At 59.5% G+C, this 113684-nt stretch carries 109 protein-coding genes (1 of these 109 running past the window's edge); 64 read left to right on the top strand and 45 right to left on the bottom strand.

What is annotated here, in order from left to right:
- Together G453_RS0100555 and ribD are read left to right on the top strand one after the other, a co-directional pair.
- Nucleotides 1-267: the 3' portion of a deoxycytidylate deaminase gene (locus tag G453_RS0100555; RefSeq protein WP_027189456.1), read on the top strand. It extends 195 nt beyond the left edge of the window; the window shows 267 of its 462 coding nt (coding positions 196-462); the start codon falls outside the window, past its left edge; the stop codon is at nucleotides 265-267.
- Between the two features lie 10 nt (nucleotides 268-277).
- Complete coding sequence (ribD, locus tag G453_RS0100550) at nucleotides 278-1372, top strand: bifunctional diaminohydroxyphosphoribosylaminopyrimidine deaminase/5-amino-6-(5-phosphoribosylamino)uracil reductase RibD (protein ID WP_027189455.1); 1095 nt, start codon at nucleotides 278-280, stop codon at nucleotides 1370-1372.
- On the opposite strand, the gene G453_RS0100545 is transcribed toward ribD, so the two are convergent.
- From G453_RS0100545 to mraZ, 16 genes are all read right to left on the bottom strand, one after another.
- Nucleotides 1369-3024 (bottom strand): radical SAM protein, encoded by a 1656-nt coding sequence (locus tag G453_RS0100545; protein ID WP_027189454.1) that lies wholly within the window; start codon nucleotides 3022-3024, stop codon nucleotides 1369-1371. The two genes, ribD and G453_RS0100545, sit on opposite strands and share 4 nt — an antisense overlap.
- A 54-nt stretch (nucleotides 3025-3078) precedes the next feature.
- Nucleotides 3079-4488 carry a cell division protein FtsZ gene (gene ftsZ / locus G453_RS0100540; RefSeq protein WP_027189453.1) on the bottom strand — a complete coding sequence of 470 codons (1410 nt, stop codon included), beginning with the start codon at nucleotides 4486-4488 and terminating at the stop codon, nucleotides 3079-3081.
- Between the two features lie 60 nt (nucleotides 4489-4548).
- Complete coding sequence (ftsA, locus tag G453_RS0100535; RefSeq protein ID WP_027189452.1) at nucleotides 4549-5781, bottom strand: cell division protein FtsA; 1233 nt, start codon at nucleotides 5779-5781, stop codon at nucleotides 4549-4551.
- Between the two features lie 33 nt (nucleotides 5782-5814).
- Nucleotides 5815-6756 (bottom strand): cell division protein FtsQ/DivIB, encoded by a 942-nt coding sequence (locus tag G453_RS21575; protein WP_051271302.1) that lies wholly within the window; start codon nucleotides 6754-6756, stop codon nucleotides 5815-5817.
- Nucleotides 6753-7634: a UDP-N-acetylmuramate dehydrogenase gene (murB, locus tag G453_RS0100525; RefSeq protein WP_027189451.1), complete on the bottom strand. Its 882-nt coding sequence runs from the start codon at nucleotides 7632-7634 to the stop codon at nucleotides 6753-6755. The genes G453_RS21575 and murB overlap by 4 nt, the downstream gene beginning before the upstream one ends.
- Nucleotides 7624-9003 carry a UDP-N-acetylmuramate--L-alanine ligase gene (gene murC, locus G453_RS0100520; RefSeq protein ID WP_027189450.1) on the bottom strand — a complete coding sequence of 460 codons (1380 nt, stop codon included), beginning with the start codon at nucleotides 9001-9003 and terminating at the stop codon, nucleotides 7624-7626. The genes murB and murC overlap by 11 nt, the downstream gene beginning before the upstream one ends.
- 89 nt (nucleotides 9004-9092) lie before the next feature.
- Nucleotides 9093-10157, bottom strand: a complete 1065-nt coding sequence (gene murG / locus G453_RS0100515; protein ID WP_027189449.1) for an undecaprenyldiphospho-muramoylpentapeptide beta-N-acetylglucosaminyltransferase — start codon at nucleotides 10155-10157, stop codon at nucleotides 9093-9095.
- A complete protein-coding gene (gene ftsW, locus G453_RS0100510) occupies nucleotides 10154-11254 on the bottom strand; it encodes a putative lipid II flippase FtsW (RefSeq protein ID WP_027189448.1) in 1101 nt (366 codons plus the stop codon). The genes murG and ftsW overlap by 4 nt, the downstream gene beginning before the upstream one ends.
- Nucleotides 11255-11295: 41 nt before the next feature.
- On the bottom strand, nucleotides 11296-12612 hold the full coding sequence (gene murD, locus G453_RS0100505; RefSeq protein WP_027189447.1) for a UDP-N-acetylmuramoyl-L-alanine--D-glutamate ligase: 1317 nt from the start codon (nucleotides 12610-12612) through the stop codon (nucleotides 11296-11298).
- Nucleotides 12613-12615: 3 nt separating this feature from the next.
- Nucleotides 12616-13692 carry a phospho-N-acetylmuramoyl-pentapeptide-transferase gene (gene mraY, locus G453_RS0100500; protein WP_027189446.1) on the bottom strand — a complete coding sequence of 359 codons (1077 nt, stop codon included), beginning with the start codon at nucleotides 13690-13692 and terminating at the stop codon, nucleotides 12616-12618.
- Nucleotides 13689-15086 (bottom strand): UDP-N-acetylmuramoyl-tripeptide--D-alanyl-D-alanine ligase, encoded by a 1398-nt coding sequence (locus tag G453_RS0100495; protein ID WP_027189445.1) that lies wholly within the window; start codon nucleotides 15084-15086, stop codon nucleotides 13689-13691. Before G453_RS0100495 ends, mraY begins: the two co-directional genes overlap by 4 nt.
- Nucleotides 15083-16540, bottom strand: a complete 1458-nt coding sequence (locus tag G453_RS0100490; RefSeq protein WP_407635542.1) for a UDP-N-acetylmuramoyl-L-alanyl-D-glutamate--2,6-diaminopimelate ligase — start codon at nucleotides 16538-16540, stop codon at nucleotides 15083-15085. The genes G453_RS0100495 and G453_RS0100490 overlap by 4 nt, the downstream gene beginning before the upstream one ends.
- Nucleotides 16541-16545: 5 nt before the next feature.
- On the bottom strand, nucleotides 16546-18549 hold the full coding sequence (locus G453_RS0100485) for a penicillin-binding transpeptidase domain-containing protein (RefSeq protein WP_027189443.1): 2004 nt from the start codon (nucleotides 18547-18549) through the stop codon (nucleotides 16546-16548).
- Nucleotides 18546-19148 carry an FtsB/FtsL family cell division protein gene (locus G453_RS28655; RefSeq protein WP_235731655.1) on the bottom strand — a complete coding sequence of 201 codons (603 nt, stop codon included), beginning with the start codon at nucleotides 19146-19148 and terminating at the stop codon, nucleotides 18546-18548. Before G453_RS28655 ends, G453_RS0100485 begins: the two co-directional genes overlap by 4 nt.
- On the bottom strand, nucleotides 19145-20131 hold the full coding sequence (rsmH, locus tag G453_RS0100475; RefSeq protein WP_027189442.1) for a 16S rRNA (cytosine(1402)-N(4))-methyltransferase RsmH: 987 nt from the start codon (nucleotides 20129-20131) through the stop codon (nucleotides 19145-19147). The genes G453_RS28655 and rsmH overlap by 4 nt, the downstream gene beginning before the upstream one ends.
- Before the next feature lie 7 nt (nucleotides 20132-20138).
- The gene (gene mraZ / locus G453_RS0100470) at nucleotides 20139-20594 is read right to left on the bottom strand and encodes a division/cell wall cluster transcriptional repressor MraZ (RefSeq protein ID WP_027189441.1); all 456 of its coding nucleotides are present in this window, start codon (nucleotides 20592-20594) and stop codon (nucleotides 20139-20141) included.
- A 318-nt stretch (nucleotides 20595-20912) separates the two neighbouring features.
- Here mraZ and G453_RS0100465 point away from each other — a divergent pair, with 318 nt between their 5' ends.
- Complete coding sequence (locus G453_RS0100465; protein ID WP_027189440.1) at nucleotides 20913-21929, top strand: HD-GYP domain-containing protein; 1017 nt, start codon at nucleotides 20913-20915, stop codon at nucleotides 21927-21929.
- A 224-nt stretch (nucleotides 21930-22153) separates the two neighbouring features.
- On the opposite strand, the gene G453_RS0100460 is transcribed toward G453_RS0100465, so the two are convergent.
- Nucleotides 22154-22603, bottom strand: coding sequence for a CBS domain-containing protein (locus tag G453_RS0100460; RefSeq protein ID WP_027189439.1), 450 nt, complete (start codon nucleotides 22601-22603; stop codon nucleotides 22154-22156).
- Between the two features lie 126 nt (nucleotides 22604-22729).
- Here G453_RS0100460 and G453_RS0100455 point away from each other — a divergent pair, with 126 nt between their 5' ends.
- Nucleotides 22730-23203, top strand: coding sequence for a chemotaxis protein CheD (locus tag G453_RS0100455; protein WP_027189438.1), 474 nt, complete (start codon nucleotides 22730-22732; stop codon nucleotides 23201-23203).
- Nucleotides 23200-24054 (top strand): HDOD domain-containing protein, encoded by an 855-nt coding sequence (locus tag G453_RS0100450; RefSeq protein ID WP_027189437.1) that lies wholly within the window; start codon nucleotides 23200-23202, stop codon nucleotides 24052-24054. Before G453_RS0100455 ends, G453_RS0100450 begins: the two co-directional genes overlap by 4 nt.
- A gap of 5 nt (nucleotides 24055-24059) precedes the next feature.
- On the opposite strand, the gene G453_RS0100445 is transcribed toward G453_RS0100450, so the two are convergent.
- On the bottom strand, nucleotides 24060-25316 hold the full coding sequence (locus G453_RS0100445; protein WP_027189436.1) for an HD domain-containing protein: 1257 nt from the start codon (nucleotides 25314-25316) through the stop codon (nucleotides 24060-24062).
- A gap of 124 nt (nucleotides 25317-25440) precedes the next feature.
- Between G453_RS0100445 and rplM the strand changes: the two genes are divergently transcribed.
- The 3 genes from rplM to G453_RS0100430 all read left to right on the top strand — a co-directional run bounded on the left by rplM (nucleotide 25441) and on the right by G453_RS0100430 (nucleotide 27696).
- Entirely contained in the window at nucleotides 25441-25866 is a 426-nt protein-coding gene (gene rplM, locus G453_RS0100440) for a 50S ribosomal protein L13 (protein ID WP_027189435.1), read from the top strand.
- Nucleotides 25867-25881: 15 nt separating this feature from the next.
- On the top strand, nucleotides 25882-26274 hold the full coding sequence (gene rpsI / locus G453_RS0100435) for a 30S ribosomal protein S9 (RefSeq protein ID WP_027189434.1): 393 nt from the start codon (nucleotides 25882-25884) through the stop codon (nucleotides 26272-26274).
- Between the two features lie 144 nt (nucleotides 26275-26418).
- Nucleotides 26419-27696, top strand: coding sequence for a radical SAM protein (locus G453_RS0100430; RefSeq protein WP_027189433.1), 1278 nt, complete (start codon nucleotides 26419-26421; stop codon nucleotides 27694-27696).
- An 83-nt stretch (nucleotides 27697-27779) separates the two neighbouring features.
- On the opposite strand, the gene purM is transcribed toward G453_RS0100430, so the two are convergent.
- Complete coding sequence (purM, locus tag G453_RS0100425; RefSeq protein ID WP_027189432.1) at nucleotides 27780-28853, bottom strand: phosphoribosylformylglycinamidine cyclo-ligase; 1074 nt, start codon at nucleotides 28851-28853, stop codon at nucleotides 27780-27782.
- A gap of 72 nt (nucleotides 28854-28925) precedes the next feature.
- Here purM and G453_RS0100420 point away from each other — a divergent pair, with 72 nt between their 5' ends.
- The 6 genes from G453_RS0100420 (at nucleotide 28926) to G453_RS0100390 (ending at nucleotide 33831) form a co-directional block, all read left to right on the top strand.
- Nucleotides 28926-29297 carry a hypothetical protein gene (locus G453_RS0100420; protein ID WP_027189431.1) on the top strand — a complete coding sequence of 124 codons (372 nt, stop codon included), beginning with the start codon at nucleotides 28926-28928 and terminating at the stop codon, nucleotides 29295-29297.
- Nucleotides 29298-29343: 46 nt separating this feature from the next.
- On the top strand, nucleotides 29344-30357 hold the full coding sequence (gene amrS, locus G453_RS0100415) for an AmmeMemoRadiSam system radical SAM enzyme (RefSeq protein WP_027189430.1): 1014 nt from the start codon (nucleotides 29344-29346) through the stop codon (nucleotides 30355-30357).
- A gap of 214 nt (nucleotides 30358-30571) precedes the next feature.
- Nucleotides 30572-30901, top strand: coding sequence for a PilZ domain-containing protein (locus tag G453_RS0100410; protein WP_027189429.1), 330 nt, complete (start codon nucleotides 30572-30574; stop codon nucleotides 30899-30901).
- Nucleotides 30902-31091: 190 nt separating this feature from the next.
- Nucleotides 31092-31622: an RlpA-like double-psi beta-barrel domain-containing protein gene (locus G453_RS25800; RefSeq protein WP_051271299.1), complete on the top strand. Its 531-nt coding sequence runs from the start codon at nucleotides 31092-31094 to the stop codon at nucleotides 31620-31622.
- A gap of 281 nt (nucleotides 31623-31903) precedes the next feature.
- Complete coding sequence (locus G453_RS0100395) at nucleotides 31904-33133, top strand: HD-GYP domain-containing protein (protein ID WP_027189428.1); 1230 nt, start codon at nucleotides 31904-31906, stop codon at nucleotides 33131-33133.
- Nucleotides 33130-33831 (top strand): hypothetical protein, encoded by a 702-nt coding sequence (locus G453_RS0100390; protein WP_027189427.1) that lies wholly within the window; start codon nucleotides 33130-33132, stop codon nucleotides 33829-33831. The genes G453_RS0100395 and G453_RS0100390 overlap by 4 nt, the downstream gene beginning before the upstream one ends.
- Nucleotides 33832-33840: 9 nt before the next feature.
- Here G453_RS0100390 and G453_RS0100385 read toward each other — a convergent pair whose 3' ends face one another.
- Entirely contained in the window at nucleotides 33841-35064 is a 1224-nt protein-coding gene (locus G453_RS0100385; RefSeq protein ID WP_027189426.1) for an ABC transporter permease, read from the bottom strand.
- A gap of 227 nt (nucleotides 35065-35291) precedes the next feature.
- Between G453_RS0100385 and G453_RS0100380 the strand changes: the two genes are divergently transcribed.
- Nucleotides 35292-36005, top strand: a complete 714-nt coding sequence (locus G453_RS0100380; protein WP_027189425.1) for a substrate-binding periplasmic protein — start codon at nucleotides 35292-35294, stop codon at nucleotides 36003-36005.
- Nucleotides 36006-36058: 53 nt separating this feature from the next.
- On the opposite strand, the gene G453_RS0100375 is transcribed toward G453_RS0100380, so the two are convergent.
- Entirely contained in the window at nucleotides 36059-37690 is a 1632-nt protein-coding gene (locus G453_RS0100375; RefSeq protein WP_043643874.1) for an FmdE family protein, read from the bottom strand.
- Nucleotides 37659-38066 carry a winged helix-turn-helix domain-containing protein gene (locus G453_RS21560; protein ID WP_051271297.1) on the bottom strand — a complete coding sequence of 136 codons (408 nt, stop codon included), beginning with the start codon at nucleotides 38064-38066 and terminating at the stop codon, nucleotides 37659-37661. Before G453_RS21560 ends, G453_RS0100375 begins: the two co-directional genes overlap by 32 nt.
- Nucleotides 38067-38187: 121 nt before the next feature.
- On the opposite strand from G453_RS21560, the gene G453_RS0100365 reads away from it, so the two are divergent.
- The 4 genes from G453_RS0100365 to G453_RS0100350 all read left to right on the top strand — a co-directional run bounded on the left by G453_RS0100365 (nucleotide 38188) and on the right by G453_RS0100350 (nucleotide 42185).
- Nucleotides 38188-39558, top strand: a complete 1371-nt coding sequence (locus G453_RS0100365) for an MATE family efflux transporter (RefSeq protein WP_027189423.1) — start codon at nucleotides 38188-38190, stop codon at nucleotides 39556-39558.
- Nucleotides 39551-40435: a DUF2156 domain-containing protein gene (locus G453_RS0100360; RefSeq protein WP_027189422.1), complete on the top strand. Its 885-nt coding sequence runs from the start codon at nucleotides 39551-39553 to the stop codon at nucleotides 40433-40435. The genes G453_RS0100365 and G453_RS0100360 overlap by 8 nt, the downstream gene beginning before the upstream one ends.
- Before the next feature lie 71 nt (nucleotides 40436-40506).
- A complete protein-coding gene (locus G453_RS0100355) occupies nucleotides 40507-40977 on the top strand; it encodes an RT0821/Lpp0805 family surface protein (RefSeq protein ID WP_027189421.1) in 471 nt (156 codons plus the stop codon).
- Between the two features lie 368 nt (nucleotides 40978-41345).
- Complete coding sequence (locus G453_RS0100350; RefSeq protein ID WP_027189420.1) at nucleotides 41346-42185, top strand: PilZ domain-containing protein; 840 nt, start codon at nucleotides 41346-41348, stop codon at nucleotides 42183-42185.
- Nucleotides 42186-42238: 53 nt separating this feature from the next.
- On the opposite strand, the gene G453_RS0100345 is transcribed toward G453_RS0100350, so the two are convergent.
- Nucleotides 42239-42454: a hypothetical protein gene (locus tag G453_RS0100345; RefSeq protein WP_027189419.1), complete on the bottom strand. Its 216-nt coding sequence runs from the start codon at nucleotides 42452-42454 to the stop codon at nucleotides 42239-42241.
- A gap of 122 nt (nucleotides 42455-42576) precedes the next feature.
- Between G453_RS0100345 and G453_RS0100340 the strand changes: the two genes are divergently transcribed.
- Both G453_RS0100340 and G453_RS0100335 read left to right on the top strand, forming a co-directional pair.
- Nucleotides 42577-42879: a hypothetical protein gene (locus tag G453_RS0100340; RefSeq protein ID WP_027189418.1), complete on the top strand. Its 303-nt coding sequence runs from the start codon at nucleotides 42577-42579 to the stop codon at nucleotides 42877-42879.
- A gap of 56 nt (nucleotides 42880-42935) precedes the next feature.
- Nucleotides 42936-43364 (top strand): amphi-Trp domain-containing protein, encoded by a 429-nt coding sequence (locus tag G453_RS0100335; protein WP_027189417.1) that lies wholly within the window; start codon nucleotides 42936-42938, stop codon nucleotides 43362-43364.
- 470 nt (nucleotides 43365-43834) lie between these two features.
- On the opposite strand, the gene rimO is transcribed toward G453_RS0100335, so the two are convergent.
- On the bottom strand, nucleotides 43835-45130 hold the full coding sequence (rimO, locus tag G453_RS0100330) for a 30S ribosomal protein S12 methylthiotransferase RimO (RefSeq protein WP_407635541.1): 1296 nt from the start codon (nucleotides 45128-45130) through the stop codon (nucleotides 43835-43837).
- A gap of 73 nt (nucleotides 45131-45203) precedes the next feature.
- Between rimO and G453_RS0100325 the strand changes: the two genes are divergently transcribed.
- From G453_RS0100325 to G453_RS0100285, 8 genes are all read left to right on the top strand, one after another.
- Complete coding sequence (locus G453_RS0100325; protein WP_084502006.1) at nucleotides 45204-47543, top strand: mechanosensitive ion channel family protein; 2340 nt, start codon at nucleotides 45204-45206, stop codon at nucleotides 47541-47543.
- A gap of 60 nt (nucleotides 47544-47603) precedes the next feature.
- Entirely contained in the window at nucleotides 47604-48830 is a 1227-nt protein-coding gene (locus G453_RS21555; protein WP_051271295.1) for a two-component system sensor histidine kinase NtrB, read from the top strand.
- Entirely contained in the window at nucleotides 48831-49946 is a 1116-nt protein-coding gene (locus G453_RS29080) for an XTP/dITP diphosphatase (protein WP_084502005.1), read from the top strand.
- 86 nt (nucleotides 49947-50032) lie between these two features.
- The gene (gene glmS, locus G453_RS0100310) at nucleotides 50033-51856 is read left to right on the top strand and encodes a glutamine--fructose-6-phosphate transaminase (isomerizing) (RefSeq protein ID WP_027189414.1); all 1824 of its coding nucleotides are present in this window, start codon (nucleotides 50033-50035) and stop codon (nucleotides 51854-51856) included.
- A gap of 30 nt (nucleotides 51857-51886) precedes the next feature.
- A complete protein-coding gene (locus tag G453_RS21545; protein ID WP_051271293.1) occupies nucleotides 51887-53344 on the top strand; it encodes an N-acetylmuramoyl-L-alanine amidase in 1458 nt (485 codons plus the stop codon).
- Nucleotides 53345-53409: 65 nt separating this feature from the next.
- Nucleotides 53410-53760 (top strand): hypothetical protein, encoded by a 351-nt coding sequence (locus tag G453_RS0100300; RefSeq protein WP_027189413.1) that lies wholly within the window; start codon nucleotides 53410-53412, stop codon nucleotides 53758-53760.
- A gap of 126 nt (nucleotides 53761-53886) precedes the next feature.
- Entirely contained in the window at nucleotides 53887-54021 is a 135-nt protein-coding gene (locus G453_RS28970; RefSeq protein WP_268870733.1) for a hypothetical protein, read from the top strand.
- Between the two features lie 3 nt (nucleotides 54022-54024).
- Nucleotides 54025-54822, top strand: coding sequence for a DUF4124 domain-containing protein (locus tag G453_RS0100285; protein WP_084502004.1), 798 nt, complete (start codon nucleotides 54025-54027; stop codon nucleotides 54820-54822).
- A gap of 27 nt (nucleotides 54823-54849) precedes the next feature.
- On the opposite strand, the gene G453_RS0100280 is transcribed toward G453_RS0100285, so the two are convergent.
- Nucleotides 54850-55476 carry a helix-turn-helix domain-containing protein gene (locus G453_RS0100280; protein WP_027189411.1) on the bottom strand — a complete coding sequence of 209 codons (627 nt, stop codon included), beginning with the start codon at nucleotides 55474-55476 and terminating at the stop codon, nucleotides 54850-54852.
- Nucleotides 55477-55648: 172 nt separating this feature from the next.
- Between G453_RS0100280 and G453_RS21540 the strand changes: the two genes are divergently transcribed.
- Complete coding sequence (locus tag G453_RS21540) at nucleotides 55649-57466, top strand: lysophospholipid acyltransferase family protein (protein ID WP_051271291.1); 1818 nt, start codon at nucleotides 55649-55651, stop codon at nucleotides 57464-57466.
- Nucleotides 57467-57665: 199 nt separating this feature from the next.
- On the top strand, nucleotides 57666-59222 hold the full coding sequence (locus tag G453_RS0100270; RefSeq protein ID WP_084502057.1) for a sigma 54-interacting transcriptional regulator: 1557 nt from the start codon (nucleotides 57666-57668) through the stop codon (nucleotides 59220-59222).
- A 578-nt stretch (nucleotides 59223-59800) separates the two neighbouring features.
- Here G453_RS0100270 and G453_RS0100265 read toward each other — a convergent pair.
- The 4 genes from G453_RS0100265 to G453_RS0100250 all read right to left on the bottom strand — a co-directional run bounded on the left by G453_RS0100265 (nucleotide 59801) and on the right by G453_RS0100250 (nucleotide 63226).
- The gene (locus G453_RS0100265; RefSeq protein ID WP_043643867.1) at nucleotides 59801-60574 is read right to left on the bottom strand and encodes a DUF2231 domain-containing protein; all 774 of its coding nucleotides are present in this window, start codon (nucleotides 60572-60574) and stop codon (nucleotides 59801-59803) included.
- Between the two features lie 21 nt (nucleotides 60575-60595).
- On the bottom strand, nucleotides 60596-61297 hold the full coding sequence (locus G453_RS0100260; RefSeq protein WP_027189408.1) for a ubiquinone/menaquinone biosynthesis methyltransferase: 702 nt from the start codon (nucleotides 61295-61297) through the stop codon (nucleotides 60596-60598).
- 315 nt (nucleotides 61298-61612) lie between these two features.
- Nucleotides 61613-62551: a UbiA family prenyltransferase gene (locus G453_RS0100255; RefSeq protein ID WP_051271288.1), complete on the bottom strand. Its 939-nt coding sequence runs from the start codon at nucleotides 62549-62551 to the stop codon at nucleotides 61613-61615.
- 81 nt (nucleotides 62552-62632) lie between these two features.
- Nucleotides 62633-63226, bottom strand: a complete 594-nt coding sequence (locus G453_RS0100250) for a class I SAM-dependent methyltransferase (protein WP_027189406.1) — start codon at nucleotides 63224-63226, stop codon at nucleotides 62633-62635.
- Between the two features lie 143 nt (nucleotides 63227-63369).
- Here G453_RS0100250 and G453_RS0100245 point away from each other — a divergent pair, with 143 nt between their 5' ends.
- The 5 genes from G453_RS0100245 to G453_RS26875 all read left to right on the top strand — a co-directional run bounded on the left by G453_RS0100245 (nucleotide 63370) and on the right by G453_RS26875 (nucleotide 69841).
- A complete protein-coding gene (locus tag G453_RS0100245; protein ID WP_027189405.1) occupies nucleotides 63370-64668 on the top strand; it encodes a hemolysin family protein in 1299 nt (432 codons plus the stop codon).
- 97 nt (nucleotides 64669-64765) lie between these two features.
- A complete protein-coding gene (locus G453_RS0100240) occupies nucleotides 64766-66493 on the top strand; it encodes a 30S ribosomal protein S1 (protein ID WP_027189404.1) in 1728 nt (575 codons plus the stop codon).
- Nucleotides 66494-66500: 7 nt separating this feature from the next.
- Nucleotides 66501-67412: a signal peptide peptidase SppA gene (gene sppA, locus G453_RS0100235; RefSeq protein WP_027189403.1), complete on the top strand. Its 912-nt coding sequence runs from the start codon at nucleotides 66501-66503 to the stop codon at nucleotides 67410-67412.
- A gap of 103 nt (nucleotides 67413-67515) precedes the next feature.
- Nucleotides 67516-68820, top strand: coding sequence for a diguanylate cyclase (locus G453_RS25795; protein WP_051271285.1), 1305 nt, complete (start codon nucleotides 67516-67518; stop codon nucleotides 68818-68820).
- A 379-nt stretch (nucleotides 68821-69199) separates the two neighbouring features.
- Nucleotides 69200-69841, top strand: a complete 642-nt coding sequence (locus G453_RS26875) for a class I SAM-dependent methyltransferase (RefSeq protein WP_043643861.1) — start codon at nucleotides 69200-69202, stop codon at nucleotides 69839-69841.
- A gap of 2 nt (nucleotides 69842-69843) precedes the next feature.
- Here the strand turns inward: G453_RS26875 and G453_RS0100220 are convergent, their stop codons facing one another.
- On the bottom strand, nucleotides 69844-70512 hold the full coding sequence (locus G453_RS0100220; RefSeq protein WP_043643859.1) for an HAD family hydrolase: 669 nt from the start codon (nucleotides 70510-70512) through the stop codon (nucleotides 69844-69846).
- A gap of 51 nt (nucleotides 70513-70563) precedes the next feature.
- On the opposite strand from G453_RS0100220, the gene G453_RS0100215 reads away from it, so the two are divergent.
- Nucleotides 70564-71727: an NAD(P)/FAD-dependent oxidoreductase gene (locus tag G453_RS0100215; RefSeq protein ID WP_027189400.1), complete on the top strand. Its 1164-nt coding sequence runs from the start codon at nucleotides 70564-70566 to the stop codon at nucleotides 71725-71727.
- Between the two features lie 89 nt (nucleotides 71728-71816).
- On the opposite strand, the gene G453_RS21530 is transcribed toward G453_RS0100215, so the two are convergent.
- On the bottom strand, nucleotides 71817-74726 hold the full coding sequence (locus G453_RS21530) for an insulinase family protein (protein WP_043643858.1): 2910 nt from the start codon (nucleotides 74724-74726) through the stop codon (nucleotides 71817-71819).
- Nucleotides 74727-75155: 429 nt separating this feature from the next.
- Between G453_RS21530 and G453_RS0100205 the strand changes: the two genes are divergently transcribed.
- The 6 genes from G453_RS0100205 (at nucleotide 75156) to G453_RS0100180 (ending at nucleotide 80479) form a co-directional block, all read left to right on the top strand.
- Complete coding sequence (locus tag G453_RS0100205) at nucleotides 75156-76187, top strand: OmpA family protein (protein ID WP_027189399.1); 1032 nt, start codon at nucleotides 75156-75158, stop codon at nucleotides 76185-76187.
- 164 nt (nucleotides 76188-76351) lie between these two features.
- The gene (locus G453_RS21525) at nucleotides 76352-77176 is read left to right on the top strand and encodes a LysM peptidoglycan-binding domain-containing protein (RefSeq protein ID WP_051271280.1); all 825 of its coding nucleotides are present in this window, start codon (nucleotides 76352-76354) and stop codon (nucleotides 77174-77176) included.
- 135 nt (nucleotides 77177-77311) lie between these two features.
- Nucleotides 77312-77998 (top strand): peroxiredoxin, encoded by a 687-nt coding sequence (locus G453_RS0100195; protein WP_043643856.1) that lies wholly within the window; start codon nucleotides 77312-77314, stop codon nucleotides 77996-77998.
- 213 nt (nucleotides 77999-78211) lie between these two features.
- Entirely contained in the window at nucleotides 78212-79144 is a 933-nt protein-coding gene (locus G453_RS0100190; RefSeq protein ID WP_043643854.1) for a YceI family protein, read from the top strand.
- Nucleotides 79145-79285: 141 nt separating this feature from the next.
- The gene (locus tag G453_RS0100185; RefSeq protein ID WP_235731654.1) at nucleotides 79286-79909 is read left to right on the top strand and encodes a TetR/AcrR family transcriptional regulator; all 624 of its coding nucleotides are present in this window, start codon (nucleotides 79286-79288) and stop codon (nucleotides 79907-79909) included.
- A 54-nt stretch (nucleotides 79910-79963) separates the two neighbouring features.
- Nucleotides 79964-80479 carry a carboxymuconolactone decarboxylase family protein gene (locus G453_RS0100180; RefSeq protein ID WP_027189395.1) on the top strand — a complete coding sequence of 172 codons (516 nt, stop codon included), beginning with the start codon at nucleotides 79964-79966 and terminating at the stop codon, nucleotides 80477-80479.
- A 249-nt stretch (nucleotides 80480-80728) separates the two neighbouring features.
- Here the strand turns inward: G453_RS0100180 and G453_RS0100175 are convergent, their stop codons facing one another.
- The 6 genes from G453_RS0100175 to glgB form a co-directional block, all read right to left on the bottom strand.
- Entirely contained in the window at nucleotides 80729-81106 is a 378-nt protein-coding gene (locus tag G453_RS0100175) for an OsmC family protein (protein WP_027189394.1), read from the bottom strand.
- Between the two features lie 28 nt (nucleotides 81107-81134).
- Nucleotides 81135-82643, bottom strand: a complete 1509-nt coding sequence (malQ, locus tag G453_RS0100170; protein WP_027189393.1) for a 4-alpha-glucanotransferase — start codon at nucleotides 82641-82643, stop codon at nucleotides 81135-81137.
- A gap of 116 nt (nucleotides 82644-82759) precedes the next feature.
- A complete protein-coding gene (locus G453_RS25785; RefSeq protein WP_051271277.1) occupies nucleotides 82760-83818 on the bottom strand; it encodes a GGDEF domain-containing protein in 1059 nt (352 codons plus the stop codon).
- A gap of 48 nt (nucleotides 83819-83866) precedes the next feature.
- Entirely contained in the window at nucleotides 83867-84802 is a 936-nt protein-coding gene (locus G453_RS0100160) for a YkgJ family cysteine cluster protein (protein ID WP_027189392.1), read from the bottom strand.
- Nucleotides 84803-85024: 222 nt separating this feature from the next.
- A complete protein-coding gene (locus G453_RS0100155; protein WP_169725265.1) occupies nucleotides 85025-85885 on the bottom strand; it encodes a DUF429 domain-containing protein in 861 nt (286 codons plus the stop codon).
- A gap of 62 nt (nucleotides 85886-85947) precedes the next feature.
- The gene (glgB, locus tag G453_RS0100150; RefSeq protein ID WP_027189390.1) at nucleotides 85948-87861 is read right to left on the bottom strand and encodes a 1,4-alpha-glucan branching protein GlgB; all 1914 of its coding nucleotides are present in this window, start codon (nucleotides 87859-87861) and stop codon (nucleotides 85948-85950) included.
- 221 nt (nucleotides 87862-88082) lie between these two features.
- Here glgB and G453_RS0100145 point away from each other — a divergent pair, with 221 nt between their 5' ends.
- Nucleotides 88083-88346, top strand: a complete 264-nt coding sequence (locus G453_RS0100145) for an EF-hand domain-containing protein (RefSeq protein WP_027189389.1) — start codon at nucleotides 88083-88085, stop codon at nucleotides 88344-88346.
- A 271-nt stretch (nucleotides 88347-88617) separates the two neighbouring features.
- Here the strand turns inward: G453_RS0100145 and G453_RS0100140 are convergent, their stop codons facing one another.
- The 6 genes from G453_RS0100140 to G453_RS0100115 form a co-directional block, all read right to left on the bottom strand.
- The gene (locus tag G453_RS0100140) at nucleotides 88618-88833 is read right to left on the bottom strand and encodes a hypothetical protein (protein ID WP_027189388.1); all 216 of its coding nucleotides are present in this window, start codon (nucleotides 88831-88833) and stop codon (nucleotides 88618-88620) included.
- A gap of 643 nt (nucleotides 88834-89476) precedes the next feature.
- Nucleotides 89477-89752 (bottom strand): hypothetical protein, encoded by a 276-nt coding sequence (locus G453_RS0100135; protein ID WP_156920715.1) that lies wholly within the window; start codon nucleotides 89750-89752, stop codon nucleotides 89477-89479.
- Between the two features lie 444 nt (nucleotides 89753-90196).
- Entirely contained in the window at nucleotides 90197-91039 is an 843-nt protein-coding gene (locus G453_RS0100130; protein WP_027189386.1) for a hypothetical protein, read from the bottom strand.
- A 466-nt stretch (nucleotides 91040-91505) separates the two neighbouring features.
- Nucleotides 91506-91715: a hypothetical protein gene (locus G453_RS0100125; protein WP_027189385.1), complete on the bottom strand. Its 210-nt coding sequence runs from the start codon at nucleotides 91713-91715 to the stop codon at nucleotides 91506-91508.
- On the bottom strand, nucleotides 91712-92002 hold the full coding sequence (locus tag G453_RS0100120) for a hypothetical protein (RefSeq protein ID WP_027189384.1): 291 nt from the start codon (nucleotides 92000-92002) through the stop codon (nucleotides 91712-91714). Before G453_RS0100120 ends, G453_RS0100125 begins: the two co-directional genes overlap by 4 nt.
- A complete protein-coding gene (locus tag G453_RS0100115) occupies nucleotides 91999-92634 on the bottom strand; it encodes a hypothetical protein (protein ID WP_027189383.1) in 636 nt (211 codons plus the stop codon). The genes G453_RS0100120 and G453_RS0100115 overlap by 4 nt, the downstream gene beginning before the upstream one ends.
- Nucleotides 92635-92804: 170 nt before the next feature.
- Between G453_RS0100115 and G453_RS26870 the strand changes: the two genes are divergently transcribed.
- Nucleotides 92805-94010 carry a tyrosine-type recombinase/integrase gene (locus G453_RS26870; protein ID WP_084502000.1) on the top strand — a complete coding sequence of 402 codons (1206 nt, stop codon included), beginning with the start codon at nucleotides 92805-92807 and terminating at the stop codon, nucleotides 94008-94010.
- A gap of 673 nt (nucleotides 94011-94683) precedes the next feature.
- Here the strand turns inward: G453_RS26870 and G453_RS27625 are convergent.
- A complete protein-coding gene (locus G453_RS27625; protein WP_156920713.1) occupies nucleotides 94684-94989 on the bottom strand; it encodes a hypothetical protein in 306 nt (101 codons plus the stop codon).
- Between the two features lie 20 nt (nucleotides 94990-95009).
- Between G453_RS27625 and G453_RS27620 the strand changes: the two genes are divergently transcribed.
- The 19 genes from G453_RS27620 to G453_RS27535 all read left to right on the top strand — a co-directional run bounded on the left by G453_RS27620 (nucleotide 95010) and on the right by G453_RS27535 (nucleotide 113382).
- Nucleotides 95010-95327, top strand: a complete 318-nt coding sequence (locus tag G453_RS27620) for a hypothetical protein (RefSeq protein ID WP_156920711.1) — start codon at nucleotides 95010-95012, stop codon at nucleotides 95325-95327.
- A gap of 215 nt (nucleotides 95328-95542) precedes the next feature.
- Nucleotides 95543-96073, top strand: a complete 531-nt coding sequence (locus tag G453_RS27615) for a terminase small subunit (RefSeq protein ID WP_156920709.1) — start codon at nucleotides 95543-95545, stop codon at nucleotides 96071-96073.
- Entirely contained in the window at nucleotides 96073-96567 is a 495-nt protein-coding gene (locus tag G453_RS27610) for a hypothetical protein (protein WP_156920707.1), read from the top strand. The genes G453_RS27615 and G453_RS27610 overlap by 1 nt, the downstream gene beginning before the upstream one ends.
- A gap of 2 nt (nucleotides 96568-96569) precedes the next feature.
- Nucleotides 96570-97994 (top strand): hypothetical protein, encoded by a 1425-nt coding sequence (locus tag G453_RS27605; RefSeq protein ID WP_156920705.1) that lies wholly within the window; start codon nucleotides 96570-96572, stop codon nucleotides 97992-97994.
- A gap of 35 nt (nucleotides 97995-98029) precedes the next feature.
- Nucleotides 98030-100168 (top strand): portal protein, encoded by a 2139-nt coding sequence (locus G453_RS27600; RefSeq protein ID WP_156920703.1) that lies wholly within the window; start codon nucleotides 98030-98032, stop codon nucleotides 100166-100168.
- 22 nt (nucleotides 100169-100190) lie between these two features.
- Nucleotides 100191-100424 (top strand): hypothetical protein, encoded by a 234-nt coding sequence (locus tag G453_RS27595; RefSeq protein WP_156920701.1) that lies wholly within the window; start codon nucleotides 100191-100193, stop codon nucleotides 100422-100424.
- Between the two features lie 30 nt (nucleotides 100425-100454).
- Entirely contained in the window at nucleotides 100455-101426 is a 972-nt protein-coding gene (locus G453_RS27590; RefSeq protein WP_156920699.1) for a hypothetical protein, read from the top strand.
- Nucleotides 101427-101453: 27 nt separating this feature from the next.
- Nucleotides 101454-102392 carry an SU10 major capsid protein gene (locus tag G453_RS27585; RefSeq protein WP_156920697.1) on the top strand — a complete coding sequence of 313 codons (939 nt, stop codon included), beginning with the start codon at nucleotides 101454-101456 and terminating at the stop codon, nucleotides 102390-102392.
- Nucleotides 102393-102503: 111 nt separating this feature from the next.
- A complete protein-coding gene (locus G453_RS27580) occupies nucleotides 102504-102824 on the top strand; it encodes a hypothetical protein (protein ID WP_156920695.1) in 321 nt (106 codons plus the stop codon).
- A gap of 8 nt (nucleotides 102825-102832) precedes the next feature.
- Nucleotides 102833-103435: a phage adaptor protein gene (locus G453_RS27575; protein WP_156920693.1), complete on the top strand. Its 603-nt coding sequence runs from the start codon at nucleotides 102833-102835 to the stop codon at nucleotides 103433-103435.
- Nucleotides 103435-104916, top strand: a complete 1482-nt coding sequence (locus tag G453_RS27570; protein WP_156920691.1) for a hypothetical protein — start codon at nucleotides 103435-103437, stop codon at nucleotides 104914-104916. Before G453_RS27575 ends, G453_RS27570 begins: the two co-directional genes overlap by 1 nt.
- Before the next feature lie 37 nt (nucleotides 104917-104953).
- A complete protein-coding gene (locus tag G453_RS27565; protein ID WP_156920689.1) occupies nucleotides 104954-106042 on the top strand; it encodes a hypothetical protein in 1089 nt (362 codons plus the stop codon).
- Nucleotides 106043-106061: 19 nt separating this feature from the next.
- A complete protein-coding gene (locus G453_RS27560; protein WP_156920687.1) occupies nucleotides 106062-108563 on the top strand; it encodes a hypothetical protein in 2502 nt (833 codons plus the stop codon).
- Nucleotides 108563-110692, top strand: a complete 2130-nt coding sequence (locus G453_RS27555) for a hypothetical protein (protein WP_156920685.1) — start codon at nucleotides 108563-108565, stop codon at nucleotides 110690-110692. The genes G453_RS27560 and G453_RS27555 overlap by 1 nt, the downstream gene beginning before the upstream one ends.
- A 25-nt stretch (nucleotides 110693-110717) precedes the next feature.
- Nucleotides 110718-111392: a phage tail protein gene (locus tag G453_RS26865; RefSeq protein ID WP_084501999.1), complete on the top strand. Its 675-nt coding sequence runs from the start codon at nucleotides 110718-110720 to the stop codon at nucleotides 111390-111392.
- Nucleotides 111393-111404: 12 nt separating this feature from the next.
- The gene (locus tag G453_RS27550; RefSeq protein ID WP_156920683.1) at nucleotides 111405-111959 is read left to right on the top strand and encodes a hypothetical protein; all 555 of its coding nucleotides are present in this window, start codon (nucleotides 111405-111407) and stop codon (nucleotides 111957-111959) included.
- Nucleotides 111960-111961: 2 nt separating this feature from the next.
- Complete coding sequence (locus tag G453_RS27545) at nucleotides 111962-112306, top strand: hypothetical protein (protein ID WP_156920681.1); 345 nt, start codon at nucleotides 111962-111964, stop codon at nucleotides 112304-112306.
- 1 nt (nucleotide 112307) lies between these two features.
- Nucleotides 112308-112994 carry a hypothetical protein gene (locus G453_RS27540; protein ID WP_156920679.1) on the top strand — a complete coding sequence of 229 codons (687 nt, stop codon included), beginning with the start codon at nucleotides 112308-112310 and terminating at the stop codon, nucleotides 112992-112994.
- A gap of 10 nt (nucleotides 112995-113004) precedes the next feature.
- The gene (locus G453_RS27535) at nucleotides 113005-113382 is read left to right on the top strand and encodes a phage head spike fiber domain-containing protein (RefSeq protein WP_156920677.1); all 378 of its coding nucleotides are present in this window, start codon (nucleotides 113005-113007) and stop codon (nucleotides 113380-113382) included.
- Nucleotides 113383-113429: 47 nt separating this feature from the next.
- On the opposite strand, the gene G453_RS21510 is transcribed toward G453_RS27535, so the two are convergent.
- On the bottom strand, nucleotides 113430-113684 hold a 255-nt coding region (locus tag G453_RS21510), incomplete at its 5' end, for an ATP-binding protein (RefSeq protein WP_043643844.1).

The following is a 113684-nucleotide window of genomic DNA, read 5'->3' as shown; positions in this document are numbered from 1 at the left end:
ATCCCGTCCGGCCAACGCCACGAGCTCTGCCGTGGCCTGCACGCCGAGCAGAACGTGATCATCCAGGCCGCAACCCACGGCGTGTCCATAGCCGGGGCGGTCATCTACTGCACGACGCAGCCCTGCATCATCTGCACGAAGATGCTCATCAACTGCGGCGTGAAGGACATCCACTACGCCGAGGGCTACCCGGACGAGCTCTCGCGCGACATGCTCACCGAAGCTGGAGTGAACTTTGATACCCTGCCTGGCCCCAAAAACAGCTGACGAAGCCCAGATGGCCCGCGCGCTGCAACTTGCCGCGCAGGGCAAAGGCGCGACCGCCCCCAACCCATGCGTGGGCGCGGTGCTGGTCCGTGACGGCCTGATCGTGGCCGAGGGCTGGCACATGCGCCACGGAGAGCCCCACGCCGAGGTCAACTGTCTGGCCGACGCGGCAGCGCGCGGCGTGGACCCGACCAGTTGCACGCTCTACGTGACGCTGGAGCCCTGCAACCACTTCGGCAAGACCCCGCCCTGCACCCACGCCGTGCTCGCTGCCGGGATAAAGAGAGTGGTGGTGGGCTGCGCCGACCCCAACCCTCGTGTGGAAGGCGGCGGCGCGGACTTTCTGCGCTCCAAGGGTGTGGACGTGACGGTGGGCGTGATGGAACAGGCCTGCAAGGACATGATCGCTGATTTTGCCGTCTGGCAATTCACGCCCCGCACCTACAACATCCTCAAGATGGCGGCCACGCTGGACGGGCGCATCGCCTCGCGCACCTGCAAGGCGGCCTGGGTCAGCGGCACGCAGTCGCGCGCCGCAGTGCATGAGCTGCGCACCCGGGTGGACGCCGTGGTTGTGGGCGGAGCAACGCTGCGCCTGGACAACCCCCAGCTGACCGTGCGCATCGAGGGCCGTTCCATTGACCGCCAGCCTCTGGCCGTGGTGGTGACGTCGCTGTTGCCGGAGCCTGGCTCTCCGTTCACGCTTCTGACCACTCGTCCGGACGAAACCATCTTCTGGACAGATGCGGCAAATGCCGTGTCCGTTCGGGCCGAGGGTTTGCGCGACAAGGGCGTTCGGGTGTGGGAGCTGCCCAGCATCGGCGAGAAGCTCGATCTGTCGGCGGGTTTCACCATGCTGCGCCAGGAAGCCGGATGCCACACCACCCTGTGCGAGGGCGGCGGCAGGCTGGCCATGTCCCTGTGCAGGCTGGGGCTTATGGACGAGTTCCAGTATTTCCTTGCCCCGAAAATTCTCGGGGACGAGATGGGGATTCCTGTGTTTTCAGGCGAGGTGGCCGAATCCATGGAGCAGGCCAGACGCCTGCGGCTGGCCGGGATTGCGCCCAGCGGCGACGACCTGCTGCTGACTTACAGACCGGTTTAAGGCTCTTCTCCGCCCATGTTCTCGCCGCAGGCCGCGCAGCGCCCGCAGTCGGTGTCCGGGCACTTGGGCGTGCGCTTGCCTGACTTGTAGCGCTCCCATTCGCGCCAGAGCACTTCGCGGCCAACGCCCACGTCGATGCACTCCCAGGGGAAGGGCTCGTCCTTGGCGCGTTCGCGGTCCAGCACCGGCCCCATGTCCCCGCCCCAGGCGGCAAGGCCCTTGCGCCAGCCCAGTTCCCCGGCCAGCACGTTCAATTCCGCCAGTTCCTCGCCTCCGCGCGCCAAGAGCCCCTGCACCCGTGCCCAATACGGCTTCTCGCCATCCAGGCGCACGCCTCGAAGAGGCTTTATCATGGCGGCCAGCGAAGCCTGCCGGTCTTCCAGCGCAGCCTCGGAGGCCATGGGAGCCCACTGCATGGGCGTCCAAGGTTTGGGCACCAGCGGGTTCACGCCCAGGGTCATGTGCCCGATGCCCTTCTTGCCGCCGCCCACCCGGCCAACCTTGCAGATTTCGGCCAGGAAGCGCGTCAACTCGTCGTAGTCGGCGTCTTCCTCCCCCGGCCAGCCCATGATCAGGTAGGTCTTCAGGTGGTTCACGCCGCGCTTGGCGGCCAGCTCCACGGCACGCAGGAAGACCTCCTCGTCCAGGTTCTTGTTGGTCATGCGGCGGATGCGCGCGCTGGGGCCTTCCAGGGCCAGGGTCAGGGTGCGAAGCCCGGCGTCGCGCAGGATGCCGAGCAGCGATTCGGTCACGCCGTCGGCCCGTACTGAAGAGAGCGTGAACTTGACCTTCTCAGCTGAGAGCCAGTTCAGAAATTCGGAGAGCTCCGGCCAGTCGGTGAGCGCCGTGCCGATGAGGCCGACCTTCTTGGGCGAGGTCTCGCGCACCATGGCCTGAAGATCGGCCATGCGGGCCTGCCGTGGCGGGCGGTAGACGAAACCCGCCGCACAGAAGCGACAAGAGTGCGGACATCCCCTGTTCACTTCCATGAGCAGGGTGTCCTTGAATTCGGCCTCGTGGCTGACGAAGCTCGAACATGCCGGATCAGTGAGGATGCGTCCGCCCGGAGCCACCACGCGCTTCACCGGAAGCGCGCTGCGCCCCGGCACGTAGAAGCCCTGTCTCGCGGCCATCATCTCCAGCACTTCGGGCTTGGAGGCCCCGCCAAGGATCATCTCGGCGGCGCGTTCCAGGCAGGGCACCAGCCCCGCCTCGGCCTCGCCCACGAACCACACGTCCAGCACCGGGGCCAGGGGGGCCGGATTCAAAAAGGCCAGCGGCCCGCCTCCCAACAGGATTGGGAAGCCGGACCGCTGGCTGGCAAGGAGAGGGACACCGGAAGCGGCGAGCGCTTGTGTCAGCACGGCTCCGTCAAGTTCGTAACCCAGGGAGAAGGCCACGACAGGAAACGCGTCCAGGGGGGAGGACGTGTCCATCGACCTTGGGGCGTCTTTTCCCGCGGAAAGGAAGAAACGCTCCGTTACCAACCATGGGCTTTGCCCGGCCAGCCGGTACACGGCCTGCCACCCCAAGGCGGACAATGCCGCCCGGGAGGGGCCTGGATAGGCCAGTGCAATCGGCAGCCTGCCGCCGGGATCCGGCAGGACAGGTGTGCGGGCGCCGAAGTAGACGGTCCGTGGAGTCGCGTTCACCTCCTCAGGGTGTCTCCAACCGAGACATTTGGCAACACTTTCCCTGTCACGCTCCTAGTCGGCCTGCATGCGGATGAAGGCCGGAACCTCGAACTCGTCTTCGTCGAACACGAAGTCCTCGGAGCCCGGGGTGTGGGTCTTGTACTGCGCGATGCCCGCCTGATCAGGTCCGCCCTTGCGCGCACGGCGCAGGTAGGCGGGGATGGTCAGGTCGTTGTGATGGGTGGCCATGATGCGCTCGGTGCGCGGGCTGGCCACGTGCTCCTGCTGGGCGTCGCGGGGGCGCTGCTGGCGCAGCTGAGGCTCGGGCTGATGCTGCTGGGGCATCTGCTGCGGGACCTGATGCATGGGCTGCATGGCCTGCATGGGCTGCATCTGGGGCATGGGCACGGATTCGTGCTGGCTCGCCTGGGGGGCCTGCTGCGCGGTGTGCTGGACCACGTTCTGGCCCACGGCGGGATGCACGCTCACCTTGGCGCGCATGGCCTGGGAGCGGGCCATCTCTTCGGCGGTCTCGATGCCGGTGGCGATGACGGTGATGCGGATCTCGTCGCCAGCGGTCTCGTCAAACACGGTGCCGAAGAACACCTTGGCCTCGTCGCTGACGGCCTCGGTGATGGTGGAGGCGGCTTCGTCCACTTCCTCGATGGTCAGGTCGGGCGAACAGGTGATGTTCATCAGAACGCCCTTGGCTCCGTCGATGGTCACGTCTTCCAGCAGCGGGCTGGTGATGGCCTTCTGGGCGGCCTCGCGGGCGCGGTTTTCGCCGCGCGCCACGCCGAAGCCCATCATGGCCAGGCCCATCTCGCTCATCACGGCCTTCACGTCGGCGAAGTCCAGGTTGATGAGACCGGGCACCATGATAAGGTCCGAGATGCCTTTCACGGCGTAGTAGAGGATCTCGTCTGCCTTTTTCAGCATCTCCATGAAGGTGGCCTTCTTGGAGGCCAAGGTCAGCAGGCGGTCGTTGGGAATGGTGATGATGGAGTCCACCTGCTCGCGAAGCGCGGCGATGCCCTTGTCGGCGGCGGTCAGGCGCTTCTTGCCCTCGAAGTAGAAAGGCCGGGTGACCACGCCCACGGTCAGCGCGCCGGCTTCCTTGGCGGCCTGGGCGATGACGGGAGCAGCGCCGGTGCCGGTGCCGCCGCCCATGCCTGCGGTCACGAACACCATGTCCGCGTCGGAGATGGTCTTCCTGATCTGGTCGATGGATTCCAGGGCCGCGTCACGGCCGCAATCGGGGTTGGCGCCAGCGCCAAGGCCCTTGGTCAGCTTGTCGCCCAGCTGGATCTTGAACTCGGCCTTGGACTTGTTCAGCGCCTGAATGTCCGTGTTGGCCGTGATGAACGTGACGCCGCGCAGAGCAGAACAGATCATGTTGTTGACAGCGTTTCCGCCGCCGCCACCAACACCTACCACTTTGATGCGTGCGTTTGATTCAAAATCGATATCATAAATGTCCATGGTCCCTCCTCCTTGCTCTTGAAACAAATCCCCCTGAATAAACATGGCCTCTACCCTCTCTTACTTCACATCCACGAACCATTTCCGCATTCGTCCGAGGATGCGATTGAAGACTTTTTCGTCCGAACGGATACGGAAGCGCTTTTCAACGCCTTCCTTCTCCGCGCCGTACATCAAAAGCCCCACGGCAGTTGCGTACATGGGGCTGTTCACAACGTCCTTGAGTCCGCCGACGCGCATGGGGTAGCCCACGCGGGTAGGCAGGTTGAAAATCTGTTCGCCAAGCTCCTGGATGCCTTCGATCAGCGCCGTGCCGCCTGTGAGCACCACGCCAGCAGCGATGGAGTTCTTGAGCCCGCTCTTGATGAGCTCCTGGTCCACCAGGGCCAGCATCTCCTCGATGCGCGGCTCGCAGATTTCAGACAGCACCTGGCGAGACAGCCTGCGCGGTTCGCGCCCGCCCACGCTGATCACCTCGATGACTTCGTCCTTGCGCACCAGGTCGGACAGCGCGCAGCCGTACTTGATCTTGATCTTCTCCGCGCTGGCCATGGGCGTGCGCAGGCCGAAGGCGATGTCATTGGTCAGGTTGTTGCCGCCAAGCGCCAGCACCGAGGTGTGCTTGATGGAGTCGTTGGAGAACACCGCCAGGTCGGTGGTGCCGCCGCCCAGGTCCACCAGGGCCACGCCGATCTCGCGCTCCTCTTCGGTGAGCACGGCCTTGGCCGAGGCCAGGGCCTCCAGCACGATGTCGGCCACATCCAGGCCCGCGCGGTGGCAGCTGCGGATGATGTTCTGGGCGCTGGTGACCGCGCCAGTGACGATGTGCACCTTCACTTCCAGGCGCACCCCGGCCATGCCCAGCGGATCGGCGATGCCGCGCTGGTCGTCCACGATGTATTCCTGCGGCAGGATGTGGATCACCTCGCGGTCCAGCGGGATGGCCACGGCCTTGGCCGCGTCCAGCACGCGCTCCACGTCCTTCTGGGTTACCTCGCCCCCCTTCACGGCGATGACGCCGTGGGAGTTGAAGCCCTTGATGTGGCTCCCGGCTATGCCCGCGTACACCGTGCGGATTTCGCAGCCGGCCATGAGCTCGGCTTCCTCCAGGGCGCGCTTGATGGAGGCCACCGTCTGTTCGATGTTGACCACCACGCCCTTGCGAAGGCCGGTGGACGGCGCAGTGCCGATGCCCACCACGTCCACGCCTTCAGGCGAAAGCTCGCCCACCACCGTGCATATCTTGGTGGTGCCGATGTCCAGCCCGACAATGAGTTCCGAAGCCTTGGCCATTACGGGGTCCCCCTCGCATCCTTCACTCGGAAGTTATCCATGCTTTTCCACCCACACCTTGCGGTTCTGGGCTGATATGATCGCCGCGCTATCCAGTTCGCCGCGTTTGGCCAGATTGGCCCACACCAGCCCCATATGGGTGAGGTTGTTTTTCAAGTCGTCCACGCCCACACAGAGCATGACGTTTCTATCCATAAGCCTGACTTCCAGGCCGTATCTCCAGGAGAGGCGTATCCAGGCCACCTGGTCCAGGCCGAAAGGTGTCTGCTTGGCCGCGATGGCCTTGCGCAACTCCTCGAGCACAGGCAGGTGGCGCTCCATGCCGGATTCCACTTCCACCTGGGGCAGGGACACAAAAGTGTCGGCCTGCACCTTGTCGATGATGCGGCCCTCGCCGTCGGCGTAGCAGAGGCTGTCCTCGTACTGCACCAGATAGCTCGGCTCGCGCTCCACCACCCGGATCTTCAGCGTGTCCGGCAGCACGCGGGTCACCTGGGCGGACTCGATCCAGGGGCTCTTCACCAGGAGCGACTCCACGCTCTCCATGTTCACGGCCAAGAGGTTCATGCCGGGGCTCAGTTCCGCCTGAGTCAGCACGTCCTCGCGGGCCATGCGCGACAATCCCGTCACCTGGAGGTCGCGGATGGTGAAATAGTCGATGGTGGTAAGCCACCGGTATCCGGCCAGAAGCCCCACCGACACCGCCACCAGCACCACGCAGCCGACCACCATGGCGCACAGCTTGGTGAACAGTCCGCCGATCAGCGACACCGTTCCCACGCCGGCCACGCCCACGGAGCGGCTGCGGTTGACCTTGACCTTGGCCAGGGGCAGGCGTCCTTCGCGGCTGCCCGTGCGCGACGCGGTGATCTTGGCGCGGCTGTCCTTCCCGGCGGGACCGCCGTAGGAGTGGGCGTTGCGGCTTTTGCCGCCGCCCAGGCCGAGCCTTGATGCGCCGCGTGCGGGTGCGCTCATTGGATCACCTTCACTTCCAGCTCAAGTTCCACGCCGAACTCGCCCAGCACGGCTTCGCGAGCCTTGGAAATCAGCTCCAGGGCGGCGGTTGCCGTGCCGCGTCCCTCGTTCACCAGAAAATTCGCGTGCATGGCCGAAAAGCTCATGCCGCCTAGGGACTTGCCCTTGAAGCCCAGCTTGTCGAGCATGAGCCCCGCGCTCCGGCCCGCCGGGTTCTTGAACACGCAGCCGCATGTTGCAGCGCTCACGGGCTGGGTGGCCTTCTTTTTCGCAAGCACCTCGTCCACAGCGGCGCGCACGGCCTCTGGCGTTGCCGGGGTCAGGGCCAGTTCCGCTTCCAGCACCAGCCAGGGAGCCGCGATGCCAGACGGGGTGAACGTCCGGTACCCGGCGGTCCACTCGCCGGGAGAAATCCAGCGCACTCCGGAGACGGCGTCCCAGATACGCACGCGCATAAGAAGCTCGGCGGTCTCGCGTCCGTAGCTTCCCGCGTTCATGGCCACCGCGCCGCCCACGGTGCCGGGGATTCCGGCCAATCCTTCCAGGCCCGAGAGGCCCTGCCGGGCGGCCCAGTTGACCACCTTGGGCAGCATCAGTCCGCCGGGAACGCACACGACGCACACGTCGCCGCGCTCCGTTTCCTGCGGCGCGCCTTCGGCCTGAAGGCTCACCACGGCGATGTCCAGCTCAGCGTCCACGGCCAGAAGGTTGCTGCCCCAGCCCAGCACGAAAGGCCGGGCCGCATGGCGGGCAAGCTCCTGGGCCAGGCCCTCGGCGTCATCCGGATGTTCCAGATGAACCTCGGCCTGGGCGCGTCCCCCGAGGCGCAGCGTGGTGCGCTCGGAGAACCGGGGACCGGGCAGGACCTTAAGCGCCATGGCCCCCCTCCAGATATTTCACGCCCACGGTCCAGACGCTGCCCGCGCCCAGAGTCACCAGCAGGTCGCCGGGGCGAAGCATCACGTTCAGCGTCTGCAGGGCGGCTTCGAAATCAGGGACATACGTCACCTTGGTCTTGGACACCTGCCGGATGCCCTGGGCCAGACTCTGGCCGGACACGCCGGGGATGGGCTTTTCCGAGGCCGGGTAGATTTCGGTGAGCACCAGCTCGTCGGCCTCCTCGAAAGTCTTGCAGAAGTCGCCGAAGAGGGCCTGGGTGCGGGTGAAGCGGTGCGGCTGGAACAGCACCACCAGACGCCTGTCCGGGTAGCAGGAGCGGGCCGTGGCCAGGGTGGCCTTGATCTCCGCCGGATGGTGGCCGTAGTCGTCGATGACCAGCACGCCGTCCCTCTCGCCCTTCTTCTCGAACCTGCGCCCCACTCCGCCGAAGCCCGACAACGCGCGTAGCACCGCATCCTTGGGCAGGCCCGCCTCGATGGCCACGCCGATGGCGGCCAGGGCGTTCAGCACGTTGTGGCGTCCGGGGTGGTTCAGGGTCACTTCGCCCCAGAAGGTTCCGTCGAAGGTCACTTCAAAACGCGACACCGCGCCCGCATCCATGATGCGTCCGCGCAGCCGGGCCTTGGAATCCTGCACGCCGTAGGTCAGCACGGGGCGGTTCACCCTGGGCAGGATGCGCTTCACGCCCGGATCGTCCAGGCAGACCACGTTCACCCCGTAGAAGGGGATGGAGTTGCAGAACTTGATGAAGCTCTCGTCGATCTGGTCCTGGCCGCCCAGGTAGAAATCCAGATGGTCGGCGTCCACGTTGGTGACGATGGTCATCACCGGGGACAGGCACAGGAAGGAGCCGTCGGACTCGTCGGCCTCGGCGATCAGGTACTGGCCCTCGCCCAGACGGGCGTTGGCGCCCATGGCGTTCAGGCGTCCGCCGATGATCACGGTTGGGTCGAGCCCGGCTTCGGAGAATATGGTGGCCAGGAGCGAGGTGGTGGTGGTCTTGCCGTGGGTACCGGCCACGGCAACGCCGGAGCGCAGGCGCATGAGTTCGGCCAGCATCTCGGCACGGGGGATCACCGGCATGCCGCGCAGGCGCGCCTCTTCGACCTCGGGGTTGGTTTCCAGGATGGCCGTGGACTTCACCAGCACGTCAGCCTGCCCGAGATTCTCGCGCCCGTGGCCGATGGAGATGTCCGCGCCCAGTTTCTTCAGGCGCTTCACGGTGTCCGAGAGGGCCATGTCCGAACCGGTGACCGTGTATCCAAGGTTCAGGAGCACCTCCGCGATGCCGGACATGCCGGAGCCGCCGATGCCCACCATGTGGATTCGGTTCACCTGGGTGCGCATGCCGCGCGCCGGATACTGCCTTCTTTCCTGGTCGCCCACTCGTGTTTCTCCTCGTTCCTTCGTAATCCGAATGATGTTTCAAAAAATTTTTACGCGGCCAGCCGGGTAAGTTCCTCGGCGATAACCCTCGCGGCCTGCGGCCTGGCCTGGGACCGCGCGGCCTGTCCCATCTCGCGAATCCTTCCAGCATCGCCCATCAGACCGAGAATGGTGTCGGCCAGCACCTGGGCGTTCAACTGCTTTTCCGCGATGACCACCGCCGCGCCAGCGTTCGACAGATACGATGCGTTGACGCTCTGGTGGTCGTGCGTGGCGTGGGGAAAGGGAACCAATACCGAGGGCTTGCCTGCGCAGGCCAGCTCCGCCAGGGTTGACGCCCCGGCGCGTCCGATCACCACGTCCGCCCAGGCGTAGGCCTCGGCCATGTCGGTGATGAAGGGCTCCACGCGCACGCTGCGCTCGCCACGGTACAGATGGGACACGGACTCGTAATCCGAGGATCCCGTCTGGTGCCAGAGTTCCAGGCCCGACGCAGCCAGGCGGGGCCAGGCCGTCACCATCACGCGGTTGACGGCCTTGGCCCCCTGGCTGCCTCCCAGAACGAGAACCCTCTTTGGCACCACCCGCGAGGGATCCGTTCCGGCTACACTCGAAATTTCAGTGCGCACGGGGTTTCCGGTCAGCACCACCTTGCGCGCGGGGAAAGCGCCCGTGTCGTCGGGGTAGGTCACCAGCACGCGGTCGACCAGTCGGCCCAGGATGCGGTTGGTGGCCCCCGGGACGCTGTTCTGCTCGTGCACGGCGGTGCGCATGCCCAGCATCCAGGCGGCCAGCACCGGGCAGAACCCGGCGTATCCACCAAAACCTGCCACTACCTGGGGCTTGAAGCTGCGTACGATGCCAAGCGCGGACACCAGGCTCATGCCCATGCGCATAATGGCCGGGATGGAGTGCAGGCCGCGCCCAAGCACCCCGCGCACCGGCAGGCCGCGAAATTCCACGTTGGCGTCGCGGGCCAGTTTACCTTCGGGTCCCTCACCGCCAACGAAAAGCAGCTCCAGGCCAGGATGCATGGCCCGAAGCTCGGCAGCCACGGCCAGGGCCGGAAAAACGTGGCCTCCGGTGCCGCCGGTGGTAACGATGGCCCGTTTCACTGCGTCTTCCTCCTGGAGAGGTTCAGCAGAATCCCCACACACAGGAACCCGGAGATGAGGTTCGAGCCGCCGTAGGACAAAAACGGCATGGCCACGCCCTTGGGAGGTACGCAACCCATGACCACCGCCAGATTGAGCAGGAAGCCGATGCCCAGCACCAGGGCCATGCCGTAGGCCGTGAAACGGTCGCGAAGGTCGTCCTGGGCCAGGGCCACCCGGAAGGAGCGCCACATGAGCACGCCGATGAGCGACAAAATCAGCGACACGCCGATGAAGCCAAGCTCCTCGCCCGCTACGGCCATGATGAAGTCGGTGTGCGCCTCGGGCAGGTAGAAGAGCTTCTGCTTGCCGGAACCGAAACCGACGCCGGAAATCTGCCCGGAGCCGAAGGCGAAGAAGGACTGCACCAGCTGGTAGCCCGTGCCCTGCGGGTCCTGGAAGGGATCGAGAAATGCGAACCAGCGCTTGAACCGGTAGGGGGAGTTTATCACCAGCAGGATGGCCGCCGCCGCGCCGAACAGGCCCGACACCAGCAGGTAGATGATGCGCGTGCCGCCCACCAGGCTCATCATGAAAAAGAGCATGCCCATGAACACCGCGCCGCCGAAATCCGGCTGCACCAGCATGACCATGCACAAAAGGCTTGTGACCACGACCGGGGGGATGAACCCCACGCTGAAGGATTTCACCAGGGCCTGTTTGCTGGAGTAGAAATAGGCCAGGTAAAAGACCAGCACCACCTTGGCCAGTTCCATGGGCTGAAGCACGAACGGTCCCAGGTTCATCCAGCGCCGCGCGCCGCCCGCCTTCACCGAGAAGGGCGGGATGAGCGTGAGCGCCAGAAGCCCCAGCACCAAAAGCAGCCACAGGTACACCGGGCCGTAGAGGATCTTGCGCGGCGTCCAGGCCAGGATGAACATGATGGCCACGCCGATGGCAAAGAAGATCGCCTGCTTCTTGAAGAAGAAGTATTTGTTGTGGACCATACGCTCGGCCATGATTCCCGAGGCCGAAAGCACCATGATGACCCCGAGCCCGGCCAGGATGACGGCCACTGCCGCCAGCCACCAGTCGAAACCCGGCTTCGCGCCCGGCATGGACGCGGCCGGAGTATGGGCCTGGGAGTGCGCGGAGGCGATCATTGGCGGGCCTCGCTGTCGTCGGGCAGACCGTCCATGATGCGGGCGAAGTCGCGCCCGCGGGCCTTGTAGTCGGAGTACAGGTCGAAGCTGGCCGTGGCGGGCGATAGGAGGATCACGTCGCCGGAGGCGCTGTCGCGGTACAGGCGGGTCACCGCGCCTTCGAGCGTCGGTTCCCAGAACAGGGGGACCGCGCCGGTCCAGGCTTTCTCGAACACTTCGCGGTTGGCCCCGAACAGGCCGACCTGAACAACGCGCTCGCGCAAGAGTGGCACAAGCCCTTCCAAGTCGCCGCCTTTGAACACGCCGCCGGCCAGCAGGCGGACCGGCCTGTCGAAGCTCAGGATGGCCGCGCGCATGGCCTCAACCGTGGTGGCCTTGGAGTCGTCCACGAAGAGCACGCCGCCCTTCTCGCCCAGGCTCTGCAAGCGGTGCGACAGGGGCTTGAAGCTGGCCACTGCGCGGGTGATCTGCTCGGTGGACGCGCCCATGGCCTTGCAGGCCAGCCACGCGGCTTCCATGTTGGCCTTGTTGTGCGCGCCGGGGAGGTTGTTCTCCTGGAAGCGGTCGGAGGCGGTGAAGTACACCCGCCGGGCCTTGGTGAACGAGGCGGCCTCCAGGCTGTCCTTCATGTCCAGGGGCAGGATGGCCAGGTCGTCCTGGTTCATGCGGGCGAACAGGTTGAGCTTGGCCTGGAGGTATTCGTCCACGTCAGCGTGGTAATCCAGGTGGTTGGCCGAGAAGTTCAGCAGCATGGCCACCTTGGGATGGAAGCTGTGCACGTTCTGGAGCTGAAAGCTGGAGACCTCAAGGACGGCCACGTCGCAGGGTTCGCCCGAAAGCAGCAAGTCGGACAGGGGCGTGCCGATGTTGCCGCCCACAAACACCTTCTTGCCCGCGCGCGTGAGGATGTGACCGATGAGGGAGGTGGTGGTGGTCTTGCCGTTGGTGCCGGTGACGGCCACGATGGGCACGTTCACGAACCAGGAGGCCAGCTCCAGCTCGCTCAGCACCTGGGCGTCCGGGCAGGCGGCCAGGAACCCGGCCATCTTGGCCACGGGGATGCCCGGCGAGAGCACCACCATCTGCGCGCCCTCGAAATGTTCCTGCTTGTGCGGCCCAAGCTGAAGCTCCACCCCGCGCAGCGTCAGGTCCTCGCGGCAGGCGGCGTCCAGGGCTTCGGGATTGCGGTCCAGCAGGCGCACATGCGCGCCCAGCACGGCCAGCAGCTTCGCGGCGGCAACGCCCGAAATCGCCGCTCCGACCACCACGGCTTTATGTCCCGCCAGCTGTTTCCCGTGCAAAAGCGCCTGCATGACCTACCTCAGCTTCAGCGTGCTCAGGGCCACGAAGGCCAGGAGGATGGAGAGAATCCAGAACCGGATGATGATTTTCGACTCCGGTATGCCTTTCAGTTCAAAATGATGGTGCAGCGGGGCCATCTTGAAGATGCGCTTCCCGCCTGTGAACTTGAAGTAGCTCACCTGCAGGATGACCGAGAGGGTCTCCAGCACGAACACGCCGCCCACGATGAGCAGGATCAGCTCCTGCTTGCAGACCACGGCTACGAACCCGAGCGCGCCGCCCAAGGACAGGGAGCCCACGTCGCCCATGAACACCTGGGCCGGGTAGGCGTTGAACCACAGGAACCCGAGGCCCGCGCCCACCATGGCCGCGCAGAACACCGTGACCTCGCCCACGCCCGACACGGGCATCACCTGGAGGTAGCGCGCGATCTGGGCGTGGCCCGCCACATACACGAACAGGGCGAACATGCCCGCCGCCACCACCGTGGGCCCGATGGCCAGGCCGTCCAGGCCGTCGGTCAGGTTCACGCCGTTGGAGGCGCCCACGATCACCATGACGGCGAAGGGCAGGTAGAACAGGCCGAGATCCGGCTGGAAATTCTTGAAGAACGGTACGGCCAGCTTGGTGGAGAAGTCCGGGTCCATCATCAGTATGCCCACCGCCGCAGCCGCGATGAGTATCTGCCCCACGATCTTGCCCCTGGCCGAGAGCCCCTTGTTCTGCTTCTGCACCACCTTGAGGTAGTCATCAGCCATGCCGATTGCCCCGAATCCCAGGAACACCAGGAGCGTCATCCACACGTTCTCGTTGGAAAGATCCGACCAGAGCAGCACGGAGACACAGATGGCGATGACTATCAGCAAGCCGCCCATGGTAGGGGTTCCGGCCTTGCACTGGTGGGCTTTCACGTCCTCGTGGATGTACTGGCCGCATTTGAGCCTGGTCAGCCAGGCGATGACCTTGGGACCGAGCAGGATGGAAATGACCAGGGCCGTGGTGAAGGCCGCGATGGAGCGGAACGTGATGTAGCGGAACACGTTCAGGAGCGTCAGTTGGGACGCAAAGGGGACGAGCAGATGGTAGATCACTTGCCGACCTCCCGCTTGGAGGCCAGGAAGCGCTCCAGAAAATCTTCCATGCGCTGGGAGCGCGAGCCCTTGAAGAGCACAGTGCCTTCACCGACGTTCTCGCTCTCCAGGCGGCTGGCGAATTCGTCTGGCTCCGTAACGGCGTGGAACCGGCCCGCGTAATTTCCAGCGGCAAGCCCGCGCTCCACGTTGGGAGCCTGCGCGCCCTTGAAGAACACCACGTCGCAGTCGCCCCTGGCGATGCAGCGGCCAAGCTCCTCATGCGCCGTGTCCGCTTCGGGACCGAGCTCGCCCATCTCGCCAAGCACCAGCACCAGCGGGCGGTCCCCGGCGATCTTGCGGGCCGACTCGATGGCTGCGGCCATGGAGAGCGGGTTGGCGTTGTAGGAGTCGTCGATCACCGTGTAGCCGTGCTGGTCGCGCACGTCGAAACGCCGTGCGGGAAGGACCGCCTCGGACAGTCCGGCAGCGATCTGGTCCGGGGTGGCGCCCAGCACGTTTGCGGCGGCAGCGGCGGCCAGCACGTTCTCGGCCAGATGTTCGCCACGACACGGCAGGACCGCGTCCACGGTCTCGCCCTGGAGCGACAGGTGGTAGAGGCCACGGCCATCCTCCGAGCAACCAACAAAACGGCAGAAGAACGGGGCGTTGGAGTCGCGCGTGGACATGGCCAGCACGTCGGGATTGGCGATTCGGGCAGCGGCCCACAGCTCGGGGTAGTCGGCGTTGGCCAGGGCCACGCCGCCGGGGCGCACGAAGGAGAAGAGCGAGGCCTTGGCCGCGCCAACGCCTGCCAGATCGCCCAGGCCTTCCAGGTGCGCCGGTCCGATGTTGTGCACCACGGCCAGATCCGGTTCGCAGATGGCGGCCAGCTCTTCCATGTCGCCAGGGCGGCTGATGCCGAGTTCCAGCACCCACACACGGTGCTCGGCCTCGGCGGCCAGCATGGAGAGCGGCAGTCCCAGCTGGTTGTTGAAATTTCCGGGGTTCTTGATGGAGGGAGCCATGCGCGAGACGATTGAAGCCAGCAGTTCCTTGGCCGTGGTCTTGCCAGCCGACCCGGAGAGCGCGGCCACCACTGAGCGGGTGCGCCTGCGCCAGAAGCGCGCCAGCAGGCCCATGGCTGCCAAAACGTCGTCCACCACCAGCACGGCGGCTTTTTCGTTAAGCTCGGGCATCTCACGCGCGGCCAGCACTGCGGCAGCGCCCTGCTCCACAGCACCAGCGGCGAAGTCGTGCCCGTCCGCACGGCTGCCCGGCAGGCAGCAGAACAGCGACCCGGCGGTCACGGCGCGGCTGTCGGCGGTCACGGCGCTGACCTGCGTGTCCAGGTAGGGCCGCACGTCGCCCGTCGCCTGGGTGGCAGCCATGATTTCAGAGACGGTCAGCTTCATGCCAGCAACTCCTGCACCACCAGAACATCATTGAAGGGATGCTTCACATCGCCGATCTGCTGATAGGTCTCGTGCCCCTTGCCCGCGATGAGCAGCGCGTCGCGGGGGCCGATCTCGCCAAGGGCCAGCCGGATGGCCTCGCGCCTGTCGGGGTGCTCAATGACCGCGCGCGCTCCGGCCAGTCCGGGGCGGGCGTCGTCCATGATGGCCTCGGGGACCTCATGCCTGGGGTTGTCCGAGGTGAGCACGGCCACGTCGGCCCACTTGGCCACGGCCTGGGCCATCAGGGGGCGCTTGGCCCGGTCGCGGTTGCCGCCGCAGCCGAACACGGCCACCACGCGGTAGAAATCCAGTCCGCGAAGCGCGCTGAGCACGTTCTCCAGGGCGTCGGGGGTGTGGGCGTAGTCCACGAAAACCGAGAGGCCCTTGTCGTTCTGCACCCGCTCCAGCCTGCCGGGAGCGCCGGAGCAGCCCTCCAGGCTTTGCAGGGCTTCGACAGGCAGGCCAAGGCAGAGGGCCATGCCCTGGGCGGTAAGCAGGTTGGAAGCGTTGAAGGCCCCGATCATGGGCGAGGTAAGATTCCAGCGCTGGCCGTCCAGGGCCATCTCCATCTGAAGGCCGCGCCCGGAGCTTGCGACCACCCGGCCCGTCAGGGCGCGCCTTGGTGCGCCAACGCTTCCCAGGCCGTAGCCCAGGGCCTGGGGGAACTCTTCCAGGAGCCTTCGCCCGAAGGCGTCGTCGAAATTTATTACCGCTTTGGCCGGGTCCTTCAGGAGCGTCGTGAAGAAGCGGCGTTTGGCCTGGAAATAGGCTTCCATGTCGCCGTGGTAGTCCAGATGATCCTGCGTCACGTTGGTGATGGCCGCCACATCGAAGGACACCCCGGCCACGCGGTCCTGATCAAGGGCGTGGCTGGACACCTCCATGACCGCGCCGGTCACGTCGTCTTTGGCCATTGCGGCCAGCAGCGCGTGCAGCTTCAGGCAGTCCGGGGTGGTGTGGGTGGCGTCTTCCTGGTGTCCGGGCCAGCGGTATTCCACTGTACCGATCACGCCAGCGCGGCCGCCGGAGGCGTTGATCACGTGCTCCAGCAGGTAGGTGATGGTGGTCTTGCCGTTGGTCCCGGTCACTCCGGCCACCGGGAAGGGCAGCGTGGCCGTTCCGAAGCGGGCAGCCGCCAACTCGCCGAGAGCTTTGCGGGGATCGTCGTGCAGGATAAATGACGCCTCGGCGCCTGCCGGGATGCGAGCGCCGGAATTGGCGACCACAACTGCCGCGCCCCGCTCCAGAGCCATCGGGATGAAATCGTTGCCGTCGCGCGCGGAACCAGGCAGTGCCACGAACACGTCTCCAGGCCTCACCCGACGGGAGTCCGTTTGGACATCCAATCCGGCCTCGACGTAGGTCTTCAGGGCTTCCCAAGCTTGCTTGTTCATGGTGGCTTCGGTGTTCATGCTATTCACGTCGCCTTGCCGAGCCACAGGGTGAAGGGTTCTTTTTCCACGGCGTTCCAGGGGGTGCCGGGGGCCGGATTCTGCTTGCCCACCACCAGCCCGTTGCCCTTGAGCGAGGGCACCACGCCCTTGCCCGCCAGAATCTCCGAGGCCTTGCGCAGCGGCATGCCCACCAGATTCGGCACTTCCGAGCCCGAGACGTTCAGGTTCATGGGGGGGAAGGCCACGCCCATCACTTCCGCCACCTCGGATACATGATTCGCCGCGTGCCCGGCGGTATTGGCCGCAGGCTGCGGCGCGCGCAGCTCTCCGGCCAGCTTCACGGTTTCGGGCAGGCGGCCCAGGTAGGACAGGCTCTTGATGGCCAGTTCACGCACGGCCGGAGCCGCCACCACGCCGCCGTAATGGTTGGGTTCGGGCTCGTCCACCATCACCAGCACCATGTATTCCGGGTCCACGGCGGGGATGAAGGCCACGAAGTCGGCCAGGTACTTGTCGCCGTAGCCGCCGGTGGCCTTGGCTTTCTGGGCCGTGCCGGTCTTGCCGCCGATCTCCAGGCCGTCGATGTGGGCCTTGACGCCTGTGCCCTTCTCCTCTTCCACCACCTCGCGCATCATGAGCTGCACGGTCTTGGCCACCTGCGGGTCGAACACGCGGACTTCAGGCCAGTAGGCGCTGTCCTGCACGGGCTCCTGCACCAGACGCAGGGGCTTGCGCACGCCGTTGTTGGCGATGATGTGGAAGGCCTGGGCCAGCTGCACGGGTGTGACGCCGATGCCCTGGCCGAAGGAGTTGGTAGCCAGGTCCAGCTTGCTCCAGGCGTTGAGGGGGCGCATGATGCCCTTGGCCTCGCCTGGCAGCGGCAGGCCGGTGGGCTGGCCGAAGCCCACCTTCTCGAAATAGGAGTGGAGCTTGGGCGCGCCCAGGTCCAGGCCGATCTTTGCGGCCCCGATGTTGGAGGACCAGCGCAGGATCTTGTTGACCGGCAGCACGTCGTAGGGGTGGGTGTCGCGGATGGTGGCGATGCCGAAGAAGTCCCACTTGCCGTTCTCGCACTTGTACTGGGTCTCGGGGCGGACCACCTTCTCCTGGAGCGCGGCGGCGATCAGGATGGGCTTCATGGTGGAGCCGGGCTCCAGGACGTCCAGGGCGAGCCTGTTGCGCGAGGCCTTGGGGTCGGAGTCCGTTCCGCCGTTGGGATTGTAGAAGGGGTAGTTGGCCCAGGCCAGGATCTCGGCGGACTTGACGTGCACCATGATGCAGGTTCCGGCCTTGGCCTTGTGCTCCACCACGGCCTTGGCCAGGGCCTCCTCCGCGAAAAACTGGATCTGCGAATCGATGGTCAGCCGGACGCTGGCGCCGTCCGCGTTGGCCATCTCGCGGCCCTGGGCGTCCAGGTACATGCGCCGCCCGGCGGCGTCGCGCTGCACCACATACTTGGCCTTCTTCCCGGCCAGGATGGACTCGAACTGCTTCTCGAGGCCCTCCAGGCCCTGGTCGTCGTAGCCCACGAAGCCCAGGAGCTGCCCGGCCACCTGCTTGTTGGGGTAGGAGCGGCCGTACTCGGAGGCCAGGGTCACGCCGGGGATGTTCAGGGCCTTGACCTGCGCGGCCACGCGGTCGTTCACGCGCCGGGCCAGATACACGAAGTTTGCGTGGCTGGAGAGCTTGCGGGAGATGTCCTTCTGGGGGACGCCCAGCACCTTGGACAGAACCTGCGCCGCAACCTCGGGATTCTTCACTTCCTTGGGCTGCGCGGACACGGCCACGAATTCCACGGACTGGGCCAGTATCTGGCCGTTGCGGTCCAGGATGACGCCACGCTTGCCCCGGTCGGTCTCGGAGGCCAGGTGCTGGCGCAGAGCCTGCTCGGCGAGCTTCGGCCCCTGCACGATCTGCAGGTATCCGGCCCTGACCCAGAGGCTGGCCCAGAACAGGAAAAACAGCCCACACACGCAGATGAGGCGCATGCGGCTGAAGTCCCGGATCTGTTTCTGGCCACGGCTCATGTGGTCTTTTTCCTTTCCTTGGCGGGCTCGCCGTCCACGCGCGAGTCCTTTTTCGAGTCCGTGCCTGGAGCGGCGTCCAGGGGCACGGGCTTTCGATTCTTGACCGGGGCGGCTTTTTCGTCCGCCGCCGCCTTTTTCACGTCCTTGGCCGGTTCGGCTCCGGACGCTTCGGCAGTCTTCTGCGAGGCCTGCTGCTTCTGGTCTTTCTGCCCCTTCTTGCCCTTTTGCTCAGAAGCCTTGACCGCTTCAGCCTTCTGCTTTGCAGGCTTTTCCATCCCCGGAGGCGCGGCCTTGATGAACGGAGAAGCCAGCTCCTCCCCCGCCAGGGACAGACGCCTGATCTGGCCGGGGCGTGCCTGGGTGAGGCCGTACTGGGTGGCCAGGATGCGCAGGCGCTCCGGCGTGAGCAGCGTGTTGCGCTCCACTTCCAGCTTGGAGATGAGGGCCTCTTGCGAGTCGATCTCCGTCTGGATGCGCTTGAGCTCGTAGGCCATGTCCACGCGCTCGATGTTCACCCAGGTGAGCCCGAGGCCCAGCGCCAGCAGGGTGAGCACGGAAAACCCCAGGGTAAGCGCCCACTCTTTGGTCACTCCCTTCACAGGTCGATCCCTTCCAGCAGTTCCGCCAGGGGCGCGCCCAGCTTCTCGGCGCCCCGCAGCTTGGCGCTGCGGGCCCTCGGGTTCAGGGTGCACTCCCCGGGCGAGGGGATCAGCGGCTTCTTGGTCAGGATGCGGACCCTTGGGACGTGCCCGCAGGTGCAGTAGGGCTGACGGGGCGGGCACACGCACCCGGTCGCCTCGCGCTTGAAGGACGTCTTCACCAGACGGTCCTCCAGGGAGTGGAAGGAGATGACGGCAACGCGGCCGCCGGGGTTCAGACGATCCACAATCCTGTCCAGAAAATCCTTGAGTTCGTCGAGCTCTTCGTTCACGGCCATGCGCAGGGCCTGGAAGGTGCGGGTGGCCGGGTGGTTGCGCGCGGTGGCCCGCCACTTGGCCGGATAGGCCTGCTCCACAACGGCAGCCAGGTCCAGGGTGGACTCGAAGGGCGTCTTCTCGCGGCGCGCCACGATGGCCCGCGCGATGCGCCCGGCCTGCGGCTCCTCGCCCATCTCGCGGATCAGGTCGCGCAGGCGCTCGAAGCTCCACATGTTCACGATGTTGGAGGCGGGCTCGCCGCCGTCGGCCATGCCCATGCGCATGTCCAGGGGGCCGTCCGCGATGAAGCTGAAGCCTCGCGCGGCCTCGTCCAGCTGCGGAGAGGACACGCCAACGTCGGCCAGGGCCGCGTCCACGCCGTCCCAGCCGAGCTCATCCAGGGCGGTCTCGAACTCCGAGAAGCGCATCTGGCGCGCGTGCAACCTGCCAGGGTAGGCGGCCAGATTGGCCGTGGCGCGCTCGATGGCGGTCTCGTCGCGATCAAGGCCGAGAATCTCCAGCTCGCCTCCGGTCTGCTCCAGAAAGCGCAGGCTGTGGCCGCCAAGCCCAAGCGTGGCGTCCAGCACGCGCATGCCCGGCCGAAGGGCCAGCAATGCGCACACTTCTTCGGACATGACGGGAAGGTGCCTTGGGTCGGTAGTCATGTGGGCCTTAGAGTCTCAGCTCGAAGCCGGCCTGCGACAGGGCGGCCATGTCGGCGTCGAAGTTCTCTTCGGTCTCGCGGCGGCGCGATTCGAAGATGGCCTTATCCCACAGTTCAAATTTGGTTCCCACGCCGGCCAGGACGCAGTCCTTGTCCAGCTTGGCGTAGCCGCGCAGGTAGGGCGGGACCAGGATGCGGCCCTGCTTGTCCACCAGGACCTCCACCGCGCCGGAGATGATGAAGCGCTGGAGGTTGCGCAGGCGCTGGTCCAGGATGTTGACCCGCTGGAAGCTCTCTTCTATGCGCTCCCACTCAGGCATGGGATAGCCGACCACGCAGCCGTCGAAGTTTGTCAGCATGAGTTTCCCCTCGGGGGAATGCCTGAGCACCTCCTCCCGAAATTCGGGAGGCAGCATCAGGCGACCCTTGGGGTCGAGGTTACGCTCGGAATGACCGCGAAACATGCTCGTTCCTCACACTTCCTACCACTCATTACCACTCTTTCCCACAGCATCTCGAACAATCCCCCTCTTATGTCAAGTGAAAAGGGGGAAGGCGTTGTTCCGCCTGGGAGAAAAAACATGGGAACCGGTGGGAACGAGGAGTAGGGTTTCCCCCCCTTTTCACCCTTCAAGTGGAAATAGGCTGGAATCCCTGCACTTTGTAAAGGCTGCGAAAATTAAGGAAAACGTGATGCAGGCCTTGTCAGCGTGGGAGTGTCCGCGTAACAGGCTTGGCAAGCCGGTAACCTGTGCGGCGAAGCCTCAACCCATCCGAGAAACATGAGCGATAAGCGCAAGCTGGAAGCGATCGAGGACCTGGAAGAGGAATACTACCAGATAAGCCCTGATATCCTTCTGAGTTTCAACAAGTTCAGGCCGCCGCTCAACATCTACAAGCTCAAGGAAGATGTGGTGCGGCTGTTCCCCTATTATAAGGTAGGGGAGCGCCTGTCCAAGGAACAAGGGGAAGAACTGGAACAGATGGTCCGCGAGGGCCTCATGTTCGTCTCGCGCGCCGACCATCCGGTGTACGTCAAGCATATTTCCTTTCAGCTGGACCTGGTCCTCATGGACCGCCACCTCACCGAAGCCGAGATAGCCGACATCTTCCAGACCGCCCTCACCCGGCGCATGGAGGAATTCCTGGACCAACCCGTGAAGGCCGTGGCCGATAAGATCGTGGCCGACGTCATGGTGCTGACCGAGTACCTCTGGCAGGACTTCAACCGGGGCAAGGCCCTGGCCCGGCGAGTCCACACCAAGCACACCCTGGCCAACCACTCCGTGAACTGCGGGCTTGTCGGCCTCCAGATTTTCATCCAGACTCTCTCGGAGGACTTCCGGCAAGGCCCCAGATCCCGCCAGACCTTCGACCGCACCGCCCTGGGGCTCTTCCTGCACGACGTGGGCATGAGCAAGATCCCGCAGTTTCTGCGCGACAAGACCCAGACCATCACCAGCGAGGAGCGCCAGAAATTCCTGAAGCATCCCCTGCTGGGCGTGGAGATGCTCAGCAAGCTGGACCTCAAGTTCCCGGAAGTGGAGCAGTGCGTGTTGCAGCACCATGAACGGGTGGGAGGCGGCGGTTATCCGCAAAAGCTCTCCGGCGCGGACATCTCGGACGCCGGACTCCTGACCGCAGTGGTGGACTCCTTCTGCGCCATGATCACCGAACGGCCGCACGCCAAGGCCATGGAGCCCATGGCCGCCGCCGGAAGCATCGGCTCCGACGGCAAGTACGACTCAAGGTATTCCAAACAGCTGGCCACCTATCTGGTGAACACCCGGCAGGCGTAAGCTTTGTGGGCAATGCCCATGGTCAGCAGGTGATGCTGAAATAGCGGCAGACCAGATTGCGGCACGGGTAACCCCAATGGATGCCCTTGCACCGGGTTGATCCGCCTGCCCGAACGGTCCGGACATTTCGTCCGGCCTCTTCCGCCGATACTTCGAGATGTTGCGGCGCCTGCCCCGAACTGGCCGGGCCGCACGATCGTGACGTGAACGCCCGGCTTCCCGGGCTACCCCTCTATCTCGTCCAGCTCCATCTGCATGAACAGGTCTTCGGCGGCGATAACCCCCAGGACCTTCCCCCCTTCCATGACCACGGCCCAGCGCCTGCGGCTGGACAGCATGGCCTCCAGCACCGTGGACAGCGCGTCCTGGGGCTTCACCACGGGGACGTCGCGCTCCAGCGCGTCGCCCGCCCGGCGGGACAGGCTCTTGCGGCACACGGTGCGGAAGGTCTCCTCGAAGTCGCGCGCGGCCTTGCCCTTGAGCGCCTCGCCCTGGACGGCCTGTTCCATATAGAGGAGCAGCCACCAGGCGGTCACCACGCCCTTGAACTCCCCCTCGGCGGAGAGCACCACCGCGCAGGCCTTGTCCGGCTGGGCCTTCATGGCGGTTCGCAGGCCAAGGGCCACCTCGCGCAGACTTTCCGACTCGCGCACAGTCACAATGTCGGTGCGCATGACATCCCAGGCTCGTTCTCGTAACAGCATGGCGGTCCTTCCCTCGGGCGGCGCTTTACGCCGCCTGGATTTTCTGTATTAATATAGGGATAGGGGCCACTTGAAAAGGCCTGCGAGGCTCACAACGTGAAAAACCGCATTATCGTTACCATCTCTGACATGAAGGTGTCGCGCAAGCCAAACGACATCCTCGTGACGCATTCGCTCGGCTCCTGCCTGGGGCTGGCCGCCTGGGACCCCACGGTGGGGGTGGGCGGCATGATTCACTGCCTGCTCCCCAGAGCCACGAAGGCGGACGTGAAGAACCCCTTCATGTACGTCAACGTCGGCGTCCCACTGATGATCCGCAAGATGGTCTCCCTGGGGTGCACGAAAAACTCGCTGGTCTTCAAGGCCGCTGGCTGCGGACGCATGCTGCACATCCAGAACCAGTTCGACACCGGCGCGCAGAACCTGGCGATACTTGAGTCGCTCTTCGCCAAGAACGCCGTCACCCTGGCCGGGCGCGACGTGGGCGGCTCCATCCCAAGGACCATGTCGTTGGAAATGGACACGGGAATCCTGACCATCACGTCCCAAGGCAAGGAGTGGCACATATGAGCAGGCGCGAGGAAATACTCACCAGAGCCAAAGCCCTGCCGCAGATACCCGCCCCGGTAATGCGCATCATGAACTACATGTCCCAGCCCGACGCCGACATGAACGTGCTGGCCTCGCTCATCGAGTATGACCCCGGCCTTACGGTCAACGTGCTGCGCATGGCAAACTCCAGCTTTTTCGGAAGCGGCGCGCCGGTCAGCTCCGTACGCGACGCCCTGTTCAGGCTGGGCATGCGCCGCATTGTGCAGCTGGTGATCGCGTCCGGGGTGGCTCCCAACGCCAGGGGGGAGGTGGGCGGTTACGGACTGGAGCGGGGAGAGTTGCTGCGGTTCTCCATCGCCGTGGGGGTCGGAGCGGAGATTCTCGCTGCGCAGCTGGACATCAAGCCCCCCGACCACACCTTCACCGCAGGCCTCTTGAGCAGCATCGGCAAGGTGGTGCTCGGCAAGTATCTGGAGATCGACGGCGAACCCATCCAGGCCCTGGCCGTCAGGGAAGGCATCTCCTTCGCCCAGGCAGAACAGCGCATGCTGGGCATCGACCACTGCGAGATCGGGGCGCAGCTTCTGGCCTGGTGGGAGATGCCGGAGCAGATCGTCGCCTGCGTGCGCTGGCATCTGGACCCCTGCTCCGCGCCGGTCCAGGACTTGGCGGTGGACCTGGTGCACGCGGGCATGGTGGTTGCCAGCATGGCCGGAATCGGCCAGGGGGTCGACGGGCTGTTCTACGAGGTGTGCCAGGAGAGCTTCGAGCGCCTGGGGGTCACCCCGGCCGCCCTGACCGCCACACTGGAAAGGCTTGTGGGCAGCATCGAGGAAATTGAGGAGATACTGGGCCAGGTACAGGAGTAGCGGCGCTAATCGAAGTCCGCCAGCAGCGCCCCCACGTGCACCTGCCCCAGAAGTACCGTGGACGCGTACTTGCTCCGGATGCGCCACAGCCCCTGCTGCAACTGGTCCGAGGCGATGCCGTTCCTGAGCGCGGTGTAGGCTTCCAGAAAGGCCGCCAGGGAATCGCACATCTTGAGGAGATCGCCGTCCTTGGGGTCGAATTCGTCCGAGTTGTACTGCACCTGAAGCTCCATGGAGTCCACCTTGCGCACCACTCCGCCCACCAGGGCGCATGCGGAGAACTCCGAGCCTATGGACAGACCCAGGAAGAACGACAGCCGCTCCACCAGCTCGCCGTAGCCGCCACGGCGCAGCGGGTCCAGGATCACGCGCTCCAGCTCCTTTTCCTCGTACTCTTTTATGAGGTCGCCGATCTGCTCCACGGACTGCTTCACCGGGGAGATGATGTCGCGCGTCAGGAGCTCGGGCAGGTCGTGGAACAGGCCGCCAAAAAAGTCGTTCTGCGCGCGCACCGGGCAGGCCTTCACGGACAGGGCGAAGAAATAGGAGAAGCAGGCCACGATGAACATGTGGCCCAGCACCGAAGTTTCAGGGATGCGCGGGGTCTGCGACCAGCGCTTCTGGAAGCGCAGCTGCCCGCACACCTGGGCGAAGTGCCCGATGGGCGTGCGCGACTGGCCGAACAGCCCTTCCTTGAGTTCGGGGACGCCCTTGAGGCTGCTGTGGCGTTCCAGGCCGTTGCGGAAGGAATCCTCGATCTCCATGAGCTCCGTGTCGTGGGAGTTCATGGCCTTTATCAGGTTGAACTCCCAGCCGCTGGCATACAGGTGCGCGGCGGAGAGGATGCTCCTGTCCATGCCCTGCTCGTGGGGCTTGGAGATGTAATCCTTGAGGCGCTCCCAGAAGGGCTCGCCCATGCTGCGCACGCGCGGCTCGAGCTCCGTCAGCACCCAATCGGTCAGCTGGCGGTAGTGGGCCGGGTTCTCCTTTATCTTATAGAAGATGGGCGGCTTGATGTCGGTTATCACCAGCCGGTAGAGGTAGTCGAAGATGCCCCCCTCCACGATGCGCGTGCCCAGGTCCGCCCGCTCGTCAGGCCCCATGTCGCGCGAGTTGAGCAGGAAGAGCACCCAGGCCACCATCATCTTGTGGGCCTGCTTGTCCACCTCCATGAGTTCAGCCGGGCGGAGCTTGTCGTTCCAGCGTTTCATGGACGAACCGGAGAAAATAAGCTGAAGAAGACTCTTGCGTACGTTTGGCATAGGTTGTAACTACCTTCCCCCCGGACAAAGCTCAAGGCGAGAAAAAAATGCGGCCGGGTGTTGACATGGAGGATGCAAGTCCGTAAAGGACTCCTCTTCCCAGTCGCATGGAGGACATTTCGCAATGAAGACATATAGCCCGAGCAGCAAGGAAATCACCCGTGATTGGGTGATCGTGGATGCACAGGACAAGATCCTTGGCCGTCTGGCCAGCGTGATCGCCCAGCGTCTGCGCGGCAAGCACAAACCCGAATTCGCTCCCCACATGGATGCGGGCGACTTCGTGGTGGTGGTCAACGCCGAAAAGGTGAAGGTCACCGGCCGCAAGCTCGACCAGAAGATGTACTACCGCCACAGCGGCTGGATCGGGGGCCTGAAGGAAACCGTCCTCAAGGACATGATGGCCACCAAGCCCGACCAGGTGCTGATCAAGGCCGTCAAGGGCATGCTTCCCAAGAACCGTTTGGGTCGGCAGATGCTCAAGAAGCTCAAGGTGTACTCCGGTACCGAGCATCCCCACGCCGCCCAGCAGCCCAAGCCGCTGGCCTAATTAACGGAGCAGAACATGAGCACCGAATTCTTCTACGGAACCGGCCGTCGCAAGACCGCTGTTTCGCGCACCCGCCTGATCCCCGGTACCGGCCAGATCCTGATCAACGGCCGCCCCGTCGACGAATACTTCCCCCGCAGCGCGCTGCAGGGAATCGTTCGCCAGCCCTTCAACCTGACCCGCACCATGGGCAAGTTCGACGTGAACGCCACCCTGGACGGCGGCGGCATCTCGGGACAGGCCGAAGCCCTGCGCCACGGCATCTCCCGCGCTCTGCTCCAGGTGGACCCGGAGTTCAGGCCCGTGCTCAAGAAGGCCGGCCTGCTCACCCGCGACGCCCGCGCCAAAGAGCGTAAGAAGTACGGCCAGCGCGGCGCCCGCGCCAGGTTCCAGTACTCCAAGCGTTAATCGCTGGAAGACCGAAGACTGCCAAGGGCCGTCCCGAAAGGGATGGCCCTTTTCGCGTTGGCCGCACGCAGGGCAGGCCGGAACAAATCCCCGGCTTCACTTGCCGCCAGGTATCAGGCTACACTCGCGACATCAGGAGGCCGCATGGCATCAGACAAAATCCGCCCCAAGCTCGTCTTCGCCGACGCCGAAGGCAACATCTACGACCACCCGGAACTGGACATGCTGGTGCGCCGGGGCGATCAGCTGGGCCTGCCGCGCCCGGACGAGCTCATGCCCATGCCGCCGGAGAGCGAGCTGTTCCTGCTGCCCGGACGCTCCGCCCTGGGCCTGGACCCGGAATCCGGCGAGGTCGAGGAGCTGGAAGACCTGGCTGTGGCGGCTTTCGTCTCGCCCGGCCATACCCTCTCGGCCACCACGGCCTACAAATCGCGCGCAGGCGCGCCCACCCTGCCCCTCTTCGCCTACGGCGCGGTGGGGTTCGCCAACGACCGCTTCTACGTCTGCGCCAAGCGCGTGGACCAGGACCCGCGCCAGATATTCACCGGCGTGCAGCCCAAACGCATCACCGCCGGGGCGCGCTCGCTGATGAACCGCTTCCCCAAGAACCGGCTCATCAGCCATCTGGCCGGGTGCGCCCTGACCTCCTGCTGCCCGGCCGCCCGCAACCTGGCGCTGGGGCGCTTCGAGGCCCCGCTGCCCACGTCGCGCTCCTGCAACGCGCGCTGCGTGGGGTGCCTGAGCCTCCAGGAAGAAGGCAGCGGGTTCCCGTCCACCCAGAACCGCATCGCCTTCAAGCCCACGCCCGAGGAAGTCTGCCAGGTGATGCTGGCCCACTCGGAACGCGCCGACCGGCCCATCCTCAGCTTCGGCCAGGGGTGCGAGGGCGAGCCCCTCACCGAGGCGGCGCTTCTGGCCGAGGCCACGAAGCTGTACCGCTCGCGCGGCGGCAAGGGCACGGTGAACGTGAACACCAACGGCAGCCTGCCCGATGTTGTCGCGTCGCTTGCCGAGGCGGGGTTCAATTCCATGCGCGTGAGCATGGTCAGCGCCCGCGCCCCGCTCTACGCGGCCTACACCCGCCCGCAGGGCTACACGTTCGAGGACGTGGCCCGCACCGTAGAGCTGGCCAAGGGTGCCGGACTCTTCGTGAGCCTCAACTTCCTGTACCATCCGGGCGTGAGCGACACCGAAGAGGAACTGGCGGCCCTTGGGGACCTGATCGAACGCACCAGGACCGACTTCGTGCAGATGCGAAACCTCAACCTGGACCCGGAGCTCTACGCCTCCATCGTGGCGGGCTCGGGCCTTGGGTTCGGGGCCAGCATGGGGCTCGCGAACTTCATGAAGCGCCTGCGCAAGCGCTGCCCGTGGCTGAAGTACGGCTACTTCAACCCGTACCTGGGCGAGGGTGACGACTAGTTTCCTCCCTTCTCCTTGTCAGTGACAACAAAAAGGCCCCCTGCTCGCGCAGGGGGCCTTGCTTATCTGGAACCAGACAGTATCTAAATCTGACAGTTGGAGATGGTCGGCTCGTCCACCACCACGCGCTCGGACTCGGGCGTGGCCAGCTTCTCGATCTCGCCCAGAAGCCAGGCGTTCTCGTTCAGGGCCTTCAGCCTGTTCAGCACATCCTCGGCCAGGGTCTTGTCCACCACCAGCACGTATCCCACGCCGCAGTTGAAGGTCTGGAGCATCTCCGGCCAGGAGAGCTTTCCGGCGTCCTTCAGCCAGCTGAACACCGGGGGCATGGGCCAGTTGTCCATGGCCAGGTGGGCGGCCACGCCGCGCGGCAGGATGCGGGGGATGTTCTCGTAGAAGCCGCCGCCGGTGATGTGCACCATGCCCTTGATGGGGAAATCGCGCAGCAGGTTGAGCACGCTCTTCACGTAGATGCGCGTGGGGGCCAGAAGCGCCTGGGACACGGTCTGGCCGGTGCCGGGCAGCACGTCGGAGGCGGTGAGGCCGCTCTCGCCCAGGATCTTGCGGATGAGCGAGTAGCCGTTGGAGTGCGGGCCGGAGGAGGCTATGCCGATGACCGCGTCGCCGATGCCGATGGACGAACCGTCCACGATCTTGGCGTTGTCCACGATGCCGACGCAGAACCCGCCCAGGTCGTAGTGGCCGGGGGGGTAGAAGTCAGGCATTTCTGCGGTCTCGCCGCCAAGCAGGGCGCATCCGGCGTCGGTGCAGCCGTGGGCCACGCCCTTGACCACGCGCTCGGCCACGTCCACCTCAAGCTTGCCGGTGGCGAAGTAATCCAGGAAGAACAGGGGTTTTGCGCCCTGCACCAGGATATCGTTCACGCTCATGGCCACAAGGTCGATGCCCACGGTGGAGTGCCCGTCGAACTCGAACGCCAGCAGGAGCTTGGTCCCCACGCCGTCGGTGGAGGACACAAGCACCGGATGCTCGTAGCCTTGCAGATCGAGTTTGAAAAGGCCGCCGAAACCGCCTATATCGGTGATAACTCCCTTGGTAAACGTGGCCTGGGCCAGGGGTTTGATGCGGTTCACCAGTTCGCCCGCGGCGACGATGTCCACTCCTGCGCGGCGGTAAGCCTCGGCGCGGTCGCTCATAGGGGGGATGCTCCTTCGAATCTAATCACACTCTCTTAAGCCTTCCGGGGTCGGAATTCAAGGAGGTTGAACATGTTTGATAAAATCAGCCGTCTCGCGCTGTTTCTGGCGCTGGCTGCGGCGGCCTGCGCGTGGTACGGCGCGCCTGCGGCCCTGGCCCAGGACGACGACGAGCCCCGGCGTGACGTGACCATAGGCAACCCGGACCGCATGCGCTCCGGCGTGAACGAGCGCGGCGACAACGAGATGGTCATCGAGGCCAAACCCAAGCGCCAGCAGGAGGTTCCGGAACTGGGGCCGATCTACGTCATCCCTCAGGTGAACAACCAGGGATACGGGCAGCGCCCCCCGAACTCCGGCGGTCCCGTAATCCCGGTGCCCGTGCCGCAACAGCAGCCCCGCCCCGCTCCCCAGGTTCCGGGGAAAGCGCCGGTCCATCCGTAGCCCCGGACGCTGAAACGCGCCCACACCTCAGCCATGGAGGTTTGCCATGCACCCGGCCAGGCTTTGGAAACCGCTCAAGGACAATCAGGTCCAGTGCCGCCTGTGTTCGCACTTCTGCGTGGTCGATCCCGGCGAACGCGGCAGGTGCGGCGTACGCGTCAACCAGAACGGACAGCTTTACACCTTGGTGTACGACCGGGCGGCGGCCCTCAACATCGACCCCATCGAGAAGAAGCCGCTGTATCACTTCCTGCCCGGCACCCGCTCCCTGTCTTTCGGCACCATGGGCTGCAACCTTGGCTGCTCCTTCTGCCAGAACTACACCCTCTCCCAGCCGCCCCGCCAGGGCAAAGCCGTCCAGGGACACCCCGTCACGCCGGAGCTCCTGGTCCAGACCGCGCTGGACGCAGGCTGCCGCAGCATCTCCTACACCTATTCGGAGCCGACCGTGTTCTTCGAGCTGATGCAGGACACGGCAAAGCTCGCCAAGGAGAAGGGGCTGGCCAACGTGATGGTGTCCAACGGCTTCATGAGCCCGCAGTGCCTGGACGAACTGGCTCCCCTGATCGACGCGGCCAACGTGGACCTCAAGGCCTTCACGCCGCAATTTTATGAAAAGGTCTGCCAGGCCAGGCTTGAGCCGGTGAAGGCCAGTCTGGCCCGTATCCGCGAGTTGGGCTGGTGGCTGGAAGTGACCACGCTGGTGATCCCCGGCCTGAACGACTCCGACCAGGAGCTGGCCGCCATGGCCGCGTTCATCGCGGAGAAGCTGGGCAAGTCCACCCCCTGGCATCTGTCGCGCTTCCACCCCACCTTCGAGTTGCAAGATCGCCCGTCCACGCCGACATCGACCCTGGAAAGGGCCTGGACCGCCGGAAAGCACGCCGGGCTTGAGTATGTGTACCTGGGCAATGTGCCGGGAGACCCGCACAACGCGACCTTCTGCCCCGGCTGCGGCAGGCAGGTGCTCAGCCGCTCCGGCTTCAGCGTGACCGACATGGCCGCCGGGCAGGGAGCCTGCCCATCATGCGGGGCGGCCATCGCGGGCAGGTTCGCCTGACCAGGCACCGCAACGCAAATATGTAAACACATCCGACGCCTGTGCCGATTTCTTACACCCAGGATCGAAGAGGTATCAGCCAACTCGATGAAATGAAGTGATTTTTCCAGGTTAATCCTTTGGAGCACATTTTGCTTGATTTTTTTGCTTCTTTCGATCCGAGGCAGGAGACCGACAGCACGGCTTCACCGTCTAGTATGACATAGGAGGCACCATGGAAGAGCGCAGGCGTTACGACAGGGTCGGAGTGAATTATCACGCTAACAACTACGACTGCACCGTCGAAATAGACGGAATGTACTACTCCGCAAGACTGGTGGATATCAGCTCCGGCGGGGCACGCCTCAAACTCAGCGATGCCCCGGCTTACGACACATACGGGATGTACGGCAAGATAAAGGACGATTACTACGAGCAGCCCTACCTTCAGGGCGTCTACTACACTGTGGCCTGGCACAACGACTACGAAATGGGTATTTCCTTCACGGAGCCGCTCTCAAAGAAAACGGACGCCCTCTACGATTACTACTCGGCATCCGCTTAGACGCACCAAGCAAATCTGCGATCAATCCCTTCCAAGGGCTCGAACCCGGCTGACGCCATGTCAGCCGGGTTTCTGTTTCCCGGACAGGACGTCGGGGGGCATCCGGCCCGTTGGCTTTCAAAGATGAAAACTTGTCCATATTCCCGCGTCCGCCTTGCCCAGGGTGGAGCATCCTGCTAAATCAGCAACCATGATTAATTTGACAGGATACACCGAACCTCAGGGCGTATCCACAAAAAACGCCTCTACCGGTTCCTTTTCCTGGGCTCCGCTGGCCCTGGCCTTAGGCATTGCCTTCCTCCCGGGTTGCGCCAAAAAGACTGCCTGCCTGGTGGAACAAGACGCAGCCAACCTGTCTTGCTCCCCTACCAAGCTGTTCAGCCTGCCCAAACGCTCCGACAAGAGCCTTACCGTAACCGCCATGGCCTACACGGCCAGGAGCGTGGGCAAGTCCGGCAAGGCGGGCAAGGCCCTGCCGCGCGCCGCCAACGGCGACCTGCTCACCCCTGACGTCAGCGCCATCGCCGTCTCCCCCGACCTGATCGCGGAGCACGGCCTGAGCCTGGATAAAACCGTACGCATCGCCGGGCTGGAGGGCGAATACAAGGTCATGGACCTCATGAGCCCCCGCCATTCCAAAACCATCGACATTTATTTCGGGAACGACCACGCGGCTGCCCTGCAATGGGGCAAGCGCACCCTGACCCTTTCCTGGGAATAAGTCCGCAAGCGGGCCGCAAGGCCCTTCAGAGCCACTCCCTGGGGCTGGAGGTTCCTCCCCTCCAGCCCCCCTTCGGGGGGCTTTTTTTTGCCCGCGCCTCGCCCGACGAGGACGCGCACGGACACTTGCACTCACTGTAGAAACAGGAGTACAGAAAAGCGCGTTCCATTTCGGCCGGCATACAGGTTCGTTGCCGGAATGCAGGCCGCCCTCTTCCGCATCAGGCGCACCATGCAGAAGAGGCGCGGCGCGTTGGCCATCACCTCCGCCCGGAACGGTCCATGCTGAAAAAGATACGCGTCTTCGACCTTCAAGTAGGCATGTACGTGGTGGACACGGGCCTTTCCTGGCTCGACCATCCCTATCTGTACAGCACCGAGGGTGCCATCGAATCCGAAGAGAGCATCAAGGCCATCCGCGCCGAGGGCTTTTCCGAGGTTTTCATCGAGACCGACAGGGATCAGGTACGCCGCGACACGCAGCGCATCTACGACAAGGCCACAGTGGACCGCGCCATGGCCGACGCACTGCGGGACTCGCCCCTGTTCATGCCCACCAACAAATGCGTCCCCCTGGCTTCCGAGCTGCAGACCGCTGGCGAGATACATTCACGCTCGCTCACATCGCTGCGCTACGCCATGGAGGCCGTGGCTTCGGGCGTGCCCCTGGAACTTCAGCACAGCCTGGACGCCGCGCGCGACATCGCCGCCAGCGTCTCCCGCAACCGGGACGCCCTGATCTGCCTGAGCAGGCTCCACGACGCGGGCGGCTACCACATCCGCCACGGCGTGGGGGTCTCCGTGCTGGCCGCCGCGTTCGGCGACTTCCTGGGCCTGAACCGCACCCAGGTGACCGAGCTCGCCGTTGCCGGCCTGCTGCACGACGTGGGCAAGGCGCTCACCCCGCGCGACCTTCTTGAGAGGCCCGACAAGCTCTCGGACGAGGAATACCAACGCGTCAAACGCCACCCCATCGAGAGCTGCTCCGTGCTCTCGGTCAATGCGGCCCTGCCCGCGCACGTGCTCCGGGGGATCGCCGAACACCACGAACGCCACGACGGCTCCGGGTATCCTCGCGGACTCAAAGGTCCCGAGCAGTGTTTCTTCGGGCGCATCCTGGCCATCGCCGACGTGTTCGACGCCCTCACCCAGAAGCGCCCCTACAAGGAACGCCTCCTGCCGGACAAGGCCATGAGCGTCATGTACGCCCTGCGCGGGCGCGACTTCGAGCCTGCGCTGCTGGAACGCTTCATCAAGTGCCTGGGCGTCTACCCTGCCGGGAGCCTGGTGCGCATGAGCACCGGCGAGTACGCCGTGGTGTCAGAATCCAACCCCGACACGCCGCTTCGCCCCAAGATCACCGTGGTCTTCGACCAGGACCTGACCCCCATCCATCCGGTCAGCGTGGACCTCTCCGGCAAGCAGGGGCTGGCCCCGGCCCGCCCCCTGGAAGTGGCCGGGGTGGTGGACCACCGCGCCCACGGCATCCAGACCGGGGAGCACCTGCTGTGATCCTGGCCAAGCGCCCCAATGCGGGAGCCCGCTCCGCAGCCCGCAAGGAGGTCATGGACCGCCTGCTGGCCCGCTTCGAATGGCCCGTGGAGGAGGAGTTCATGCACTCCGAGTTCGAGGTGCACTCCGACCCGGTCCGCAAGGTCCACGTGGTCCAGTGGCCCAGGGAATCCGCCCACAAGGAGCCCGCGTTCGAGCGCTATCTGCACGAGATGGGGCACGCCCTGCTGGCCGAGAAGGTCCACCCGCAATTTTCCCGCCCCTCGTTCCTGCGCAACACTGACCCGGCTCTTCGCAACACCTATCAGGCGCTCTTTGACGCGGCCCTGGACTGGTACGTCCAGGCGCTGCTCATGGAGATCGCCCCGGACCAGCAGGGCGCAGACCTGGACGCGCGCTTCCGCCAGACCGCGCAGATGCTGCGCCAGGGCGCTGCCCTGCCAAGCGTGGAGTTCGTGGTGGATGCGGGCATGGCCCTGGCTTCCTTCCAGCGCTTCCGGGGGCTGGAGGCGGACACGCAGGGCAAGCTCACTGAGGTGGTGCAGGCGTTCCTGCGCACGCCACCGGACAAGCCCACCCTGTTCGGGCTGCAAAGCCTGGTGCGGGGGCTCCTTGGCGTGTTCGGGATGCACACTGCCAGCCTGGTGAGCGAAAAGGGATTCGAGCGCTGGCGCATCGACGCCGTGAAGAAGGACTAGCCGCTCCGGCTACCCCTTGCCGCGAAGCACTTGAAGCACTTCCACGTTGGCTGCCTGCCAGGCAGGGTAGGCCCCGGCAATCAGCCCCAGCAGGGCAGACCCGGCCAGGGCCTGCGCGATGAGCCATCCGTCGTAGACGTAGGGGAAGCTCCCCAGGGCGTAGACCACGGTCAGTAGCGCCAGGGCAGCCAGCACTCCGGCCCCGCCCCCCACAGCGCTCATCATGCCCGACTCCAGCAGGAACTGCCGGATGATGTCGGACTTGCGCGCGCCCATGGCCCGACGCACGCCGATCTCCAGGCGTCTGGCCCGCACCAGCAGGATCATGATGGACAGGATGCCCAACCCTCCCACGGCGAAGCTCAGGGTGGAGCTTATGAGCCCGAGCACGTCCACCAGGTCCAGGGCCTGCTGCTTGAGCTGCATGGTGTCCTCGGCGGTGAGCACGGAGAAATCGTCGCGCTTGCCGCCCACGATGTTGTGGCGGGCGCGCATGATGGCCGTGGCGGCCACCTTGGTCCGGGCGTAGTCGGTGCCGTCGGCCATCTGGAGGAAGACGCCGGTCACCCAGGTCTGGTTGGCCATGCGCCGCATGTAGGTGGAGAGCGGCACGAAAATCTGCTCGTCCTGGTCCGTGCCGGAAATGTCCGAGCCCTTCTCCTCCATGACGCCCACCACCACCAGCCCGGCCCGGTACACGTACACCACCTGCCCCACCGCCTTCTGCGGGTCGCCGAACAGCCGCTGCGCGATCTTGAGCCCCAGAACCACCACCTTGGCCCGCTCGCGTTCCTCCTCCGGAGTGAAGAAGCGCCCCAGGTCCGGCTGGACGTTCCTCACACCTGTATACTCGGGCCAGGTGGCTACCATCTGGGACTGGATCTTCACATTGCCGAAGCGCACCGGCATGGTGCGCAGCACCACGGGAACTGCCTTCACCACACCCGGCAGGGAACGGATCACGGCCTGGGCGTCCTCGAACTGAAAGGTGCTGGCCCCGCCTGCCGTGCGGGCAGCGCCGCCCCGGCTGAAACGCACCTGTCCGGCCATCACCGCGAACAGGTTTGGGCCGAGCTTTTCCACCTCGATCTCGGCCTGGCGCACCATGGCCTTGGAGACATGGCGCACCCCCGTCAAGGCCAGGGCGCCCAGGAACACCCCGAGCATGGCCAGCACGGTGCGCAGCTTGTGGGTGGAGAGAGCCAGCAGGGCGATCTTCAGGCTGAGAAGCATGGAAGAGGTTTATCCCTTTCGCCGTCCGGGGGCAATCGGGCCGTGCCGGCCGCACGCGAGGGCGAGACCGTTTTGGACTTGCCGGGAAACGCAAGTCGTGGCATTCCGTATATACGTAATAAGAATCCTTCTGCCGAAGGACCGCCCGGCTTGGTCTCCCTATTGCCGATCCCGGGCTTCGAGCCCGGGATCGGCCCCGCGTAGAGAACAGCCCGGAAGAGGTAACAATGAGAAATACGATCGCAGCCGTCCTGCTGGCCCTTGCCGCGACATGGTGGTCCCCGTCGCATGCACAGTCCTGGCAGCCGCTCACCATAGGGACCACCATCGCCCCGCCCCTCAGCACGCCCGACGGCAACGGCATGCTGGACCGCCTGCAGCGCGAAGCCTTCCTGCGCATCAACATGGGGGTACGCTTCGTGACGCTGCCCAGCGAGCGCGCGCTGGCCGAGGCCAATTCCGGAGGCATCGACGGCGACAACAACCGCATCGCGGGCCTTGAGAAGAGCTACCCCGACCTGATCCAGGTGCCCGAGAGCAACATGGCCTACGAGTTCACGGCCTTCGCCCTGGACCCCGCCGTGGAGGTGAACGGCTGGGAGAGCCTCGGCAAGTACAGCGTGGGATACATTCAGGGATGGAAGATTCTCGACGAGAACGTGAAGGCCGCCCAACTGACCAAGGTGGCCACGCCCCAGCAGCTCTTCGCCCTGCTCAAGGCCAAGCGGGTGGACGTCATCATCTACGAGCGCTTCGGCGGGGAACACTTCATCCGGGAGCTGGACGTCCAAGGAGCCAGGGTTTTGCAGCCCCCCCTGGCGAAACGCGAGATGTACCTCTACCTCAACCGCAAGCATGCCCCCATCGTGGAGGCTGTGGCCAAGGCCCTGCGGGACATGAAGGCGGACGGTTCCTACCAGGCCCTGTTCGCGCGCCCGTAATCCCGCCTGTAATGCAAGCTGAGATCACGGACGCGCGACCGGCGGAATTCTCGCTATTTGCCGAAGGGGCAGTGCGGGAAGGTGCAGCGGGCGCAGTTCAGGCAGAACCCGCCGTGGCCCATGCGGGCCAGAAACGCGCGGGTGATGCTCTGCCCGGCCAGCACCCTGGGCAGCAACAGGTCCAGGCTGGTGACCGCGTGGAACAGCGCGCAGGCGGGCACGCCCATCACGGGCACGCTGCCGATGCGCCCCAGAAGCGTCATGTTTCCGGGCAGCACCGGCATGCCGAACAGCACGTCCGTGACGCCCGCGTCCACGAGCCCCTGCATGGTCACGTCGCCGGGGTCCACGCTCATGCCGGCGCTGGTCAGCACCAGGTCGCACCCGGCGTCCAGCAGTTCGCGCACTCCGGCGGCAATCTCGGCGGCGTTGTCCGGGGCGAAGTGCACCTCGGCCAGCTCCGAGCCCAGCGCCTTGAGTTTTGCGGACAGCACGTCCGCGAATTTGTCCTCCACGAGTCCGGTGAACACCTCTGTCCCGGTGATGAGCGCACCGGCCTTGGCTGCGCGCATGGGGCGCACCTCGGCAATCGCTCCCGCTCCGGCACCGGCGTCAACCAGGCGCATGGCCCGCTCCAAAGTGTCCTGCCCGAGAAAGAGCGGGATGGCGCGCACGCCACCCACGGGCTGGCCGCTTTTCACCACCGTGCCGTCGTGGCGCACGGACAGGGCCACGTCGGCCAGGGCGTTCAGCGCTGCAAGGCGGTCACGGTCCACGGTGAACAGGCCGTCGCGCTGCGCCAGCAGGGTGATCTTGCCCTCGCGCGGGGGACCGGCCTGGACCATTGCCCCGTTTCGGCACAGGGCCTCGGCCAGGGCCTTGGCAGCGTCGTCCTCGTGGATGAACCCTTCGGCGGAGTTGTCCTCACCGGCCACGTACACGTGCATGCGGCCCATGCGTTGCAGGCGGCACAGATCCTGGGCGCCGAAGGTCTGGCCGCGCGTGAAGGCCGCGTCCTTGGACTTGCCCGGCTCCACCTGGGTCATGTCGTGCAGGGCCTGGCGGCCCACGGCCTCCTCCACGGGGACGGCGTGCAGGCACGGCCTGACAGCTGCCCGCACCACGGGGTCGCGCCCGGTGCAGCCCAGGCAGACGCTGCCGTGCTTGGAGGGATAGGCCTCGCCGCAGACGGTGCAGACGGCGATGTCGCCCTTGGAATATTTGCCGAGAAAGGCCGGGCTGACCTCCACGGCGCGGGTGGTCAGGATGGAGTCTCCCGCCGAGAAGATCTCTTCCTGCAGCACGGCAGTGTCCTGGTCCTTCTTGGCCTTACGCTTCAGGAACCAGCCTTCGATCTCGGGGAAAGGCCCGAACTTGGAAGGGTCGAGAAAAGTGCGGAAGCCCTTGCCGGTGTATTTGTCGTAGAGGGTCAGCGCGTAGCGGCCCAGGTCGTGGATGCGAAGCCACCCGTTGCCCACCGTGCAGGGCGTGAACAGCTGGATCGCGTCGGGCAGGCAGGCCTGCGTTTCGCAAAGGGCCTCGAAGAGCGTCCCCTCCGGCAGTTCCCGCCGGGCCGCGTCCACCATGAAGCCGCCCACAAGGAGGCCCGGCGCGGCGTAGTTGTGGAACTCGGTGATGCGCTTAAGATACTCCTCACGCGTCAGGTTGCAGACCGTCGCATGCATCAGCACTCCTCGCTCCTTGCTCTTCAAAGGGTTTCACCGGCCAGGGGAAGACCTCCCCGGCCCGCGCCAGCGCGTATCCTTCCACGTCGGCGTGCCATGCCGAGAACGCCTGGGCCAGCCTCTCCCCCAGCGGGGTGAGCACGAAGCCCCTGTGTCCAAGGGCCTTCTCCACCAGCGGTTCCCCGGCGATGGCCTCGCTGGCCTTGAGCCTGCCCCAGGCCGCCCGGTAGGACATGCCCATGGCCTTGGCCGCCTGATTGAGCGACCCGCTCTCCTGGATGCGCAGCAAGAGCTCCGCCCGGCCAAGCCCCATGAGCATCCCACCGGAAGTCTCCAGCCAGAGGTGCAGCCGGAGCGTGGGATTTACCGTGTCCATCTTGCCCCCTATGTCTGTATTAACATATCTATGCACGGGCTAACATAACTGTAACTCCCGCACAAGGCCCCGCCAAATCCCCGTTGACCCGGCCCCCGGCCTTACGTACCCCTGGACGCCCATGAACATAGACGCCTCCACGCCCTACCGCTCCATCTGGCGGCTCACCTGGCCCCAGATCCTGATGATGGTCTTCCAGTTCCTGATCGGCGTGGCCGACGTGTACGTGTGCGGGCGCATCGGCAGGGAAGCCCAGGCGGCCATGGGCCTGGTGAGCCAGGCCCTGTTCTTCTTCCTGACCGTGGCCATCGCCGTGGCCAACGGCTCGGTGGCGGCGCTCAGCCAGTCGCTGGGCGCGGGCAAGAAACTGCGCGCCGCGCGCTTTGGCGGCCTGTGCCTGATCTCCGGGGTGGCGCTGTCCGGAGTCATCGTGGTCTGCGGACTGCTTCTGAAGGACGTGTTCCTTTCCCTGCTGAACGTCCCCGCCGAGGTCTACGGCCCGGCCCGCGACATCCTGGGCCTGTTTCTGTGGCTTCTGCCCATCAACTACCTGTTCCTGCTGACCAACGCGGTGCTGCGCTCCCACAAGATGGTCATGGCTCCGCTGTATGCCATGGGCCTTGGGTGCGTGGTGAACGCCTGGCTGGACTTCGGGCTGGGGCTCGGCTGGTGGGGCATGCCGGACATGGGCTACATGGGCGTGGCCTGGAGCACCTTCTGGGCCATGGCCATCGGCCTGTGCTGCAACCTGATGCTCCTGGCCCGGGCCGGCCTGGTCAGCCGGACCATGGTCCCCGCCTGGCGCTGGTCGCGGGTGGCCTGGCGCTACGTGTTCCGGGTGGCCTGGCCGTCGGGGCTCATGCAGGTGGTGTGGCACACGGGGTATCTGGTGCTCCTGTCCATCACGGGCGGGCTGCCTTCGGGCGGGGTGGAAGCTCTGGCAGGATTCGCGGGGGGCTCCAAGGTGGAGTCGGGCATCTTCCTGCCCGCCTTCGCCTTCAACCTGTCGGCCTCCATCCTGGTGGGCCACGCCCTGGGCAGCGGCGACGCCGCCGAAGCCAAGCGCATGGGGTACCGCATCTGGGGCCTGGGCGTCGTCATCATGAGCCTGATGGCCGTCTGCCTGTGGCCGTTCCTGCCGGAACTCTCCTGGCTGTTCGCCCCGGACGCGGCAGTGGCCGCCCAGACCGAGAGCTACCTGCGCTACAACCTGCTGGCCATTCCCTTCACCTGCACCGGGATGATCCTGGCCGGGGCTTTGACCGGGGCCGGGGCCACGGTGTACACGCTGACCATATTCGGTTTGTCCATCTGGGTGGTGCGCCTGCCCGTTGCCTGGTGGCTGGGCTGGAAGGCCTGGGGCACCGCCGACGGAGTATGGCTTTCCATGCTGGTCTCCCAGATCTTTCAGGCCTCGGCCCTGCTCTTTATCTTCCAGTTCAAGGACTGGGCCAGGTTTTCCATGATTAAACCCAGGAATTCCCGTGACTAAAGCATATATGCCTCTCTCGCTGGACGGCCAGGCCGAGTACCTTGCCCGGCTGTCCAAATGCCCGCAGAAAGTGTCCGACTACTCCTTCGCCAACCTGTGGGGCTGGTGCGAGGAATACGGCCTGGAGTGGTCCTTCGGCGACTCCCACGTCTGGCTGCGCCAGACCCGTCCCGACACCGTCTACTGGGCCCCCGTCGGCCCGTGGGACTCCGTGGACTGGAGCCGCTGCCCCACCCTGGCCGGGGGCGGGTCCTTCATCCGCGTGCCGGAGCGCCTCGCTCAGATCTGGCAGGAAACGCTTCCGGGCCAGGTGCAGTCCCAGGACGCCCGCGAACACTGGGACTACGTCTACTCCGTTCAGGAGCTGACCAAACTGTCCGGCAACCGCTTCCACAAGAAGAAGAACCTGCTGTCGCAGTTCATGAAAACCTACGACTACGACTACCACCCCCTCACCGCCGACTGCATCGAGGAAGTGCTCCAGATGCAGCTGGAATGGTGCCAGTGGCGCGAGGCCGAGTGCGACGCCACCCTGGTGGCCGAGAACCGGGCCATCGCCCGCGTGGTGAAGGACTGGGACCGTTTGCCCAACCTCCTGGGAGGAGCCATCCGCGTGGAAGGGCGCATGATCGCCTATACCGTGGCCGAGGCCCTGGACGACTCCATGCTGGTGATCCACTTCGAGAAGGGCCACACCGGCTTCAAAGGCGTGTACCAGGCCGTGAACCAGATGTTCATGGAGCAGCAGGGCCAGGACTTCGAGTTCGTGAACCGCGAACAGGACTTGGGCGACGAGGGGCTGCGCAAGGCCAAGATGAGCTACAATCCGACGGGGTTTCTGAAAAAGTGCAGTGTCGCTATTTCCGCGCGATCATGAACATCCTTTCAGTAGCCAAAACGTTGCACCACTGTTATCACCCCGCCCATCTACGTTCGAGGAGGAAGGTCATGCAGCATGTGGCCAGGTTAGTTCTTTTTGCATTCTGTATACAGTTTCTGGCGGCGTGCGCCGACGACGGAACCATCCGCAAGCGCGACGTGGGCATGGTGGTGGGCGGAGCAGGCGGAGCCGTGGCCGGACAGGCCATCGGCGGCAGCGATCCCACGGCCAGGGTGTTGGGCACGCTCCTGGGCGTTGTCGTAGGCGCGGCAGTGGGCGGCTACCTGGGCAGCCTCTGGGACGACTACGACCGCAAGCAGGCGGCCTACGCCCTGGAGAACACCCGCGACAACAGGCCCGTCACCTGGCGCAACCCCAACACCAACAGCGAAAACACTTTCACACCGACCCGCACCTACGAGACCGGCAACACCCCCTGCCGCGAGTTCACTTCGACCATCTACATCGATGGCAAGAAGGAAGTCGGCAAGGGCACGGCCTGCCGCCAGCCCGACGGCACCTGGCGCATCAACAACTAGAACCGTGGGCGCACCTTCCAAGGCTGCGCCCATGGCTCATGGCCCCGCCCCAGGCCAAGCGGTCGTCCTATCCGTGAAAGCAGATCCCTGCCTTCACGATCACCACAGCAGCCTTTCCCCGGCACGGAGCGCGCGGCCTGCGCGCTCCGTTTCGGCTCCTGCCTCCCCCATCCGCCCGAGAGCGCACAAGCGTCACTGCCAGACCCCGCAACTGTAACGAGTCCAGTGCATATTGCGGCCATACGTACCCTCTGGCGGCAAATATACGTCGTACCCTGTCGCGCCTCTTTTCCGGCATCAGGCTGGCCCTGGTCAAAACCGACCCCGGCGTTCTCAAAACCCTGTCCTCGGCTGCCGCCCAGCAGGCCGTGTTCCAGCTGGAAATCCAGCAGGACAGGGAACGCAGCCACCACCACTTCCTGAGCCTCAGATCATGCAGCAAGGACGCAATGGTCCTGACCAGCGCTACGCCGTTTTTCATGGTGAGGGAAAGCTGGGAGAAAAAGGTCTTCCTGTTCCGCTTCCTGCTCCAGACCGACCCGGCCAAACCGCCGCTGCTGCACAAGTTCCGCAGCCGCATCCTCCAGGCGGGAAAAGACAGGAAGACCATCACGGTGGCGGTGCCCCGGGACATCATCGCCCTGGAACAACGCCGCAACGTCCGCATCAAGCCGCACCGCAAGCACCTGCCCTCGCTGGTCCTGTGGGGAGTCCACAGGAACCAGGACGACACCCGGAAGGTCTCGCTGCACCATCACGTGATCCTGGACCTGCCCGCCTCCGCCGATGAGACCCACAAGGCCGTCCGCAACATCTCCGCAGGAGGCGTGCGGCTTTCCCTCGCGCCGCGCGTGTTGGCCCAGAACAAGGATTGGCTGGAGACCGGGCGCAAGGTCATCGTGCAGCTGGTGTTTTCCGGCAGCGCCTTCGACAAGCAAACCAAGCACATGTTCGTTGCCAAAGTCTGCAACTGCCGCACGGAAGGGACCTCGCGCCCTGAACTTGGCATCCAGTTTCTGGCCGCGCGCATGGCCGGCCCCAAACCCTTCTGGAAGCCGCTCGACAAGAACGGCTGCGAGCTCCTGGCGCGGGTCATTCACTCCATGCAGGTGGAATACTACTCCCAGGCCAAGCAGCGCCTGGCCGAACGCGAAGGCAGCCTGCGCGTCGAAACCGATGACACTGCCCGCCCGAGGAAAAGCGCCTGACCACTCGGCCCGCGCCCGTTCCGCCGCGACCTGACCGCAGGCGCGCCTGCCCCCTACTTCTTCACCGGTCCTTCCTGGCCGGTCAGGTGGTTCATGGAGTAGCCGCCCTGGTAGATCACGCCGGTGGTGGTATCCAGCACGAACTCCAGATCCCCGTCGCGAAAATAGGCGTAGCGCCCGATGTCGCGCCCCTCCAGATATCCCCAGACGAAGGCGGCCAGCAGAATCACCAGCGCCGCCCGGAAAATCAACTCAGCTGTCTTGTTCATTGGCTGCTCCTTAGTTGGCAGGGATGGACCCGACGGAGCCCCAGGTCAAGCCCCGCCACTTTACAGAGGCCTCGCGCCAAGTGTATCAGTGTACATATTTCGTACACAATCTGGAGGCCAGCATGTCCATCTTCAAGAAAGATCGAGAGATTAAACGCATGATTTTCAACATATATTCTGACATCGCCGAGCGGATCGAGCACCTGAAAACTGAAGCAAAACACTACGACAAACGACTCGATGTGGACACAGCCGTGAACAAAGCTTTGGAGAAATTCATCAACAAGGCCGAGAAGAAAATGGACGAGATGCGCCGCGAGGGAAAGTCCAGGCGTACAAAGCACGGCGAGGCACAGGCTCCCGACAACACTCCCGCCGACCCCGACGGGACAAACCGCGCCCAGGATGAATCAGCCTCGGGCTGATTTTTCGTGGCCGTCCCCCAGAACAACAACACGGCACCAGCCGCAGGAGAATCACCATGAGCAAGTCGAGCATTTCCCTGAAAGGAAGCATGGACCCCCAATCCCTGGCGCAGCTTCTCGAAGACATGGCCAAGAGCGTCAAGGCCGGGACCGTCTGCCTGCAGAAAGGCGGCGAGTTCGTCACCCTCAAGACCTCCGGCCCCATGGACTTCACCATCGAAGCTGCGGTCAAGAAGGGCAAGCAGAAGCTGGAAATCGCCGTGAAGTGGGAAGAGCGCGCCGAAATGGCCGCCCCTGACGAGATCACCATCTCCGCCGTCGAGCCCGAGTCGCCGCCCTGCGATCCCGAAGTGGTTGAAATTATCGAGGTGGTCGAAGTCCCGTGCGATGTCGCCCCCTTTGCCCAGGAGAACGCCGGGACTGAAACCGCTGCCGAACCCCTGGTCGGCGAGGTGAAGGAAGGCAAGAAGAGCAAAAAGAAATAGCAGCGATGCCGGGGCTTCGCTTCGGGCAGGAGTTTCTGGGGCTTCGCTTCAGGCCGGAGTTTCTGGCCCCACCAGGGCTCCGCCCTGGACCCGCCAGGGGGATGATCCCCCTGGACCCTCAATGGGCTTCGCGTCGTGTGCGGGAGGCTTGGGCTTGGGGGGGAGTGGCTGGAGCTGGCGGCTGTCCCGTCCGTGTCCTGGCGAGCGGGCTAGAACCGATTTGAAGACGATTCGTCGCCCGCCCGCCAGAACCCGACCGTGGTAGCCGCCAGCCCCAGCCACCGCCAAGAATCTCACTCTTGAGATAAGAAAGCCCTGAAGCACGGCTTTGCGTGCTTCAGGGCTCTTTCCTGCGTGAATCTGAAACGGAACGGTGCTGCCCGCGAAGCGGAAAGCCGGGTCCAGGGGAGGCTTCTCCCCTGGCGGGTCCAGGGCAGAGCCCTGGCAGGGTCTGGGACGGAGTCCCAGTATTATCCGACCAACCCCACCAGATCGTAGATTTTCGTCTCCTCGATCACGGCCTTGACCATGGCTCCAGGCTTGACGCCGGGTCCGGACACGTAGGTGACGCCGTCGATCTCAGGCGACTGGAACCAGGTGCGCCCCACGTGCAGTCCGGGCCATTCGGGGTGCGGCGCATCCACCAGCACGTCCATGGTGCGCCCCTCGAAACCGGAGAGCCACTCCTCGGAGATCTCGGCCTGTGCGGCCATGATGGCCTCGCGCCGCTTCTGGCGGGTCTTGGGGCCGACCTGCCCGGGCATGGACGCGGCGGGCGTGCCTTCCTCGGCCTGGAAGGCGAACACGCCCAGGTGCTGGAAGCGCACCTCGCGGATGAAGTTCAGCAGATAATTGAAATGCGCGGGCTTCTCGCCGGGATAGCCGACGATGAGGCTGGTGCGCATGGCCGCTTCGGGGAAGCGCGAGCGTACGAGGTCGATCACGCGGCGCGGGTCCTTGGCGAAGGGGCGCCCCATGGACTTGAGGATATCCGGGTGGGCGTGCTGGAGCGGGATGTCGAAATAAGGGAGCAGCGGCGCGCCAGCCGAGGCCATGAAGTCCAGAAGCTCCGGGGTGAGCCCGGCGGGGTAGAGATAGAGCAGGCGCAGGCGCTCAAGGCCGGAGAGCGGCAGCAGGTTCTCCAGGAGCTCGCGAAGGCTGGAGGGGTCGGCGAAGTCCTGGCCGTAGGCGGTCAGGTCCTGGGCCACGAGGATCAGTTCTTTGCGCCCGGAGGCCAGCACCTGCCTGGCTTCGGCGGTCAGCTCGGCCACGGGTCGGCTTTTCAGTTTTCCCCGGATGGAGGGAATGGTGCAGAAGCGGCAGGCGTGGCGGCAGCCTTCGCTGATCTTGAGATAGGCGTAGCCGGGCGGGCTTGAGAAGATGCGCGAGGGGGCGGCGTTGGCTGCGCGGCCCATGGCCAGGGCGATCTTGGCGGGCCAGTCGGGCAGCTCGTGGGTGGAGAGCCACAGGTCCACCTCGGGCAAGCCTGCCTTGAGGTCCTCGCCATAGCGGCTCACCAGGCATCCGGCCACCACCAGCAGCGGCTTGGGGGATATGTCGCGGATGGCCTTGGCGGCGTCCAGGATCTCGGCCAGGGACTCCTCCACGGCGGGGCGGATGAAGCCGCAGGTGTTCACCAGGACCACCTGCGCGTCCTCGGGCCGGTCCACGGGTTTGGCTATGCCGGGCAGTCCGCCCAGCAGGTACTCGGAATCAACCAGATTCTTGGGGCAGCCCAGGGAAATGGTGTGTATGGGGGTTGTCAAGTTTCTTGCGGTCATGTTGTCCGCACGGTATCAGGAATCGCTCGAAAGACAAATCCCCCCGTGAGGGCCCTCCATGATACTTCGTGTGCTTGCCTGTTTTTTTCTGCTGTCGCTTGTTGCGATTCCCGCTTACGCCGAGGACGACGACGCCTGGAAGCTGATGCTCCAGCGCAACTACGAGGAACTCCAGTACCAGATAGACTACGTGGACGGCGTGTCCCAGAAGCTGCCGGGCATGGTGAAGCAGACCCGCCAGGATCTGGCGGCGCTGCGCAAGAAGCTCGACGAACTGATGGTGCTGGCGCGCGTGTCGGGTACCAGCCCCATGGAGTTGCGGGCGGTGCTGGCCGGGCTTGACATCCTCAAGGCCCGCGTGGACGCCGTGACCCAGCCCTTCAGCAAGGCCGACCTGGACATGAAGAACTTCCAGGAGCGCCTGACCGAACTGGAGGGCGAGTTCGCCCGCCAGTCCACGGACGGCCCCTCCACGGAGATCAACAAGGCCGTGGCCGACTTCCTGGGCGACCTGCGCAAGATGAAGGGCAAGCTGGGCCGGGTGAAGACCGTGCTGGACCAGGGCCTGAACCCCACAAACGACCTGCACAAGGGCATCGGGAAGCTGTCCCAGACCATCACCGAACGCATCCCCCGAGCCTGGAAGGACTATTACCTCACTCCCGGCAAGGGCTTTCTGTCTGTTGCGATCTGGAAGGAGGCCGCTCAGCGCCTGACCGACCTGCCCAGGCTGATCGCCATGTACACCACGCTCTTCGATGCCGGGGAATCCAGCCTCGGCGGCGTGGCGGCGCGGCTTCTGGGTCTGGCGGCGCTGCTGGCCCTGATGGCGGGAATCGGGCTCAAGCGCGTTGAGGCGCGCTATCCTGGCTTCAAGGTGACGCAGCCCTTGGGGAGCCTGGCCTGGATGGGGCTTGGCGTGTCCACCCTGTGGGCCACGGGCGGCGCAGCCTTCGTGCTGGTGCGCGCCGAGACCAGCGCCGTGGCCGAGATACTCCTGGCCAGGGGCGTTCTGGGCGTATCCTGGTTTCTGCGCCGCATGCAGGCCGGGGAAGCCGCTCCGGCAACGAACCCGGTGGCCTCAGCCTGGTGGATGTTCTTCCTGGCGGTGCTGTTGCAGATGCCCTGGCTGCCGGAGGCGTTGCGCGGCGGCGTGTGGGTGCTGGCCCTGTTCGCGGCTGGCTGGATGATGCGGCGCAGGGCCGCTGTTGGCGCATCCGCCTCCGCTGCGCCTGAAGCTGACGCCGCGGCGCCGCCTCCCCAGGAAGCCAAGGCTGCGGCGCAGGCGGACCTTGTCTCCCGTGTGGCCGCGGCTGCCGGATGGATCTATCCCCTGCTGTGCCTGCCTGCGCTTCTTGGCTGGGTGAACCTGACGCTTCTTATCGTCATCGGGTGGTTTCTGCTGTTGGTTTTCCTGCAAGCCGGCCTGGCTCTGTACGGGCTGGTGGGGCGCGCGGTGTCGCGGCCCGCAGCCGATCTGACCGGGGAGGCCGTGCGCAGCTTCGTGGGCGGCCTGGCCCTGCCGTTCACGGCCATCGCCATGGCGGCTGCCTTCCTGTTCTGGCTGTCCATGGCCATGGGCGGGCGCAGCGTGTTCTGGTCCCTGGCCGGGGCGGACCTGGGCGACGGCGACTTCAGCCTGGACCTGACCCGCCTGGCGATCATCTTCATCGGGTTCTACCTGGCCCGCGCGGCGACCCGCGTGGCCGACCGCCTGATAGCCGAGCTGCCCTCGCGCCGCCCGGACCTGGAGCGCGGCGTGCTGAACCTCCTGGAGACCATTTCCACCTACGTGATCTGGGGCCTGTACGTGCTCATCAGCCTGCGCATGGTGGGCGCGAGCTTCACAAGCCTGGCGGTGGTGGCGGGCGGCCTGTCCGTGGGCATCGGCTTCGGCATGCAGAACATCATCAACAACTTCATCTCCGGGCTCATCCTGCTGTTCGGGCGTTCGGTGCAGGCCGGGGACGTGCTCCAGATCGGCGAGACCTGGGGGTCGGTGCAGCGGGTGAACATCCGCAACACCGTGGTGCAGACCTTTGACAACGCCACGCTCTTCGTGCCCAACTCGGACCTCATCACCCAGCGGATCATCAACTGGTCCCACAAGGACCGGCGCGTGCGCCGCGCCCTGGAGGTCGGCGTGGTCTACGGCTCGGACACGGGCAAGGTGCACGCCCTGCTGCTGGAGGCCGCCAAAAGCCACCCCAACGTGCTGGCCCAGCCCAAGCCCACGGCCCAGTTCACGGCGTTCGGCGACACCGCGCTCACCTTCAAGCTGCTGTTCTGGGTGGACGACCTGGACAACGCAGCGCGCACCTCCTCGGACATCTACATGACCGTGGACAGGCTGCTGCGCGAGAACAACATCGCGGCATCCTCGCCGCGCAAGGCGTGAGGCGGCGTGTTCCGGTAAATTATCTTTGACTCCGGTTGCGAAGCGGTTAGAGAAATAGCAATGAACGATGCTCCTCCCCGCCCCCAGGACGCCGCCTGCGCTCTCGATCTGGCCCAGGAGCGCACGCTGCTTTCCTCCGTGATCGACCAGATACCAGACGACATCGTCATTCTCGACGGCAAGTCCTGCGTGATCGACGTCAACCGCGCGGTGATGGACCGCCTTGGAGGCCAGCGCAGGGACTACCTGGGCAAGCCCTGCTGGGAGGCCCTGGCCGGGTTCAAGGGCATCTGCGAGCCCGAAGGCGACGTGAGCCTGTGGGAGAACGTGCGCAAGTCAGGCCGCAGCGAGCAGGTTCACACGGTGGTGGACGACAAGGGCCGCCTGCAATATTTCCGGGTGTACATCTACCCGGTGCTGGGCACGGACGGCGCGCTGGCCAACGTGGTGGTGCTGCGCCGCGACATCACCCAGGGCACCTACATGGAGCGCCGCCTGCAACAGTCGGAGAAGCTGGCCGCCGTGGGGGAATTGTCCACCTACGTGGCCCACGAGATCAGGAACCCGCTGTTCGCCATCGCCGGGTTCGCCAATTCGCTCCTGCGCTCCGGCTCCCTGGACGAGAAGGCCCGCACCAAGGTCTCCATCATCCTGGAGGAGTCCAACCGCCTGGACAAGATACTGAAGAGCCTGCTCAACTTCGCGCGCCCCACCCAGGGCCTGAAGGGGCAGGTGGACCTGTGCGAGACCGCCCGCCAGACCATGGATCTCATGGCCCTGGGTTGCCAGAAGCAGGGCATCGAGGTCAGCGTGGAGATCGCCCCGGGCCTGCCCATGGCCAAGGGCGACCCGGAGCTTTTCAAGCAGTGCATCATCAACATGGTCAAGAACTCCATGGAGGCCATGCCGGACGGCGGAAGCCTCGCGCTTCGCTGCTTCATGCGCGGCGACAGCCTGGTGCTGGAACTGGCCGACACGGGCCGGGGCATCCCCCCCGAGAACCTGGATCAGGTGTTTAATCCGTTCTTCTCCACCAAGGACAAGGGCTCTGGTCTTGGCTTGGCCATGACCAAGAAGATCCTGGACGAGGTGGGAGGTTCGGTGGAGTTGGAGAGCGAGCTTGGCAAGGGCACCCAAGTGCGGCTGGTGCTCGCGCCGCTCATGGCGGCGGAGGAGACCGGGATCGAGGGTCAGGCCGCCCCGAGGCACGACTCCCTGTGGATACGGGGAGCGGACGGTTCGGGGGATACGTCAGGGAATAATCAAGACGGCAAGGAAGGTGTATAAGTGACGAAGGTCGTACTGGCCACGCGCAACCAGGGCAAGGTGCGCGAGCTTCAGGCAATGTTGGAAGGCCAGAACATCGAGGTGCTCGGCCTCGACCAGTTTCCCTGGATCGGGGAGGTCGAGGAAACGGGCGCAACCTTCGAGGACAACGCCCGGCTGAAGGCCGTGGCCGTGAGCGAGGCCACCGGGCTCATCGCCCTGGCCGACGACTCCGGCCTGGTGGTGGACGCCCTGGAGGGCGAGCCCGGCGTGCGCTCGGCCCGCTACGCGGGCGACAACGCCACGGACGCGGACAACAACGCCAAGCTGCTCGAAGCCATGAAGGACGTCCCCGACGACAAGCGCGCCTGCAAATTCATCTCGGCCCTGGTGGTCCACGCCCCGGACGGGCACGAGCTGGTCTTCCACGGCGTCTGGTTCGGGCGCGTGGCGCACGAGCCCTCGGGAACGGGCGGCTTCGGCTACGACCCCCTCTTTTTCGACCCGGAACTGAAGCTCTCCGCCGCCGCAATGACCCCGGAGCAGAAGAACGAGCGCAGCCACCGGGGCCGGGCGCTTCGCGAGATGATGAAATATTTCCCCGGCTTCGTCGAGACCGTGGAACGCGAGGCGGCCATGACCCCGGAACAGCGCATCCTGCGCGACACCTACTTCGGGGTGAAGGGCTGGCTGAAGGCCCTGTGCATGCTCATGATGGGCGGCATTCCGATATTTGCGGCCATGCTGGTTTCTCGCAACCTGCGCTTCATCGAGGCGCTGGAGGCTCCCGGCGGACCTCCGCGCGAGCTGGCCGCAGCCGTGGCCACCGGGCTCACGCTCCAGAACGTGCTGGCCGTGTCCGTGGGTTTTCTGATCTTCTGGGCGGGCCTTAGCCTGTACCGCCGCAAGAAAGGCGCGCTGATGTTCGCCAAGCTGGCCTGGATGTCCGCGCCGCTTGCCTGCGTGGTGGAATACGTGGCCGCCCAGTTCCTGAACTACACCCCCGAGGTGCTCCAGATGGCCGAGATGGCCATGATCGCCAACGCCCTGCCGGTGTTCGTGGTGTCCTCGGCGTGCATCATCTACCTGACGTTCTCGCGGCGGGTGAAGGCCACCTGCATGAACGACGGGGTCTGAGCGGCTGGCGCGGCTTGACAGACGCCCGGCTTTCCGCAAACTGACCACAGCCGTTTTTTGACAACAATCGAAAAAGAGGATCTTCCATGTGCGGCATAATCGGTTATAGCGGCCACCGCCCCGCCGTCCCCGTGATCATCGAGGGCCTCAGGCGTCTTGAGTACAGGGGCTACGACTCCGCTGGGGTCGCCTACATCCAGCACCGCGAGCTGACCGTGGTGCGCGCCGAGGGCAAGCTGGTCAACCTGGAGAACAAGCTGGCCGAGTCGCCGACCCATACCGCCACCTCCGGCATGGGCCACACCCGCTGGGCCACCCACGGCCTGCCCGTGGAGCGCAACGCCCACCCCCACCGCGACGCCTCCGGCAAGATCGCCCTGGTGCACAACGGCATCATCGAGAACTACCAGGAGCTGCGCGAGGAACTCAAAGCCAAGGGCATCGCCTTCACCTCCGAGACCGACACCGAAGTGCTGGCCCAGCTGGTGGGCCTGTACCTGGCCGAGACCAAAAAGCTCGACCAGGCCATGTCCAAGGCCCTGTCGCGCGTGGACGGCTCCTACGCCGTGTGCGTGGTGTCGCTCGATCATCCGGGCATCATCTACGCGGCGCGCAAGTCCTCGCCCCTGGTGATGGGCGTTGGCGTTGGCGAGAACTTCGTGGCCTCGGACATCCCGGCCTTCCTGCCCTACACCCGCGAGGTGGTCTTCCTGGAAGACGGCGAGATGGTGCGCATCGACGCCAACTCCTGGCAGGTGATGGACGCCGCCACCCTGGAGCCCGTTGCCAAGACGCCGCAGCACATCGCCTGGGACGTGCAGGCCGCCCAGAAGGGCGGCTACAAGCACTTCATGCTGAAAGAGATCTTCGAGCAGCCCCGCGTGATCACCGACTGCCTCACCGGACGCGTCGACCACAAGTCCGGCAAGGCCAACCTGACGGAGCTGGCCGGTGTTCCCGTTCCCGAACGCCTGACCATCGTGGCCTGCGGCACCAGCTACCACGCCGGGCTGTGGGGCATGTACCTGCTGGAGACCTGGGCCAAGATCCCCACCCGCGTGGAGATCGCCTCCGAATTCCGCTACCGCGACCCCATCATGGGCCCCGGCGACACCGTGCTGGCTATCTCCCAGTCCGGCGAGACCGCCGACACCCTGGCCGGGATGCGCCTTGCGCGCGAGCGCGGAGCCACGGTCATCGGGCTGTGCAACGTGGTCGGGTCCACGGTCTCGCGCGAGTCCGACCACGTCATCTACACCCAGGCAGGGCCGGAGATGTCCGTGGCCTCCACCAAGGCCATGTGCTCCCAGCTGACGCTTCTGACGCTCCTGGCGCTGCACTGGGGACAGGAAAAGGGCGTGCTGCCCCCGGACGTGCGCGCCAACTGCCTGAAGGCGCTCACGCACCTGCCGGACATCCTGGCCTCGGAGCTGCCGCGCATGCGTTCACGCGCCGCCGAGCTGGCCCGCGCCTATTCTGAGGCCCGGAGTTTCCTGTACCTGGGACGCGGAGCCTGCTTCCCCCTGGCCCTGGAGGGCGCGCTCAAGCTCAAGGAAATCAGCTACATCCACGCCGAGGGCTACGCCTCGGGCGAGATGAAGCACGGCCCCATCGCGCTGATCGATCCCAAATTCCCCACCTTCGCCCTGGCCCCCTGCGACGAGCTTTACCCCAAGGTGAAGTCCAACCTGGAAGAGGTGCAGGCGCGCGGCGGCAAGGTCATCGCCCTGACCCGCGCGGGCGCGGACCTGCACGTGGACCACGCCTGGGAGGTGCCCGAGGTGTGGGGCCCCATGAACACCTTCATGCTGCTGCCCGCGCTTCAGCTGTTCGCCTACGAAATGGCGGACTACCTGGGCAAGGACGTGGACCAGCCGCGAAACCTGGCCAAGTCCGTCACCGTGGAGTAGCCGGGCGTGCATTTGAGGATAGTCGCTGTCGTGTTTCTGGTCTTGTGGGCCGGGGTCTGTCTCGCTGCCGAAGCGGGGAAGGCCCCGGCTTCCGTTTCCGCCAAGAAAACCATTGCCCAGGCTGGAGCCAAGGATGCCAAGTCGGTCGCGGGCAAGTCCGGCGGGAAGAAGTCCGGCGGCGAGAAAGCCGCCGCGCCCGCCAAACAGGCTGAGCCCAAGGCATCCACTCAGCAGGCCAAGCCTCCCAAGAAGCAGGAGGCCAAAGCCCCCAAACCGGCCGTGGTCACGGACGTTCAGGTGTATTCCGGGCGCGACTATTCGCGCATCGTGCTGGTGCTCTCGGACGAGGCCCGCCACCACTGGCAGGTCCTGCCTCCCGACCCCAAGGAACCGGGCGTGCGCCGCCTCTATGTGGACCTGGACGACGCCGTGGTCCGGCGCGGCGTTCCCGGACGCTTCGACGTGCGCGGCGACGTGGCCCGCAAAGTGCGCCTCAGCCCCTTCAAGCCGGGCGTGCTGCGGATGGTGGTGGAGGTGGAGAACCTCAAGACCCAGCAGGTGTTCGTGCTGGAGAATCCCTACCGGGTCATTGTGGACGTGCAGGGCGAGGCGTCCAAAAAGGACGCTGGCGCAGCGTCCAAGCCCGGAGCGTCCAAACCGGCAGCTGGCAAACCGGGGAAAAAGGGCAGGTCCGCAGAGGCCGCGTCAGTGCAGCCGGACGACAAGCCCGGCCTTCCCGGCGTCAATCTGGCCACCGCAAGCCGCAAGAGGATGGCCAGACAGCTGGTGGAGCAGCTGGGACTTACCGTGCGCACGGTTATGGTGGACGCGGGCCACGGCGGGCGAGATTCCGGGGCGCGCGGCGTGGGCGGCCTGTGGGAGAAGAACGTGAACCTCCAGGTTGCCAAGCTCCTGGGCAAGCAGCTGGAGCAAATGGGCTTCGAGGTGCTCTACACCCGCACCACGGACAAGTATGTCCCGCTGGAGGTCCGCACGGCCATGGCCAACGCCCAGAAGGCCGACCTGTTCGTGTCCGTGCACTGCAACGCCCACGGCGACCCCAAATCCTCGGGCGTGGAGACCTATTCCCTCAATCTGGCCTCCACTCCGGACGAGGTGCGCGTGGCCGCGCGCGAAAACTCCGTGGACCCCCGGCGCATCTCGGACATGCAGAAAATCCTGGACGAGCTGATGCACGCCTCCAAGCTCTCGGAGTCGCGGGAGTTCGCGAAATCTGCCCATTCAGCCACGCTTTCCCAGGCCCGCAGGAGCCTGGACCTGCGCGACCGGGGCGTGCACGAGGCCCCGTTCTACGTGCTCCTGGGCGCGAAGATGCCCGCCATCCTGGTGGAGATCGGCTACATCACCAACCCGGCGGAAGGCGCGAAGCTCAAGGACCCCAAGTATCTGGAAGGCCTCGCCAGGGGCATCGCCGAAGGCGTGAAGGCCTACAAGCAGCGCATCGAGCGCTTCGCGGACAAGGGATAGGGCTTAAGTTCTCTTGCCTCCCTACCGATTCCTGTTATGACTGTGTCAAACCAGGAGGAATCGCCATGATGAAGTGTCTGTTGGCTTTCGTTGTCGTGGTTGCCATGGCGGGCAGCGCCCTTGCCCAGACGTCGTCCACGACCACCACAGTGTCCCCGTACACGGGGCTGGAAGCGCTGATCTACGCGGGCATGACCCCTGAGCAGCAGAACCAGTACAACGGCATCCAGGCCTACGTGAACCTGAGCACCCAGATCGTCACGGCGGCCTACTTCCAGTACGTGGAGAAGCGGTTCCGCAACGGCGAGACGCTCAACTCCTACGAGCAGACCATCCTGGCGCGCGGCCCCATGGCCATCACCTCAGGCAACCAGAGCTTCGTGACCGTAGGCACGGCCATCACCGCTTCGCCGTAGTGTGGAGTCCTCCAAATACATGGGCATGTATTTGGAGGATAAGAATCTGACAGTATACTTTTTACCCTTGAAAGACATGGTCATGTTTTTCAAGGACGCGAAACGAGTGCGGAGTCCCTGAAAGACGTGGCCATGTTCATCAGGGATAACGCCGGTAATCAGGTTTGTATTTCTCTCCATGGCGCGTTTGTCATGGCGGGCGGCTTTTCGCGGGCCATTGCAACGGCGCTGTTCATCCACCTTCAACTCATCCGGTCGTAACGCATGCGCAGTATCCTGATGGCCGCAGTCGCGGCGTGTGTTCTCGCGCCGCTCCTGGCGGCCGGCCCCAGCTGGGCCGAGGTCTACACCTGGAAGGACGAGAAGGGCGTGGTCCACATGTCCGACCGCAAGGTGGAGAAACCCGGCACGGCCGTGACGGAGATGACCGGACTCCAGGCGCCGCCCGCCACCGGCGGGCGCCAGGCAGTGGTGCAGGCCATGCTCGCCGCCGCCCGCAACAATCCGGGCTACGCGGAACTCCAGAAGATCGTGGCCGAGTACAAGCGCACCCACTCCTACTCCACGCTGGATTATTTCGTGTGCATCGATATGTCCCTGGAGATGGCCAATATCCTGAAGACCAGGAACTTCATCCCCAAGGTGGTGGCCGGAAACCCCAAGGTGGACACCGCCGGGCTGGCCGTCGACAAGGCCATGCAGACCTACAACCACGCCTGGGTGGTGGTGGAGCTTCAGCCGGGGGTGCACGTGGCCCTGGAGACCACGGGCGGCTACGTGGTGGACGAAAAGGCTCCCAACTTCGACCTGTACTATCAGGGGCTGGTATTCAAGGATCCTCGGCAGGCCAAGGAGACGGACGCCCTGATCCACAAGATCAACGCGGACTGCCAGAAGGCGCGCGAGATGGTCCGGGACTTCGAATCCTCCTACGCGGGGAGGCCTGCGACCCCGCAGGCGCTCGAATCCAAGGGCATGGTGGAAGCCAAGGCGAGGGAATGCACCGCTTCGGCGAAGCAGTATGAGGCGCTCATCAAGGGGCAGTATCGCAAGCTGTATTGACGGGCCGTGATGCGGGCGCTTCCGGCGCTACTTGCCGCCCGCAGCGCCCTTGATCTTTCCCAGCAGGTGCTTCTCCATCTCGCGCCCGTCTTTCCGCAAGCGGATCAGCTCCGCCTCCAGCACCTTGAGCTTGCCTGCCAGGTCTTCATTGGTACGGCGCATGGCCTCGATCTCTTCCTGGGCCTGAGCCAGCCCGTTGGTCAGGTTCCCCACCGTCTCGGCGGGCAGCATCATGCCCGTCGCTCCAGCCCCGCCGGGAAATCCCGCACTGCCCAGTATCCCCTGCAACCGCTGCCCGATGGCCTCGGCCATGGCCGCGCCGATGCGCATGGCCAGCTCCTCGCCGTTCAGCCCGCCGCCAGAGCTTGCCTGCTGCACGGGGACGGGCGTTATGACGGAGGCTCCGAGCCCGCCCTCGGCGTGCATGCGGCGCGACAACTCCGCCTTGGCGTCCGACACCTGAAGCCCGGATTCCAGAAGTTCATGGATGGCCCGGAACACCTCCAGGGCCTCGGCCTGGAAACGCTTGTGGCGTCCCTCCCCGGCGGCGGGCAGGAACTGGTCGAAGCGGTTCTTCCAGTAGTGCAGGGTGGATTCCGGCAGGTCCAGAATCTTGGCGATGGCGGCGATGGAATAGAGCTTGGCGTGTGACACGGGCACTTCCTTTCTGGGGGTTGCCGATACGTAGAGCCTTGCGGAGCTTCGAGTCAACCGTCTGGTGGCAGGACAGGGCAATGTTGCGGGAAGGGTCACGAAAGCTTCACGGCCCCGCAACACGATGCGGGTAGTCATGACCAACGTTCTCCACATCAATAGGAGGCCAGCCATGAATCAACAGAATCCGGCCCGACGGGCCGACGCCTTCTCCCTGTCCAGCGCCGTGAGGAATCCCCTGGCGCGCACCGTCCTGAAAGCCGTGGGCAAGCCGCTTGGCAAGGTCCTGGCCCTGGACGCCATCTCCAACCGTTTCCAGACCATCCCGCAGGGCGCCGTGGGCGTGGACTTCCTGCGCGGGCTGATGTCCGCCTTCGGCTTCACCTGCTCGGTGTCCGCCGAGGATCTGGCACATATTCCCGCAGACGGCCCCGTGGTGATGGCCGCCAACCATCCCTTCGGCGGCATGGAGGGGCTTCTGCTGGCGGACATGCTGCTGAAAGTGCGCCCCGACGTGAAGATTATGGCCAACTACCTGCTGGGCCGCATCGAGGAGCTCCGGGAGCTGTTCATCCTGGTGGACCCGTTCGGCACCGGCAAGTCCCAGGCGCGAAACATCGCCCCCATGCGCGACAGCATCTCCTGGCTGCGCGGCGGCGGCTGCCTGGGCGTGTTCCCGGCGGGCGAGGTGGCCCACTTCAGCATGAGCGAACGCCGGGTGGCCGAGCCACGCTGGAGCCCGTCCATCGCGCGCATCATAAAGTCCTGCGAGGCCACAGTGGTTCCGGTGCACTTCTCCGGGGCCAACGGGGCCATGTTCCACCTGGCCGGCATGGTGCACCCCAGGCTTCGGACGATGCTGCTGGGGCGCGAGTTCGTGAACAAGGCCGAAAAGGACGTGCAGGTACGCATCGGCCAGCCCATCCTCCACGCAAAGATCGCGGACATGAACGACACCAGGGCCGCCGAGTACCTGCGCCTGCGCACCGAGGTGCTGGGCGGCGGCGAGAAGAAGCCTGTCTTCAAGCGCTTCCCGGTCCGGTCCATTGTCCGGCAGGAGGCGCTCATCGCGCCGCAGGACCCCGACCTCATGGCCGCCGAGATCGAGCGCCTGCCCGAAGAACGCAAACTGCTGACCAACGGCGAGCAGGTGGTCTACGAGGCCAAGGCCCATGAGATCCCGCTCGTACTCAAGGAGATCGGCAGGCTCCGTGAAACCACCTTCCGCAAGGTGGGCGAAGGCACGGGCAAATCCTGCGACCTGGACTCCTTCGACGCGCACTACAGCCACGTGTTCATCTGGAACGCGCGCGCCCGCGAAGTGGTGGGAGCCTACCGCCTGGGCCGCACGGACGAGATACTGGCCGCCAAGGGTCGCCAGGGGTTGTACATCTCCACGCTGTTCAAGCTCAAGCCCGGCTTCATGCACCTGCTCGGGCCGTCGCTGGAGATGGGCCGCTCCTTCGTGCGCCCCGAATACCAGAAGAGCTACAACGCGCTCCTGCTCCTGTGGAGGGGCATCGGCACGGTGGTGGCCCGCGAGCCCAAATACCGGACGCTCTTCGGACCGGTGAGCATCACCAACGAGTATCAGGCGGCGTCGCGCCAGCTGATCGCCGGGTACTTCGAGTCGCGCCCGCAGATGCCTGACCTCTCCCGGCTGGTGAAGCCCCGCACGCCCATGCGCGCCAAGTCCTGGCTAAAGAAGGCGGCCAAGGCCCTGGTGGCGGACGTGGAGAGCCTGTCCGAACTGGTGAGCTCCATGGAAAAGGACCGCAAGGGCATCCCTGTGCTCCTGCGCCAGTACCTGAAGCTCGGCGGCAAGCTGCTGGCCTTCAACGTGGACCGGGACTTCAGCGACGCCCTGGACGGGCTCATCGTGGTGGATCTTCTGGAGACCGACCGCAAGCAGCTGGAGCGCTACCTGGGCAAGGACGGCCTGGCCGGTTTCCTGGAATATCAGCTTGGTGGTTTCAAGCGCAGCGCCTGATTAACGTTTTCGTAAACAAACCCCAAAATCCCCGCCGACAATTTGGCGGGGATTTTTCTTTTGTTATTCAGCTGTTTCTCGGCATTTACATGATTTGTGTAAATTCGTGATTGCCAGTCTACAATTTTGTATTTATTGTGGCGGTGCATGAGAGGGCGCGCCGACGAACGGCGGGACCCGTCTTATGCCCGGAAAAGAAATGGACAACGTCAGTAAGCTCGAATTGAAGGTCCTCTACGAGATCGCCCAGATCATCGGGCAGGCGCTCGAACTGGACCAGACCATTGGCGACATCTTGCGTATCCTCTCGGAAACGCTGGAAATGCAACGCGCAACCGTAACCCTGCTCGACGAAGAGACCAGTCTGCTCACCATCCGCGCCTCCCACGGCATGACCGCCGAAGAGAAAAAGCGCGGCGTCTACAAGCTCGACGAAGGCGTGACCGGGCGCATCTTCCAGACCGGAAAGCCCTTCGTGGTGCCGGACATATCCAAGGAGCCCCTGTTCCTGGACCGCACCAAGTCCAGGCGCGTGGAGCGCGGGCGCATCGCCTTTTTGGGCGTGCCCATCGTGCTCAAGGGCCAGACCGTGGGCGTGCTCACCGTGGACAGGCTCTTTGGCGAGGACGTCTCCTACGAGGAGGACGTACGCTTCCTGTCCATCGTCACGGCGCTCATCAGCCAGTTCGTGCAGCTTGGCAAGCAGGTGCGCGCCCGCGAAGAAGGCCTTCGCCGCGAGAACCTGTCGCTGCGCTTCAAGCTCTCCAAGAGCTACCAGCGCTTCTTCATCGTGGGCCAGAGCCAGCCCATGACCCGCGTGCACCAGATGATCGAGAAGGTCGCTCCCACCAGGGCCACGGTGCTGCTGCTGGGCGAGTCCGGCACCGGCAAGACCCTCACCGCGCGCATGATCCACGAGCTCTCCGACCGCGCAAAATATCCCTTCATCAAGGTCAACTGCGCGGCCATCCCCGAGAACCTCCTGGAGTCGGAGCTCTTCGGCTACGAGAAGGGAGCCTTCACCGGAGCCGTGGCCCCCAAGCCGGGCCGCTTCGAGGAAGCCGAAAAAGGCACAATCTTCCTGGACGAGATCGGCGAGCTGTCCTCCGGTATTCAGTCCAAGCTGCTCCGTTTTTTACAGGAACGTGAATTCGAGCGGTTGGGCGGAGCCAAGACCCGCAAGGTGGACGTGCGCATCATCGCCGCCACCAACCGCGACCTGGCTGAGGCCGTCACCCTGGGCGAGTTCCGCGAGGACCTCTACTACCGGCTGAACGTGTTCCCAGTGCTGGTGCCCTCGCTTCGCGAACGCCGCGAGGACATCCCCGCGCTGCTCAACCACTTCCTGGACAAGCTCTCGCGCGAGTACGGGCGCAGGCTGTCCTTCTCGCCTCGCGCCCTGGACGCGCTGGTCAAGTACGACTGGCCCGGCAACGTGCGCGAGATGGAGAACCTCGTGGAGCGTCTGTCCATCATGGTGGAGGACGAACGCATCGACCTGGGCGACATCCCTCCCTACTTCTTCAGCGCGGGCAAGCCCGTGGCCCAGCTGCCCGCCGACGGCCAGGGCAGCCTGAAGGACATGGAGAAGCGCGAGGTGATCGGCGCGCTGGAGCGGCACAACTGGGTGCAGTCTCGCGCTGCGCGAGAGCTTGGGCTGACGCTTCGCCAGATGGGCTACCGCATCAAGAAGTTCGGCCTGGAACGCATGGTCAACGAGCGCCGTGGGCGGGAGAACGGACTGGAGATGATGTAGTGGCGCATTTATTGAGAAGCATGGCATTTTAGGGACGCTTAAGAGAAGAGAATATGCCTCCGGCGGGCAAAGGGCCCAAATGGCAATGGGCTCTGCACACCCTCTCCGCTTCGCGTAACATACCGCTACGTTTCAGATATCACGCAAGAGAGCCCAGGAGCGCGCAAGGCCGCGCTTCTGGGCTCTGTTATCTTGGGATCACCGTTGAGTTGCGCCGGTGTTCAAGGCCGGTCACATGCGTCTTCCCCATGGCTCTCGATCATCACGCAAGTCATGTCTGCATTGCGGCAGAACATTGTTTTCTTCTCGACTGGGCGTGCTTTCGGCTGGAGCTGGTGGCTGTCCCGTCCGGGTCCTGGCGGGCGGGCGACGAATCGTCTTCAAATCGGTTCTAGCCCGCCCGCCAGGACACGGACGGGACAGCCGCCAGCCACAGCCACTCCCCAAACCAAAGTCTCCCGCACACGACGCGAAGCTTATTGCAGGGTCCAGGGGGATCATCCCCCTGGCGGGTCCAGGGCGGAGCCCTGGTGGGGCCTGGGGCGAAGCCCCAGAAGCTCCGGCAGGAAGCGAAGCCCCTAGTCGTGCATGGGAAAGGTCAGCCCCGCGCCGTACCATCCCACCACGCCCATGACGGGCAGCATGGACAGCACCAGCACGGTGAACTGCCCGGCGCTGGGGCTCCCTGCGGCGAGCACCGCAGGATTCGCCATCCACCACACCACTGCGGCCAGGAATTGCAGGAACAAGACCGGGCTCAGCGCCAGCTTGATGCGCACGGGCGTGAGCGGCGCGAGCATGTAGTTGTATTTCCAGGTGGCGAGCCCGGTAAGGATGGCCACGGGCGTGAACAGCACACCCACGATGTTCATGGCGTGCACGGCGTTCTCGAACAGGGGACGTCCGGTAAGCAGGAAGAGCAGCAGGAAGAACACCGCGCCGGTGGCGAACGCAATGGGGAAATGCACGGTCATGGGGTGCGGATGGCGGCGCAGGAACGGGCTCTTGCGCAGTATCCAGGGCAGGTGCTGCTCCGGTTCCCTGGGGCATTCCGGCCCGGCAGCTCCGGCGGTTGCGGCCTGAGGCGCGCCGCTTTCGGGGATTTCGGCCCCGGCCAGCACGCCCACCTGCGGGTAGCGTTCGAGGCGGTCTTCGGGATGCGGGGCCTGGGCGAGGTCTGCCGTCAGGTCGTGCCCGGCGTCGTGGCGGTTCATGTGCCGCCCGCCCTTCCAGATCTTGCTGCCGGAAACGTCCACCACCTTGCCGTTGTAGGCCACATAGACGGGGCGGCCGTCCTTGCCGTCGAACTGGGCCAGTTCTTCCAGGGTGAAGGTTTTCATCTCGGGGGGCATGGGGGCTCCTTGGCTTCGGGATCAGTTCAGGGGTTTCGTTCCTTGATGAATGCGCGCGATGCCTCCGGAGAGGGGCGTCTGGCCGACGTCGGCGAATCCGGCCTGGCGGATTTCGGCGCAGAACTCCTCCGGGCCGGGGAATCCGTAGACCGAGGTCTTCAGGTAGGAGTAGGCGTAGTCGGTGCGCGAGAGCCAGTTGCCGAAGGGCGGCAGGATGTTGTCGAAGTAGAGGCGGTAGAGCCCGCGCAGCAGGGAGTTGTCGGGCAGCGAGAACTCCATCACCAGGAGCTTCCCGCCGGGCTTCAGGATGCGGTGGAACTCGGTGAGGGCCTGCATGCGCTCCTGCACGTTGCGGATGCCGAACGAGATGGTGACCACGTCGGCGCAGGCGTCGGGCAGGGGCAGGCATCGCGCGTCGCCTGCCAGCATGCGCACGCGTCCGTCCAGGCCGCGTTTGCGCAACTTGCGCTGGCCCACGAACAGCATGGCCGGGGTGAAGTCCACGCCCAGGATGCGGGCCAGGGGGCGCTGGCGGGCGATCTCCATGGCGACTTCGGCGGTGCCGACCGCGATGTCCGCCACGGTGACGGGCCGGTCCGCCGGAATCAGGCGCGCCAGTTTCTTGCGCCACAGCACATCGATACGCAGCGACAACATGCTGTTCTGCATGTCGTAGCCTTCGGCAATGGTGTCGAACATCCGTCTTACTTCAAAATCACGCATGGGAAATGCCTCCGCCGGCCAGAGAGGAAACTTATTGAAAACAGTTGTCCTCTCTGGACTCTCCTTCAAAAACTTTCAAGTAGCTTCGCGGGTTAGCGCGATAAACCGTCGTGTTGTCGGCTGGTGGCCGGGGGATGTCACGTCCGCGCCATGCGAGGCGGGCTCGAATCGATTTGAAGACGATTCGTCGCCCGCCTCGCATGACACGCCCGTGACATCTCCTGGCCCCCAGCCTGTTCCCCGCACACGACGCGAAGCGGAAAGCCGGGTCAAGGGGAGGCTTCTCCCCTTGCGGGTCTGGGCGGAGCCCAGCTCCTATTTGAAAATCATCCAAACCAGCAAAAACCCGAGCAACGCGACGGGGAAATAGCTGGCGCGGTTGAACAGGGCGGCGGCTTCCCCCCTGCCCTTGCGCCGATAGAGCGCCAATCCGGGCGGCAGCAGCAGCCAGCCGATGATCCCTGCGCCCAAAATCGCCCCGAAGAAACCGAATCCCATGGGCGCGGCCAGCAAGAGCGCCAGCGTCCCGGCCACCACGCCGCACAGGCAGTAATAGGCCACCTTGGCGGCGTGATCCACGCCCAGGGCCACGCAGAGGGTGCGTGCTCCCTGGCGCTGGTCCTCCTCCAGGTCGAACCAGTCGGCGGGGATGTTCTGTCCGCCCACCTCCCAGGCCGAAGTGGTGAGCAAAAGAAGCGCCGGGAACCACCAGGGCGCGGCTGGATCAACGGCCAGGATGGCGGCAACGCCACCCAGCGACTTGACTATCGCGTTGATGAGCGAGCGCAGATGGCTGACCTTGAGGAGCATGCAGTAGACCACTTCCAGCGCGCACCCGGCCAGGAGCAGCCCGGCGCACACAGGATTGAGCACGTAGGCCCCGGCCAGCGCGGCCACGCCCCAGCAGGCGGTCCAGATGAGGCCCTCGCGCCGGGTCAAAAGCCCCATGGCCATGGGGTGGCGGGCGTAGACCGCATCCAGGTAGCCGGAGGTGTCGCCGCGTCCGCCCTGGTAGTTGTCGCGGTCCACCTTGAGGTCGGCCAGATCGTTGACCGCGTAGACGGCCGTGTACCCGGCGAACACGGTGAACAGACCCAGGAGCGCCACGCCAAACGGCGGGAAATGCCCCAGCCACAGGAGCGCGGCGGCCACGGGCATGGTCATGTCCAGCAGGCCGTGCGGCGTGCGCGACAGGGCAAGGAAGAGTTTCAAACGGGTGATCGGCCCGCCGAACTGGGCCGTAAGCGACGACATGCAGTCTCCTTGGGCTCGTCTAGTGATCGGACATCGCGCCGCAGGGCCAATATTGAAATACCGGCCCGGACGGGCGCGTCGTCATCCGTCCGCTCGTTTCACGGCCACGCCGAGCATGGTCAGGCGTGTTTCGTGCGCGCCGGGCAGCAGCACGAGCCCGCTGCGGGCCATGGCGGCCTTGTACTCCGGGGCCTGGAAGCGGTTGTGGGTGGGGTGGGCGACCACGTGACGCCAGAAGGGGTTGGCGTACAGGGCCGCGAAAATCTCCTCGAAATAGAACGCGCCGCCGGGTTTCAGCACGCGCGCCACCTCGGAGATGCCAAGCTCCCAGTCCTCCAGGTGATGGATGATGCCGAAGTTGAACACCGCGTCGAAGCTGTGGTCCGGGAACGGCAGGCGCTGGGCGTCTCCCTCCATGACCACGGCGGGCGTGGCGGCCAGGCGTTTTCTCGCAAGGCGCAGCATGTCCGGGTCCAGGTCCAGGACGTGGAGCGAACGCGGCGCGAAATACTCGAATATCAGCTGCGCCCCGGCGCCGTTGCCGCAGCCGATCTCCAGGATGTCGCCTCCGGGCTGCATGGGGCGCATGTGCCTAAGCCGCTTCGCCTCGCCGCGCTGCAGGAAGCGGCGCACGATGGAATTGCAGAAGAACCGCTCCGGCCAATTGACGATCATGAGCGGCAACCTACGTAAATTGTGCGTACTTTCATCATGCCATCTTCATGACTTCCCTGGGCCGGGGTGTCAAGAAAATCGGGAAAGGCACGACGTGTGGCGACTGCTTGCAACTCTCTTCGCAAGCCCATAAGAATCATGGGATGAACATCGACTTTATCCTGCAAGCGGGCACTGTCCTGATACTTATCGCCTTCAACGGCTTTTTCGCCGCCGCCGAGATGGCAGTGCTCACCTCCCGCAAGCCCAAGCTGGCCCAGCTGGCCTCCAGGGGCAGCGCCGGGGCCCAGGCTGCCCTGAAGCTCGCCGAGCGGCCCGAGGGTTTCCTGGCCGCCCTGCAGATAGGCATCACGCTTCTGACTATTCTTTCGGGTGCTTACGGCGAGGCGTCGCTGGCGCACTACGCCACGGACGTCCTGGAGCGCATCCCGCTCCTGGCTCCGTACTCCAAGCCGCTGGGCTTCGGGCTGGTGGTGGCGGGCATCACCTTCGCGTCTCTCATCATCGGCGAGCTGGTCCCCAAGCGCCTGGCCATCGCCGCGCCAGAGGCCATCGCGGTGCGCGTGGCGCGGCCCATGGCCCTGCTGCTGCGCCTTGCCGCTCCGGCGGTGTGGGTGCTGTCCGGGTCCACGCGCACGGTGCTGAAGATCCTGGGAGTCAAGGAGGACGTCGGCTCCCAGGTGAGCGAGGAGGAGATCAGGCTGCTGGTGCGCCAGGCCGCCACGGCGGGCGTGCTGGAAGACGTGGAGCGCGACATGCTGGAGCGCGTGATGCGCCTGGGGGACCGCCCCGTGGGCACGCTCATGACCCACCGCTCGCGCATCGTCTGCCTGGACCTGGAACACCCCGAGGCCATCCGCGAGACCATCCGCGTCACGCCTTTCAACCGTTTCCCCGTGGTGCGCGGCGGGCTTGAGAACCTGCTGGGCATCGCCGAGGCCAAGGACCTGCTGGCCGTGAACGTCTGCGAGAGCGTCCTGGACATTCTGCCGGTGCTCATTTCGCCGCCACACGTGCTGGAGTCCACCACCACCTTCAAGCTGCTGGAGCAGCTCAAGCTCGCGGGCCAGAATCTGGCCGTGGTGGTGGACGAATTCGGCGACGTGCTGGGACTGGTGACCTTCACCGACGTGCTGGAAGCCATCGTGGGCGACATGAGCCTGCCCGGTGATGCCAGGGAACCCCGCATCGTTGCCCGCGCGGACGGCTCCTGGCTGATCGACGGCATGACCCCCGTGGCCGAGGTGTTCGACCTGCTGGAGGATGACGCCCCTCAGGGCGATTTCCAGACCCTGGCCGGGTTCGTGCTGCACAGCCTGGGGCGCATTCCGGCCATGGCCGAGTCCTTCGAATACGGCGCCCATCGCTTCGAGGTGGTGGACATGGACGGCCGACGGGTGGACCGGATACTTGTGCAAAAAGTCCCAAGACAGGCGGCGTGAGGCTGAACCGGCGTTTTACCTGTTGTCAGAGCCCGGCATTTCGGGTAGGGGGTTGAATCCTTTTCGAGGGAATATCCTGTTGGAGGTCAACCAACTCATGGTCAACACTGAACAGTCAGAAACTTCTACCCCCGCGGACATGGAAGTGAACTTCGAGGCCGCACTCGAGAACTATCTTAACGAAGATTTCGGCGATCTCGAGGAAGGCGTCATCACCAGAGGCGTGGTGGTGCGCGTCGGCAAGGAGCACATCCTGGTCGACGTGAACTTCAAGTCCGAGGGCCAGATCCCGGTGTCGGAATTCACCGACCCCGAGGGCAACGTAACCGTCGGCGTTGGCGACGAAATCGACGTCTACGTCGTGGGCAAGAACGAGTCCGAAGGCACCATCCATCTCTCGCGCGACCGCGCCAAGCGGATGCAGCTTTTCGACAAGCTGGAAGACCTCCAAGACAAGGACGACATCATCACCGGCCGCATCCAGCGGCGCATCAAGGGCGGCTACACCGTGGACCTGGGCGGCGTCGAAGCCTTCCTGCCCGGCTCCCACGTGGATCTGCGCCCCGTGCCCGACATGGACGCGCTGGTCGGCAACGAATTCGAATTCCGCGTCCTCAAGATCAACCGCCGCCGTTCCAACGTGATCGTGTCGCGCAGGGTGCTTCTTGAGGAGCGTCGCGAATCGCTTCGCCGTGATCTGCTCACCACCCTGGAAGAAAGCCAGACCGTCACCGGCCGCGTCAAGAACATCACCGAGTACGGCGTGTTCGTGGACCTGGGCGGACTCGACGGCCTGATGCACATTACCGACATGTCCTGGAAGCGCGTCAAGCACCCCAAGGAGATGGTCTCCCTGGGCGACGAGTTGGAGCTGAAGGTTCTCTCCTTCGACAAGGAGAAGCAGAAGGTTTCGCTCGGCATGAAGCAGCTCACCCCGGACCCCTGGCAGAACATCGCCGACAAGTACCCGGTCGACCGCCGCATGTCCGGCAAGGTCACCAACCTGGTGGACTACGGCGCGTTCGTTGAGCTGGAAGCCGGCGTCGAGGGCCTGGTGCACATCTCCGAGATGAGCTGGACCCGCAAGCTCCGTCACCCGTCCCAGATGGTTCACCTGGGCGACGAAGTCGAAGTTGTCGTGCTTGGCGTCGATCCCGACAAGAAGCGCATCAGCCTCGGCATGAAGCAGGTCAAGCCCAACCCCTGGGATCTGGTGGCCGAACGCTACCCCGAGGGCGCCGTGCTTGAAGGCACCGTCAAGAACATCACCGAGTTCGGCATCTTCATCGGCATCGAGGACGGCATCGACGGCCTGATCCACGTGTCCGACATCTCCTGGACCAAGAAAGTCCGCCACCCCGGCGAGATGTTCAAGGTCGGCGACGTCGTGCGCGCCAAGGTCCTCACCGTGGACAAGCAGTCCGAGAAGTTCACCCTGGGCATCAAGCAGCTCTCCGACGACCCCTGGCACGACGTGCCCGGACGTTACCCGGTGGGCGCCATGGTCAAGGGCCTGGTGACCAACATCACCGACTTCGGCCTGTTCGTTGAAGTGGAAGAAGGCATCGAAGGTCTGGTGCACGTCTCCGAAATCAGCCGCAAGAAGGTCAAGACCCCTGCCGAGCTGTACAAGGAAGGCGACCAGATCGAAGCCCGCGTCATCCACGTGAGCGCCGACGAACGCCGCCTGGGCCTCTCCATCAAGTCCCTCAAGGAAGACGACGACAAGCGCAAGTCCAAGGAATACCGTTCCTCGGGCCCCGAAGTCGGCGTTGGCCTGGGCGACCTGATCCGCCAGAAGCAAGAAGAGGATGCCCAGCAGTAATAACACTATGCCGAAGACGGGTTTCAGACAGCGCCACCCGGTGTTGTTCGTCTTCGGCATTCTCTTTGCGGCCATGACCCTCACCACAGGGGTCATGGCCCTTTTCTTTTCCGCAGCAGGCTTTGACGACGAGGACTTCACCTTCGCCCTGCCCGCCACCGAGAAACTCGGCGTGGCCTACCTGGACGGAACCATCGAGTCCTCGGGACGCTTCGTGGCCTTCCTGAAGAAGCTGCGCGAAGACCCCGACGTCAAAGGCGTGCTGCTCCGGGTGAACTCCGGCGGCGGCGGCTTCGGCCCCTCCCAGGAGATTTTCCGAGCCGTGAAGGCCCTGGCCGCCAAGAAACCCGTGGTCGTCTCCATCGGCTCCATGGCCGCCAGCGGCGGCTACTACGCCGCCTGCCCGGCCAAGGTGATCTACGCCCTGCCCGGCTCCATCACCGGCTCCATCGGCGTGCGCAGCATGTTCCCCAGCGTGGTCGGCGTCACTGACAAGATCGGGTTCACTTTCTCGAGCTTCACCACCGGCAAGCTCAAGGACGCGGGTTCGCCCTTCCGGGAACTCACCGAAGAGGACCGCGCCTACCTGCAAGGCCTCATGAACGACCTGCACGACATTTTCGTGGGCGACGTGGCCCAGGCCCGCAACCTGAACCCCGCCGACCTCACCGCCCTGCAAGGCAAGGCCATGACCGCCGCCAACGCCCTGACCATCGGGCTGGTGGACAAGATGGGCAGCCAGGAAGAGGCCATGGAGGAACTCAAGGCGCTCTCCGGGATCACCAAGAAAAACCCCGCCACCATCCGTGGCCCAAAGAAGGAACAATCCCGCCTGGAAGAGTTCTTCGGACGCATGGGAGCTGCCTTCATCCAGGGCGTCACCTCGGCCCAGCCCGGATTCGAGTTGCGCGCGCAGTAGCCGCCATCCGCAACCCAGTATTTTTCGTCTTTCATGCCGTCCTTGACATGGGAATCTGTTCGTGAAAGACAATATCTATCCTTTTGCGTATGGTTCTGCACGGATGCCCCAAACAGATCTGAAATCCCTCAAGGTCCTTATCGTTGAAGACGATACGCCGTCCCGCCTCTGCCTGACCCTGACCCTGGAAGACAAGGTCGGTCAGGTTTTCGAGGCTGACAACGGAAAGTCAGGCCTGGAGCTTTACCATCGCCACACTCCCGACGTCATCATAACCGACCTGCGCATGCCCTGCATGGACGGCCTTTCCATGATACGGACCCTGCGCGAGTCCGGCTGCAAACCCTACGTCATCATCGCCTCCGGCTACGGCGAGGAGGAGTCCTACCTGGACGCCATCGAGCTCAAGGTGAACCTCTTCGTCAAAAAGCCCTACCGCCCCGAGAACATTCTCTCCGGGCTCAGCCGCGCCCATCAGGACATCCAGCAGCACCGCAGGGACAAGGCCCGCAGCAAAATCGCCGACGGGCTCCTCTCCAACGTGCCCAACTGCCACGTGATTTCAGACGGGGACCACATTCTCTATTTCAACGACCCCAAGCGCATACTTCCGGCCCAGGCCGCCGAAGGCAAGGACCTGGGCTCGTTTCTGCGCCAGCACTTCTCCCTGGCCCAGCGAAACGGCGCTGGCCGCACCACCCTGCCCCAGGACATCGCTTCCTGGCTGCTGAAGCACCAGGGACGTGAATTCATACTGGCCCCAAACGCAACCAGTGGCGACACCCGGCCCAGGCGTTTTTTACTGGCAATAGACCACGTCAGCTTCGAGGAAGAGAAGCGTCATCTGCTCACCTTCACCGACATTTCGCTGATCGAGACCGAGCGAGAACACCTCTCCCGCCTCGCCGGACGCGATTTCCTCACCGGCGTCGGAAACCGCCAGGCCTTCGAGACCGAAATCGCCCGCGAATCCAAGCGCGCCCTGCGGCATGGCACCGACCTGTGCCTGACCATGCTGGACATCGACAATTTCAAGTCCGTCAACGACACCTTCGGCCACCAGACCGGAGACGCCGTTCTGGTGGAACTGGCCCGCGTGCTTGGCGGCGCTGTGCGCGTGACGGACGTGGTTTGCCGGTACGGCGGCGAGGAGTTCATGGTCATCATGCCCCAGACCAGTCTTGACGGAGCGCGCCAGTGCGCCTTGAAACTGGGCGCAGCCATCGCCACGCACGATTTCGGCATCGGCCGGGCCGTCACCGTCAGCATCGGCCTGGCCTGCTGCAAGCCAGGCGAATCATCCCAGACCCTCGTCCGCAGGGTCGACACCGCCCTCTATCAGGCCAAGAACGCCGGAAAGAACCGCGTTGTCGTGGCCAAGGACGCGAATTTCAGCTGCACTGATTAGTTTTTTTTCGCTTTTTTGAAACACATCCCGAAGAAGCTGGAGGGAAGAAGCCTCCGGCGGCCAAAGGAACACGTTCCTTTGGAATCCTTTACCGCTTCGCCTCGTGCCCGTATGCACGGCAGGTAGGCGTTTGCGCGGTGCTGCCCGGTCGGGTGTGCCGTTTCTGAGCCTCCGGCGGCCAAAGGAACACGTTCCTTTGGAATCCTTTACCGCTTCGTGTCGTGCCCGTATGCACGGCAGGTAGGCGTTTGCGCGGTGCTGCCCGGTCGGGTGAGCCGTTTCTGAGCCTCCGGCGGCCATAGGGCTACGCCCTCTGGACACCCTCTCCGCTTCGCGTCATGCGCCATATGTTATCGATATGCTCTGGGGTTGGTATTCAATGCGACTGGCAGACGACGAGTATGGCGCTGTCGCGCCCATTTACGATGCGGCCACTGCCTGGGCGCTCGATCCCTTGCGCCGGGAATTGGCCGATGTCGTAGGGCGGGAGCGGGACGGGACGGTGCTTGACCTGTGCTGCGGCACGGGACGGCAATGTTATTTCTTTGCCAGGGCTGGACGCGACGCAGTGGGTGTGGACCTGTCCGCAGGCATGATCCGCCGGGCGGCGCGGTTAGAGAAATCGCAGGCAGCGCGAATGAACTTCGTCCGGGGCGACGCGGCCAGACTGCCCTTTCCGGACGCCAGCTTCACCGCCTGCACCATCTCCCTGGCCCTGCACGAAAAGCCGCCTGGAATGCGGCCAGTCATCCTGGCGGAGATGCTGCGGGTCACGCGTCCCGGAGGGCTCATCGCAGTGGTGGATTATCTGTCGCCGCACACGGGCGCGCAGGCCACGCTCTCTTGGGCAGTGAAGGCCGTGGAGCGCCTCGCCGGGCGCGACCATCACGCCTATTACGCCGATTATATGCGCCAGGGCGGGCTGGAAGGCCTGCTTGAACGGCAGGGAATGCGGACGATTGACGTCAGACGCCGCATGTTCGGCCTCATCGGCATCGCGCTCGCCCGACGTCCCGCCTGAAATCAGAACCAGCCCTGCGTCTCCAGACGCTCAAACAATTCACCTGCGTCCGCCGCAAGAAAATCCGGGGCCGCCGCCTGAAGATCGGCAAGCGGCGTCTCCCCGCTGGCCACGGCCCCAGCCAGGACTCCCGCGCGCCGGGCCGTCAGCACGTCCAGGGGATGATCCCCAACCATCAGGGCCTCGTCAGGGCGAGCATCCAGCAGGCCAAGCGCCTCCAGCAGGTGCGCCGGGTCCGGCTTCACGGCGGCCACATCCTCGCGCGCCAGCACTGCGGCCAGATACCGGGACGCGTCAGGGAAGACGGCTTCCACGGCCTGGCGGCTGTTGCGGGTGATAACAGCCAGGGCCACGCCCCGCCCGCTCAGGCGAGAGAGCATGGGCCGCACGAAGTCGAACAGGCTGGTGCGGGCTGCGGCCTCGCGCTCCATCTCTTCAATCAGGGCGTGGGAGTCGCGCCGGAAGTCCTCGGCCTGGGCACGAGTCATCATCGCGCAGAGCGCCTCGATCCACTCCAGGGCCGGGAGCCCGGCAGGCGTCACCGGGCTTCCCAGGCGGCTGGAGGCCAATTCGCCAACCCGCCGCTTCATCAGCGGGAAATCCAGCGCCGGACGGGCCAGGGTGCCGTCGAAATCAAACACCGCTGCGCGCAGTCGTGAACCGTTTCGCATCATTGCCTCCAGGCGCTCAACCGGGTATCAGGTGGGCCTTCTGGGGGCAAGATGACAGGCTATGACGTAATCATTGCCGGGGGCGGCCCGGCTGGCGCGGCAGCCGCCACGGTTCTGGCCGGGGCGGGCGTTTCGGTGCTGGTGCTCGACAAGGCGGACTTCCCGCGCGACAAGCTCTGCGCCGGGCTCCTCACCTGGAAGACCCTGCAAACGCTTACGCGCGTCTTCGGCGAAACCGCCGCGTCCCTCCAGGCGCTGGGCGTCATCAACCACGCAAGCGACCGCTACCGCATCCGCCATCTGCACCACGAGCTTTCCGGCGGCAAGCTGGTCTACCCCTTCCATTTCGTGGAGCGCCGCGTGTTCGACGCCTTCTGCCTGGAGCGCGCCCGCGCAGCCGGAGCAGAAGTGCGCACCGGCGACGCCGTGACCTGGGCCGACGTGGCCACGGCCACTGTCCGCACCGCGCAGGGCCGCGAATTCACGGGCAGACGCCTGATCGGCGCGGACGGGGCCATGAGCCGCGTGCGCGCCCACTGCGGCGTGGACACCACCCGCTGGCGCGACGAAATGGGCATGGGCCTGGAGGTCTACCTGCCGCGCGCCTGGCTGGCTGGCAGGACAGGCCTGCACGAGGACGTCACGGCGGATTTTCCCACCATCTACTCCGGCTTCATCGACGCGGGCTACTGCTGGAGCTTCCCCCACCGCGACCGGGTGATTGTGGGCATCTGCGGCCTGTACCACGGGAAGCCCGCCCGCATGATCCGCGACTGCCTGGACGAATTTCTAACCTTTCTCGGCCTCCCCAAAGACCACGGCCTGCCCGTGCGCGCCCATCCCCTGCCCTACGGCAACTGGCTTTCGCGCCCGAGCTTCGGGCGCACCCTGCTGGCCGGAGACGCCGCAGGCCTGGTGGAGCCGTTCTTCGGCGAGGGCATCCACTACGCCCTGCGCACCGGCGAGATGGCCGGACGGGCCTGCCTTGCGGCGATCAGCCAGGGCGCGGACCCGGCGGCCGTCTATCAGGCGGACCTGGAGCGCGAGATTTTCCCGGAGTTGACCTGGGCCAAACACCTGCGCAACCTCTTGTACTGGTTCGTGCGCAGCGGCATGATCCTGCCCGTGCGCGCTTTCCTGGGCGGGGGCGGCGTGAAGCTTCAGGAGTTGGTCCACGGCATGCGCTCGTTCAGGTTGCTGCGAAAGCTCACGTAGCGACGCCAGCAATAATCTTGCAAAAAGGGCAGGAAGCGCATGTTCGCGCTTCCTGCCCTTCAAGGTTCAGGCAGTTTCGGTCATTCCGGCTAGATGGCCCGGGTGATCACCATGCCCTTGATTTCCTTGGCGGCGTCTTTCAGCCGCTCCTCGGCTCCAACAACCACGACGGGCGCTCCGGCCATGGCCTTCTTCATCATGCGGCCCGCCTCGCGCAGATCATCCAGGGTGGTGTTCATCACCTGGGTGCGCACCAGTTGGCGCGCCTCCTCGGTGTCTCCCGCCCAGTGGCGCGCCATGGCCGCATGGCCCTGCGCGTCCGGGAGCAGCACGCTGTCGATGTCGCCCACAGTGCCGATCACCGCGCGCTCCAACTCGTCCGGGGCGATGTCCAGGTTGATGAGGAAGTCCCCGGCTTCGGCAAAGGCCTCCAGGGTCTTCTCGATGTTGGGGTCGCGGTAGGAGAGCATGGTCAGCATGTTGGACCAGCGGTCGTAGGAGCAGAACGAGCCGTACGCCCCGCCGCGCACCCGCACGCGCTCCCAGAGGTATGCGTTGCGCAGGTAACGGCAGGCCACCATCATGGAGCCGTGGGCCGTATAGCCGAACTCCGACAGGGGGCGGCCCTGGGCCACGTAGTTCACCTGCACCGGCGCGGACAGGCCCTCGTGCTCAGGCAGATCGAGCCCCGGCCAGGAGACCGGCGCCAGCGTGCCGCAGGGCAGCCCGGCCAGCATGGCTTCCAGACGCGGCCTGAAGTCCTGGAAGTTCCTGGCGTCCAGGGTGACGTTCACGTCCAGGCCCCCACGCTGGATGATCTGGCGGCGAAGCTCGTGCAGGCCATCGCGCAGCCACGGCCAGGACTGCTCGAAGTTGTTGGCCCAGGCGCGCAGGCTCTCGATTCCGGCAAGGCCGGAGAGACGCTCCTCGGCCATGGAGGCGCGGGAGAAGCGCGCGCGCAGGCGGCGCGCAGCGTAGGCATGGCCGGACGGCGCGAGGCGGCGTTCGGCGCGAGCCTTGGCCTCGAAGAGCATCTCCTTGAAGCGGGTCTCGTCGTCGAAGTTGGCGCGGGTCAGCGCGTCCGAGATGAGCCCCAGGAACTCGTCAGCGCGGTCCGGGGTGGCCTTGCCAGCCACCACCAGCCGCGCCGAGGCCTGGTCAGGCCCCTGGCCGCTGCGTGACGAGAGCGAGATGTCGCGCCCGATGCCGCCGGTCTTGCGCGCCACCCGGTTCAGGAAGTCCGCGAAATCCTCGCGGTCCGTGCCCATCTCCAGAAGCGCGCGCCCGAACAGCGGGACCAGGGGCAGAAGCTCCGTGCTGACCCCGGACATGTCAAAGCCCAACTCCAGATAGACCACGCCGTTGGTGGGCAGGTCGTGGAAGAAGATGCTGTTGTCCAGCCACTCGCCAGGGATGACCTTGTTGAGCCTGGGCAGGTCCTTCAGGTGCAGCTTGGGGATGGTGGCCAGGGCCTCGGGGGAGTCCGGCGTGTCCTGGAAGGCCTCGACGCGCGCGGCCAGCTCCAGGGCGTGCTTTCTGGCCTCGGGGCTGAGCGCGGCCTGGGCCGCGTCCAGCCTGGCTTTTTCCTCTTCCAGCAGCCGTTCGGCCATGCCGGGGTCGGGCAGCAGCACCACGTGCACCCGGTGGGTGTTCTCGATGTAGTGCTCGCGCAGGAGGTTCTCCAGGACCTTTTCTCCCGAGGCCAGCCGGGCTTTCAGGGCGTCCAGCGGGGCCTGGAAGCGCAGCGGGGCCAGCGGATCGCCGCCGTGCAACCAGGTGGTCAGGGCGCGAAGCATCAGCGAGAGCCCGCGCGGGTAGGAGCCGGTGTTGTTCTCGCGCAGCCGGAACTCGATGGTGTTGATGGCCGCTTCCGCCGCGTCCGCCGGGATGCCCTGCTCCAGGATGGTCTTCAGGGTGTCCAGCACCAGGGCCTCGGCCTGGGTCACCTTGTCCGGGTGTACGCCCTTCAGGCCGATGGAGAAATACATCTGGCGAAGCTCGGTCTCCATGCCGCCGCCGGCCAGGTCCTCGCCCAGGCCCGAGCCGATGAGCGCCCGGCGCAGCGGCGAGCCCGGCAGGCCGATCAGGGCGTGCTCCAGCACGGAGAGGGCCAGCACTTCTTCCATGTCGCGAACTTCAGGCAGCAGCCAGTTGATGGTGAAGTAGGCCTTGGGGTCGCAGCCGTCCTGGGACGAACCGCAGGCGTAGGGCTTCTCCAGGCGGCGCGGCTCGGTCATCCTCGGCTGAAGGGCCACGGCGGAGTCGATGGCGAGCTGGTCGAAATCCTTGAGGTATTCCTCCAGGATCTCCAGGCGGCGTTCGGGGTCGTCGTCTCCGTAGAAGAAGAAGCGGGTGTTCGACGGATGATAATAGCGCCGATGAAAGTCCTTGAACTGCTCGTAAGTGAGGCTCGGGATGTGGGCGGGGTCGCCGCCCGAGTCCACCCCGTAGGTGTTGTCCGGGAAGGTCTGACGCTGGGACTGCTCCGAGAGCAGGCTCTCGGGCGAGGAATACGCGCCCTTCATCTCATTATAGACCACGCCCTTGAAGACCAGGCCGCCGTCCTGGGGGTGGAAGTGCCAGCCCTCCTGCCCAAAGATCTCCTCGGGGATGCGCGGGTAGAACACCGCGTCCAGGTAGACGTCCACCAGGTTGTAGAAGTCGGCCAGGTTGGCGCTGGCCACGGGGTAGCAGGTCTTGTCGGGATAGGTGAAGGCGTTGAGGAAGGTCTGGAGCGAACTTTTCAGCAGCTCCACGAAGGGCTCCTTCACCGGATAGCGGCGCGAGCCGCAGAGAACCGAGTGCTCCAGGATGTGGGGCAGGCCCGTGGAATCGGTGGGGGGCGTGCGCAGCGCTGCACCGAAAACCTTGTTGTCGTCAGGGCTTATGATCGACAGCAACTCGGCTCCGGTGCGCTCGTGCCGGTAGAGTCTGGCCTGGATGGCGTATTCTTCGATGGGGCCTTCATGGATGAGTGAAAAACCGTGCTTGGCGGACATGATCGCTCCCGTGGATGTGATGATGCCTGTCTCTAACCCGGCAGGAGCAGGTTCGCCAAGCGATGAATGAAAGATTCCGAAGAAACCGCTTGCACTCTTTCCCGGATGCAAGCATAGACATGAACAAGATTTAATATTAAGACGCTCTTGACGGGAAGGATGCTCGGATTGGCTCCTGGCCTTGGTTTCCGGAGGGTCAGCAACTTTTGTGACAGCCAATGAGGCCAAATCCTTGCTTAAACTTTTGAAATGTTCTATTCGGAAGGCCGTCGAGGAAAACCGCTTGCCCAGCAGGCGATGTTTCAGGTATTGAATTCGTGAGGAAACGCGAGATTCAACGGGCAACGGGCCTGACGATTCGCGTTATTTTGGCTCTGAGGGTGGCTTCTGCTTCACGCGACACTTCACTTTGATTCGGAAGGAGGACTTATGAGAAAAATGCGCATCATCGTAGCCATGCTGATCATGGCTCTGGTCGGCACGGTTCTTCCGGCCGCCGCCAAGAAAATGGTCCCGAAAGTCGACAACTTCATTCTGTTTGTTGACCACTCCAGCTCCATGGCCTTCTCTTACAAGGGCCAGCGCTACGTGCAGTTCGGCGGCGTCTCCAAGATCATGATGGCCAAGTCCACCCTGGTCGAGTTGAACAAGCTGATCCCCGCCCTGCCCTACAAGGCCGGCATGTACACCTTCGCCCCCTACAAGCAGTACGCCGGCATGGCTCCTTACGACAAGGCCGCCATGGACAAGGCTATCGCTCCTCTGAAGACCGACTACGAAGCCTACGGCCGCATGACCCCCATGGGTGTTGGCCTGAACGACCTGGACAAGGTCGTGGGCGGCCTGTCCGGCAAGACCGCCGTCATCATCCTGTCCGACGGCGACTCCAACCTGGGCGTCGATCCCGTGGGCGTGGCCAAGCAGATGCAGGCCAAGTACGGCGACAAGCTCTGCTTCAGCGTCATCAGCTTCGCCGACAACAAGCGCGGCGAGCAGATCCTGAAGGAAATCGCCGCTCTGTCCAAGTGCGGTTGCTTCGCCCTGGGCGAAGAGGTGCTGCGCAACCAGGCCGCTCGTGAAGCCTTCCTGAAGTGCTCCCTGTACGACTTCATCGACGACGAAGTGGTCATCTTCCGCTCCATCTACTTCGACTTCGACAAGTACAACATCAAGAAGGAATTCATCCCCGTCCTGGACGAGGGCGTTGCCATCATCAAGTCCAAGCCTGCCCTGGCTGTGATCCTTGAAGGCCACACCGACTCCATCGGCTCCGAGAAGTACAACATGGCGCTGTCCATCCGCCGCGCCAACAGCGTCAAGGCCTACTTCGTGAAGAAGGGCATCGACGCCGGCCGCATCACCGCCGTTGGCTTCGGCAAGATGAACCCCCGCTACGACAACAAGACTGCGGAAGGCCGCAAGATGAACCGCCGCGTCGAGATCAAGTTCAAGTCGAACTAGTCTCGAACGGTCCTCAGTGACAGTCTGGGCGGAACCGAAAGGTTCCGCCCTTTCTTTTTGGCGCGTCAAGGTTGCCCTTGAAGACTGCGCCTTCATGCCGTATCTGTCCTTTCATGCCCGTCGGCCGACACGGGCGTTTCGCCCGACCCCATGGAGGTGAGCACATGATCAAAACAATCGTACCCGCGTTGGCACTCTGCCTGACGCTCAGCGGTTGCGGCATGTTCGGGGCAGACAAGCCCGAACCCGCCCCAGTAGCCCAAGTGAAACCCGAACCTACCCCGCCGCCGCCTCCGCCGCCGCCTCCGCCGCTCACCCACAAGGTCGTCAAAGGTGACACCGTGGCAGGCCTCGCCAAGAAATACGGAGTTCCGGCCAACCAGTTGATGTCCGCCAACAACATGCAAAACGCCAAGGCAATCAAGGCTGGCATGGTGCTGACCATCCCCGGCAAGACCGCGCCTGAGCCCAAGCCCGTCCCCATGGCTGAGAAGGCTCCGGGCAAGACTGCGCCGGAACCCAAGGAGATCAAGGAGAAGGAACCCAAGGCAGCCAAGGGCTCCAAGTCCGACCCCTTCGGCGTGGAAGCCGCCACTGCCCCTGAAAAGGGCAAGAAGAAACCCGTGAAGGTGGACGACGACGCAACCTTCGAGAAGATCAAGATCGAATTCAACGACTACGCCAAGAAGTGGCTGGAAAAGTCCGCAGCGCTTGCCCAGAACAGCAAGGACCGCAAGGAAGTGAAGATGGAAGATGGCCGCTATGTGGCCAGCTATTCCGTCATCCTGCTGAACACCATGGCCACCGAGGTCAAGCGCGTGGAGTACGACCACACTCCGTATGTGGGCCACATCACGTATCAGGTGGAGGTCCACCGGGCCTTCGGCCCCACTCCCCAGGCTGCCAGCGCCGCCAAGGACGAGGAAGTGAAACAGGAATCCATGCGCGAGATATTCAGTTATTCCGGGCAGAAGCGCTCCTGGCGCTAGACGCTCCGAACCTTTTGTTGTCATCACCCCCCCTGCGGACACGCGGGGGGGTGTTTTTTTTTCCTGGATCGTGTATGCTTCCCCACAGGTTAGGAATAATTCCTAACAATACGCACAAATATACTTGGAGGCCTCATGTCCCACGGTCATAAGCATCATCATGGCAATCACCACGGCAAGGACGAATGCTGCCACGATCACCACGACAAGGGCGAATGCTGCTCGGGCAGCGCCAAGGTCGGCAAGCCCGTGGAGGACTTCTCCATGGACGTCTACGACCCCAAGGAAGGCTTCTTCGGTACCGTGAGCCTTGAAAAGCTGAAGGAGGAAAAGAAGTGGACCATCCTCTTCTTCTACCCTGCCGACTTCACTTTCGTCTGCCCCACGGAACTCGCTGACCTGGCCAGCAAGCAGGAGGCCCTGGAGAAGCTGGGTTGCGAAGTGATCGCCGTCTCCACTGACACCAAGTTCAGCCACATGGCCTGGAAGAACAGCGAGCGCCTGCTCGAGGGCGTGCGCTACAAAATGGCCGCCGATCCCACCGGCAAGGTATCGCGCTACTACGGCGTGTATGACCCCGAGTCGGGCCTGGCGCTGCGCGGCACCTTCATCATAAACCCCGAAGGCGTTCTGGTCAGCTCCGAGGTGAACTTCTACAACGTCGGGCGCAACGCCGACGAACTGTTCCGCAAGATGGAAGCCAACTACTACCTGAAGGACCATCCCGCTGAGGCTTGTCCCGCCAAGTGGGTTCCCGGCCAGAAAACCCTGACCCCCAACGAGAAGATGGTGGGCAAGGTGTACGAAGCCCTGAACGACTAGACCAGCGGCCCCGCACAGAGGCGGCAATGCGATTCCACAGGCCGCGCCGGCATCCCGGCGCGGCCTGCTTTATTCCGGGCTTGCCGGGATGCGCCTGCCGTGTCCGGCCGCAAGAGTTTCCCGCCTTCATTTCGCCTTCACCGGTTTCACCGACTATGCTAGGGTGACATATCACCCCTGCCGTCCTGTCCGGCAGACCAGAAAGGAACCTCCATGCCGCACGCGAAATCCATCTCTGCCGTCATCCTCAAAACCTGGCTCGACGAGGGCCGCGACATCCTGGTTCTGGACGTCCTTCCTCCCGAACATCACGCAGCCAGGCACATTCCGGGTTCGCGCAACCACTGCGTCTACGAGATGACCTTTCTCGACCAGCTCACCGAAGCCGGGATCGCCCCAGGCACGTCCCTGGTGCTGGCCAGTTCCTCCCACCGCTGCCTGGGGGCTCAGGACGCCGCCGACAAGCTCCTGGCCGCCGGATACACGAACGTGACCATCTGCCAGGATGGCATAGAGGGCTGGATGCAGGCCGGGTACCCCCTGGAGGGGCATCTTGGCGACGAACCCGCCTCCCCGTGCGAGCTTGGCATAGCGAACGGGCTTTTGCACGTGGACCCGCAGGCCAGCCGCATCCAGTGGACGGGGCGCAGCCGAACCAGCATCCACACAGGCACGGTCGCGCTGTCATCCGGCGCCATGCGCTTCAGCAATGGGCAGCTGGCCCTGGGCAGCTTCAGCCTGGACATGCGCACCCTGAAAGACGAGGATCTGGAGGATCAGTCCCTGGCGGCACTCCTGGTCACCCACCTGTCCTCGGGAGATTTCTTCTTGGTCAACGCCCATCCCGAGGCCCTGTTCGACACCACGCACATCACCCCGCTGCCCGGTCACACCCCTGGGAGCGCCAACTACGAAGTGGAAGGCCAGCTGACCCTGCGCGGCGTGACCCGCGACCTGAACTTCCCGGCCACGGTGGAGCGCCTGGACGACGGACGCCTGAGTCTGGAGGCCCACTTCGACCTGGACCGCACCCGCTGGGGAGCGCGCTACGGCTCCGGGCGGTTCTTCGAGAAGCTTGGCATGCATCTGGTCCACGACGTGGTGAGCATCCAGCTGCGGCTGGTGACGGCTGGCAACGGGAACTGAGAACAAGCCCCCCTGTGGCGGGCAGTCAGCAGCCAGGGTGCCCGCATCCTGGCTGCTTGGCCGCCTGGACGTGCGCATCCTGTGCGAGACTCCTGCCCGCCTTGGCTGCGGGCGAATTTTCACCTTGCAGCAAAACACCGTTTGACGCCACTAGACGACCGGTCTAATAATAACTTCGTGAAGCCCATCAAGAAAGACACCCGCCAGGCCATCCTGGAAGCGGCCGCGCCGCTCATCTACCGCCAGGGGTTCCACCGGACCGGCCTCAAGGAGATCCTGGAGGCGGCGGGGGTTCCCAAGGGGTCTTTCTATTTCTACTTCAAGTCGAAAGAGGACTTCGGCCTCGCGGTGATCGACTATTATTCCAGCCGGTTGAACGAACGCGCCAACATGGAGCGCGATGCATCGGCACAGCCGCCCCTTGTCCGGCTGAAGACCCTGTTCACTGCCCGGCGCGATCTTCGCGTAAGCGATGGTTGCGAGGGCGGCTGCCCGCTTGGCAACCTGGCCCAGGAGATGAGCGACCTGTCCCCGGTGATGCGCCAGCGCCTCCAACAGGCCTTGACCCTGGTGGCCTCGCACATTGTGGCCCTGCTCCGCGAAGCCAAAGAGCGCGGCGAACTGGCCGAGGCTCTCGACCCTGTCCAGCTTGGGGAGTTCATCCTGGACGCCTGGGAAGGGGCGCTCTTGCGCATGAAGGCCGAGAAGAGTCCGGAGCCGCTGGACCGATTCATCCACTTCATTTTCAACACGATTCTCGCCTAGTCCCTGTTTTTTGGCAACTTTAATAGCCGACCGGTCTACTACAAAGGAGACGCCATGCTGCTTTCAATCGTCGAACCCGCCGCCGCCACTGGCCGCATCAAGGAAATCTACAACATGTTCCCTGCTGAAGTGGGCATCCCCAAAACCTTGCAACTCTACAGCGCAAGTCCGGAACTCCTGAACCGGCAGTTCGGGTTCATCAGCTACTTCCGCGAGCATCCGCGCCTGTCCCCCGGCTTCTCCGCCTCCCTGCGCTACGCCGTGGCGGTGAAGTCCGGTCACGGAGCGTGCCAGCTGTTCAACCGCAACCTGCTGCGCAAGATGGGCCTGGAGGAGCACGAGATAGAACAGCTCGCGCAGACCCGCTCCGAAAAGGCCCTGGAACCGGACGAGCAGGTTCTTCTGGACTTCGTGCTGAAGGCCGTGGACGAACCCACGTCCGTGAACAGCCAGGACATCGAGACAGTGAAAGCACACGGCTACCAGGAATCGGACCTGCTGGACGCCATGGTCATGGCCGGAAACATGATCTCGTCCTCGGTGGTCTGGAAAACCTTCGGCGAAAAGTAGAACCCCACAAAAAAGCCGGGCGCGCTGTAAGGCGCGCCCGGCAGGCAGCATGCATTCATGCGCCTCTGGCAAAACTCATCGGCAACCACAATTCAAGCAGAAGGACGCGTCGGCAACCGGATGGGATACTTGCGGATTCCAAAGGGCGCAGCCCTTTGGCCGCCGGAGGCGTTCCCAACTGAAAATCATGCCGCCCCACTCACATGCTCATGCTTTTCAAGAGCGTGCCTCTGGATACTTCCCCGGCGGCTAGACCTGCACGAACTCCAGCTGCCGCATGAGGGTCTTGTGCACCGGGCAGGCTTTTGCCGCGCGGGTGAGCTTCTCGCGCGCCGCTTCGTCCAGGTCGCCCTTGAAATCCACGGAATACTCGAAGACCGCCTTGGCCGGGTCGCTGCGGTTGAGGTTCACCTTTACCGTGACCCCTTCCAGCGGCATGCCGTGCTTGCGCGCGAACATGCGCGTGATGATGGCGATGCAGTTGCCCAGCGCCGCCTCCAAAAGCTCGTGCGGTCCGAAGCCCTCACCCGATCCGCCGTGTTCCGGCGTGGTGTCCGACACGGCCACGTGCGTGCCGTCGGTGAAGCGCACCTGATAATCCTTGTCCATGCTCTCGCTTGTGATCATGACGTCTCCTCTGGCGTCCGGGTGATGATTATTCCCGGCGGCCGCGACCGTACAGCCCGGCCAGGCTCTTCAGCCGTCCGGCCAGTTCGTCCGTAAGTCCGCCTGCGTCCATGCGCCAGGACCAGTTCCCGGCGGCCACCGACGGGGTGTTCATGCGCGCCTGCGTCCCCAGGCCCAGCACGTCCTGCATGGGAGCCATGGCGATGCGGGCCACGCTCATGTAGCACAGGCGAAGCATTTCCCAGGGGACCTCGGCTGCGGGCAGGTCGCGCCCAAGGTATTCCAGCAGCACGCGTCGGCCGTCCTCCCCGGCGTCGTTCAGGAACCAGCCCAGGGTGGTGTCGTTGTCGTGGGTTCCGGTGTAGGCCACGGCGTTCTCCACGTGGTTGTGCGGCGCGTCGCGGTTCTCGCCCACGCCGTTGCCGAAGGCGAACTGGAGCACCTTCATGCCGGGGAAGCCGAAGCCGTCGCGCATCTCGCGCACGTCCGGAGTGATGACGCCCAGGTCCTCGGCCAGGATGGGCAGCACCGGGAAATGACTCTGGAGCGCCATGAAAAAGGCCACTCCGGGCGCTTCCACCCACTGGCCGTTGACGGCGGTCTTCTCGTCGGCGGGGATCTCCCAGTATCCGGCGAAGCCCCGGAAGTGGTCCAGGCGCACGAAATCATAGAGCCGGAAGTTGTGCCCTAGGCGCATGCTCCACCAGTCGTAGCAGCTTTGCGAGTGGGCGTCCCAGTCGTACACGGGGTTGCCCCAGCGCTGGCCGGTGCGGCTGAAATAGTCCGGCGGCACGCCCGCCACGAAGAGCGGTTCGCGGTCCGGACCCAGCTTGAACAGGGACTGGTTGGCCCAGACGTCGGCGCTGTCCTGGGTGACGTAGATGGGCGCGTCGCCGATGATGAGGATGTCCAGGCTGGAGGCGTAGGCCTTGAGGCGCGCCCACTGCTCGGCGAACAAAAACTGCACGAAGGCTTCCTTGAGGACCTTGCTCGCCAGGGCCTCCCGCCGTTCCGCCAGGGCCTCGGGGTTGCGGTCGCGCAGTTCTCCCGGCCAGCGAGTCCAGGACATGCCCCCCAGCGAGTGCTTGATGGCCTTGAACAGGCAGTAGTCGTCCAGCCAGTGGGCGTTCTCCTCCCGGAATCGGGCGAAGAGCTCCAGGCGCGGCAGCTCCTGGGCGTGGCGCTTGAACGCCGCCTGGAGCAGGCGCTCCTTGTAAGCCGTTGCGGCGGCGAAATCCGTGACGCAGGGGTCCTGCGCGGAAGGCTCGCCCAGGTCGTCCTCGGTTATCCAGCCGTCCTGGGCCAGCAGATCCGGGCTTATGAGCAGGGGGTTGCCCGCAAAGGCCGAGTCCGAGGAATAGGGGGAATTCCCGATGAACGTGGAGGTGGGGGTCAGGGGCAGAATCTGCCAGAAAGACTGCCCGGCCTTGGCCAGGAAGTCGAGAAAGGTCCGCGCGCCCGGCCCAAGATCACCCACCCCGTAAGGGGAAGGCAGGCTGGTGACGTGCAGCAGAATGCCCGCGCCGCGTCTATGCATGCAATGCTCCTCGTGTCGCGCTTTTGAAAAGCATGGACATGATTTTCAACACGTATCCGAATGGTTGCTGCCGTACGGGTTCATGCGCCCGGTGGCAGGACATCATGAACGAAACGCTAGCCGTCCTCAAGCGCTCCGCCCGGACAATCCACGAAAACCCGGTTTCGGCCGTCGCGCTTGGCCAGATAGAGGCACTGGTCCGCGCTGTTGATGAGGCGCTCCACCTCTCCCAGGCTGCGCACCGTGTCCAGATGGGCCGCGCCGACGCTCACGGTGACCGCCACCCCATGATGCGGGGCGTCCTCCACCGCGCGGCGGATCTTCTCGGCCACCTGCTTCAGGTAGGAGTGCTCGCAGCCGGGAAGATACGCGATGAACTCCTCGCCCCCGTACCGCCCGACCACATCGGAGCGGCGCAGCACGCCTTGCACGGCGGCAGCCACCGAGGCCAGCACCTTGTCGCCCACCTGATGCCCGTGGGCGTCGTTCACATCCTTGAATTTGTCCAGGTCGATCATGAGCAGCCCCGCTGACTGGGCGTTTCGCACCGACAGGAACACCAGCGGGTCTATCACCTTGAAGAAGCCGCGCCGGTTGAGGATCCCGGTCAGGGCGTCGGTGTGCACCTGGGCCACAAGGCTGCGGGTCTCCTCCCAGAGGCGCACCAGCAGTTCGCCGATCAGCTCCATCTCCTTGGTCAGCCCGCCGAAGCGCTTGAGCGCGTCGATGAACCGCTGGATGTGGCTCGTGTATTCTGTCTCCGGATTGGCGATGGGCAGGGGGAGCCTGGAATCCTCCGCAAACCGGAACAGCGTCTCGAAGGCCGGATGCATGAGCGCCGATTCCAGCCGGTAGCACAGGATGAAGGCCCGGTTCACCTCGCCGCACCCCTGGCAGAGCACGGAGAGTTCCCTGACCTCCTCCGCGCCGCGCGACAGGCTAGCCAGGATGGCAGCCGGGTCCTCGAACACCTGGGGCAGATGCCCCTGGCGCGCGAAATCGAGCAGCGCTTCCCAGAAGGAGACGTGTCCCTGCTCCTCCTCGCCCATGGTCCGCCAGAACTCGGCTATCTCCGGGTCCTCGAACGACTGGGAAAGACGCCTGTATATGTCCAGGGCCGTGCGATCCTGTTCAAGACAGCAGGTGACGATCTCCACCAGTATCTGCTCGGTCATGGTGTGATTTCCCGGTGTAGTTCGGAGTTTCCAAATCGCCGAGCGGGTTCACGCAGCCCCGGAAGACAGCCCGTCCGCCACCTGGGCGATGCGCCCCCGGAAGCTCTCCATGAGGGCCAGGCTGTTGCGCAGCACGTTGGTGCGAGCGCGCTCGGCCTTGTCCTTGCGGCCCAGGGCCTGCCCCACGGCTGCCCCGGCCAGGGCGATCTGGCGCTCCAGGCAGGTCTCGGCGCGCTCCGGGCTTACCTGTCCGGACGCGGCCAGGTAGGTCAGGGCCGGGACGAAGGGCACGTCCATCTTGCCGTTGCCCTTGATGCCCAGAAGCACCTGGGACAGGCTCGGCATGGGGTGGAAGCTGGCCGAGGCCATGCCGTAATACGGCAGGAACACCGAGTCGCGCCGGATGACCTCCTGGCGGGCCTCCAGCAGCTCGCGGTCCTGGTCGCGCGTCAGCCTGCCGTTTTCCAGGATGGCGGGAGCTTTCTCGGAGAAGTCGCAGGGCAGGCGGCTCTCCAGCGCGGAGAGCGGCACGTGCTGGAGCATCTCGGGATAGAGGGGGTCCAGGGGGAACACCCGGCAGCCCAGGGGGCGGCGCTCGTAGATTGTGCAGGTTTCGTCGGAGCCCAGGGCGGGGCACTTCGCGCCACCGGCCTCGAAGTCGCCCAGGCCGCAGGCGCTGACCGAGAGAAACGTCACCACGCGCTCTCCGGTGGAGCGCACGCGGCCCACCTGGAACACGGTTTCCCGGCTCTGGTCCGTGGCCAGCTTGTCCTTGCGGAAGGCCAGGGTGGTCAGCAGTTCCTCGTGGGTGATGGGAACCGCCGGACGGTTCTTGCGGAAGTCGCCCAGGTTCCAGGTCTCCATGGAGAAGACCAGGGCCAGGAGGAATTCGGAGTCGTAGTCCAGGGCCTCGGCCAGTCCCAGCGGGATGCTGGCCCGGCAGCAGCGGCCGCACAGGGTGCAGTTGAAATGCTTGGATGTCATGGTGCTGGAGCGCCTTTTGCGATGTTCAGGTCTGCGGGACGATTGTTCAGGTAACGAAAGACAATAGTGGACATCAATTGACCTGTCGTCAACCTTCCGGGCGCACCTTCAGCGACCAATTTGGTATGGATTGATTCCTGTGCGGGTTTGCACGGCTTCGGCAGGACGGCCGGGAGAGTTCAGGAGTCGCTCGCGTGGTGCGTGCAGGCCGATTCAGTCCGGTCAGGCCCGGCAGTGCGGGTCCATGATCCAGCCTTCGAAGGCCAGGACGTCCGGGTCGACGAGGTCCGGGCCGGGCAGCCCGAAGTTGTCGTTGCGACGGTTCCAGGCCCATGCGGCCTGCACGGCGCAGATGAGAGAGTCGAGCAGGTCGCCCTTGCGGTCATCGCGCATGCGTCGGGCTTCGTCCTCGCCGAACGAGACGGTGAAACCGTAGACCTCCCGGAAACGGTCACCGCACATGGCGTCCAGCATGCCGCTGCGCCGCACGGCCCGTTCGTTCTGCTGGTGTTTCGGGCCTTCCTTGTAGCTTTTGTGGCCGCAGAAGCGCTCGGCGAACACGCCGGGATAGACCTCGAAAAGCAGACGCGAATCCCCGTTCATGCGCTGGGGGACCACCGCGCAGGGACACTCCGCCAGCAACCGCGCGCCAGCCAGGAACATGAGCCCCACCGGCGGGAAATCCACGTGCATGGGGCTGCACGCGTTGGCCGCTGTTCCGGTCAGACGCTTGCGCTCGCGCACGCCGCGCCCGTCCACGGGGCTGGTCTTCATGAGGGTCTTGAATTCGGACGGCGGGAGCTGACCCACGAGGCGCAGGAAGCGTTCCCACTCCACGGGCCACTCCAGGCCCAGCACGTGGCCGGGCGCTTCCAGCAGGAGGCGAACTGGCTGGGAAAAGGGGAAATCACAGCCCATGGCCCACGAGCCCGGAGAGCGCAGAAGCTCCTCCAGGGGGCCGTAGCTCTCTGGAGCCTCGAAACCATCGAGCACCAGCGTTTCCGCATCCAGGCGGCACTGCGCGAGGGTGAGCGGCTTGCCCCGCCCCGGTGCGCTGGTGAAATCGAGACCGTAGATGCGCATGGACTCCGTCATGCCCTGAAGGCCGATGCCTGCCGCGTTGCCGCCATCGGCGCAAAATCCGGCTAGGCCGGCTTGAACACCACCATGCCCATGGGCGGCAGGGTCAAAACCAGCGAGCAGGGTCTGCCGTGGCTCTCGCTCTCCTCGGCCATGACGGCCCCGGCGTTACCCACTCCCGAGCCGTTGTACCACTGGGAATCGGAGTTCAGCACCTCGCGCCACAGGCCGCCCTTGGGCACGCCCACGCGGTAGTTCTCGCGCACCACGGGGGTGAAGTTGAAGCAGGCCAGGGTGACGTCCTTTGGGTCCTTGCCCACGCGCAGGAACGCCAGGACGCTGGCCTCGGCGTCGTGGAAGTCCACCCACTCGAAGCCCTTGTGGTTGAAATCGGTCTGATGCAGCACCGGGTCGCTCCGGTACATGGCGTTCAGGTCCGCAATCCAGCGCCGCACCCCGGCATGGCCGGGACGGTCCAGCAGATCCCACTCCACCTCGGCGTCATGGTTCCACTCGCTCCACTGGGCCACCTCGCAGCCCTGGAACAGGAGCTTCTTGCCGGGGTGTGTCCACATGTAGCCGTAGAGCAGGCGCAGGCCCGCGAACTTCTGCCAGTCGTCGCCGGGCATCTTGCGGATGAGCGAGCCTTTGCCGTGCACCACCTCGTCGTGGGACAGAGGCAGCACGAAGTTCTCGTTGAAGGCGTACCAGATGGAGAACGAGAGCTGTCCGTGGTGATATTTGCGGAACACCGGGTCCTTGGAAAAGTAGCTCAGGGTGTCGTGCATCCAGCCCATGTTCCACTTCATGCCGAAGCCCAGGCCGCCAAGATACGGCGGGCGCGACACCATGCCCCAGTCGGTGGATTCCTCGGCGATGGTCTGCACGCCGGGGAAGTTGGTGTAGGCGGCCTCGTTCAGGCGGCGCAACAGGTCGATGGCGTCCAGGTTCTCCTTGCCGCCGAAGGCGTTGGGAACCCACTCGCCTTCCTTGCGGGAGTAGTCCAGGTAGAGCATGGAGGCCACGGCGTCCACGCGCAGGCCGTCGCAGTGGTAGCGGTCCAGCCAGAAGAGCGCGGTGGAAATCACGAAGGCGCGGACCTCGTGGCGTCCGTAGTTGAAAATGGCGCTCTTCCAGTCGGGGTGGTAGCCCTGCCTGGGGTCCTCGTGCTCGAAGAGGTGCGTGCCGTCGAACATGGCCAGACCGTGCCCGTCGGTGGGAAAATGCGAGGGCACCCAGTCCAGTATCACGCCGATGCCCGCCTGGTGCAGGGCGTCCACCAGATGCATGAAGTCTTCGGGCGTGCCGTAACGGCTGGACGGGGCGAAATAGCCCACGGTCTGGTAGCCCCAGGAGCCGTAGAACGGATGCTCCATCACCGGCATGAACTCAACGTGGGTGAAGCCCATCTCGTTGAGGTAGCCGGGCAGCTGCTCGGCCAGTTCCCTGTAGGAGAGCGAATGCCAGGAGTCGCGGTGACGCCGCCAGGAGCCGATGTGCATCTCGTAGATGGACATGGGCGACTCCAGCGACTGGGTCTCGGGGCGCGCGCGCATCCAGGCCTCGTCGTTCCAGGCGTGGTCGAGGCTCCAGACCACCGAGGCGGACTTGGGCGGCACCTCGCAGGCCAAGGCGAAGGGGTCGGCCTTTTCCAGGTGCTTGCCGTTCTGGCGCGAAACAATGTGATATTTGTAGACCGTGCTCTGCCCGATGCCCGGAACGAACCCCTCCCAGATGCCCGACCCGTCAAGCCGCACCGAGAGCGGATGCGCCTTGCGGTCCCATCGGTTGAAGTCGCCTATGACGGCCACCTTGCGGGCGTTGGGAGCCCAGACGGCGAACAGCGTTCCCTGCTGGCCGTCCACGGTCATCAGGTGCGCGCCGAGCTTCTCGTAGAGGCGAAAATGGGTGCCTTCCTTGAACAGGTAGATATCGTGATCGGTGAGCAGGCTCACCCCGTGAATGACGTGTCCGGGCATGCCGTCTCCTGGGTTTTGGGGTATTCGACGGATAAGATACGGCAAATGCGGGGAGAGGGAAAGAGACTTCAGGCGCGGCGCGGGAGGATGCGGTCAGGGGCAGACATCCGTGGACGACGCCCTTCCTGCGCAACCCGGTTGACCAAATGTGCCAGCGATGCCAAAGTCAAATAATAGTACCCTTTGAGGCCCACGAAAATCCAGCACTCACAGGAGCCACCATGCGCGTCATCGCCGTCCTCACCCTGCTCGCCCTCGTTGCCTGCGCCACGCCAGCCAAGAAACCCGCCTTCGACGCTGCCGACACCAACAATGACGGGAAGATCTCCCTCCAGGAGTTCAAGAAGCTGTTCAAGAGCTCCGACCAGGACAAGGCCGATGCGCAGTTCAACCGACACGACACCAACCGCGACGGACTCCTCACCGGCCCTGAGTACGATCTCTGGGACACGATAGGCTCCGACGACAGCCAGCGCCCGTTCTAACGGATTTTTCTGGAAGGCGAACGCCCCTGTCGTGGCGGCTCGAAAGCCCGGAATCGGGCCGCCAAAGGTTAGCCAACCGGTGTAATGAGACAAAACAGGGGCTGTGCCAACTGGCATAGCCCCCAACATTGCGGCACGCCCGCAACACTTCACGCAGCTACTGGACACGTGGTGGCCGCCCTTTCATTTCGACTCATCCCGACAACAATATCAATTCGCAAATATCGCTTTCTTTTGGGATATTGCCCCTGCCGGGCGCTTCCTCCAGATCCTACCCCGCCGTCTGCGCGGCGTACGCCGCCGGGCGACCAAGGCCGTACCCCTGCCCTGCGCCCCGCGCATCGAAGCGCGACTCCTCCGGCATCCGGCTGTTCTCGGACGCTCCGGTGGCGGTCATGGTCGCTGGTTTGTTCAGGATGCCCTCGCGGGCGTTCACGTCCGGGGTGTCGTCCTCGAACAGCGTGCCGCCCTTGCCCAGGTTGACCATGCCCGCCACACAACCCGTTGACTTACCATGCGATACATGCAAACAAATTATGCGCATAGAAATCAACGACACAGGCTGCACACCCCATGAGAACAATTTGCATTGCTGCCTTCCTCACGCTGTTTCTCGTTTTGGTACGCGACAAGCATGTTCTTGCCCAAGACCCAACCAACATTACCCACGTTGACGGGCATACATGGGCTGGTTGGCCAGAGCACACGCGGCTTATTGTCCTATATGGATTTGTTTCCGGGATGAACATGTAGGCAAAATCTATCGAACGACACCACGGCAACGTCGAATCACAAACACCAGGAGACAGCATCAGCTCCTCTTGCAAGTCTGCGAAAGATATCACGGCCCAGTTCTATATCGACAACGTCTCAATAGAGCAGGTATTCCAAGCACTCAATGAAATGTACGCGGACCATTCGACCAGAAATATCTCCTTATCCGACGCAATACTATTCACACGAAAATGGATCATGGGATGCTCTGAAGAAGATTTCAATCAGGTGTTATTGTTCTTAAAAAAGGGCAGTGACGCCTCATCAAAAAGCAGCTTGGCAATTCGTGACAAAGAAGGGAACGTTTTACGACACACTCCATTCCCATGACATCTCGTGCTCAACACAACTGAAGTTTACCTAGCAAAATCACTACTCAATATTTTATGAATACTCTCTTCGCAATCAACCCTTTTTACATCACTCTTCATCCTCGAACATCTATCATTCATAATGTAAATAATTTTTTCATCTTGTGCAACGTCGTAATACTTCATATGATGTAGCTCGAATATTATATTAATCGCAAACCAGGCATCTATATCATAAACCATCCCAGGCAATCTCTTTTTCATCATTTCGATTGTTTTCTCAGGAATATCATTAAAACTTCCTTCTTGGAGCAACATCATCCCACTAACACCATTAACACACACATAATATGCATATCTATCCGCTGGATCAGAAAGCGAAGCAATGTATTCCCTGCTGTACTCAGAAAACCAACCAACAGACTTTAGATCGTTAATCCAATTTTTACACCTCGGGTCATACCTACTGTAATCTGTGCGATAAAATGAACACGACGAGCCACATGTCACCAATATGACGAGACAGTAAATATTCAACGCTATCTTCATACAGTAATAAACCTCAATGGGCGCGCACGAGCAATTCCCATATTAACAGGCCAACGGCGCACTACAAGCTGACAAATGCAGCGTCATCGTACATCACATACCAAGCGAATAACAACTAGTCAATACGATATAGCGCAATTAATCCGGATAGCCAGGCGCAAGTTGCCCCCTGGCTATGCCGGTCATTGAGCATCAACAGCCTACTTCATTCTTGCGTCACTTTGAAAGAGGCTTCTCATCAACAGGCAGACGTATTTGCATTTCAGAACTGTCCCGCGCATATCGACCCGTCCTAGCAATCCTTTTAGCACTATCCTCCCACGGGTTATCTTCATATCCCTTCAAGAAGCTTTGCCAAAGATACCCCGGCCTCGTCATCTTGTTCTGAAACTGCCCAGCATGAACAACCTCTTCCACAAGAACATTGAAATGGTAGTCGTTTGTTTCAGGATTAAACCGCCCATCAGGAGTATCACCCATATAGATGTTATTCTCTAGGGTGATTCCGCCCTTATCAGAAGGCATGTACCAAGGCGTCCGCCCTCTGTAGAGCTTGAGCGAATCCAGGTCCATGTTTTCGTAAGCGGTCCCCTTCAGACGCGCCCGCACCCGCTCTTTCAAGTCTGGCGGCAGATACTCTCCCCCCCTGCCCCTGACAGCGACGCTCTCTGGATCGTAGGGTTCGTTCATTGGGCCTGACTCGCTCTCCCGTACGGTGCGTTCGTCGATCATGCGCTGCTTTTCCTTTCGGCGGGTATTTTCTCCGAAAGGCTGCTGCGCTGGCCCCTGTGGCTGCGCCGGAGTCCCCGCCTGCCCCTCTCCTGCGCTTCCTCCAGATCCAGCCCCGCCGCCGTCAGACGGGGCGTCGCCACCGCCGCCATCCTGCACCGCGTATGCAACCGGGCGACCAAGGCCGTAGCCCTGCTCTGCGCCCCGCGCCTCGAAGCGCGACTCCTCGGGCATCCGGCTGTTTTCCGGGGCTCCTGCGGCGGTCATGGCCGCGGGTTTGTCCAGGATGCCCTCGCGGGCGTTCACGTCCGGGGTGTCGTCCTCGAACAACACGCCGCCCTTGCCGAGGTTGGCCTTGCCCGCATCAAGCCAGCCCAGTAGTCGAACTTGCCGGTTCGGGGATCCCTGAATTGGCTTGCCTTAGCCGGGCCGGGATAAGGCAGTACTTCACCTCCCGGAGCCTCAGCCCCGGAGGTCTTCTCCGAAGGGACGGCTGGCGTTCCTTACCTTCCCAACCTGATTGGGAAAGAGGAATCCATTTGTCTCCATCGGGTTGCTCGTAGGCCGGTAGTGTTCTTACTCCTTCCCTTCGCACTTCACCCGGTCCCAGTGGCCGCCCGAGCGCATCCACAAGTCCTGGTATTCCCCCATACCAGCCGCCTCTGGGTTCCTTGGGATATCTCCCGTCCGGCATCCTTCCGGTCCAGTTGTCGTCGTCCGATTCAAGAAAAGACATGAAATCGCTCCTTGCGTCTTGTTGAAAACGGCCAGGGCCTCACACCCTGGCCGTTCCCTGTTATTGCGGCTTTGCGGCGGCAGCCCGCGTCTTGGCCTTCACGGACGCGCCTGGTGTTTTCCAGGCGCTCTCGCCCTGACTTCCCAACGCCTTCTCCAGCGCGGCCACGCAGGCCTCGATGCGCGCGAGCCGCGCCTCCAGCTCCAAGTGCACGGCGCACGGTTTCGCTGCGGCGGGTTCGCCCTTGCCGCCAAGGATCATCACGTTCACAGCACCCTCCCGGCGTTGTTGCGCTCTTCCGCGCTTGCGCCCAGGCGTCCCCGCGCCTCGTCGCCCACCTCCACCACGCAGGTCAGCGCGGCCACCAGCTCCTCCAGGGCCTCAAGCCCGGCCTTGATGCGCGAGAACTCAGCCGTGTCGGCAGCCTTCAGGTTCAGGATGGCCTCGCGCCGGATGTCCAACTGCTCGTCGATGACCTCGCGCACGGCGTCGCAGTGCAGCAGACGCCCGACCTCCTCGCCGCGCCGGGACAACAGTTCCAGTTCGTGGTGGTTCACTGGGGACCTCCGTCAAGGCCGGACGCGCCGGGGCTTGAGGGGGCGGACGCCAGTCCGGGCAAACCAGCAAGTTCAGGAATTCCGGGCAGGCTCGGCATCCCCATGCCAGAGCCGAACGAGCGGATCGCAGGGTCGGACTTCATGCCGGAGGCATCGCCCGCCATCTGGCCGGGCATCCCAGGCCCCATAAAACCGACATCTGGACCAGCCATGCCTGCTGCCGCAGGGGCACCCGGCCCACCGGGCATGCCTTGCATCCCAGGTCCCATGAAACTAAGGCCCACGCCGGGTGCGCCGTCCATGCCGGGGCCTTGGGCAGCGCCCCGGCGTCCTCCCTGTGCGGCCTGTCCACCGCCGCGCCCGGCCCGCATCTCGGCCCTGGCGGTGCGCTCGGACTCCTTGCGCAGCTCCTTGGCGTGCTCGCCGATGGCCTTCTGCAGGCCGTTGTTGTGGCCTCTCAGCTCCTCGATCTGCTGCTTGAGCTCCTTCACCTGGTCCATGCGCTCGTCGGACAGCAGGTACTCGCTCACGTCGATGTCCATGAACTCGTATTTGGCCTTGATGGCCTTGATGACCCCCTTGGGGTCGCAGATGCCAAGCTGCAAACCGGCCTTCAGCATCATCTGGATCATTAAATATTTAATTCTCTCCAAGTGCTTACCCTGATTCACAAAGCTATGTACTTCTTAACTTAAAATGGATATTTTGCTTCCATGAGTTACCAGATACTACCACTGACTACCATTGATTTTGTCAAAATATTGTACTAGGACTTGATAAGCATTATCAACTGGAGGTCCCTATGCCTGGCTGGACAACATCCAAGAAGTTCAAAGGTCTTCAATGGAGTGAACACCCAACTCGTAAACATGGAGGCAAGCCTGATCGCTATTTCAGAATACGCTATCAATTAATTGGAGTCACAAAGACTGAAGGTTTAGGTTGGGCATCTGCTGGTTGGAATGAAGAGAAAGCAGGTAATTTGCTTGCTGAAATTAAACAAAACCTGCTGAGTGGTGGACCTGTAACTTATAAAGAAATGAAGCAACAAGCTGAAGATGAGCGCATCAAAAGAGAAGAAGAACTTGAGAAGAATAAAACGATTCAAGAAATATTTGAATCAGATTACCAAATTCACTCAAACAGGACAAAAGAGTCCAACAACTCAGTAAATTCTACATTTAAGAAATGGGTAAATCCCATTATAGGAGACAAACGATTAAATGAAGTCACATTCACTGATTTGCTCAAAATTAAAGGAATCTGTATAAAGGCAGAACTTGCACCAGCAACCATTTCAAGAGTATTCAATTTAATCAATCACATCTATGACATTTGCATCAACTTTGACATTTATGATGGTGCAAATCCTGTAAACATGGCAAAACTGAAATTGCCAGCTATTCAAAATGAAAGAAATAGGTTTCTTTCTAAAGATGAAGCTGAAATCTTGTTAAATGAGACTAAGGGTTATAGTGAAAATCTCTATGAAATCTCATTAACTTCGCTGCATAGCGGTTTCAGGTTAAATGAAGTTCTCAAGCTGAAATGGTCTGACATTGATCTTGAGCACAAAATGATTACAGCTAGAGATAGAAAGAATAAAGAGTCATCAACAATTCCAATGAGTGATGATCTCTATGAAATGTTGAGTGCAAAAGAGAGAAAAGGTAGAAATGAATTTGTCTTCAGAAAAGATAACGAGAACTCAAAGAGTCAAATATCGAAACTATTTAGACTTGCTGTTGAAGATGTAGCACTCAATGAAAATGTAGATGATCCTAGACAAAGAGTTGTATTCCACACTTTAAGACACACTTTTTGTTCATGGTTAGTTCAAGCTGGTGTACCATTAAAATTTGTTTCAAAGTTAGCTGGTCACAAATCAATCAGGATGACAGAGAGATATGCACATCTTGCACCTGAGAACTTTGAGATTGTACGTAACGTGTTCAGCAAATCACCAACACAAGAGAAACCTAAACCAAAGCTCACCATCGTAAAGTAGCTTCATTTTCAATGGAGACATGAGGGACTGGCTAGCCAGTCCCTCTTTTGTTGCCTCAGTCACCAGGATCAACTCAGAATAATTCTGTCTGTAAGTATGTAATTTCATTCATCATCCAAAATATTTTGGCTCAGAATGAAAATAACCGGCTTACCAGCGTTTACATTTAGTTTTGATTTTGTACGGTAGTCTCAAGATGAACTTTTAACCCATATTTCAAAGGTTGGTGCAAAGTGGAATGAAGAAACAAAGTCGAAGACTCTCTTTAAGTTATCTGTCTGATTCTCTACCTGAATTCATTTTAAGAGCTAATATTGAAGAAACCTTGAAACCAATTGTGCAAAATGTTTATAGTAGACGAGTAATGGAATTTTACGACAATTCTGGAAAAGGTCCAAAACGAGTTAAAATTGGTAGACACATTGCCTACAAGAGAAATGATTTAATTGACTGGCTAGAAAAGCAAATCGTTACACTTCAGTAACGACAAAGGCAGCGTAGAACGCTGCCTTTTCTTTTGCATAAATATCGACATGAAACTCATCAACTACTTTTTAAATCTATTCAAAAGAAAAAAGGTCGCAATATTGTTTGAGTTGCACCCTATTGAAACTGATAATCCTAATTCAAATGTCATTGTAATTAATGGCAAACAATACCTAAAGAGTAAGATTTAACCGATATTTTGGTCACAGTCTTTAGCTGCTTTTGATGCTTGGGCTTTGTATCTTAAAAGTTCAGGTGTTTGCCTCGATTCTACCCATCGCTCCATCACATTCTTCGATTGATAAACAGCTTTTGTACCAAACCGATAACCAAGTAATAAAATTAATACTTGAAATTCGGTTGTTGGTATTTCTTTCATACCGAACCAGACAATTAAACAATGCACCAGAATAATTGTAGTCCAAAAAGCTGTTGTAGACAGTTTATCTCCATCTGAGATTAGTGGTGAAATGTAGGTTAAGAATTTTTTCATAAATAATGTTGAGGATATTTATGATTGACTTCACAAAACTAAAAATCATCGCAACTGGAATTCTTGTAACATTAATTATCAGCTTATTTGTCTACAATGCTTTCTTGAGCAAAACTATTGAGCAACTAGAAACTGAGATTAAGATTAAAGATGCTGAAATTTCGAGTGCAAAAGAATCTCTGGATAGATGCAAAACAGGTGTCAAAGCGATTCAAACACACACAAAGAATATTCAGAAAAATGCAAAACAATTTAACGAGAACCAAAGACGTATAGATGGAATATCAAATGAAAAAGAAGTTGAAGACATGTATAATTCTATTCTTGGTGACAATTAATTTTAGTTGTTCATCACTCAAAAACCAGAAACCAAATGACATTTATGAGTGCCCAAGACCTGAGAAACCATCTTTTGGGAAACTTGGAACATCTAGATTTGATTCACTTGAAAGACAAAAGGAAATGTTGAGCACAATTAACACATTGAAGAATTATTGCAAAGACCAAGATTCTACAATTGATTGTTACGAAAACCAATTTAAAGGAATTACCGATGGAAGAAGATAAAAAGATACATTGGACTAACCGTCCAAGAACATGGACTACATCTAAGGGTGATGTTGTTACTGAAACAGGCTTAGTAAGATCAAAGATTATTCGTAATTGTTTAGACTTTCAAGCTCTCTGTGAATTGTTTCTTGAAACATGCCGTGATGAAGAAATCCCTATGACAATGGCAAGACTGTTGCTCAGTATTAACATGACTCAAGAGGAATTCGATGAAGCAGCAAACAAAACTTATAAAAAGTCAATTGAAGATCAATGGGCATTTAATAAGTACAGGTCAGAATTACTTGTTAGAATGAGAACTGAAATTGAAGCAAACTTACTTGAAGGCGCACTAGCTGGTAAGCAATCAGCTTCAATCGCTGCTTTTGCATTAAAGAATAAGCACAAGTGGGTTGAGAAAACTGAACAAGCACAAACTTTTGACTTTGACGTTAAATCACTTTGGAAACTTGTACAAGAAGCTAAAGAACGTGATGGTGAAATTATTGAAGAAACTACTGATGGAGATGAATAATGGGACTTTTAAACAATGGATTAACAGCAGTACCGCAAAATGAGAGACAGGCGTTTGATGATAATTCTTTTTCTCAGCTTTTTAACTCTCTTTACGGTCAATATCAAAATCAAGACCCTATTGATAGACAAACAACTTGGGCAGCACAAAGACAACAAAATGAATATCTCAACAATAAAACTGAATGGGATAAAATTCTTCAAAGTGGTGGAGATTTACCCTCAACTGGAAAACCAATGTCACTTGATCCAGCCGAAAGCGAACAATTAAACAAGAAATGGAATGCCAAATGGGAAACTCCATTTCAGATGCAAACAGGACAAGATGAAAAAGGCAATGCAACATTTCAGAATGTGAACTTAAGACCACTAAACACTTATGGATATGGTGATGAATTTAAGATGACTCCTGATTATTATTCTAACGTGAAAAATCTATATCAGCAATATGGACCAAATGTTTTGAGTTATATTTTCGGCTCTAACCAAGGATAAAAATGGCTAAAAATAAAGATATAAACAAACTCGATAGAGACGCCTTGTTGGCGATGGCTACAGACCCGGTAATTTTTGTAAAAACTTGTTTTGGTGTCACACCTACCCCACAACAAGAAAGTCTTCTTAAGGCTGCCTCAGTCAGAGGCGCCAAGGTTTCTGTCAGATCGGGCCACGGTACAGGCAAGACAACAAGCCTAGCGTGGCTCATTCACTGGTTCTTGCTGTTCCACACAGACGTAAAGATTCCCTGCACCGCTACCACTGCCGCACAGCTGCACGATGCTCTTTGGGCTGAATTGTCCAAATGGCACAGACGCTATCTCTATAAACCATTTAAGGATTCTATCGGAATTAACAATGATAGAATGTATATAATTGGTGAAGAAAAGTTCCGATTTGCTGTTGCAAGAACTTCTGCAAAAGACAAACCAGAAGCATTGCAAGGATTCCACGCTGAAAACTTGATGGTAATTATTGATGAAGCTTCAGGCGTAGACAACAAAGTTTTTGAAGTCGCAGAAGGCACACTTTCAACTGAAGGTGCAATAATCATACTTTGTTCAAACCCTACAAGAAACAGCGGCTATTTCTATGATACACAAATGCACCCTAAAATTAAATATGACTGGACTCGTTTAGCTTTTAACTGCCTAGACTCTCCAATTGTAACTTCAAAATATGTTGAAGGATTTGAAAAGAAATATGGTGCTCAATCAAATGAATATCGAGTTAGAGTTTTAGGAGAATTTCCAGAATTAAACGATGACAGCATAATTTCTCGCAGTCTTATCGAATCAGCTTACGACAGAGAAGTTTCATATTCAAGTTCTCCAAAAATTGCAGGTTTAGACGTTGCTCGTTTTGGTGACGACGCAACTGCAATCGTAATTCGTCAAGGTGGAAAGATAATTTATATTGACCAATGGAAAGGTCTTGGAATTGACGAATCAATTGGAAGGGTTGTCGCCCTCTATCGAAGAGGAATGTTTGATAGAATTTATGTTGACGCTTGTGGTTTAGGTGCTGGTGTAGCCGACATGTTGCCAGTCTATCCATATAATGTACCAACAATTGGAGTTAACGTAGCAGAAAAAGCTTCTCAAAGCGAATTATACAACAGGCTAAGAGATGAACTATGGTTTAATGCCAAAGAATTCTTTGAAGAACAAACTTGCTCAATTGATGGAACTTGTAAGTTCGTTGAAGAATTAACTGACGAGCTTTGCGGACCAACTTACAAATATACATCAAATGGGAAATTGAAAGTTGAAGGCAAAGACGAAATGAAAGCAAGAGGTGTTCCTTCACCCAACCTTGCAGACGCATTCAATCTCACTCTTTATAATTATTCTTCTCCTGCGCAAAATCGAATTTATGTAAATTCATACAATGATGGCTACAAATCACCAAACGTAATTCTTTAGATAAATAATCACAGACTGAAATGACAAGGAATATTATGAGTACACAACTAGATAATGCAACCAAAGAAATCGAGGTGACAGACAATTCAAATGTAACTTCAATTTCCATTACCGATGATGAAATTAAAAATCATCTTAATGACTTAAGAGTTTCTGCTGAAAACTATCAAAATGACAGGTCAACAAAACGACAAGAATGGTACAAGCAATATAGAGCAAAACCATATGGAAATGAAAGAGAAGGCTGGTCACAAACTGTAAAGTCAGTAATTTGGGATGTTGTGCAAGGCTCAATTCCTGGTTTGCTTGAAATTTTTACTGGAGACTTCTTCACTCTAAAGTCAAAAGACGGCAACAATGCAGACAATTTGCAACAACTTATTAAGTATCAAATGCTGGTAAAGAACGAAGGCGAAGAACAACTTGACGCCTGGATTCAAAATTGTCTCATTTATGAATTTGGTGTTTTAAAAACATATTTTACCAATGAATATAAAACACAAACTGAAACAATTGACGAAGAAATTGACGAAGCAACATTTACTGCACTGAGTGAAGAATTCATTGTTTCAAAGTATACCCCTGTTGAATATGACCTTGGAGATGGTCAAGTAATTACACGTTATAAGAACATCAAAGTTGTCAAGAAAGATATAGTGTATTCTGGCCCTATCATGGAAAATATTCCACCTTGGGAATTCTACATCACTCCTGGCAGCACAGATGTTAACACGGCACCATATGTTGCACATTGGGTAAAAAGAAATCTTGACTATATTAAACGTAGAGAAGCCGCCGGGATTTATCGCAAAGGTTCTTTAGCCAAAATTAAAGATGCACTTGGCAATACAACTTCTGACGCTGGCAACATTCTGGATGAAGTTAATTCACTTTATGAAGGTGATAATTCAGGCGATTATTCAGACACCCAGAGTTATCCTGACAAAAAAGAAGCACTTCCCGCATCTGAAGTTTTCATTAAAGAGGAATATGTCAAATTAGACCTTGATGGTGATGGACTTCTTGAAAATGCAATTATCGTTTCATGTAATGACATTATTCTTTCTGTCTCTGAAAATCCTTACAAAAGACCTCCTTTCAGACTTGGCAGAATTAATCCTGAACCTCACAAGATTACAGGCATTCCATTTACTGAAATTCTAGAGAACGACCAAAAAGTTCAAACAAACATCATTCGCTTTATCCAAGACGGCACAGCAATGAGCACTTGGAAAAACCCAATTACTGACGATCCTCAAATGAGGGCAGCACTCGACCGCAGAAAGCCTTTTGACACGATCATGGGTAATCCTAACAAAATTGGTTGGTTTGATGCTCCTGCACCTTCTCAAGCTGCATTCAATTTTATGGAGTTCGCCCAAGGCATGGTCGAAAACAAGACTGGGGTAACTCGCTACAACCAGGGCCTCGATGCCAATTCACTGAACAAAACAGCAACAGGCATTCAAATGATAACTTCTGCTTCTCAGCAAAAGCAAAAATTGATTGCCAAGCGTTTAGGCAGAGTATTGTCACAGGTTGTAAGAGACTTCATCTTTATCAACCAGACTTGGCCTCCTACTAATGTTATAGATATTGTTGGAACAAATTACAAAATCAATCCTGATGACCTCAGGGGAGAATATACAGTCAACGTGGTAATCGGCATTGGTCCTCAAGATAAGGCATTCATTGTAGGTCAAATTGATCAATTCCTTGCAATGGCTGTAAAAGGTCCTCTTCTTCAAATGGGACTTACTGATTTGCAAAAAGTTAGAGAAGCAATTGAATACAAAGGACGTTTGCAAGAAATTCCTTATGAAAGATTCATGTTCTCAGAACAAGAAATTGCACAAGGACAAAACCAAGGCATCACACAATTAAATGGTCAAATGCAACAAATGTCTCAACAAATGCAAATGTTGCAACAAGAAAATGCCAACTTGAAACAAAAGACACAAGGCATCGACAAGCTACAACTTGAAGCACAATTCAAGCAAAGCGAAATGCAGCTTGAAGAAGCCAAGATTCAAATGGAAATGAACCTTGAATTAAAGAAAGCCGAAATGAAACTAGCAGTAGAAAAAGAAATCGCACTAATGAAAATGAACCATGAACGAGAAATGGAATTACTTAAGAACCAAGTTAATATCAATGTAGTCTCACCTGCATAAATAACAAGCATGGAGGTAGACAATGAATAAACAAGATTTGGCTAGAGAAGTTTTGGAAAACGAACTTTTCCAATTTATCTTTGAAACAACATTTAACACGATTAGAGAAAAGATTGAATATTTGGCACCACATGAAAAAAATGAATTTTCTCTCTTACAGGCACAGAAAATTATTGTGGGCGACATTTATAACACTTTCATATCCTCATCAAAAGACGAGGGTGAAAGCAAGCCACAAGGCAACGTAATACTTTAGTTATCTAACCACACAGGAGATACAAATTAGATGAGCGAAGAATTAGATATTCAAAATGATAGTACAAATGATGCTACCGCAGAATTTACACAAAGTGCGGTAAGTGAACTTTTCCCAGAATTTAAAACAGAATCAACACATGATGACAATGATGACGATGAAATAGTTGAACAAAAAGAAGAAATTAAAGAACCTGAAACCAAAGTTGAACAACCAAAAACTGAAACCTTTGAGGCTCCTGCCCATTGGTCTACAGAAATGAAAGAAGCTTATAATTCTCTTAATGAAAACGAGAAGAAAGGCTTTATCATTCAGGCCAAAAATTTAGAAAGTGGTTATCAACGTAAATACCAAGACATTGCCAAAGAAAAAGAGAAGATTCTCGCATTTCAAGGTTTAGTTGAACAATTCCAAACTGATAAAGAATTTGCACAACACATTCTTAACTATTCCAAGCAAGAACCAAAAGACAATAACTATGGACTTGGTGAAAGACCTGTCGATCCATATGATGCAATTCGTTACGATAGTGCCCTTGAAGCAAAGAAAGCTGTTCAAGAAGAAATTTCAAAATTAACCGACCAACAAAAACAAGATGTTTACAAAGAACACATAAATAAAACTATACAAGAGGCTCAAAGCGATCCTCTATATGCAAAAGTTCAGGAAGGTATTTTCAAATACATTGAAAGCCAGCCTGCAAAAGTTCAAGAGCAAATTGCTAAAATTTTGGACTCTGATGTTGATGCATATAAGGAAGTTTACCTTAGAATTAGAAACCAAATTGATGGTGAAACAAAATCTGAATCCAATATGCCAAATGGCGTTGGAAAAGAAAAAGCACCTCAAGCACCAATTCTCGAAAAGAGCGGAGCAGTAGTTGACGATGTTGCAGTGAAAACTAAGCAACAAAAGAAGTCAGAAGCTAAGGCACAAGCAATTAAAGGAAATTGGGCACCATACCTGAGCACACTTGTTGAAGATTTAGGATTTGGAAAATAAAATACATTAATTAAGAGGATTTTTATAATGGCTAATGAAGTTTCAACCTTTATGACAAATGGTATGTCAAACATCAAAGAATCTGTAGGAGATGCAATTTATACAATCTCTCCAACCGATACAGTTTTTATGAACCTTGTAAAGAAAGGAAAAGCTACCTCCGTTAAAGAAGAATGGCTAGAAGATTCTGACAGAACTCCTGGCGTAAACGCTAAAGCTGAAGAATGGACTGGCAGCGCATCTGCTGTAACTCAACCTGTTCGTAAGTACAATTATACTCAGATTTTTGCTGACCGTGTAGATATTACAGACTCAATGGAAAGTGCCGCTAAATATGGTCGTGTTTCTGAAATTGAAAGACTCATCGAAAAGGGTCTTCGTCAAATCAGCAAAGATGCTGAATATGCATTCATTAACAACTCTGCTGCTCCTTCAGCTCACGTATCTGGAACCGGTGGTAAGCTTAAAGGCGCTCTTGGTTTTGTTACAACCAATACTTATAACTTCGGTGGAACAACCACAAACGCATGTGACTTGACCGAACCTTTATTCCAAGACGGCATCCAAGCTGCATGGTCTTCAGGTGGAAATCCTTCAGTTGTTCTTGCTCCTCCTGCAGTTGCTAGAACAATCTCAGGTTTCGTAGGCAATGGTAGACTTAGTCAAAATGTAGAAGCAAGCAAGAAAACTGTTATTCAGGCAGTAGATTTTTACCAATCACAATTTGGTATGGTTAAGGTTCACACTTCACGTTGGATGGAACCAAAAGACGTTTCAACTGTAAAGTATGACTACATGTTGATTTTGGAACCAGAAAAATGGGAAATCGCTTGGCTTAAGAAAACCAAAGTCGAAAGACAAGCAAAACAAGGACTTGTAACTCCTGTTGTAATTTCAGCAGAAGCAACCCTCAAGTGCTACAACGAAGCAGCCAACTTTAAGATGGAAAACATCTCTAGAGTTTAATAGTTCCTTTCATATCCCCTCCTTAATGCGAATGCTCACTGGCTTACGGCTGGTGAGCATTCCTATTTTTGTCAGGTGTCATAAATAACTTCATTAAATTTAGGAGAAGTTATGATTGAAAAACAAACCAACGTCAATATGCTTGGAAAAGAAGATTTTGAAATTTCAACAAAAATCACATCAAACAACATTCCTCTACTTGAAGAAAACTACATAGAGAGAATGAATTCATGCAATGGATTTACCAAAGACAGACATTTTCAAAAAGTAGCTTCAATTCCATATGTCGCAATACTTAGAGCTGAACAAGAAGGCTACGACATGAACAATGAAAAAGATGTTCTAAAGTTCCTTGCGGCAAATCCAGAGTTCACAACTGCTAATTACTATGTAACTCCTGGCTCAAACTCACACAAAATTATCATCAAATAGAGGCAATAATGAAAATTAGCGATTTAATCAAATATGTTCGTCAAGAACTTGAAGACGAAATTAACACACGATGGACTGACGAAAAACTTCTATCTTTCATGCGCAGAGCATTTGTCAGGGCATCACATTTAATTCGTAGAAATGGAATTGAACTCGGTAAGAGAATTTATGAAATTGATGTTGTAGCAGGAACAAAAGAATATGATTTGCCATATGACTTTATGTCTCCAATTGCCCTCTTCAATGGCAATACACAACTCATTCACAGAACCATTGAGCAATTCAATGAAATTCAATATGCAACCCCTGTTTCTAATTACATTATAATTGACAACAAAATTTGGGTTTTAGGAATTCCAGTTGAAGCATCCAAGCTAAACCTCTTTTACTATTCTCTTCTTGTCCCTGAAGAAATTGTTCTCACTGGTGAAACCCCTTGGGACGGAAAACTAGACATGCTGATTATTGAATACCTGACTTTAAGAACCAAAAACGTTGATGAAATGGATATCAGTGCGGACGTAGAATTTATGAAAGATTTTGAGACAGCAATACTAGAAACTTACAAAACAGTTGACCCTATTGTTATCTCTAATCGTGGCTGGATGTAATGAAAGTAGGTAACAAAAACAGTAATTCACAATCTGCATCTTTGTCTTTTGAGGGAGGAATTAACGTCTCTCAGCCATCAACAACAATTGCTGACAATGAGTTACAAAGCTGTGTGAATTTGTTCTATAGCAATCACGAAAAATATTTAACAACTCGAATGGGTATTAAAATTGTTGACGTTCCTGCACTTACCCATCCAATCGACAAACTCTATGAATACGTGAAAAACGAAACTGAGAAATATTTAATCGCTGTTTCAAATGGTGAATTACTTTACCTCAAGTCTACAATTATTGACGATGTTGAAACTTTATCCTGGCAGAAAATTACTGACCTGACAAACTCAACTATCATCCCTTCATTAATTACCTACTCAAATGAGTTAATTATTGCAGACAGAGGAACATGTCTTCGTTCATGGAATGGCACAACCGTCTCAGATATTACAACCTCGCCTTCATATGTGACCATTTTAGAAGAAATTAATGGAAGACTTGTTTGTAACTCTGAAGCATCGGGCGAACTTGATGCCGTATATTTTTCTGGTCCATTTAACAAAGCAAATTGGGACACAAACAATGGTGCTGTTGGTGTTAGAGCAGGATACGGAAATGGTAGAAAAGTAACAGGAATTGGAATCGTTTCTGACTATGTTGTTGCTTTTAAAGAAGATGGAAAAGCCTACCGTATTAGTGCATCTGACTTTTCTGTTTATCCCATCTTTTCAAACAATAGATGCACAAGCCAAACTTCAATTGAACCTGTGGGTAATGACCTTGTCTTTGGTTCTGACACAGGAATTAATTCAATTGCAACTGTGCAAGAGCATGGAGACGTAAAATTTAACCTTCTCGGAACTAAAGTTAGTCCATTACTGAATGGAAAATTAATCAAAGAAGCTGTTTGGTCAAATTTTTACGGAATTCTTTTTATGATTGTCGAAGGCATGGACAATGTCTTGATTTATCACCCACACCTAAACACTTTCACAATATTTGATTATGGCATTCGTATCTCTTCAATTTGTAACGGCAAAGATTTGACCTATTTCTCAGACTCAAATGGAAAACTTTATAGGTCAACAAACCTAAGCAGAGATGAATTACAGCTAAATACTTTTACAGAAATTCGGTCAAAACTCGTAACAAAATGCTTCACTTTTCCAAAAGAAATTCTTCTTAAGGAAACCAGACTTTACCTTGAACAAATTGACTACACCAAAGGCAAAGTGCTTGTTTTAGATCGAACAAATAGAATTGAGCGAGTATTATACAATTGGGAACCAAACTATGCAGGATTTTTACATGATGCCAACGGATATCTGCATGATGCCAACATTTATATTTACGGCGATGCCTTCTCATATGTTGACATAAAAAACAGTTATCGAGATCAAGCAATGTCCATCATTATTGATATTGAACTTGGTAGAGTAAAAATCAAAAACATTGACCTGAATTTTGCTGTTGTAAATGGCTAGATAAATACTGATGAAATAATGTTGAACGAGGATTATTATGAGTACAATTAACAGTGCATATATGATGTCAAACATGCAAACCGACAATTTCCCATGGAATAAAACGGTTGATGCTCCTGCTTGGAATAACTGGACTGAAAAAGCAGCTAACCCACTGGACTACAACCCTGGAAATTATGTCTCTGCACCTGACTATAAAATGGCATTTTGGCAGAGTGCACCACAAAGATCGGCTTACGGTGGTGCAACTCCAACTTATGAAAGACTGTCCCAAGGTGATTATAAAGATTATGAAACTGCACTAAGAACCCCTGGTGAAATTGCAGCAAAAGAAGCCTTAGCTTCAGGACAAAAGAACTTAAACTCTACTATGGCAAATAATGGCATGTATGGGTCTTCAATCATGGCAAATCAAGCCAATGACAACCTTTACAAGAATTATTTAAACACCATGGCAACCAACTCTTCAAATGCAACCACAAATAGATTTGGAATGCAGCAACAAGACAATCAATATGCTGCTGGTTTCGACAAGTCTCTTTATGACACAAAGGTCAATGAAAACCAGAACTTGAATTCAATGAACTTGCAGGAAAATCTTGCACAAAATAATGCAAATTTTAGCCAGAATCAAAATTACAACAATTATAATATGGCTAATACTCAAGCAAACAACTCTTACAACTTGAACAAGGCAAATTGGGCAACAAACGCAGCTGGTCAATATAATCAGCTTCTTGCTGCACCATATGAAGATCAATGGAGACGTGCAACCTGGGATTCTAGCCAAAATGACAGGATTTTTAATCGATATAACACTTTCTGGCAAAACGCTGATCCGCTTCAGGACCAGAAGACACAACAAGAAATTGCTTCCATGGCCAAGCAACGCGAAGGCGGTGGAAGCTCTGCCTTGGGTGCTCTCGGTGGAATTGGTGGAACAATTCTCGGCGGCGTAGTCGGTTCAGTTGTCCCAGGTATTGGAACAGCTCTAGGTGCTGGCCTGGGCGGAATGCTCGGTGGAACAACTACCACATTCATTAATGGTGCAAAACCAGGCGTCGACTGGAGTTTAGGCTCAGGTTCAGGCGTTTCCGGTTCAGATCGAGTTAATGCAAATTATTAAAAAGTTTGAGGTATAATATATGGATTTTTGGCAAGGATTACTAGGTGGATTTGGAAACAGTTTCAGTACTACCTACAAGCACGCACTCGACCAAGGAAACAAGGATCGAGATTATGAATTAGCAAAAAAGAAAGTTGAAGAAGATATTGCTTACAAAAACCTTTTAAAACCATACTACGAATCTCAAGCTAAACTTGGCGATGCTAAGGCTAAAGAAGCTTTGTACAAAATTGACTTGATGGAGAATGTTACAAAGAATCCACCTAAGTCTCTTTTCGATACAAACTCTCCTGATGCACCTATCAAACCAACAAGTTTAATTGGTGGTCAAAATCCTGTTTGGGCAAAGGAAGAATCAGGAAATAATCCTGCTGCTGTTAACCCAACTGATGGAAAATCGGCTTCTTTCGGTTTGCTGCAAGCAAATGCTCCTGCAACTCAAGAAGCAATGTTCAGAAAATCAGGTCTTAAATGGACAAATGAAGATGGAACAACAAGCTCCTGGCTTCCAGATGTTCCAGTAACTGACCCTAAGTTTCATCAAGCATTTAAAGATTTGGTCAATCAAGACCCTTCTCGCCATGCAAATGCCCAAATGGAAGTTGCTAAAGACTTTTATAGTAATCCTATTGCTGAAAAAGCCAAAACACTAGGACTTGATATTAACGACGGCAGACTAAAAGATGCCATCACCTCTGCCGCTATTCAGCATGGTGTGAAAGGTGCATCTGACATTCTCGATATTGCAAAAGCAAATGGTGACTATTCATCAACTGAAAGTGCAATTGACTCAATTTATAGAGCAAGATCAGCGGTAAATCCAAAATTTGCTGACCGTTATGACAGAGAACGTCAAACTTTGCTTGGCATGGGTAAACAACCTCAGACTGCCGCAGTTTCTCCAAATGGTAGTTTTGATGTTGCTGCAAATAATTCAATGACTGACGGTTCAAATGCACTCAGAAGCCAACCTGAAAGTGGACCTGTTATTCCTGAAGCACCAGCCAATGATTTTAAATCAAGAGCAGAGCAATACACTAGAACTAATGGTCAACTATCAAAATTCTCTACGGAACAACTTCAAAGCATTGTTGCAAAGGGTTATAATGATGCTGCACGATATAAAACTGCTGGAATTGACTATCCTCTAGCAGGAGAAGTTAAACTTGTAGAACAAGAATTACAACAAAGAGCAGCACTTGAAAGTGCTCAAGCTCAAAGAGCAATGACTCAAAAGCCACAAAGCATGATTGACATGCAAACTGGCAATATTGTTGCCATGACACCGCTTGAACTGAGTAATGCAGACCCTAATCGCTTTAGAGAATATAATCCTAACACTCAAGCTCTACCTACAAGACTACAGCAAAGAGAAGAGATTATTTCAAGCAAGATTGACCAGATTATTAACGACCCTAGAAATGCACAACATTTTGAAAACAAGTCTGGTGATGAACGTACTAGGATCGCACTTGGCACATTGATGCGTGACAAATCATTTTCTTCTCTTGTTAATTCTTATCAACAAGATTTGAGAGACTATAGATCAAAGGTGAGTGTTGAAGACAAGGACGAAAAGGGAAACAAGATAATTGTTGAGCCTCAATATTCACCACGCACAGAGCAAACAGCTGCGGACATGACTTCAGTTCAGCAATACGACAAGGTTGGTCATGCCAGTGTGAAAGATGCTTATGGTTTCTTATCTAATGGCATCCAAACAAAACAAGCTGAATATATGAATTCAGGTCTTGATGAACAAACTGCCTACGCAAAAGCTAGACAGGATGTTTGGAGTTCAACCGAAGGTCAAAACGCACTAAGTGTATTAAATAAAGCATACAATGGTGATATGTCTTCACCTGTAAAATCAGGAAGAATTTCAACTGTTGGCAGCAAAACAATGACAAAAGCTGAAGAGAAAACTTTGGATGAATTACAAAAGAGTGTTCACACCTTTGACAATGTAAATTCATCTCTCAAAGATGTTCTTATGTCACAAGATGAAAAAATGTCTGGCAACATTATTTCTGACGATGAAATGATTAAACGTGCAACCAAGAAAGTTGATGTTTATACAAAACTTGGTGCAAAATCAATTGATGTAATGAGTAATTTCTTTCAAACTGGAAATCCTGATGTTTTGAAAAATAACGGTATAGATAATGACACAATCAGAATGTACCAAAATTTGAGAGAATATTTTGCTCAAAAGAGACATGATTTAACAGGTGCAGTATTTTCACCTCAAGAATCAGAATATTATGCAAAGACTTTTGCTAGTGCAGAATCTAGCCCTGCTGCTCTTGAAGGTGCATTGAAAAACATGACCATGAAAAACAAACTTGCAAAAGATAAACTTGAACATGTTAAGAAGTTTGGCATTGATGCTTATGACCCTAATGAAGGTTTGAAAAGAGTCTATGGTAATCCAGTAGCACCAAGCTCAGATGGAAATAACCAAGCACCTCTTGCACCTTCTCATCAAAGTCAAGGCAGAAGTTACATGAGGATTAATTAATGTCTCTAAATGAATTCAAATTGAAAGACAATCTAGGACTTTCAGATGATAAGCTTGAAAAGATTTACAATGCTTATTCTAGCGGAAAAATGTCTGAACAAGAAAAGTTTGATTTTGAGAATGACTTTCCACAGTTTATTCAAAACAGAAAAGCTTATGATGAAAAAGTCTCAGCTGCTTCAAATGATTTAACTGGAACCATGATGGAGTCAGTTGGCAACAAGCCAGTGTTGAATGACCTTTTATCCGTTGTGAATCCTGAAGATTTTTCAAAATGGGAATCTGCCTACAATTCCAATAAAATGGATAGTCAGCAAAAAGCTGAATACGAAAATGACAGAAAACAATTTATTAAATCTCATGGTGCAGGAGCAGACGCAAAAGTTAGACTAGCTGTTGGTGCTGAAACTGACCCTGAAAGACGAATGGCAGTTGTTAAGAAATACCATCCTGAAGCAGTACAATTTGGAGAAGACAATTACATAATCAAAAAGGATGGCAAAAACCAGCTGTTTAACCCTGAGGGTCTTGACGTTCGAGATATTGCAGGCGCAGCCCCTGAAATCGTTGGTGGTGCAGCTGGAACAGCGGCGGCTATCGGAACAGGTGGAACAATGGCGGCTATCGGTGGATCTGCTGTAGCTGACGCAGGAGGCAAGCGGTTAACCCAGGAAGCTCTCAGAATGATTCTAGGCAATAATGACATAGAGTCTATTAAGCCCGAGGAATTTTCATCCAAGGTCAAAGAGGTGGCAACAGACACGGCACTCGGTGTCGGTGGTGGCTTGCTAGGCCATGGGATTTCAAAGGTTGCTGGTGCAGGACTTGAAGCACTTAACAACAAAATTTTGAGACCGATGGACGCTACTAAAGCAAAAGTTATCATAAATGAAATTGATAATGCTTCACCTGAAATTAAGACTTTGCTTGAAAAAGATGGACTTCTTCTTTCAACTGCATATCCTGCAATGGCAAAAGTTGAAGGTGGTTTAGCTAAATTCCCTGTAGTTGGTGCTGGGATTCAAGATGCACAAAAAACAGGTGGTTTGCTACTCACTGACTCAATTGAAAATGCTGCAATGAAAAAGGCTGGAATTACTGAAGCTGATTTAACAGGAACCAACATTGCTACTCGTTCAGCTGGACTTAAGGACGACATTAAAGAGATTAGAAATTCAAACTATGAAGACACCTTAAAGTCTCTTACTGACAATTCAAAGAATGAAAGAATTCCTCTCAGCGAGACTTATGACACAATTAATGAATATTTGAAGAAATACGAGGATGTTGGACTAGACGATAAGAAATTAAAGCAACTCAAGAATTTAATGGGTGGATTTGATTTCGATTCAAACCCTGCTCCAATGTATGACTTTCTTGAAAGTGAGGCAAAGACTTTACGAGGCAGAATTAATAATGGCCTGATTAGCCAAGATAAGAAAGTAATTGCTAAAGACCTTTTGGCATCGATGGAAAAAGATTTAAATGCAATTGTTCCTGAAGATGCTTTGATGCGCAAGGATTACGCTGAAAAATCAGGTGCATTAGACATGTTGAAAATGCGTGGTGGTAACGCTAGTGCAAATTCTGCTCAAAGCCTTGTTGCAGCTGAAGAATTAGCAACTTCACCAAACTTTTTCAATACAAACTACAATAAACTTTTACAAGGTAGAAGCAGAATAGGTAATGGCGAAAGTATCTTTAGCCCAACAAGAACTGCTGATGAATTGAAAAACTCAAAAGAATTGTCTGATGTTTTGGCAAGAGCAGGACTTTACGAGAATAATTCAAACACTGCCAACTCTGCACTACTTGGAAACATGTTACTCAATTTGGTTGGTGGTAAACTTGGTGGTGGTTTGCTCGGTGCAGGAGCATATGGTTATGCTGGTGGAAACAATAGAACATTTGGAGAAACTTTAGTCGATACAGGCAAGGGATTTGGTGGTGGATTAGTAGCAGCTCACCTTGCAAAAACTGCACTTAAAAACAAAGCAATTAATGCAATTAGACGTTCAGCAAATCCTTCAAAAACACTAGAAGACATTATTAAATCTTCAAATGGTGGATTGCTAAACAGGTCTTTAATTGGACTTGGAACAATAGCTTCAGAAGAAAGCAACGATTAACAAAGGAGGTTAGAAATAACCGAGAATGCCTTTTACAAGAGACAATACAATACTACCTGGCGTCAATGAAGACACCGTTAAACAGAGTATCCTTAAACTTGATGATGACATGAGTAAAATTTATACTCATGCCAACACTGTTAACACTCTCACTTCGCAGAAGATTAGTCAGACTGAAAAGGGTTCTCCAAATGGAGTTGCACCCTTAGACAACAATTCTGACGTTCCACTCGAAAACATTCCAGACACTGCAAAACCTCCTGTTGGTTCAGTTACCATGTTTGCTGGTGAAACTGCTCCTTCAGGATGGTTTGAATGTAATGGTGCTACCTACGTAATCACTGACTATCCCAAGTTGTTTGATGCAATTGGTTATCTTTGGGGTGGTACAGGTCTGAATTTCAAAATTCCCGATATGCGCGGCTACTTCCCTCGTGGTTGGGACCACTCAGCTGGTGTTGATCCTGACAGAGCAGCACGAAGCGGTGGCGATCACGTAGGCTCTACACAAGCAGACTCTGTTGGACCTCACAATCATAATCTTGATGTGGGAGGCCAGTATGTCGCTGAAGGTGGAGCCTGGGCATATGGAGATAGAGAACATGGTGAAGCTATGAGTTCATCAATCGTTCAAAACTATGTCTCAAATGAAACAAGACCTAAAAACAAATACTTCATGTTTATAATCAAACACGACTAAGGACTATATGTAATGACAATATATCTTTTTGACCCAATTACGAAAGAATATTCTGGAAATTTAACCATTTTAGATGAATCAAATTTGCCAGCAAATTCAACAACCAATGCAATACCAAGTCTGAATATTGATGAGACTTGCATTTTTGACGGTTCAGAATGGAAGGTAATTAGCAATTACAAAAATAAAATTGTATTCAACAAGTTAACTGGCAAAGAAGTTGTTTATGACAAACTTGGTGATCTACCTGAAGAATTAACAAAAATTGCCTGCCCAAATCGAGATTTATATTCTTGGGGTAGTCAAGACTGGATTCAAGACATTGAAAAGTATCGCAAGCGTGACAGACTATCTAGAGAAAGAGAAATGAATTCTTTGCAATGGTTAATCTTTAGACATGAATCTGAACTGAGACTTTTAGAAGCAGAGAAAATCATAAATACAACATTAACAAAAGAACAAATTATCGAACTTGATGAATATTTCAATGCTTGGCGTAATTTCATGGATGAAACTTGGTTCATTGGAAAACAATATCCAGTTCGCCCTGAATTTCTCGGAGTTTAATGATGGCTAAAAAACAAAACCTAACAATAGAACAAGGCTCAACATTTGAAATGGATATTGTTTGCAAAGATGTAAATGGTCAAATCGTTTCCCTTACTGGCTATAGTGCAAAAGCACAAGTCAGAGCAGGTTATGCTGATTTTTATGCTGACGCTGTAGCTGTTTTTACATGCACAATATTTGCAAATACAGGAATAATTAGAATTGAACTATCTGACTCTCAAACTCAAGCACTAGATTTTAACAAAGGACTTTGGGACTTGGAATTAACCCTTCCGAATAACAAAGTTTACAGACTTCTAGAAGGACAAGTTAAAATTTCTAGAGAAGTAACAAGGAACACATAACATGGCAATTGAAACTATTGAAGTTGTAATTCCCGTAAACACAGGAACTACGCCACCATCTGAATTTACTCTTCAGGCAATGAATTATGCAAATCAGGCATTGTCATATCGCAATCTTGCAATGTCCTCTGAACAGGCCGCGGCTGCAAGTGCTCTAGCTGCTGCAACTTCAGCAGAAGAATTACTTAATTTAGACAATTTTAAACCTAAGGGTGTTTTGGATTGTTCAACAAACCCTAATTACCCAAGCGGAATTGAAGGTGACTATTACATTGTTTCAGTTGCTGGTAAAATTGGCGGTGCAAGTGGAATAACGGCTTCTGTTGGCGACATGATTCTTTGCGCAACTCCTTCAATCGCCGGAAACCATACAACTGTCGGATCAAATTGGGTCCATGTAATAACCAATCTAGATGGAATGGTTGTTGGCCCTTCAGTTTCTACAATAGACAACATTGCAACCTATAACTCTACAAATGGCAAATTAATTAAAGATTCAGGAATTTTAGTTTCTAACATTTTAACAAATTCAAACATTGGAATCAATCCTAATCAAGTTCCAAGAAATTCAGATCTTGGTGATCTTGCATTCATGGACTTACCTAACAACTCAAACAAAGTTCTAAAAGGTGACGGAACCTGGGGAGAACAAATTGAAGTTATTTCATTAATTATAGCACTATCATAAGGGAGATTAAATGAGTTATCCACAACCAATTTTTAATTTTATTCCAAAGAAAACTTTGCATCCATTACTGAGTTATACAAGAGCTTCATCAGCAACTGTAACAGATTCAACTGGTAAACTGAGAATTGTAGGCAATAATAAACCAAGATATGACCACGACCCCCTCACGGGCATCTGTAAGGGTCTGCTCATCGAGGAGCAGCGGACGAATCTGCTGTACCCGTCGGAGGACTTCAGCAACGCGGCGTGGACGAAGACCCGCGCAACGATCACGGCGAACGCGGCGGTTGCGCCTGATGGGACGATGACCGCTGACAAGTTGGTGGAAGACACGACGGCGAGCAGTGTCATTGACCGCCCTAATGGAGCCACCCATGTCCGCCCCTAATGGAGCCACTTGGATCAGCGTTTCCGGGCTTCGGACGTGTTAAACATCTAGTTGTTTTCCCCTGCACCGGCAACGCAGTTTTTGATCATGGCCTCTTCCCTGGAGCTTCGGAAACTTCGACCTTCGAGGACCACCTTGTATGCTCCGTGCCGCAAGCGATCCAGGGTCGCGGCCCCCAAGAGCTTGTTGTTGAAGGCTTCTCCCCATTCGGAGAAGTCCAGATTGCTGGTGATGATCGTCGGGCACCGCTCGTACCGCTCCGCGATCAGATCATGGAAATCCTCATCCTCTGAGGTCTTGAA

Source organism: Fundidesulfovibrio putealis DSM 16056 (assembly GCF_000429325.1).
Lineage (GTDB): Bacteria > Desulfobacterota > Desulfovibrionia > Desulfovibrionales > Desulfovibrionaceae > Fundidesulfovibrio > Fundidesulfovibrio putealis.
This window is presented reverse-complemented; position numbering and strand designations above follow the sequence as displayed.

Excerpts from the sequence above, each read along its gene's own strand:
- ribD (WP_027189455.1), top strand. The coding sequence starts at position 278 with ATGGCCCGCGCGCTGCAACTTGCCGCGCAGGGCAAAGGCGCGACCGCC.
- ftsZ (WP_027189453.1), bottom strand. The coding sequence starts at position 4,488 with ATGGACATTTATGATATCGATTTTGAATCAAACGCACGCATCAAAGTG.
- ftsA (WP_027189452.1), bottom strand. The coding sequence starts at position 5,781 with ATGGCCAAGGCTTCGGAACTCATTGTCGGGCTGGACATCGGCACCACC.
- G453_RS21575 (WP_051271302.1), bottom strand. The coding sequence starts at position 6,756 with ATGAGCGCACCCGCACGCGGCGCATCAAGGCTCGGCCTGGGCGGCGGC.
- murB (WP_027189451.1), bottom strand. The coding sequence starts at position 7,634 with ATGGCGCTTAAGGTCCTGCCCGGTCCCCGGTTCTCCGAGCGCACCACG.
- murC (WP_027189450.1), bottom strand. The coding sequence starts at position 9,003 with ATGCGCACCCAGGTGAACCGAATCCACATGGTGGGCATCGGCGGCTCC.
- ftsW (WP_027189448.1), bottom strand. The coding sequence starts at position 11,254 with ATGCCGGGCGCGAAGCCGGGTTTCGACTGGTGGCTGGCGGCAGTGGCC.
- murD (WP_027189447.1), bottom strand. The coding sequence starts at position 12,612 with ATGCAGGCGCTTTTGCACGGGAAACAGCTGGCGGGACATAAAGCCGTG.
- G453_RS0100495 (WP_027189445.1), bottom strand. The coding sequence starts at position 15,086 with ATGAAGCTGACCGTCTCTGAAATCATGGCTGCCACCCAGGCGACGGGC.
- G453_RS0100490 (WP_407635542.1), bottom strand. The coding sequence starts at position 16,540 with ATGAACACCGAAGCCACCATGAACAAGCAAGCTTGGGAAGCCCTGAAG.
- G453_RS0100485 (WP_027189443.1), bottom strand. The coding sequence starts at position 18,549 with ATGAGCCGTGGCCAGAAACAGATCCGGGACTTCAGCCGCATGCGCCTC.
- rsmH (WP_027189442.1), bottom strand. The coding sequence starts at position 20,131 with ATGACTACCGACCCAAGGCACCTTCCCGTCATGTCCGAAGAAGTGTGC.
- mraZ (WP_027189441.1), bottom strand. The coding sequence starts at position 20,594 with ATGTTTCGCGGTCATTCCGAGCGTAACCTCGACCCCAAGGGTCGCCTG.
- G453_RS0100465 (WP_027189440.1), top strand. The coding sequence starts at position 20,913 with ATGAGCGATAAGCGCAAGCTGGAAGCGATCGAGGACCTGGAAGAGGAA.
- G453_RS0100460 (WP_027189439.1), bottom strand. The coding sequence starts at position 22,603 with ATGCGCACCGACATTGTGACTGTGCGCGAGTCGGAAAGTCTGCGCGAG.
- G453_RS0100450 (WP_027189437.1), top strand. The coding sequence starts at position 23,200 with ATGAGCAGGCGCGAGGAAATACTCACCAGAGCCAAAGCCCTGCCGCAG.
- G453_RS0100445 (WP_027189436.1), bottom strand. The coding sequence starts at position 25,316 with ATGCCAAACGTACGCAAGAGTCTTCTTCAGCTTATTTTCTCCGGTTCG.
- rplM (WP_027189435.1), top strand. The coding sequence starts at position 25,441 with ATGAAGACATATAGCCCGAGCAGCAAGGAAATCACCCGTGATTGGGTG.
- rpsI (WP_027189434.1), top strand. The coding sequence starts at position 25,882 with ATGAGCACCGAATTCTTCTACGGAACCGGCCGTCGCAAGACCGCTGTT.
- G453_RS0100430 (WP_027189433.1), top strand. The coding sequence starts at position 26,419 with ATGGCATCAGACAAAATCCGCCCCAAGCTCGTCTTCGCCGACGCCGAA.
- purM (WP_027189432.1), bottom strand. The coding sequence starts at position 28,853 with ATGAGCGACCGCGCCGAGGCTTACCGCCGCGCAGGAGTGGACATCGTC.
- G453_RS0100420 (WP_027189431.1), top strand. The coding sequence starts at position 28,926 with ATGTTTGATAAAATCAGCCGTCTCGCGCTGTTTCTGGCGCTGGCTGCG.
- amrS (WP_027189430.1), top strand. The coding sequence starts at position 29,344 with ATGCACCCGGCCAGGCTTTGGAAACCGCTCAAGGACAATCAGGTCCAG.
- G453_RS0100410 (WP_027189429.1), top strand. The coding sequence starts at position 30,572 with ATGGAAGAGCGCAGGCGTTACGACAGGGTCGGAGTGAATTATCACGCT.
- G453_RS25800 (WP_051271299.1), top strand. The coding sequence starts at position 31,092 with ATGATTAATTTGACAGGATACACCGAACCTCAGGGCGTATCCACAAAA.
- G453_RS0100395 (WP_027189428.1), top strand. The coding sequence starts at position 31,904 with ATGCTGAAAAAGATACGCGTCTTCGACCTTCAAGTAGGCATGTACGTG.
- G453_RS0100385 (WP_027189426.1), bottom strand. The coding sequence starts at position 35,064 with ATGCTTCTCAGCCTGAAGATCGCCCTGCTGGCTCTCTCCACCCACAAG.
- G453_RS0100380 (WP_027189425.1), top strand. The coding sequence starts at position 35,292 with ATGAGAAATACGATCGCAGCCGTCCTGCTGGCCCTTGCCGCGACATGG.
- G453_RS0100375 (WP_043643874.1), bottom strand. The coding sequence starts at position 37,690 with ATGCATGCGACGGTCTGCAACCTGACGCGTGAGGAGTATCTTAAGCGC.
- G453_RS21560 (WP_051271297.1), bottom strand. The coding sequence starts at position 38,066 with ATGGACACGGTAAATCCCACGCTCCGGCTGCACCTCTGGCTGGAGACT.
- G453_RS0100365 (WP_027189423.1), top strand. The coding sequence starts at position 38,188 with ATGAACATAGACGCCTCCACGCCCTACCGCTCCATCTGGCGGCTCACC.
- G453_RS0100355 (WP_027189421.1), top strand. The coding sequence starts at position 40,507 with ATGCAGCATGTGGCCAGGTTAGTTCTTTTTGCATTCTGTATACAGTTT.
- G453_RS0100345 (WP_027189419.1), bottom strand. The coding sequence starts at position 42,454 with ATGAACAAGACAGCTGAGTTGATTTTCCGGGCGGCGCTGGTGATTCTG.
- G453_RS0100340 (WP_027189418.1), top strand. The coding sequence starts at position 42,577 with ATGTCCATCTTCAAGAAAGATCGAGAGATTAAACGCATGATTTTCAAC.
- G453_RS0100335 (WP_027189417.1), top strand. The coding sequence starts at position 42,936 with ATGAGCAAGTCGAGCATTTCCCTGAAAGGAAGCATGGACCCCCAATCC.
- G453_RS0100325 (WP_084502006.1), top strand. The coding sequence starts at position 45,204 with ATGATACTTCGTGTGCTTGCCTGTTTTTTTCTGCTGTCGCTTGTTGCG.
- G453_RS21555 (WP_051271295.1), top strand. The coding sequence starts at position 47,604 with ATGAACGATGCTCCTCCCCGCCCCCAGGACGCCGCCTGCGCTCTCGAT.
- glmS (WP_027189414.1), top strand. The coding sequence starts at position 50,033 with ATGTGCGGCATAATCGGTTATAGCGGCCACCGCCCCGCCGTCCCCGTG.
- G453_RS0100300 (WP_027189413.1), top strand. The coding sequence starts at position 53,410 with ATGATGAAGTGTCTGTTGGCTTTCGTTGTCGTGGTTGCCATGGCGGGC.
- G453_RS0100285 (WP_084502004.1), top strand. The coding sequence starts at position 54,025 with ATGCGCAGTATCCTGATGGCCGCAGTCGCGGCGTGTGTTCTCGCGCCG.
- G453_RS21540 (WP_051271291.1), top strand. The coding sequence starts at position 55,649 with ATGAATCAACAGAATCCGGCCCGACGGGCCGACGCCTTCTCCCTGTCC.
- G453_RS0100270 (WP_084502057.1), top strand. The coding sequence starts at position 57,666 with ATGGACAACGTCAGTAAGCTCGAATTGAAGGTCCTCTACGAGATCGCC.
- G453_RS0100265 (WP_043643867.1), bottom strand. The coding sequence starts at position 60,574 with ATGCCCCCCGAGATGAAAACCTTCACCCTGGAAGAACTGGCCCAGTTC.
- G453_RS0100260 (WP_027189408.1), bottom strand. The coding sequence starts at position 61,297 with ATGCGTGATTTTGAAGTAAGACGGATGTTCGACACCATTGCCGAAGGC.
- G453_RS0100255 (WP_051271288.1), bottom strand. The coding sequence starts at position 62,551 with ATGTCGTCGCTTACGGCCCAGTTCGGCGGGCCGATCACCCGTTTGAAA.
- G453_RS0100250 (WP_027189406.1), bottom strand. The coding sequence starts at position 63,226 with ATGATCGTCAATTGGCCGGAGCGGTTCTTCTGCAATTCCATCGTGCGC.
- G453_RS0100245 (WP_027189405.1), top strand. The coding sequence starts at position 63,370 with ATGAACATCGACTTTATCCTGCAAGCGGGCACTGTCCTGATACTTATC.
- G453_RS0100240 (WP_027189404.1), top strand. The coding sequence starts at position 64,766 with ATGGTCAACACTGAACAGTCAGAAACTTCTACCCCCGCGGACATGGAA.
- sppA (WP_027189403.1), top strand. The coding sequence starts at position 66,501 with ATGCCGAAGACGGGTTTCAGACAGCGCCACCCGGTGTTGTTCGTCTTC.
- G453_RS25795 (WP_051271285.1), top strand. The coding sequence starts at position 67,516 with ATGCCCCAAACAGATCTGAAATCCCTCAAGGTCCTTATCGTTGAAGAC.
- G453_RS26875 (WP_043643861.1), top strand. The coding sequence starts at position 69,200 with ATGCGACTGGCAGACGACGAGTATGGCGCTGTCGCGCCCATTTACGAT.
- G453_RS0100220 (WP_043643859.1), bottom strand. The coding sequence starts at position 70,512 with ATGCGAAACGGTTCACGACTGCGCGCAGCGGTGTTTGATTTCGACGGC.
- G453_RS0100215 (WP_027189400.1), top strand. The coding sequence starts at position 70,564 with ATGACAGGCTATGACGTAATCATTGCCGGGGGCGGCCCGGCTGGCGCG.
- G453_RS21530 (WP_043643858.1), bottom strand. The coding sequence starts at position 74,726 with ATGTCCGCCAAGCACGGTTTTTCACTCATCCATGAAGGCCCCATCGAA.
- G453_RS0100205 (WP_027189399.1), top strand. The coding sequence starts at position 75,156 with ATGAGAAAAATGCGCATCATCGTAGCCATGCTGATCATGGCTCTGGTC.
- G453_RS21525 (WP_051271280.1), top strand. The coding sequence starts at position 76,352 with ATGATCAAAACAATCGTACCCGCGTTGGCACTCTGCCTGACGCTCAGC.
- G453_RS0100195 (WP_043643856.1), top strand. The coding sequence starts at position 77,312 with ATGTCCCACGGTCATAAGCATCATCATGGCAATCACCACGGCAAGGAC.
- G453_RS0100190 (WP_043643854.1), top strand. The coding sequence starts at position 78,212 with ATGCCGCACGCGAAATCCATCTCTGCCGTCATCCTCAAAACCTGGCTC.
- G453_RS0100180 (WP_027189395.1), top strand. The coding sequence starts at position 79,964 with ATGCTGCTTTCAATCGTCGAACCCGCCGCCGCCACTGGCCGCATCAAG.
- G453_RS0100175 (WP_027189394.1), bottom strand. The coding sequence starts at position 81,106 with ATGATCACAAGCGAGAGCATGGACAAGGATTATCAGGTGCGCTTCACC.
- malQ (WP_027189393.1), bottom strand. The coding sequence starts at position 82,643 with ATGCATAGACGCGGCGCGGGCATTCTGCTGCACGTCACCAGCCTGCCT.
- G453_RS25785 (WP_051271277.1), bottom strand. The coding sequence starts at position 83,818 with ATGACCGAGCAGATACTGGTGGAGATCGTCACCTGCTGTCTTGAACAG.
- G453_RS0100160 (WP_027189392.1), bottom strand. The coding sequence starts at position 84,802 with ATGACATCCAAGCATTTCAACTGCACCCTGTGCGGCCGCTGCTGCCGG.
- G453_RS0100155 (WP_169725265.1), bottom strand. The coding sequence starts at position 85,885 with ATGCGCATCTACGGTCTCGATTTCACCAGCGCACCGGGGCGGGGCAAG.
- glgB (WP_027189390.1), bottom strand. The coding sequence starts at position 87,861 with ATGCCCGGACACGTCATTCACGGGGTGAGCCTGCTCACCGATCACGAT.
- G453_RS0100145 (WP_027189389.1), top strand. The coding sequence starts at position 88,083 with ATGCGCGTCATCGCCGTCCTCACCCTGCTCGCCCTCGTTGCCTGCGCC.
- G453_RS0100140 (WP_027189388.1), bottom strand. The coding sequence starts at position 88,833 with ATGGTCAACCTGGGCAAGGGCGGCACGCTGTTCGAGGACGACACCCCG.
- G453_RS0100135 (WP_156920715.1), bottom strand. The coding sequence starts at position 89,752 with ATGATGTTGCTCCAAGAAGGAAGTTTTAATGATATTCCTGAGAAAACA.
- G453_RS0100115 (WP_027189383.1), bottom strand. The coding sequence starts at position 92,634 with ATGATCCAGATGATGCTGAAGGCCGGTTTGCAGCTTGGCATCTGCGAC.
- G453_RS26870 (WP_084502000.1), top strand. The coding sequence starts at position 92,805 with ATGCCTGGCTGGACAACATCCAAGAAGTTCAAAGGTCTTCAATGGAGT.
- G453_RS27625 (WP_156920713.1), bottom strand. The coding sequence starts at position 94,989 with ATGAAAAAATTCTTAACCTACATTTCACCACTAATCTCAGATGGAGAT.
- G453_RS27620 (WP_156920711.1), top strand. The coding sequence starts at position 95,010 with ATGATTGACTTCACAAAACTAAAAATCATCGCAACTGGAATTCTTGTA.
- G453_RS27615 (WP_156920709.1), top strand. The coding sequence starts at position 95,543 with ATGGAAGAAGATAAAAAGATACATTGGACTAACCGTCCAAGAACATGG.
- G453_RS27610 (WP_156920707.1), top strand. The coding sequence starts at position 96,073 with ATGGGACTTTTAAACAATGGATTAACAGCAGTACCGCAAAATGAGAGA.
- G453_RS27605 (WP_156920705.1), top strand. The coding sequence starts at position 96,570 with ATGGCTAAAAATAAAGATATAAACAAACTCGATAGAGACGCCTTGTTG.
- G453_RS27600 (WP_156920703.1), top strand. The coding sequence starts at position 98,030 with ATGAGTACACAACTAGATAATGCAACCAAAGAAATCGAGGTGACAGAC.
- G453_RS27595 (WP_156920701.1), top strand. The coding sequence starts at position 100,191 with ATGAATAAACAAGATTTGGCTAGAGAAGTTTTGGAAAACGAACTTTTC.
- G453_RS27590 (WP_156920699.1), top strand. The coding sequence starts at position 100,455 with ATGAGCGAAGAATTAGATATTCAAAATGATAGTACAAATGATGCTACC.
- G453_RS27585 (WP_156920697.1), top strand. The coding sequence starts at position 101,454 with ATGGCTAATGAAGTTTCAACCTTTATGACAAATGGTATGTCAAACATC.
- G453_RS27580 (WP_156920695.1), top strand. The coding sequence starts at position 102,504 with ATGATTGAAAAACAAACCAACGTCAATATGCTTGGAAAAGAAGATTTT.
- G453_RS27575 (WP_156920693.1), top strand. The coding sequence starts at position 102,833 with ATGAAAATTAGCGATTTAATCAAATATGTTCGTCAAGAACTTGAAGAC.
- G453_RS27570 (WP_156920691.1), top strand. The coding sequence starts at position 103,435 with ATGAAAGTAGGTAACAAAAACAGTAATTCACAATCTGCATCTTTGTCT.
- G453_RS27565 (WP_156920689.1), top strand. The coding sequence starts at position 104,954 with ATGAGTACAATTAACAGTGCATATATGATGTCAAACATGCAAACCGAC.
- G453_RS27560 (WP_156920687.1), top strand. The coding sequence starts at position 106,062 with ATGGATTTTTGGCAAGGATTACTAGGTGGATTTGGAAACAGTTTCAGT.
- G453_RS27555 (WP_156920685.1), top strand. The coding sequence starts at position 108,563 with ATGTCTCTAAATGAATTCAAATTGAAAGACAATCTAGGACTTTCAGAT.
- G453_RS26865 (WP_084501999.1), top strand. The coding sequence starts at position 110,718 with ATGCCTTTTACAAGAGACAATACAATACTACCTGGCGTCAATGAAGAC.
- G453_RS27550 (WP_156920683.1), top strand. The coding sequence starts at position 111,405 with ATGACAATATATCTTTTTGACCCAATTACGAAAGAATATTCTGGAAAT.
- G453_RS27545 (WP_156920681.1), top strand. The coding sequence starts at position 111,962 with ATGGCTAAAAAACAAAACCTAACAATAGAACAAGGCTCAACATTTGAA.
- G453_RS27540 (WP_156920679.1), top strand. The coding sequence starts at position 112,308 with ATGGCAATTGAAACTATTGAAGTTGTAATTCCCGTAAACACAGGAACT.
- G453_RS27535 (WP_156920677.1), top strand. The coding sequence starts at position 113,005 with ATGAGTTATCCACAACCAATTTTTAATTTTATTCCAAAGAAAACTTTG.